The 115,343-nt window shown below is 71.5% G+C and carries 98 protein-coding genes, 1 tRNA gene and 1 pseudogene (1 of these 100 running past the window's edge); 82 read left to right on the top strand and 18 right to left on the bottom strand.

Annotated elements, in window-relative coordinates; all coding sequences use genetic code 11:
* From LEL83_RS05520 to rbfA, 9 genes are all read left to right on the top strand, one after another.
* On the top strand, positions 1 to 1,267 hold the 3' portion of the coding sequence (locus LEL83_RS05520; RefSeq protein WP_198656001.1) for a M50 family metallopeptidase. 68 nt of this gene lie to the left of the window's left edge; 1,267 of the gene's 1,335 nt are visible here — the last part of the coding sequence; the start codon falls outside the window, past its left edge; its stop codon occupies positions 1,265 to 1,267.
* Positions 1,268 to 1,301: 34 nt separating this feature from the next.
* Positions 1,302 to 2,744: a purine-cytosine permease family protein gene (locus LEL83_RS05515; protein WP_225558045.1), complete on the top strand. Its 1,443-nt coding sequence runs from the start codon at positions 1,302 to 1,304 to the stop codon at positions 2,742 to 2,744.
* Positions 2,741 to 3,295 (top strand): cysteine hydrolase family protein, encoded by a 555-nt coding sequence (locus LEL83_RS05510; RefSeq protein ID WP_225558044.1) that lies wholly within the window; start codon positions 2,741 to 2,743, stop codon positions 3,293 to 3,295. Before LEL83_RS05515 ends, LEL83_RS05510 begins: the two co-directional genes overlap by 4 nt.
* Before the next feature lie 77 nt (positions 3,296 to 3,372).
* Positions 3,373 to 4,506: a flavodoxin-dependent (E)-4-hydroxy-3-methylbut-2-enyl-diphosphate synthase gene (gene ispG / locus LEL83_RS05505; protein WP_225558059.1), complete on the top strand. Its 1,134-nt coding sequence runs from the start codon at positions 3,373 to 3,375 to the stop codon at positions 4,504 to 4,506.
* 90 nt (positions 4,507 to 4,596) lie between these two features.
* Complete coding sequence (locus LEL83_RS05500) at positions 4,597 to 6,351, top strand: proline--tRNA ligase (protein ID WP_225558043.1); 1,755 nt, start codon at positions 4,597 to 4,599, stop codon at positions 6,349 to 6,351.
* A 203-nt stretch (positions 6,352 to 6,554) separates the two neighbouring features.
* Positions 6,555 to 7,550, top strand: coding sequence for a transcription termination factor NusA (nusA, locus tag LEL83_RS05495; RefSeq protein ID WP_198655997.1), 996 nt, complete (start codon positions 6,555 to 6,557; stop codon positions 7,548 to 7,550).
* Between the two features lie 67 nt (positions 7,551 to 7,617).
* Positions 7,618 to 7,929 carry a YlxR family protein gene (locus LEL83_RS05490; protein WP_198655996.1) on the top strand — a complete coding sequence of 104 codons (312 nt, stop codon included), beginning with the start codon at positions 7,618 to 7,620 and terminating at the stop codon, positions 7,927 to 7,929.
* A 74-nt stretch (positions 7,930 to 8,003) separates the two neighbouring features.
* The gene (gene infB, locus LEL83_RS05485) at positions 8,004 to 10,841 is read left to right on the top strand and encodes a translation initiation factor IF-2 (RefSeq protein ID WP_198655995.1); all 2,838 of its coding nucleotides are present in this window, start codon (positions 8,004 to 8,006) and stop codon (positions 10,839 to 10,841) included.
* 138 nt (positions 10,842 to 10,979) lie between these two features.
* Positions 10,980 to 11,474 (top strand): 30S ribosome-binding factor RbfA, encoded by a 495-nt coding sequence (gene rbfA / locus LEL83_RS05480; protein WP_225558042.1) that lies wholly within the window; start codon positions 10,980 to 10,982, stop codon positions 11,472 to 11,474.
* A gap of 78 nt (positions 11,475 to 11,552) precedes the next feature.
* Here rbfA and LEL83_RS05475 read toward each other — a convergent pair whose 3' ends face one another.
* Positions 11,553 to 12,479 carry an iron-sulfur binding domain-containing protein gene (locus LEL83_RS05475; RefSeq protein WP_372454439.1) on the bottom strand — a complete coding sequence of 309 codons (927 nt, stop codon included), beginning with the start codon at positions 12,477 to 12,479 and terminating at the stop codon, positions 11,553 to 11,555.
* 22 nt (positions 12,480 to 12,501) lie between these two features.
* Between LEL83_RS05475 and LEL83_RS05470 the strand changes: the two genes are divergently transcribed.
* The 5 genes from LEL83_RS05470 to LEL83_RS05450 all read left to right on the top strand — a co-directional run bounded on the left by LEL83_RS05470 (position 12,502) and on the right by LEL83_RS05450 (position 15,824).
* Positions 12,502 to 12,948, top strand: coding sequence for a hypothetical protein (locus tag LEL83_RS05470; protein WP_225558041.1), 447 nt, complete (start codon positions 12,502 to 12,504; stop codon positions 12,946 to 12,948).
* A gap of 37 nt (positions 12,949 to 12,985) precedes the next feature.
* Complete coding sequence (gene truB / locus LEL83_RS05465) at positions 12,986 to 13,945, top strand: tRNA pseudouridine(55) synthase TruB (RefSeq protein WP_225558040.1); 960 nt, start codon at positions 12,986 to 12,988, stop codon at positions 13,943 to 13,945.
* Positions 13,942 to 14,307, top strand: coding sequence for a hypothetical protein (locus LEL83_RS05460; RefSeq protein ID WP_198655991.1), 366 nt, complete (start codon positions 13,942 to 13,944; stop codon positions 14,305 to 14,307). Before truB ends, LEL83_RS05460 begins: the two co-directional genes overlap by 4 nt.
* A gap of 96 nt (positions 14,308 to 14,403) precedes the next feature.
* A complete protein-coding gene (locus tag LEL83_RS05455) occupies positions 14,404 to 14,853 on the top strand; it encodes a hypothetical protein (protein WP_225558039.1) in 450 nt (149 codons plus the stop codon).
* A gap of 8 nt (positions 14,854 to 14,861) precedes the next feature.
* Positions 14,862 to 15,824, top strand: coding sequence for a bifunctional riboflavin kinase/FAD synthetase (locus LEL83_RS05450; protein WP_225558038.1), 963 nt, complete (start codon positions 14,862 to 14,864; stop codon positions 15,822 to 15,824).
* Between the two features lie 244 nt (positions 15,825 to 16,068).
* On the opposite strand, the gene LEL83_RS05445 is transcribed toward LEL83_RS05450, so the two are convergent.
* Entirely contained in the window at positions 16,069 to 17,301 is a 1,233-nt protein-coding gene (locus LEL83_RS05445) for a DUF349 domain-containing protein (RefSeq protein ID WP_225558037.1), read from the bottom strand.
* A gap of 92 nt (positions 17,302 to 17,393) precedes the next feature.
* The gene (locus LEL83_RS16160; RefSeq protein WP_225558036.1) at positions 17,394 to 18,227 is read right to left on the bottom strand and encodes a peptidylprolyl isomerase; all 834 of its coding nucleotides are present in this window, start codon (positions 18,225 to 18,227) and stop codon (positions 17,394 to 17,396) included.
* A 139-nt stretch (positions 18,228 to 18,366) separates the two neighbouring features.
* Between LEL83_RS16160 and LEL83_RS05435 the strand changes: the two genes are divergently transcribed.
* From LEL83_RS05435 to aroB, 9 genes are all read left to right on the top strand, one after another.
* Entirely contained in the window at positions 18,367 to 19,716 is a 1,350-nt protein-coding gene (locus LEL83_RS05435; RefSeq protein ID WP_225558057.1) for a replication-associated recombination protein A, read from the top strand.
* A gap of 234 nt (positions 19,717 to 19,950) precedes the next feature.
* Positions 19,951 to 20,580, top strand: coding sequence for a 30S ribosomal protein S4 (gene rpsD / locus LEL83_RS05430; protein ID WP_198655986.1), 630 nt, complete (start codon positions 19,951 to 19,953; stop codon positions 20,578 to 20,580).
* 425 nt (positions 20,581 to 21,005) lie between these two features.
* Positions 21,006 to 21,188 (top strand): hypothetical protein, encoded by a 183-nt coding sequence (locus LEL83_RS05425; RefSeq protein ID WP_198655985.1) that lies wholly within the window; start codon positions 21,006 to 21,008, stop codon positions 21,186 to 21,188.
* Between the two features lie 63 nt (positions 21,189 to 21,251).
* Positions 21,252 to 23,909 (top strand): alanine--tRNA ligase, encoded by a 2,658-nt coding sequence (gene alaS / locus LEL83_RS05420; protein ID WP_225558035.1) that lies wholly within the window; start codon positions 21,252 to 21,254, stop codon positions 23,907 to 23,909.
* A gap of 8 nt (positions 23,910 to 23,917) precedes the next feature.
* Positions 23,918 to 24,361, top strand: coding sequence for a Holliday junction resolvase RuvX (ruvX, locus tag LEL83_RS05415; protein WP_225558056.1), 444 nt, complete (start codon positions 23,918 to 23,920; stop codon positions 24,359 to 24,361).
* A 95-nt stretch (positions 24,362 to 24,456) separates the two neighbouring features.
* Complete coding sequence (gene mltG / locus LEL83_RS05410) at positions 24,457 to 26,067, top strand: endolytic transglycosylase MltG (protein WP_225558034.1); 1,611 nt, start codon at positions 24,457 to 24,459, stop codon at positions 26,065 to 26,067.
* A 42-nt stretch (positions 26,068 to 26,109) separates the two neighbouring features.
* Positions 26,110 to 27,330: a chorismate synthase gene (aroC, locus tag LEL83_RS05405; protein ID WP_225558033.1), complete on the top strand. Its 1,221-nt coding sequence runs from the start codon at positions 26,110 to 26,112 to the stop codon at positions 27,328 to 27,330.
* A gap of 95 nt (positions 27,331 to 27,425) precedes the next feature.
* Positions 27,426 to 28,025 (top strand): shikimate kinase, encoded by a 600-nt coding sequence (locus LEL83_RS05400; RefSeq protein ID WP_225558032.1) that lies wholly within the window; start codon positions 27,426 to 27,428, stop codon positions 28,023 to 28,025.
* Complete coding sequence (gene aroB, locus LEL83_RS05395; RefSeq protein WP_225558031.1) at positions 28,022 to 29,119, top strand: 3-dehydroquinate synthase; 1,098 nt, start codon at positions 28,022 to 28,024, stop codon at positions 29,117 to 29,119. Before LEL83_RS05400 ends, aroB begins: the two co-directional genes overlap by 4 nt.
* 9 nt (positions 29,120 to 29,128) lie before the next feature.
* Here the strand turns inward: aroB and LEL83_RS05390 are convergent, their stop codons facing one another.
* Together LEL83_RS05390 and LEL83_RS05385 are read right to left on the bottom strand one after the other, a co-directional pair.
* Positions 29,129 to 29,323, bottom strand: coding sequence for a hypothetical protein (locus LEL83_RS05390; protein ID WP_198655980.1), 195 nt, complete (start codon positions 29,321 to 29,323; stop codon positions 29,129 to 29,131).
* Positions 29,323 to 29,613, bottom strand: a complete 291-nt coding sequence (locus LEL83_RS05385; RefSeq protein ID WP_225558030.1) for a hypothetical protein — start codon at positions 29,611 to 29,613, stop codon at positions 29,323 to 29,325. The genes LEL83_RS05390 and LEL83_RS05385 overlap by 1 nt, the downstream gene beginning before the upstream one ends.
* A 154-nt stretch (positions 29,614 to 29,767) precedes the next feature.
* Between LEL83_RS05385 and LEL83_RS05380 the strand changes: the two genes are divergently transcribed.
* From LEL83_RS05380 to LEL83_RS05315, 14 genes are all read left to right on the top strand, one after another.
* On the top strand, positions 29,768 to 31,459 hold the full coding sequence (locus LEL83_RS05380; protein ID WP_225558029.1) for an ABC1 kinase family protein: 1,692 nt from the start codon (positions 29,768 to 29,770) through the stop codon (positions 31,457 to 31,459).
* A 124-nt stretch (positions 31,460 to 31,583) separates the two neighbouring features.
* Entirely contained in the window at positions 31,584 to 32,147 is a 564-nt protein-coding gene (gene efp / locus LEL83_RS05375; protein WP_071255797.1) for an elongation factor P, read from the top strand.
* A gap of 11 nt (positions 32,148 to 32,158) precedes the next feature.
* Positions 32,159 to 32,611 (top strand): transcription antitermination factor NusB, encoded by a 453-nt coding sequence (gene nusB / locus LEL83_RS05370; RefSeq protein ID WP_198655977.1) that lies wholly within the window; start codon positions 32,159 to 32,161, stop codon positions 32,609 to 32,611.
* A gap of 24 nt (positions 32,612 to 32,635) precedes the next feature.
* A complete protein-coding gene (pyrR, locus tag LEL83_RS05365) occupies positions 32,636 to 33,235 on the top strand; it encodes a bifunctional pyr operon transcriptional regulator/uracil phosphoribosyltransferase PyrR (RefSeq protein ID WP_225558028.1) in 600 nt (199 codons plus the stop codon).
* Positions 33,235 to 34,218 (top strand): aspartate carbamoyltransferase catalytic subunit, encoded by a 984-nt coding sequence (locus LEL83_RS05360; protein WP_198655975.1) that lies wholly within the window; start codon positions 33,235 to 33,237, stop codon positions 34,216 to 34,218. Before pyrR ends, LEL83_RS05360 begins: the two co-directional genes overlap by 1 nt.
* Complete coding sequence (locus LEL83_RS05355) at positions 34,215 to 35,573, top strand: dihydroorotase (protein ID WP_225558027.1); 1,359 nt, start codon at positions 34,215 to 34,217, stop codon at positions 35,571 to 35,573. Before LEL83_RS05360 ends, LEL83_RS05355 begins: the two co-directional genes overlap by 4 nt.
* A complete protein-coding gene (locus tag LEL83_RS05350) occupies positions 35,570 to 36,133 on the top strand; it encodes a PH-like domain-containing protein (protein WP_225558026.1) in 564 nt (187 codons plus the stop codon). Before LEL83_RS05355 ends, LEL83_RS05350 begins: the two co-directional genes overlap by 4 nt.
* Entirely contained in the window at positions 36,130 to 37,329 is a 1,200-nt protein-coding gene (gene carA / locus LEL83_RS05345; protein ID WP_198655972.1) for a glutamine-hydrolyzing carbamoyl-phosphate synthase small subunit, read from the top strand. The genes LEL83_RS05350 and carA overlap by 4 nt, the downstream gene beginning before the upstream one ends.
* Positions 37,329 to 40,622, top strand: coding sequence for a carbamoyl-phosphate synthase large subunit (gene carB / locus LEL83_RS05340; protein WP_198655971.1), 3,294 nt, complete (start codon positions 37,329 to 37,331; stop codon positions 40,620 to 40,622). The genes carA and carB overlap by 1 nt, the downstream gene beginning before the upstream one ends.
* A gap of 11 nt (positions 40,623 to 40,633) precedes the next feature.
* On the top strand, positions 40,634 to 41,518 hold the full coding sequence (gene pyrF, locus LEL83_RS05335) for an orotidine-5'-phosphate decarboxylase (RefSeq protein WP_308009871.1): 885 nt from the start codon (positions 40,634 to 40,636) through the stop codon (positions 41,516 to 41,518).
* Positions 41,515 to 42,438 carry a guanylate kinase gene (gmk, locus tag LEL83_RS05330; protein ID WP_225558024.1) on the top strand — a complete coding sequence of 308 codons (924 nt, stop codon included), beginning with the start codon at positions 41,515 to 41,517 and terminating at the stop codon, positions 42,436 to 42,438. The genes pyrF and gmk overlap by 4 nt, the downstream gene beginning before the upstream one ends.
* Before the next feature lie 70 nt (positions 42,439 to 42,508).
* Positions 42,509 to 42,772: a DNA-directed RNA polymerase subunit omega gene (gene rpoZ / locus LEL83_RS05325; RefSeq protein ID WP_017887186.1), complete on the top strand. Its 264-nt coding sequence runs from the start codon at positions 42,509 to 42,511 to the stop codon at positions 42,770 to 42,772.
* Between the two features lie 5 nt (positions 42,773 to 42,777).
* Positions 42,778 to 43,989 carry a methionine adenosyltransferase gene (metK, locus tag LEL83_RS05320; protein WP_198655969.1) on the top strand — a complete coding sequence of 404 codons (1,212 nt, stop codon included), beginning with the start codon at positions 42,778 to 42,780 and terminating at the stop codon, positions 43,987 to 43,989.
* Positions 43,990 to 43,997: 8 nt separating this feature from the next.
* Entirely contained in the window at positions 43,998 to 45,980 is a 1,983-nt protein-coding gene (locus LEL83_RS05315) for a primosomal protein N' family DNA-binding protein (protein WP_225558023.1), read from the top strand.
* Positions 45,981 to 46,095: 115 nt separating this feature from the next.
* On the opposite strand, the gene LEL83_RS05310 is transcribed toward LEL83_RS05315, so the two are convergent.
* Positions 46,096 to 46,551, bottom strand: a complete 456-nt coding sequence (locus tag LEL83_RS05310) for a DUF4383 domain-containing protein (RefSeq protein WP_198655967.1) — start codon at positions 46,549 to 46,551, stop codon at positions 46,096 to 46,098.
* Positions 46,552 to 46,698: 147 nt separating this feature from the next.
* Between LEL83_RS05310 and LEL83_RS05305 the strand changes: the two genes are divergently transcribed.
* The 3 genes from LEL83_RS05305 (at position 46,699) to LEL83_RS05295 (ending at position 52,241) form a co-directional block, all read left to right on the top strand.
* Positions 46,699 to 49,668, top strand: a complete 2,970-nt coding sequence (locus LEL83_RS05305) for a DEAD/DEAH box helicase family protein (protein WP_225558022.1) — start codon at positions 46,699 to 46,701, stop codon at positions 49,666 to 49,668.
* Between the two features lie 66 nt (positions 49,669 to 49,734).
* Positions 49,735 to 50,670, top strand: a complete 936-nt coding sequence (locus LEL83_RS05300; protein ID WP_225558021.1) for a methionyl-tRNA formyltransferase — start codon at positions 49,735 to 49,737, stop codon at positions 50,668 to 50,670.
* Entirely contained in the window at positions 50,667 to 52,241 is a 1,575-nt protein-coding gene (locus LEL83_RS05295) for an RsmB/NOP family class I SAM-dependent RNA methyltransferase (protein WP_225558020.1), read from the top strand. Before LEL83_RS05300 ends, LEL83_RS05295 begins: the two co-directional genes overlap by 4 nt.
* Before the next feature lie 24 nt (positions 52,242 to 52,265).
* On the opposite strand, the gene LEL83_RS05290 is transcribed toward LEL83_RS05295, so the two are convergent.
* Positions 52,266 to 52,919, bottom strand: a complete 654-nt coding sequence (locus LEL83_RS05290) for an NAD(P)-dependent oxidoreductase (RefSeq protein ID WP_225558019.1) — start codon at positions 52,917 to 52,919, stop codon at positions 52,266 to 52,268.
* Between the two features lie 62 nt (positions 52,920 to 52,981).
* On the opposite strand from LEL83_RS05290, the gene LEL83_RS05285 reads away from it, so the two are divergent.
* From LEL83_RS05285 to LEL83_RS05205, 17 genes are all read left to right on the top strand, one after another.
* Positions 52,982 to 53,581, top strand: a complete 600-nt coding sequence (locus tag LEL83_RS05285; protein WP_198655963.1) for a TetR/AcrR family transcriptional regulator — start codon at positions 52,982 to 52,984, stop codon at positions 53,579 to 53,581.
* 71 nt (positions 53,582 to 53,652) lie between these two features.
* Positions 53,653 to 54,312, top strand: coding sequence for a ribulose-phosphate 3-epimerase (rpe, locus tag LEL83_RS05280; protein ID WP_225558018.1), 660 nt, complete (start codon positions 53,653 to 53,655; stop codon positions 54,310 to 54,312).
* 101 nt (positions 54,313 to 54,413) lie between these two features.
* Complete coding sequence (locus tag LEL83_RS05275) at positions 54,414 to 54,677, top strand: phosphoribosyl-ATP diphosphatase (protein ID WP_071256418.1); 264 nt, start codon at positions 54,414 to 54,416, stop codon at positions 54,675 to 54,677.
* 45 nt (positions 54,678 to 54,722) lie between these two features.
* Positions 54,723 to 55,562, top strand: coding sequence for an ATP phosphoribosyltransferase (hisG, locus tag LEL83_RS05270; protein ID WP_198655961.1), 840 nt, complete (start codon positions 54,723 to 54,725; stop codon positions 55,560 to 55,562).
* A gap of 11 nt (positions 55,563 to 55,573) precedes the next feature.
* On the top strand, positions 55,574 to 56,329 hold the full coding sequence (gene hisF, locus LEL83_RS05265) for an imidazole glycerol phosphate synthase subunit HisF (protein WP_225558017.1): 756 nt from the start codon (positions 55,574 to 55,576) through the stop codon (positions 56,327 to 56,329).
* A 42-nt stretch (positions 56,330 to 56,371) separates the two neighbouring features.
* Positions 56,372 to 56,809, top strand: coding sequence for a phosphoribosyl-AMP cyclohydrolase (gene hisI, locus LEL83_RS05260; protein WP_225558016.1), 438 nt, complete (start codon positions 56,372 to 56,374; stop codon positions 56,807 to 56,809).
* Entirely contained in the window at positions 56,806 to 58,350 is a 1,545-nt protein-coding gene (locus tag LEL83_RS05255) for an anthranilate synthase component I (RefSeq protein ID WP_198655959.1), read from the top strand. The genes hisI and LEL83_RS05255 overlap by 4 nt, the downstream gene beginning before the upstream one ends.
* A gap of 23 nt (positions 58,351 to 58,373) precedes the next feature.
* The gene (locus LEL83_RS05250) at positions 58,374 to 59,045 is read left to right on the top strand and encodes a Trp biosynthesis-associated membrane protein (protein ID WP_225558015.1); all 672 of its coding nucleotides are present in this window, start codon (positions 58,374 to 58,376) and stop codon (positions 59,043 to 59,045) included.
* On the top strand, positions 59,042 to 59,281 hold the full coding sequence (locus LEL83_RS05245; RefSeq protein WP_198655957.1) for an HGxxPAAW family protein: 240 nt from the start codon (positions 59,042 to 59,044) through the stop codon (positions 59,279 to 59,281). Before LEL83_RS05250 ends, LEL83_RS05245 begins: the two co-directional genes overlap by 4 nt.
* Positions 59,282 to 59,297: 16 nt before the next feature.
* Positions 59,298 to 60,083 carry an indole-3-glycerol phosphate synthase TrpC gene (trpC, locus tag LEL83_RS05240; RefSeq protein WP_225558055.1) on the top strand — a complete coding sequence of 262 codons (786 nt, stop codon included), beginning with the start codon at positions 59,298 to 59,300 and terminating at the stop codon, positions 60,081 to 60,083.
* A gap of 62 nt (positions 60,084 to 60,145) precedes the next feature.
* Positions 60,146 to 61,360 (top strand): tryptophan synthase subunit beta, encoded by a 1,215-nt coding sequence (trpB, locus tag LEL83_RS05235; protein ID WP_198655955.1) that lies wholly within the window; start codon positions 60,146 to 60,148, stop codon positions 61,358 to 61,360.
* Complete coding sequence (gene trpA / locus LEL83_RS05230; protein WP_372454438.1) at positions 61,357 to 62,166, top strand: tryptophan synthase subunit alpha; 810 nt, start codon at positions 61,357 to 61,359, stop codon at positions 62,164 to 62,166. The genes trpB and trpA overlap by 4 nt, the downstream gene beginning before the upstream one ends.
* A 96-nt stretch (positions 62,167 to 62,262) precedes the next feature.
* Positions 62,263 to 63,246, top strand: coding sequence for a prolipoprotein diacylglyceryl transferase (lgt, locus tag LEL83_RS05225; protein ID WP_225558014.1), 984 nt, complete (start codon positions 62,263 to 62,265; stop codon positions 63,244 to 63,246).
* A gap of 258 nt (positions 63,247 to 63,504) precedes the next feature.
* Complete coding sequence (gene gltB, locus LEL83_RS05220; protein WP_225558053.1) at positions 63,505 to 68,073, top strand: glutamate synthase large subunit; 4,569 nt, start codon at positions 63,505 to 63,507, stop codon at positions 68,071 to 68,073.
* Positions 68,066 to 69,523 (top strand): glutamate synthase subunit beta, encoded by a 1,458-nt coding sequence (locus LEL83_RS05215; protein ID WP_198655952.1) that lies wholly within the window; start codon positions 68,066 to 68,068, stop codon positions 69,521 to 69,523. Before gltB ends, LEL83_RS05215 begins: the two co-directional genes overlap by 8 nt.
* Positions 69,524 to 69,667: 144 nt before the next feature.
* A complete protein-coding gene (gene pyk, locus LEL83_RS05210; protein ID WP_198655951.1) occupies positions 69,668 to 71,113 on the top strand; it encodes a pyruvate kinase in 1,446 nt (481 codons plus the stop codon).
* Between the two features lie 299 nt (positions 71,114 to 71,412).
* The gene (locus LEL83_RS05205) at positions 71,413 to 72,513 is read left to right on the top strand and encodes a VIT1/CCC1 transporter family protein (RefSeq protein ID WP_225558013.1); all 1,101 of its coding nucleotides are present in this window, start codon (positions 71,413 to 71,415) and stop codon (positions 72,511 to 72,513) included.
* Here LEL83_RS05205 and LEL83_RS05200 read toward each other — a convergent pair.
* Positions 72,510 to 73,049 (bottom strand): HdeD family acid-resistance protein, encoded by a 540-nt coding sequence (locus LEL83_RS05200; protein ID WP_225558012.1) that lies wholly within the window; start codon positions 73,047 to 73,049, stop codon positions 72,510 to 72,512. The genes LEL83_RS05205 and LEL83_RS05200 overlap by 4 nt on opposite strands.
* Positions 73,050 to 73,168: 119 nt before the next feature.
* Between LEL83_RS05200 and LEL83_RS05195 the strand changes: the two genes are divergently transcribed.
* The 3 genes from LEL83_RS05195 to LEL83_RS05185 all read left to right on the top strand — a co-directional run bounded on the left by LEL83_RS05195 (position 73,169) and on the right by LEL83_RS05185 (position 74,529).
* Positions 73,169 to 73,250 (top strand) — tRNA-Leu (locus tag LEL83_RS05195).
* A 96-nt stretch (positions 73,251 to 73,346) separates the two neighbouring features.
* On the top strand, positions 73,347 to 73,952 hold the full coding sequence (locus tag LEL83_RS05190; RefSeq protein ID WP_198655948.1) for an ANTAR domain-containing response regulator: 606 nt from the start codon (positions 73,347 to 73,349) through the stop codon (positions 73,950 to 73,952).
* Between the two features lie 106 nt (positions 73,953 to 74,058).
* Entirely contained in the window at positions 74,059 to 74,529 is a 471-nt protein-coding gene (locus LEL83_RS05185; RefSeq protein ID WP_225558011.1) for a GNAT family N-acetyltransferase, read from the top strand.
* A gap of 4 nt (positions 74,530 to 74,533) precedes the next feature.
* On the opposite strand, the gene LEL83_RS05180 is transcribed toward LEL83_RS05185, so the two are convergent.
* Positions 74,534 to 74,902, bottom strand: coding sequence for a PaaI family thioesterase (locus tag LEL83_RS05180; protein WP_198658683.1), 369 nt, complete (start codon positions 74,900 to 74,902; stop codon positions 74,534 to 74,536).
* Positions 74,903 to 75,003: 101 nt separating this feature from the next.
* Here LEL83_RS05180 and polA point away from each other — a divergent pair, with 101 nt between their 5' ends.
* The 15 genes from polA to LEL83_RS05105 all read left to right on the top strand — a co-directional run bounded on the left by polA (position 75,004) and on the right by LEL83_RS05105 (position 96,118).
* Positions 75,004 to 77,676, top strand: coding sequence for a DNA polymerase I (gene polA / locus LEL83_RS05175; protein ID WP_225558010.1), 2,673 nt, complete (start codon positions 75,004 to 75,006; stop codon positions 77,674 to 77,676).
* 123 nt (positions 77,677 to 77,799) lie between these two features.
* Complete coding sequence (locus tag LEL83_RS05170) at positions 77,800 to 79,479, top strand: DUF885 domain-containing protein (RefSeq protein ID WP_198655946.1); 1,680 nt, start codon at positions 77,800 to 77,802, stop codon at positions 79,477 to 79,479.
* Positions 79,480 to 79,648: 169 nt separating this feature from the next.
* Positions 79,649 to 81,118 carry a 30S ribosomal protein S1 gene (rpsA, locus tag LEL83_RS05165; protein WP_225558009.1) on the top strand — a complete coding sequence of 490 codons (1,470 nt, stop codon included), beginning with the start codon at positions 79,649 to 79,651 and terminating at the stop codon, positions 81,116 to 81,118.
* 91 nt (positions 81,119 to 81,209) lie between these two features.
* Positions 81,210 to 81,860, top strand: coding sequence for a dephospho-CoA kinase (coaE, locus tag LEL83_RS05160; protein ID WP_225558008.1), 651 nt, complete (start codon positions 81,210 to 81,212; stop codon positions 81,858 to 81,860).
* A 22-nt stretch (positions 81,861 to 81,882) separates the two neighbouring features.
* The gene (uvrB, locus tag LEL83_RS05155; protein WP_308009872.1) at positions 81,883 to 83,955 is read left to right on the top strand and encodes an excinuclease ABC subunit UvrB; all 2,073 of its coding nucleotides are present in this window, start codon (positions 81,883 to 81,885) and stop codon (positions 83,953 to 83,955) included.
* Positions 83,945 to 84,862 carry an SDR family NAD(P)-dependent oxidoreductase gene (locus tag LEL83_RS05150; protein WP_225558006.1) on the top strand — a complete coding sequence of 306 codons (918 nt, stop codon included), beginning with the start codon at positions 83,945 to 83,947 and terminating at the stop codon, positions 84,860 to 84,862. Before uvrB ends, LEL83_RS05150 begins: the two co-directional genes overlap by 11 nt.
* Positions 84,863 to 84,910: 48 nt before the next feature.
* Positions 84,911 to 87,928 carry an excinuclease ABC subunit UvrA gene (uvrA, locus tag LEL83_RS05145; RefSeq protein ID WP_225558005.1) on the top strand — a complete coding sequence of 1,006 codons (3,018 nt, stop codon included), beginning with the start codon at positions 84,911 to 84,913 and terminating at the stop codon, positions 87,926 to 87,928.
* A complete protein-coding gene (gene uvrC, locus LEL83_RS05140; RefSeq protein WP_225558004.1) occupies positions 87,929 to 90,094 on the top strand; it encodes an excinuclease ABC subunit UvrC in 2,166 nt (721 codons plus the stop codon).
* Positions 90,095 to 90,197: 103 nt separating this feature from the next.
* The gene (gene rapZ, locus LEL83_RS05135; protein WP_198655940.1) at positions 90,198 to 91,097 is read left to right on the top strand and encodes an RNase adapter RapZ; all 900 of its coding nucleotides are present in this window, start codon (positions 90,198 to 90,200) and stop codon (positions 91,095 to 91,097) included.
* A 75-nt stretch (positions 91,098 to 91,172) separates the two neighbouring features.
* On the top strand, positions 91,173 to 92,153 hold the full coding sequence (gene whiA / locus LEL83_RS05130) for a DNA-binding protein WhiA (protein WP_198655939.1): 981 nt from the start codon (positions 91,173 to 91,175) through the stop codon (positions 92,151 to 92,153).
* Positions 92,154 to 92,409: 256 nt separating this feature from the next.
* Positions 92,410 to 93,414 carry a type I glyceraldehyde-3-phosphate dehydrogenase gene (gene gap / locus LEL83_RS05125; protein ID WP_198655938.1) on the top strand — a complete coding sequence of 335 codons (1,005 nt, stop codon included), beginning with the start codon at positions 92,410 to 92,412 and terminating at the stop codon, positions 93,412 to 93,414.
* A gap of 4 nt (positions 93,415 to 93,418) precedes the next feature.
* Positions 93,419 to 94,636: a phosphoglycerate kinase gene (locus LEL83_RS05120; protein WP_225558003.1), complete on the top strand. Its 1,218-nt coding sequence runs from the start codon at positions 93,419 to 93,421 to the stop codon at positions 94,634 to 94,636.
* Positions 94,633 to 95,412, top strand: a complete 780-nt coding sequence (tpiA, locus tag LEL83_RS05115; RefSeq protein ID WP_225558002.1) for a triose-phosphate isomerase — start codon at positions 94,633 to 94,635, stop codon at positions 95,410 to 95,412. The genes LEL83_RS05120 and tpiA overlap by 4 nt, the downstream gene beginning before the upstream one ends.
* A gap of 83 nt (positions 95,413 to 95,495) precedes the next feature.
* Complete coding sequence (gene secG / locus LEL83_RS05110; protein ID WP_058727797.1) at positions 95,496 to 95,747, top strand: preprotein translocase subunit SecG; 252 nt, start codon at positions 95,496 to 95,498, stop codon at positions 95,745 to 95,747.
* 2 nt (positions 95,748 to 95,749) lie between these two features.
* Positions 95,750 to 96,118, top strand: coding sequence for an RNA polymerase-binding protein RbpA (locus LEL83_RS05105; RefSeq protein WP_198655935.1), 369 nt, complete (start codon positions 95,750 to 95,752; stop codon positions 96,116 to 96,118).
* Between the two features lie 462 nt (positions 96,119 to 96,580).
* On the opposite strand, the gene pgl is transcribed toward LEL83_RS05105, so the two are convergent.
* The 6 genes from pgl to tkt form a co-directional block, all read right to left on the bottom strand.
* Positions 96,581 to 97,351, bottom strand: coding sequence for a 6-phosphogluconolactonase (gene pgl, locus LEL83_RS05100; RefSeq protein ID WP_225558001.1), 771 nt, complete (start codon positions 97,349 to 97,351; stop codon positions 96,581 to 96,583).
* A gap of 100 nt (positions 97,352 to 97,451) precedes the next feature.
* Positions 97,452 to 98,396, bottom strand: a complete 945-nt coding sequence (locus LEL83_RS05095) for a glucose-6-phosphate dehydrogenase assembly protein OpcA (RefSeq protein WP_225558000.1) — start codon at positions 98,394 to 98,396, stop codon at positions 97,452 to 97,454.
* Positions 98,393 to 99,931 (bottom strand): glucose-6-phosphate dehydrogenase, encoded by a 1,539-nt coding sequence (gene zwf / locus LEL83_RS05090; RefSeq protein WP_198655932.1) that lies wholly within the window; start codon positions 99,929 to 99,931, stop codon positions 98,393 to 98,395. Before zwf ends, LEL83_RS05095 begins: the two co-directional genes overlap by 4 nt.
* A 22-nt stretch (positions 99,932 to 99,953) precedes the next feature.
* The gene (locus LEL83_RS05085; RefSeq protein ID WP_225557999.1) at positions 99,954 to 101,552 is read right to left on the bottom strand and encodes a phosphoglucose isomerase-related protein; all 1,599 of its coding nucleotides are present in this window, start codon (positions 101,550 to 101,552) and stop codon (positions 99,954 to 99,956) included.
* Positions 101,552 to 102,664 carry a transaldolase gene (tal, locus tag LEL83_RS05080; protein WP_225557998.1) on the bottom strand — a complete coding sequence of 371 codons (1,113 nt, stop codon included), beginning with the start codon at positions 102,662 to 102,664 and terminating at the stop codon, positions 101,552 to 101,554. The genes LEL83_RS05085 and tal overlap by 1 nt, the downstream gene beginning before the upstream one ends.
* 140 nt (positions 102,665 to 102,804) lie before the next feature.
* Positions 102,805 to 104,898: a transketolase gene (tkt, locus tag LEL83_RS05075; RefSeq protein ID WP_198655929.1), complete on the bottom strand. Its 2,094-nt coding sequence runs from the start codon at positions 104,896 to 104,898 to the stop codon at positions 102,805 to 102,807.
* A gap of 424 nt (positions 104,899 to 105,322) precedes the next feature.
* Here tkt and LEL83_RS05070 point away from each other — a divergent pair, with 424 nt between their 5' ends.
* Positions 105,323 to 106,249, top strand: coding sequence for a heme o synthase (locus LEL83_RS05070; protein WP_225557997.1), 927 nt, complete (start codon positions 105,323 to 105,325; stop codon positions 106,247 to 106,249).
* Positions 106,250 to 106,811: 562 nt separating this feature from the next.
* Here LEL83_RS05070 and LEL83_RS05065 read toward each other — a convergent pair.
* Positions 106,812 to 107,798: a COX15/CtaA family protein gene (locus tag LEL83_RS05065; protein ID WP_225557996.1), complete on the bottom strand. Its 987-nt coding sequence runs from the start codon at positions 107,796 to 107,798 to the stop codon at positions 106,812 to 106,814.
* Positions 107,799 to 108,049: 251 nt separating this feature from the next.
* On the opposite strand from LEL83_RS05065, the gene sufB reads away from it, so the two are divergent.
* The 5 genes from sufB (at position 108,050) to LEL83_RS05040 (ending at position 112,262) form a co-directional block, all read left to right on the top strand.
* Positions 108,050 to 109,468, top strand: coding sequence for a Fe-S cluster assembly protein SufB (gene sufB / locus LEL83_RS05060; RefSeq protein WP_198655927.1), 1,419 nt, complete (start codon positions 108,050 to 108,052; stop codon positions 109,466 to 109,468).
* Positions 109,469 to 110,755 (top strand): Fe-S cluster assembly protein SufD, encoded by a 1,287-nt coding sequence (gene sufD / locus LEL83_RS05055; RefSeq protein ID WP_225557995.1) that lies wholly within the window; start codon positions 109,469 to 109,471, stop codon positions 110,753 to 110,755. It begins immediately after the preceding gene.
* Positions 110,755 to 111,081 (top strand): non-heme iron oxygenase ferredoxin subunit, encoded by a 327-nt coding sequence (locus tag LEL83_RS05050; RefSeq protein WP_372454437.1) that lies wholly within the window; start codon positions 110,755 to 110,757, stop codon positions 111,079 to 111,081. Before sufD ends, LEL83_RS05050 begins: the two co-directional genes overlap by 1 nt.
* Positions 111,082 to 111,159: 78 nt before the next feature.
* A complete protein-coding gene (gene sufC / locus LEL83_RS05045) occupies positions 111,160 to 111,933 on the top strand; it encodes a Fe-S cluster assembly ATPase SufC (RefSeq protein ID WP_225557994.1) in 774 nt (257 codons plus the stop codon).
* Positions 111,933 to 112,262, top strand: a complete 330-nt coding sequence (locus tag LEL83_RS05040; RefSeq protein ID WP_198655925.1) for a metal-sulfur cluster assembly factor — start codon at positions 111,933 to 111,935, stop codon at positions 112,260 to 112,262. Before sufC ends, LEL83_RS05040 begins: the two co-directional genes overlap by 1 nt.
* Before the next feature lie 310 nt (positions 112,263 to 112,572).
* On the opposite strand, the gene LEL83_RS05035 is transcribed toward LEL83_RS05040, so the two are convergent.
* On the bottom strand, positions 112,573 to 113,172 hold the full coding sequence (locus LEL83_RS05035; protein ID WP_198655924.1) for a biotin transporter BioY: 600 nt from the start codon (positions 113,170 to 113,172) through the stop codon (positions 112,573 to 112,575).
* A 116-nt stretch (positions 113,173 to 113,288) separates the two neighbouring features.
* Here LEL83_RS05035 and LEL83_RS05030 point away from each other — a divergent pair, with 116 nt between their 5' ends.
* Positions 113,289 to 114,887 carry an ABC-F family ATP-binding cassette domain-containing protein gene (locus tag LEL83_RS05030; RefSeq protein WP_198655923.1) on the top strand — a complete coding sequence of 533 codons (1,599 nt, stop codon included), beginning with the start codon at positions 113,289 to 113,291 and terminating at the stop codon, positions 114,885 to 114,887.
* 221 nt (positions 114,888 to 115,108) lie between these two features.
* Here the strand turns inward: LEL83_RS05030 and LEL83_RS05025 are convergent.
* A pseudogene (locus tag LEL83_RS05025) lies at positions 115,109 to 115,343 on the bottom strand (SURF1 family cytochrome oxidase biogenesis protein); the annotation flags it as partial.

The raw sequence follows: 115,343 nt of genomic DNA, 5'->3' as shown, positions 1-115,343 counted from the left end.
GATCGGACTCCACGAGCTGGGGCACCTGTCCTTCGCGAAGCTCTTCAACGTCAAGGTGACGCAGTACTCGCTGGGCTTCGGCAAGGCGATCTGGTCGTTCCGCCGGGGTGAGACCGAGTACGGCATCCGACCGATCCTGCTCGGCGGCTACATCTCGATGGTCGGCATGCTCAAGCCGCGTGCCTCTGGTCGTGCCAACGCCATCACGAACACCGGCATGTACGGGGCGTTCGTGCAGGACGCCCGACAGGCCAGCGCCGAGCAGATCGCGGACTCGGGCGGCGACGACTCGCGGGCCTTCTACCGGCTCACCCCGTGGAAGCGGATCATCGTGATGGTCGCCGGTCCGGCCATGAACCTGGTGATCGGCATCGTGCTGTTCGGCGTGCTGCTGTGCGGGTTCGGTGCCCCGACCACGACCTTCACGTCGAGCGTCGACTGCGTGCTGCCGACCAGCCAGGCCACCGAGTGCGCCCCGGGCGACGAGGAGTCCCCGGCGAAGCAGGCCGGCATCCGGTCCGGCGACGTCGTACTGTCGGTGAACGGCGAGCAGGACCCGACCATCGCGCGGGTCTCGCAGGTCTTCCAGCGGTCGGCGGGCGAGCAGGTCACGGTCGTGGTGGAGCGCGACGGGGCCGAGAAGACGCTCGAGATCACGCCGGCGACGGCCACCCGCGACGTCACCGACGCCGAGGGCAAGGCGGTCGAGGGCGACGACGGCACCACGAAGACGCAGCAGGTCGGCGTGGTCGGCGTCAGCATCGGGCAGTCCCTGGTGCGGCAGTCGCCGGCCGAGGTCCTGCCCGCGACCGGCGCCCAGATCGCCGCGTCGGCGCACCTCATCATCGACCTGCCGCAGCGCCTGGTGGCCGTGTGGAACGCGGCGTTCGGTGCCCAGGAACGGTCGCAGGACAGCCCCGTCTCGGTGGTCGGCGTCGGTCGGGCCATCGGCGAGGTCTCGTCGATGAGCGGCGTGCCCGTGGTGGACAAGGCCTACACGATCCTCGGGCTCCTCGCCTCGCTCAACATCGGCCTGTTCGTGCTCAACATGGTGCCGCTCCTGCCCCTCGACGGCGGGCACATCGCGGGTGCCCTGTGGGAGGCGATCAAGCGCCGTGCCTTCCGGCTCGTGGGCAAGGCCGACCCGGGGCCCATCGACCTGGCGAAGACGATGCCGCTGACGATGGTCGTCGTGGTGCTCCTGGCCGGCATGAGCGCCCTGCTCATCTACGCCGACCTCGTGCGCCCGGTGGACCTGTTCGGGTAGCGGGGCGACTCCGCCGGAGCACTACGCTCACTCCATGAGCACAGCTCCGGAAGTCCGCGCCGTCGAACGGCAGGGCCTCGACGTCATCGCCGAGTCGGACCGGAAGGGCACCCCGCGTGGCCTGTTCTGGCCGTGGTTCGCGGCGAACATCTCCGTCCTCGGCATCGCCTACGGGTCCTTCGTCATCGGGTTCGGCATCTCGTTCTGGCAGGCGACCATCGTCTCCGTCGTCGGTGTCGCCTTCTCGTTCCTGCTGTGCGGCATCGTCGCGATCGCGGGCAAACGCGGCTCGGCCCCCACGATGGTGCTCAGCCGCGCGGCCTTCGGCGTGCGCGGGAACCGGGTGCCGTCGTTCCTGAGCTGGGTGCTCACCGTCGGGTGGGAGACCTCGCTCGCGGCCCTGGCGGTCCTGGCGACCTCGACGGTCTTCACCGAGCTCGGCTGGGACGGCGGCGTGCTGACGAAGGTCGTCGCGCTGATCGTCGTCGCGGCGCTCGTCGTCGGCGCGGGCGTCGCGGGCTTCGACGTCATCATGCGGCTGCAGACGTGGATCACGGTCATCACGGCGGTGCTCACGGTCGTCTACATCGTGCTCGCGGCGCCGTCCGTCGACCTCGCCGTCGTCGGTGCGATGCCGTCCGGTAGTGCCCAGCAGGTCATCGGCGCCCTGGTGCTCGTGATGACCGGCTTCGGCCTCGGGTGGGTGAACGCCGCCGCCGACTACTCGCGGTACCTGCCGCGTGCGGCGTCCACCCGTGGGGTCGTCGGGTGGACGACGTTCGGCGGCGCGCTCGCCCCGGCGGTCCTGGTGGTCTTCGGCGTCCTGCTCGCCGGGTCGTCGGCCGACCTGAACGCCGCGATCCAGGGCGACCCGATCGGCGCCCTGACCTCGATCCTGCCGGTCTGGTTCCTGGTGCCGTTCGCGATCGTCGCGATCCTCGGGCTCGTCGGCGGCGCGGTGCTGGACATCTACTCGTCCGGGCTCGCCCTGCTGAGCGTCGGCGTGCGGATCCCGCGTCCGGTCGCCGCCGGGGTCGACGGGCTGTTCATGGTCGCCGGCGCCGTCTACATCGCGTTCTTCGCCGAGAACTTCATCATCCCGTTCCAGGCGTTCCTCATCACGCTCGGCGTGCCCATCGCGGCGTGGGCCGGGGTCTTCGTGGCTGACGTCGTGCTCCGCCGCACGGCGTACGCCGAGGCCGAGCTCGACGACCGCCGCGGGCGCTACGGCGACGTCCGGTGGGGCGCGATCGCCCTGGTCGCCGTCGGCACGGCGCTCGGCTGGGGCCTGGTGACCCTGGCGTCACCGGCCTGGCTGAGCTGGCAGGGCTACCTGCTCGGACCGCTCGGGCTCGGTGGCCGTGGGGGACCCTGGGCCTACGCCAACCTCGGCGTCCTCGTGGCCCTGGTCGTCGGGTTCCTCGGCACGCTCGTCCTCGCCCGGGGGTCCGTCCGTCGCCAGGAGTCCCTGCGATGACGGTGCCCGCGGACGCCTGGCTCGTCGTCGTCGACATGCAGCAGGTCTTCACGGGGGAGAGCCCGTGGGCAGCCCCGCGCTACGACCACGCCGGCGCCGGCATCGAACGGCTGCTGCCGCGGTTCACCGCCCGCACGGTGTTCACCCGCTTCGTCGCACCGTCCGAGCCGCAGGGGGCGTGGGTGCCGTACTACCGGGACTGGCCCTTCGCGCTCGTCCCGGACGCCGACCCCCTGAACGCCCTCACCGAGCCCTTCGCGTCGGCCGCCGCGGACCGGGACGACCCCGTCGTGACCGAGCCCACCTTCGGCAAGTGGGGGACGGGCCTCCAGGCCGTGGTCGGGGACCACCCGCACCTGGTGCTGACGGGCGTGTCCACGGACTGCTGCGTGCTGTCGACCGCACTCGCGGCGGCCGACGCAGGCGCGACCGTGACCGTCGTCGCCGACGCGTGCGCCGGCGCGAGCGACGAGGACCACGAGCGGGCACTCGCGGTGATGCGGCTCTACGCGCCGCTCATCACCGTCGTCGACTCCGTCGGCGACGTCTGAACGGACCCGCGGCGACCGGACCCGGCGAGGTCAGACCGAGCGCGTAGAGTGCACCCGTGCCCGCAGTGAACCTCGGTATGCCCAAGTCGCCCGAAACCCTCGCCCCCCGTCGCCGGTCGCGGCAGATCCGGGTCGGCAAGGTGCTCGTCGGCGGTGACGCGCCGGTGTCGGTGCAGTCGATGACCACGACGCCGACGACGAACATCAACGCGACCCTGCAGCAGATCGCCGAGCTCACCGCCTCGGGCTGCGACATCGTCCGCGTCGCCGTCCCCAGCCAGGACGACGCCGACGCGCTGCCGATCATCGCCAAGAAGTCGCAGATCCCGGTGATCGCCGACATCCACTTCCAGCCGAAGTACGTGTTCCAGGCGATCGACGCCGGGTGCGCGGCCGTTCGTGTGAACCCCGGCAACATCCGCAAGTTCGACGACCAGGTCGGTGCCATCGCGAAGGCCGCCAAGGACGCCGGTGTGAGCCTGCGCATCGGCGTGAACGCGGGTTCGCTCGAACCGAGCCTGCTGCAGAAGTACGGCAAGGCCACGCCCGAGGCGCTCGTCGAGTCGGCGGTGTGGGAGGCCAGCCTGTTCGAGGAGCACGACTTCCACGACTTCAAGATCTCCGTCAAGCACAACGACCCGATCGTCATGGTCAAGGCCTACCGCCAGCTCGCAGCGGCGGGGGACTGGCCCCTGCACCTCGGCGTGACCGAGGCCGGGCCGGAGTTCCAGGGCACGATCAAGAGCGCCACGGCGTTCGGCATCCTGCTGGCCGAGGGCATCGGTGACACCATCCGCGTGTCGCTCTCCGCCCCGCCGGCGCAGGAGGTCAAGGTCGGCCTGCAGATCCTGCAGTCGCTCAACCTGCGCGAGCGCAAGCTCGAGATCGTCTCGTGCCCGAGCTGCGGCCGCGCCCAGGTCGACGTCTACCAGCTGGCGAACGACGTCACCAAGGGGCTCGAGGGCATGACCGTGCCCCTGCGCGTCGCCGTCATGGGCTGCGTCGTCAACGGCCCCGGCGAGGCGCGCGAGGCCGACCTCGGCGTCGCCTCGGGCAACGGCAAGGGGCAGATCTTCGTGAAGGGCGAGGTCATCGCGACCGTCCCGGAGCGCGAGATCGTCGCCACCCTGATCGCCGAGGCGAACCGCATCGCCGACGAGATGGGTCCGGCGGCCGCCACCGGGTCCGTCCAGGTCATCACGACGCCCTAGGCGCGACCACCCGTCCGTCGTCACGGTGGCGACGGAGCCGCGGGCACGGCGCGACCCGCGCCGCCCGCGCGCCGCCGCTAGGCTTGGCGCGTGGTCACTCGGCTTTCGCATCTGTTCCTCCGTACGCTCCGCGACGACCCCTCCGACGCCGAGGTGACGAGCCACAAGCTGCTCGTCCGCGCCGGGTACGTCCGTCGCCAGTCCCCGGGGATCTTCGCGTGGCTGCCGCTCGGCCTGCGGGTGCGCGCCAAGATCGAGGGCATCATCCGCGAGGAGATGGTCGCCGCGGGTGCGCAGGAGGTCCTGCTGCCCGCGCTGCTGCCCCGCGAGCCCTACGAGGCGACGAACCGCTGGACCGAGTACGGCGACGGCATGTTCCGGCTGCAGGACCGCAAGGGTTCCGACTACCTGCTCGCCCCCACGCACGAGGAGATGTTCGCGCTCCTGGTGAAGGACCTGTACGGCTCGTACAAGGACCTGCCGGTCACGCTGTTCCAGATCCAGGACAAGTACCGCGACGAGGCACGCCCGCGAGCCGGTCTGCTGCGCGGCCGCGAGTTCACGATGAAGGACGCGTACTCGTTCGACCTCACCGACGAGGGCCTCGAGCGCAGCTACCAGATCATGCGCGACGCCTACGAGCAGATCTTCGCGCGCCTCGGCCTGGAGTACGTGATCGTGAAGGCGGACGCCGGCGCGATGGGCGGCTCGAAGTCCGAGGAGTTCCTGCACCCGATCGGCGTCGGCGAGGACACCTTCGTGCGCAGCGCGGGCGGCTACGCGGCCAACGTCGAGGCGTACGTCACCCCGGTGCCCGAGGCCCGTCCGGTCGAGGGGCTCCCCGAGCCGAGCACCCTGCCGGCGTCGGACACCCCGACGATCGACACCCTCGTCGCCCACGCGAACCAGGCCGCCCCGCGCGAGGGTGCCCCCTGGACGGCGGCGGACACGCTGAAGAACGTCGTCCTCGCCCTGACCCACCTCGACGGCACGCGCGAGGTCGTGGTCGTCGGGCTGCCGGGTGACCGCGACGTCGACCTGAAGCGCGCCGAGGTGGCGTTCGCGCCGGCCGAGGTCGAGGCCGCCGGCGACGACGACTTCAAGAAGCACCCCGGCGTCTTCGTGAAGGGCTACATCGGCCCGCAGGTCCTGGGTGCCGACAGCCCCTCGGGCATCCGCTACTTCGTCGACCCCCGCGTGGTCGACGGAACGAGCTGGATCACCGGCGCCAACGAGCGCGGCGTGCACGTCTCCGGCCTCGTCATGGGCCGCGACTTCACCGCCGACGGCGTCGCCGAGGTCTCGGACGTCCGTGCCGGTGACCCGGCGCCCGACGGCTCCGGCCCGCTCGAGACCGCTCGTGGCATGGAGATCGGTCACGTCTTCCAGCTCGGCCGCAAGTACGCCGAGGCGCTCGGGCTCAAGGTGCAGGACGAGAACGGCAAGCTCGCGACCGTCACGATGGGGTCGTACGGCATCGGCGTGACGCGCATCCTGGCGATCCTGGCCGAGGCGCACAACGACGAGAAGGGCCTGGTCTGGCCGAAGAACGTCGCGCCCTTCGACGTGCACGTGGTCGCCACGGGCAAGGACGCGGTCGCCTACGACCTGGCGACGGACATCGTCGCGCAGCTCGAGGGCGAGCGCTTCGAGGTCGTCTACGACGACCGGCCGAAGGTCTCGCCCGGCGTGAAGCTCCGCGACGCGGAACTGCTCGGCATGCCGATCGTCGTCGTCGCCGGTCGTGGTGCCGCCGACGGCGTCGTCGAGCTCTGGGACCGCGCGACGGGCGACCGCCGCGACGTCCCGGTCGCCGAGCTGCTCGACGCGGTCCGCGCGATCTAGACGCGATCTTCGACGGACGGGCGCGCCCCGCTCAGCGGTGACGCGCCAGCGTCACGCGGGGCGCGCCGACCGAGCTTGCGAGGGAGGGGTGCCAGCTGGCCACGGGCCTCCCGTCCGTCTCGTGGTTCTGGGGTACGCTTGTGGCCGACTTCTGCGACGGTTCCATCCGCAGGAGCGACTCAGCTGAATACGGAGGCACCTCGGTGAAGATCGATCTCGCAGTCCTGCGACTCATGGAGCGCGAGCGGGAGATCCCGTTCGACGAACTGGTCCAGATCATCGAATCTGCCATCCTGACCGCGTACCAGAAGCACGCCGACGAGAACGGCGAGCCGGCCCACCCGCAGTCGCGCGTCGAGCTCGACCGCAAGTCCGGCGAGGTCAGCGTCTACGTCCCCGAGCTCGACGACGAGGGCACCGTCATCGGTGAAGCCGTCGACCAGCCGAGCGACTTCGGGCGCATCGCGGCCTTCGCGGCGAAGCAGGTCATCAACCAGCGCCTGCGCGACATCGGCGACGACAAGATCCTCGGCGAGTTCCGCGGCAAGGAGGGCGACATCGTCGCGGGTGTGGTCCAGCAGGGCCCGAACCCGAAGATGGTGCACGTCGACCTCGGCACGATCGAGGCGATCCTGCCCCCCGAGGAGCAGGTGCCGGGGGAGTCGTACACGCACGGCTCCCGCATCCGCGTCTACGTGACGAGCGTCGCCCGCGGCAACAAGGGCCCGCAGATCACGGTGTCCCGCACGCACCCGGGCCTGGTCCGCAAGCTGTTCGCGCTCGAGGTGCCCGAGATCGCGTCCGGCGTCGTCGAGATCACCTCGCTCGCCCGCGAGGCCGGGCACCGCACGAAGATCGCCGTCAAGGCGAACGAGCCCGGTGTGAACGCGAAGGGTGCCTGCATCGGCGAGCTCGGCGCACGTGTCCGGTCCGTCACGAACGAGCTCGGTGCCGAGAAGATCGACATCGTCGACTGGTCGTCCGACCTCGCGTCGTTCGTCGCGAGCGCGCTGTCGCCCGCCAAGGTGACGAGCGCCTTCGTGCTCGACGCGTCGACGAAGGCCGTCCGCGCACTCGTGCCGGACTACCAGCTGTCGCTCGCGATCGGCAAGGAGGGGCAGAACGCCCGCCTCGCCGCGAAGCTCACCGGCGCGCGGATCGACATCCAGCCCGACTCCGTCATGGACGGCGAGGACTAGGCGATTTCGCCTCCGGCGTGCCCCGCGAGGGCGCGCCGGATCGCGGACGTCCGAGGCAAGGAGTACAGTGGTCCCCGTCAGAACGTGCATCGGCAGTCGTCGTCGCGCACCCCGATCCTCCCTCCTCCGAGTCGTCGCCCTGGGCGACGGACGCGTCGTGGCGGATCCGAAGGCAGTCATGCCGGGCCGGGGAGCATGGCTCACACCGACGGTCGATGCCTACGATCTGGCCGTCAAGCGCAGGGCCTTCCGCCGTGCACTCCGGCTGGATCGCGATCCCGACACGTCCGCGGTGCTCGACCACATCGCCGGTCTCCCAGAGGCCACGACCGAGCGCCAGGACATGACAGAACAGGCTGAACGGCTTATGGACAACTGATGAGCGGCTCGAAATGAGACCCGTCATCCATTGAGTCCTGCCCCTTCACGGGGTGGGACCCGTGAAGGAGAACAGTGGCTAAACCACGCGTACACGAGATCGCAAGCGAGCTCGGCGTCGACAGCAAGACCGCACTCGAGAAGCTCAAGGAGCTCGGCGAGTTCGTCCGGGGTGCCAGCTCGAGCATCGAGCCCCCCGTGGCTCGGAAGCTCCGTGCCGCCCTGCAGGCAGACGGCGCCCCCGCCGCGAAGCCCGCCGCCTCGGCGTCCGCGCCGAGCGCACCGGCCAAGGCCAGCGCGCCGAAGTCGAGTGCCCCCAAGCCCGGCGGCCCCCGCCCGGGTCCGGCCCGTCCGGCTCCGACCCCGGAGCCCGAGGCTCCTGCAGCACCCGCTGCCGACGTGCCGACCCCGGCCGCGCCGAAGTCGGTCGCCCAGCGACAGGCCGAGGCCGAGGCTGCGCAGAAGGCCCGCGCCGAGAAGCAGGCCGCCGAGCAGCAGACCGCCGCGTCCACCGACGCGGCACCGAAGTCCGACGCGGTGAAGCCGGGCAGCAGCCCGAAGCCCCCCGCGGCCGGCCCGAAGCCGGGCGGCCCCAAGCCCGGCGCGCGTCCGGGCAACAACCCGTACTCGTCGAACCAGGGCATGGGCTCGCGTCCGCCGCGTCCCGGCAACAACCCCTACTCGTCCAACCAGGGCATGGGCCAGCGCCCTGCCGCCGGCGCAGCCGGTGGTGGCGGCATCCCGCGTCCGCAGCCCCCGCGTCCGGGCACGCCCCGTCCGGGTGCTCCGCGTCCGGGTGGTCCCGGTCAGGGCAACCGTCCCAACGGCTTCGGGCAGCGCCCGGGCCAGGGTGGCGGCCGTGGTGGCCCCGGTGCCCGTCCGGGTGCCGGCGGCGGTGCCGGTGGCGGCTTCCCGCGTCCGGCGTTCAGCGGCCCGCGTCCCGCCGGTGGCGGCGGCCGTGGTCGTGGCCCCGGTGGTGGGACCGCCGGTGCGTTCGGTCGCGGTGGCGGCAAGAGCCGTGCCCGCAAGTCGAAGCGGACGAAGCGCGCCGAGTACGAGATGCGGCAGGCGCCGTCGCTCGGCGGTGTGCAGGTCCCTCGCGGCGACGGCAACACGGTCGTCCGACTCCGTCGTGGTGCGAGTATCTCGGACTTCGCGGACAAGATCGACGCCATGCCCGGCAACCTGGTGACGGTGCTGTTCCACCTCGGTGAGATGGCGACCGCGACCGAGTCGCTGGACGAGGCCACGTTCGAGGTCCTCGGTGACGAGCTGGGCTACAAGATCCAGATCGTCTCGCCGGAGGACGAAGACCGCGAGCTCCTCGAGGGCTTCGACATCGACATCGACGCCGAGTACGCCGACGAGGACGACTCCGTCCTGCAGCAGCGTCCCCCGGTCGTCACCGTCATGGGTCACGTCGACCACGGTAAGACCCGACTGCTCGACGCGATCCGGAACTCGAAGGTCGTCGAGGGCGAGGCCGGTGGCATCACCCAGCACATCGGTGCGTACCAGATCGTCACCGAGCACGAGGGCATCGAGCGCCCGATCACCTTCATCGACACCCCGGGTCACGAGGCCTTCACGGCCATGCGTGCCCGTGGTGCCCAGGTCACGGACATCGCGATCCTCGTGGTCGCGGCGGACGACGGCATCATGCCCCAGACGATCGAGGCACTGAACCACGCGCAGTCGGCCGGTGTGCCGATCGTGGTCGCGGTGAACAAGATCGACAAGGAGGGTGCGAACCCGGCGAAGGTGCGTCAGCAGCTCACCGAGTACAACCTGGTGGCCGAGGAGTACGGCGGCGACGTCATGTTCGTCGACGTGTCCGCACGGCAGAACGTCGGCATCCAGGACCTCCTGGACGCCGTGCTGCTCACCGCGGACGCCGGGCTCGACCTCCGTGCGAACCCCGACAAGGACGCCCGAGGCGTCGCGATCGAAGCACGGCTCGACAAGGGCCGCGGTGCGGTGGCGACCGTCCTCATCCAGTCCGGCACGCTGCACGTCGGTGACGCCATCGTGGCGGGCACGGCGTACGGCCGCGTCCGTGCGATGACGGACGAGAACGGTGTCTCGGTCAAGGCCGCGACGCCGAGCCGTCCGGTCCAGGTGCAGGGTCTGTCCTCGGTGCCCCGCGCCGGTGACACGTTCCTCGTCACCGAAGAGGACCGCACCGCGCGCCAGATCGCCGAGAAGCGTGAAGCCGCCGAGCGCAACGCCCAGCTGGCCAAGGCCCGCAAGCGCATCTCGCTCGAGGACTTCACCCGTGCACTCGAAGAGGGCAAGGTCGACTCGCTCAACCTCATCATCAAGGGTGACGTCTCCGGTGCCGTCGAGGCGCTCGAGCAGTCGCTCCTGGACATCGAGGTCGACGACAGCGTCCAGCTCCGCATCCTCCACCGCGGTGTCGGTGCGATCACGGAGTCGGACATCGACCTCGCCACGATCGACAACGCCATCGTGGTCGGCTTCAACGTCCGTCCGGACGTCAAGGCCCGCGAGCGTGCGGCGCGCGAAGGCATCGACGTGCGCTTCTACTCGGTCATCTACAACGCACTCGAGGACATCGAGCAGTCCCTCAAGGGCATGCTCAAGCCCGAGTACGAAGAGGTCCAGTCGGGTGTCGCCGAGATCCGCGAGGTGTTCCGCTCCTCGAAGTTCGGCAACATCGCGGGTGTCATCGTCCGCTCCGGCACGATCACGCGCAACGCCAAGGCGCGTGTCATCCGTGAGGGTGTCGTGCTCGCCGACGGACTGGCGATCGAGTCGCTCCGTCGCTTCAAGGACGACGTCACCGAGGTCCGCACGGACTTCGAGGCCGGTATCGGTCTGGGCAAGTTCAACGACATCCAGATCGGTGACGAAATCGAGACCACCGAGCTCGTCGAGAAGCCGCGCGACTGATCGTGTGACTCCCTGGGCCCCGACCCTGCCGAACGGCAGGGTCGGGGCCCGACCCCGTTCCACGGGCCCGACCCCGTTCCACGGGTACGACCCCGTTCCACGGGCCCGACCCCGTTCCACACACCGAAAGAGGACCCCATGGCCGATCCGCAGCGCGCACGCAAGATGGCGGACCGCATCAAGGAAGTCGTCGCACGTCGACTCGACAAGGGCCTGCGGGACCCGCGACTCGGGTTCGTCACGATCACCGACGTCCGTGTCACCGGCGACCTGCAGCACGCGTCGATCTTCTACACCGTGTACGGCACCGACGAGGAGCGCGCCGACTCCGCCGCGGCCCTCAAGGCCGCGACCGGCATGCTCCGGTCCGAGGTCGGCAAGAACATCACCGCCCGGCTGACCCCGTCGCTCGAGTTCATCGCGGACGCCCTGCCCGAGACCTCGGCGCACATGGAGGACCTGCTCGTGCAGGCCCAGATGCGTGACGAGCAGGTCCGGGCGGCGTCGGTCGGCGCCACGTACGCCGGCGACGCCGACCCGTACAAGCGCGACGAGGACGACGAGGACACGGGCGACGCCGGCACGGACGACGACACGGACGACGACGACACCGCGGGGACCGCTCGCGCCTGAGCGGGTCGACACCGCGGGCTCGTCCCGCGTCCGCACCGACGACACGGCTGCCGGGGCACACCGCCCCGGCAGCCGTGTTCAGTGTCCGGGCAGCTGGTACCCGAGCGTGTCGTCCCCGACGGCCAGGCCGTCGCGCACGAGCGACGCGAGCGCCCGGTCGCGCTGCTCGGCGTCGGGCCACACCGGCGCGATCTCGGCCCGTGTCACCGGCACGTCGCTGGCCCGCAGCTCCGCCATGATCAGGCCGCGCACCTGCCGGTCGCTGCCGGCGAACCTCGACTGTCGCGGGGCCCGCGGGCCGTCGTGCTCCGGGTAGCCCGCCGCGCGCCAGGCGCAGCGGTCGGCGATCGGGCACGCGTCGCACGCGGGGGAGCGGGCGACGCACACGAGCGCGCCGAGCTCCATCACCGCCGCGTTCGTCGCGGCGGCGTCGTCACGGTCCGCCGGCAGGACGGACTCCATGAGCGGCAGGTCCTGCTTCGCCTTCGCCGGACCGGGCTCGCCCTGTCCGAGCACCGTCCGCGCCAGCACCCGCCGGACGTTCACGTCGACGACCGGGTGCCGGTCGCCGTACGCGAAGACCGCGACGGCCCGCGCCGTGTAGTCGCCGATGCCGGGCAGCGCCAGGAGCGCGTCGACGTCGCGCGGCACGACGTTGTCGTGCTCCGTCGCGATCACGGTGGCCGCCGCGTGCAGCGCGAGCGCGCGTCTCGGGTAGCCGAGCCGGTCCCACGCACGCACCGCGTCCGCCGGGGGCGACGCCGCGAGGTCCGCAGGGGTCGGCCACCGGGTGAGCCACGCCTCCAGTCGGGGGACCACCCGGGCGACCTGCGTCTGCTGCAGCATGATCTCGCTGACCAGCGTGCCCCACGCGGGGAAGCCGGGGCGGCGCCACGGCAGGTCGCGGGCCTGCCGGCGGAACCAGGCCACGAGCGGGGTCGCGATGTCGGGGACCGTCGCGTCGGCGACGCGGTCCGCCGGACGGGAGGCTCTGCTCGCGTTCACCACGACAGCCTACGGTGGACGCATGGCACGCTGGGCACCAGAAGAGACCGACACGATGGCCGCGATCGCTGCGGAGGTGATCGGCCAGGTGGGCACGAACCGCACCGTGATCGGTGTCGACGGCCAGGACGGCACCGACCTCGAGCGCGTGGCGGCCGCACTCGTCACCGGCTTCGAGCAGCACGGGGTCCCGGCCATGGCCGCGGCGGCGCCCTCGGCCGACCAGGACACGCTGCGGTCGGACCTCGTGACGCCGTTCCGGACGACCGGCGCCGGCGCCGGGGTGCTCGTCGTGCACGGGCAGGGCGTCCTCGCCCCCGGAGTGCGCACGCTGTGGCGGTGGTCGCTGTGGGTCGAGCAGGAGGCCGGTCGCCTCGAACGCCGGGCGGACGTCAAGATCGCGGCATCGGCCGTGCTCGACGTCACCGACCCGGAGCACCCGCGCCGCGAGTGGAACGACGCCTGCTGAGCCGCTCTGGCCTGGAGGGCGCTGGTACGCTCCTCTGGTGCTCGAAACCCCTCCGGACGGCATCCTCCTGGTCGACAAGCCGCAGGGGATCTCCAGTCACCGCGTGGTCTCCATCGCACGGCGCCGCCTCGGCCTGAAGAAGGTCGGGCACGCCGGCACCCTCGACCCGATGGCCACCGGACTCCTGCTGCTGGGCATCGGTCCGTCGACACGACTCCTGACGCACCTCGTCGGACTCGACAAGACGTACACCGCCACCGTCCGCCTCGGGGTCTCGACCGATTCCGACGACGCCGACGGCACCCCGACCGCCGCGGTGGGGACCGCTGCTGCCGACGTCTCGGACGCCGCAGTGGAGCGGGCCGTGGCCGCGCAGCGCGGGGTCATCGACCAGGTGCCCTCGACCGTCAGCGCGATCAAGGTGGACGGGCGACGCGCCTACGACCTCGCGCGCCAGGGTGAGACCGTCGAACTCCGCTCGCGCCGGGTCACGGTGTCGCAGTTCGACGTCACCGCCCGCACCGGCGCCACCGCCGTGGTCGACGGCACCGAGGTGGCCGTCGTGGACCTCGACGTCGTCGTCACCTGCTCGTCGGGCACCTACGTGCGGGCCCTCGCGCGGGACGTCGGCGCCGCGCTCGGCACCGGCGCGCACCTCGTGGCCCTCCGTCGCACCCGCGTGGGACCGTTCGACGTCGACGACGCGATCGACCTCGAGGACGACGCGGTGGACGTCCGCGGCGCCCTCGCCCGACCCGCCGACGTCGCCCGCCGACTGTTCACGTCCGTGACGCTCGACGCCGCGTCGGCGAAGGACCTGACCGACGGCAAGCGCGTGGCTGCCGAGCACCCCGACTCGGACGGACCGGTGGCCGCGATCGCCGCCGAGGACGACCGGCTCGTCGGGCTGGTCTCGGTCCGTCGCGGACTGCTCCGGGTCATCACCAACTTCCCGGCGCCCGCCGCCGATCGACCGCAGGCGGGGTCGCGCGCATGATCGAGTGGTTCATGTGGGTGCAGGTCGTGCTGGCGGCCGTCGTCGGGCTCTTCGCGGTCGTGGTCGGCTTCGTCGGCTGGAAGCCGAACGACACCACCGTCGGCGCACTCGTGCTCATCGAGCTCCTGCTGCTGGCGCAGGGGGTGATCTCCATCGTGCAGGCCCTGACCGGCAGCCCGCCCGTGGGCAACGCACTGGAGTTCGGGGTCTACGCGGTGTCCGTGCTGCTGGTCCCGCCGGCAGCGGTGGTCTGGGCGCTGATCGACCGCACCAAGTGGAGCACCGTCGTCCTCGGCGCCGGAGCGTTCACCGTCGCCGTCATGGTGTACCGGATGTACCAGATCTGGTTCGCGCTCACCTGACGGGCTGACTGACGCGCTGACCTGACGCGCTCGCCTGACGCGCTCGCCTGACGTCCGAGGTCATGGTGGCCCACGGTGATCGGTAGGATCGGTGCAATGGCGACCAGATCCTCACTCGCGACCGGCGTCGGCCGGGTCCTCATCGCCGTGTACGGCATCCTCGCGCTGGCGGCGACCGGCCGCAGCGTCGTGCAGATCATCGAGAAGTTCTCGTACGCCCCGTTCGCCTACACGCTCAGCGCCCTGGCCGCGGTCGTCTACATCGTCGCGATGATCGCCCTGATCGTGCCCGGTCGCACCTGGTACCGCGTCGCCTGCGTCACCATCGGGTTCGAGATGGCCGGTGTGCTCGTCGTCGGCACGCTCTCGCTCGTCGACCGCCAGCTGTTCCCGGACGACACCGTGTGGTCGTACTACGGCATGGGCTACCTGTTCGCGCCGCTCGTGCTGCCGATCGCCGGGCTCTGGTGGCTCCGGAAGCACCACCGCGCCGCCGTCACCGGCTCCGGCCCGGTCGCGCCGTCGGGCGCCCGGACGAGCGAGTAGGAGCGGCCGTGCAGTTCTACCAGGACACCGCCGAGGTGCCGGACGACTTCGGACCCAGCGCCGTCACGATCGGCAAGTTCGACGGCGTGCACGTCGGACACCGCGCCGTCATCGCCCACCTGGAGCGCGCCGCCCGCGACCAGGGGCTCGTCGCCACCGTCGTGACCTTCGACCAGCACCCGCTCAACGTCATCGACCCGCAGCACGTCCCGCCGGCGCTCACCAGCACGGCCCAGCGGCGTGAGCTCCTCGAGGACGCCGGGGTCGACGCCACGCTGCTGCTCCGGTTCGACCCGGACCTGCAGTCGAAGGCGCCCGAGGCGTTCGTGTCCGAGGTCCTCGTCGACACGCTGCACGCCCGGCTCGTCTTCGTCGGCAGTGACTTCCGCTTCGGCGCGAAAGGCGCCGGGGACGTTGCGCTCCTGCGCCGGCTGGGGGAGCAGCACGGGTTCACCGTCGAGCTCATCGACGACGTCGACCTGGTCGACGACGTGCGTCCGGAGGGTGAGCGTCGCGTCTCGTCGACCTGGATCCGCGAGCTCCTCGGCGACGGCCGGGTGGCCGAGGCCGCCCGGCTGCTCGGGCGTGAGCACGCAGTCCGCAGCACCGTGGTGCACGGCAACCAGCGCGGCCGCGCGATGGGGTACCCGACCGCCAACCTCGACCCGGCGTGCGAGGGGTTCGTCCCCGCGGACGGCGTCTACGCCGCACGCGTCCTGCACGAGGGCACCGTGTACCCGGCCGCGGTGTCCGTGGGCAACAACCCGACGTTCGAGGGGGTGCCGGCGAAGCAGATCGAGGCGCACCTGCTCGACGTCGACATCGACCTGTACGACGACCGCATCTCGGTGCTCTTCGTGGCGTACGTGCGCGGGATGGTGAAGTTCTCGTCGATGGACGAGCTCGCGGCCCAGATGCGGCAGGACGACCTCGACATCCGGCTGATGCTCGGGCTCCCCACGCCGGTCTGAGCGGCGACCGGGCCGCCGGCGGACGATGACCTCTCGCCGCGCCGCGCTGAGCCGCGCCAAGCCGCGCCCCCGGTACCGGGCGCTTCGTCAGCGTGACGGACAAGCTGCACCTGCCGGGGCTCGAGCCGTGTCCGGCTGCGCGAGTCTCGGCCCGCGGCGAACCGACCCCCGCACGACGGTCCGGACAGCAGGACGCCCCGCGACCGGATCGGTCACGGGGCGTCCCGCAGTCAGCCGGCGCCGCTCAGCCGCCCAGCGCGTCCAGCCAGATCTTGCGCGCGTCGAGCGCTTCCTGCGCGTCCTTGATCTTCCGTCCATCGCCGGTGGCCTGCGCGGCAGCGAGCTCGGCCTCGAGCTTGCCGATGGCGTCCTCGAGCTGGCTCGCGAGTCCGGTCTGCCGGGCCTTGCGCTCCGGGTTGGACTCCTTCCAGTGCGCGTCCTCGAGGCCACGCACGTGGTCCTCGATCGCACGCAGACGGTCCTCGACGCGACGGACGTCCCCGCGCGGGACCTTGCCGATCTCGTCCCACCGGCGCTGGATGCCGGTCAGGGTCTTGCGCGCCGCGACGCGGTCGGTCGCCTGCAGCAGTGGCTCGGCCTCGGTCAGGAGCGCCTGCTTGGCCTCGAGGTTGGCGGAGAACTCCTCGTTCTCGGCGGCGCTCTCGGCGTGGCGCTGCTCGAACAGCACGTCACCGGCGGCCTTGAACCGTGCCCAGAGCGCGTCGTCGTGCCGCTTGCCCGCTCGACCGGCGTTCTTCCAGTCGTCGAGCAGCTGGCGGTAGTCCGGGATCGCGTCCGAGCCACGGGGTGCCAGGGCCTCGGCCTGGGCGACGAGCTCCTGCTTGCGCGTCCGGGCGTCACGGTGCTGCGCGTCGAGCTCGGAGTAGAACGCTCGGCGGTGCTGGTCGACGGTGGAGCGCGCGGCACGGAACCGCTTCCAGAGCTCGTTCGCCTCGTTCTTCGGGATCCGCGGCCCGTCGTGCTGGTGCTGCTGCCAGCGGGCGAACACGTCGTCCAGCTGCGCGGTGATCTGCTTCCACTGCGCGCGTGCCGGGTCGACCGCGGCGAGGGCCTCGGCTTCCTCCACCAGGGCCGTGCGGTGCGCGAGGGCGTCGTTCAGGGCCTGCTGCGCCTGCTCCGCCTGCTCCTTGGTGAGCGAGCCGAGCTGCTCGGACAGCGCGCCGACGCGGGTCTCGAGCGACTTGATGTCGCCCACCACCCGGGCCTCGGCCACCAGGGCCGTCAGGTGCTCGACGGTGCGTGCGACGTCGTTCGCCGAGGCGCCACGCTGGACGCGCTGCTCGGCGATCTTCACCTGCCCCTCGAGGTCGGCGTACTTCCGCGCGAAGTAGGCGAGCGCTTCGTCGGGGGTGGCGTCCGGGTACTCACCGACCGTCCGTTCGGTGTCCTCGTACCGGACGTACACGGTCCCGTTCTCGTCGACCCGCCCCCAGGTCGTTGCTTCGTCAGATGCCACAGGTCTCGCCTCGATCGTGGTCGTGCATCGCCGACGTCACCGTCGGCACGGTCAGGTCGTCAGCCTATTGCACGGACCGGCTCGGCGGTCCGTCACCGGCCACGGCTTGTGGATGACCGTTCCTGCTCGATGGTCGCGCCGGTGACGGTGGTGGCCACCTTCGGCTCGCCTGTGCCGTCGTCGCCGGGCGAGGAGACGCCCTGTTCGGTGATCTCCGACCGCAGTTCGGACAGGCCGCTCGTCACCGTGCCGACCCGCGTGTAGCCGCCCGTCGACGAGCCGAGCTCGGTGTCGCCGGTGACGATGAAGAACTGGGTGGACTGCGAGTACGGCGAGTCGGATCGGGCGATCGCGATGGTGCCCTCGTCGTAGACACCGTCGCTCGGCACGTTCTCGAGCGGTCCGTACTCGAATCCGGCGTCACCCGTGCCGTCACCGTTCGCGGAACCGCACTGCAGGAACTCCATGCCCTCGCGGTCGGCGAGGCGGTGGCACGAGGTGCCGTTGTAGAACTGCTCGCGGATGAGCGAGATCTCGACACTGGCCGCCTGCGGGGCCGCGGCACCGTCGAGCTCGATGCCCAGGTCGATCGAGTCGTTCAGGGTCAGGGTGCCGGTCCAGGTGGAGCCCTTCGCGATCGACTTGCTCGGCACGTCGCCGGTGTTGCCGGCGGTCGCACTGGCCGACGGCGTGACGGGTGCCGACGCCGAGGCGCTCGCGCCCGGGGCGTCGGCGTCCCTTGACCCGGCGAAGGCCAGCTGCGACACCGTGGCGAGGGCGGCGACCACGACGAGTGCCCCCACGGCGATCACGTCGTCACGGACGCGACGGCGACGCTGCCGCTCGTGCAGACCACGGCGGGCCTGGTAGAGGCGGAGACGCTCGCGCGCCTCACGGTTGTCACGCGCCTGGTTCTTCGGTGCCACGGTGCTGGTCTGCCCTCTCGTCGCAGTCTGCGACGAGCGTAGCCGAGTCGACACTGCGGACGGCCGAGGGCGGTCTGGAGGCGCGGGTGGTGTCGGCGGACCGGCTTACGATTGGAGCATGGCAGCGGACCGATCGGGCATGCACGCGCCGACCACCGGCGGTCGCGCCGGTCTCGCGCAGGGGTCGGTCCCGCTGGCCGTCCGGATGCGCCCCACCAGCCTCGACGAGGTCGCCGGCCAGCAGCACCTGCTCGGCCGCGGGTCGCCCCTGGTGCAGCTGGCCTCCGGCACGCGCGAGAACCCGGGCGGGGTCTCCGTCATCCTCTGGGGTCCACCCGGCACGGGCAAGACCACCCTGGCGCAGGCGATCGCCCGACAGTCCGGCCGCGAGTTCGTCGAGCTCTCCGCGGTCACCGCGGGCGTGAAGGACGTGCGCGAGGTCATGGAGAAGGCACTGACCCACCGCGACCTGTACGGCTCGACGACGGTGCTGTTCCTCGACGAGATCCACCGCTTCAGCAAGGCCCAGCAGGACGCCCTGCTGCCCGGCGTCGAGAACGGCTGGGTCATCCTCATCGCGGCCACCACCGAGAACCCGTCCTTCTCGGTGATCTCGCCGCTGCTGTCCCGCTCGCTGCTCCTGACGCTCAAGCCCCTCACCGACGCCGACCTCGGCATGCTCGTCGACCGCGCGGTCGAGGACGCACGTGGTCTCGGCGGTGCGGTCGTCCTCGGCGACGAGGCCCGCGGTGCCATCGTCCGGCTGGCCTCCGGTGACGCACGACGGGCACTCACCGCGCTCGAGGCGGCCGCGGCCTCGGCCACCGCCGCACAGGACGACGACGACACCGTGCCAGTGGTCGACGCCGACACCGTGGCCGCGGCCGTCGACCGCGCGTTGCTCCGGTACGACCGCCAGGGCGACGAGCACTACGACGTCATCAGCGCCTTCATCAAGTCGGTGCGGGGGAGCGACGTCGACGCGGCACTGCACTACCTGGCCCGGATGATCGAGGCCGGCGAGGACTCCCGGTTCATCGCGCGGCGCATCATCATCTCGGCGTCCGAGGACATCGGCATGGCCGACCCGCAGGCGTTGCCGATCGCGGTGGCCGCGGCACAGGCGGTGCAGCTCATCGGCATGCCGGAAGGGCGGATCCCGTTGGCCGAGGCCGTGGTCTACCTGGCGACGGCGCCCAAGTCGAACGCGGCCTACAACGGCATCAACCAGGCGATGGCGGACGTCAAGGCGGGCCGGATGGGCACCGTCCCGATGCACCTGCGCGACGCGCACTACGCCGGGGCGAAGCGCCTCGGGCACGGCAAGGGCTACGTCTACTCGCACGACGCCGAGCACGGGGTCGCCGAGCAGCAGTACCTGCCGGATGCCCTCGAGGGCACCGAGTACTACACGCCGACGGCCAACGGGTTCGAGCGCGAGGTCGGCCCGCGGCTCGAACGACTCCGGAAGATCACACGCGGGCACTAGCGGCGGTGCTTCTGCGCTCGCCCCGTTGCTGCTAGCATTACCGGGCCTACGTCCTGGTCCTCGAGCACGGCTGCGTCGAGGACAGAGTGCCACTCCGGTGGTACGGGGGCAGAGGTTCGGACTGTAGCCGTCCGATCCCACAGGCTCATCCCTCTGGATCCCGTCGTCGGGGCCACCGGCACTCGCGTGCCCGGCCTCCGGTGAGTATTCAGTTCGAACAGAGAAAAGGACCCTGTGTCTACCAAGTCACGTACCCGTAGCAAGACCCGCCTGTCGCGCGCGCTCGGCATCCCGCTGACGCCGAAGGCGGCCCGTTACCTCGAGAAGCGCCCCTACGGCCCCGGTGAGCACGGCCGCACCCGCCGTCGCGCGGACAGCGACTACGCCGTCCGCCTCCGTGAGAAGCAGCGTCTGCGCGCCCAGTACGGCATCCGCGAGAAGCAGCTCCGCATCGTCTTCGAAGAAGCCCGCAAGACGAAGGGCCTGACCGGTGAGAACCTGGTCGAGCTCCTCGAGCAGCGCCTCGACGCCCTCGTGGTCCGTGCCGGCTTCGCCCGCACCACCGCGCAGGCCCGCCAGCTGATCGTGCACCGCCACATCCTGGTGGACGGCAAGCTCGTCGACCGCCCCTCCTTCCGCGTCAAGGAGGGCCAGCTGATCCACGTCAAGCAGCGCTCCGAGTCGCTCGAGCCCTTCCAGGTCGCCGCCGCCGGTGGCCACCAGGAAGTCCTGCCGAAGGTCCCGGGTTACCTCGAGGTCGAGATCGAGAAGCTCCAGGCCCGCCTCGTGCGTCGCCCGAAGCGCGCCGAGGTCCCCGTGACCTGCGAAGTGCAGCTCGTCGTCGAGTACTACGCAGCTCGCTGATCCACTGATCACACCCGAACGGCGGGTCGTCCTCTCGAGGGCGGCCCGCCGTTCGGCGTCCCGGCCCGCTCCTGCCGCGACGTCGCGGGACGCCGGCGTCTCCGCCCGACGCCTCGCGCTCGTCGACACGCCGCCACTTCCGGCGGCGTGTCGACGACACGACGGCGTCCTGCGTGGGTGGTGGGGGCGACCAGAGCCGGACGGGAGGCCCGGGGCGCGACGTGCGCCGCGCCTCCTGTCCGACATCGCGTCGGTCCGCACGACGCCGGCGTCTCCGCCCGACGCCTCCCGCTCGTCGAGGCGCCGCCCCATCCGGCGGCGTGTCGACGACACGACGGCGTCGTGCGGCCGCGGGCGCGCCGGTGGGCTCGGCGGCTAAGCTTGTCCGGGCATGCACCGCCCGGGTGCACAGAGGGAGAGGCACCGTGAAGCAGCTGTTCTTCGTCGCCATCGGCATCGTCATCGGCCTCGCCGCCGCCCGGCAGGTCGCACGGACCGCACCTGGCGCCCGGCTCCTCGCCGAGGTCGACGCCAGGACGAAGGCCTTCACGGGAGCCGTCGCCGACGGCTACCGGTCCCGCGAAGCCGAGCTCCGCACCGACGTCTGAGCAGTCCGGCCCCGCGCCGGCACGTCGCTCCTCTCCGCCCACGACCTGAACCCAGGAAGCACCATGCAGACCGCAGAGATCCGCCGCCGTTGGCTCCAGTACTTCGGCGACCGCGGGCACACCGTCGTCCCGTCCGCGTCCCTCGTCTCCGACGACCCGTCGCTCCTGTTCACGGTCGCCGGCATGGTGCCGTTCATCCCGTACCTGACCGGGCTCATCCCGGCGCCGTACCCCCGTGCGACGAGCGTGCAGAAGTGCATCCGCACCAACGACATCGAAGAGGTCGGCAAGACCCCGCGCCACGGCACGTTCTTCCAGATGAACGGGAACTTCTCGTTCGGCGACTACTTCAAGGAGCAGGCGATCCAGTTCGCCTGGGAGTTCCTGACGAAGCCGGAGTCCGACGGCGGGCTCGGCTTCTCGCCCGACGACCTGTGGGTCACGGTGTACGAGGAGGACGACGAGGCGATCGGCTTCTGGAAGCAGCACTCCTCGCTGCCCGACGACCGGATCCAGCGCCTCGGTAAGGACACCAACTACTGGTCGACCGGTCAGCCCGGTCCCGCGGGCCCCTGCTCCGAGATCTTCTTCGACCGCGGTCCCGAGTACGGCATCGACGGCGGCCCGGCGACGGACGACGACCGCTACGTCGAGATCTGGAACCTCGTGTTCATGCAGTACCAGATCGCCGACGTCCGCTCGAAGTACGACTTCGAGATCACCGGCGAGCTGCCGAACAAGAACATCGACACCGGCATGGGTCTCGAGCGCGTCGCGTTCATCAAGCAGGGCGTCGACAACATGTACGAGATCGACCAGGTCCGCCCGGTCCTCGACCGCGCGTCGGAGATCTCCGGACGCCGGTACGGCGCGGTGCACGAGGACGACGTGCGCATGCGCGTCATCGCCGACCACGTCCGGTCCTCGCTCATGCTCATCGCCGACGGGGTCAGCCCGTCGAACGAGGGGCGCGGCTACATCCTCCGCCGTCTGCTCCGCCGCACGGTGCGCGCGATGCGCCTGCTCGGCGTCGAGACCGCGACGTTCCCCGAGCTCTTCCCCGCCTCCCGCGACGCCATGCGCGACGCGTACCCCGAGGTCGCGTCCGACTACGACCGCATCGCCCGGATCGCCTACGCCGAGGAGGAGACGTTCCTCCGCACGCTGGCGCAGGGGACGACGATCCTCGACGTCGCCGTCGAGCGCGCGAAGCAGGACGGCGCGCCCTCGATCGGCGGGGACACGGCGTTCCTGCTGCACGACACGTTCGGGTTCCCGATCGACCTGACGATGGAGATGGCGGAGGAGGCCGGCGTGCACGTCGACCGCACCGCCTTCGAGACCCTGATGTCCGAGCAGCGGGCCCGTGCCAAGGCGGACGCCAAGAGCAAGAAGACCGCGATCGCCGACCTGAGCGTGTACAGCGCCTTCCGGGCCGCCGGCGAGACCGTCTTCCTGGGCTACGACGCCCTGGAGGCCGAGACCCGCGTGCTCGGCATCATCGTCGGCGGCGTCAGCGTCGACCGCGCGGTGGCCGGGGACATCGCCGAGGTCATCCTCGGCGAGACGTCGCTCTACGCCGAGTCCGGTGGCCAGGACGCCGACCAGGGCTCGATCGTCGGCAACGGCTTCGACCTCGAGGTGCTCGACGTCCAGCGTCCGGTCTCCGGTCTCTGGAGCCACACCGTGCAGGTGCGTTCCGGCGAGGTCGGTGTCGGAGACGCCGCGAACACGGTCGTCGACGCGGAGTACCGCCGCGGCGCGACCCAGGCACACTCCGCGACCCACCTGGTGAACGCGGCGCTGCGCGACATCCTCGGCCCGGAGGCGCTGCAGGCCGGTTCCTACAACAAGTCCGGCTACATGCGCCTGGACTTCTCGTGGTCGCAGCCGGTGTCGCTCGAGACCCGCTCCGAGATCGAGGAAGTCGTGAACACGGCGATCCGCACCGACCTCGACGTCACCACCCGGGTCCTGCCGATCGACGAGGCCAAGGCGCTCGGCGCGCAGGCCCTGTTCGGCGAGAAGTACGGCGCCGAGGTCCGCATGGTCGACATCGGCGGCCCGTGGTCGCGCGAGCTCTGCGGTGGCACGCACGTCGCGTCGAGCGCGCAGATCGGGCTCGTCAACCTGGTGGGGGAGTCGAGCGTCGGTTCGACCAACCGTCGCGTCGAGGCACTCGTGGGCCTCGAGGGCTTCCGCGACCTCGCCGTCGAGCGCACGATCGTCTCGCAGCTCTCCAGCGCCCTGAAGGCCCCGCGCGCCGACCTGCCGACCCGCGTCCAGACCCTCATGGAGGACCTGCGGACCGCGCAGAAGAAGATCGCCGAGTACGAGTCGGCGAACCTGCAGCAGCGTGTTCCGACCATCGCGCGGACCGCGACGACCATCGGTGCGACGACCGTCGTGGCCGAGGTCGTCGACGGCCTGCAGTCCGGCGACGACCTGCGGTCGCTCGCGACGGGTGTGCGCGGGCAGCTCGGTGACGGTGCGGCCGTGGTGGTCCTCGGGGCGGTCGTGGGCGGCAAGCCCATCGTCATCGTCGCGACGAACGACGCGGCCCGTGCCGCCGGTGTCCAGGCGGGTCCGCTCGCCAAGGAAGCCGCCGGCGTGCTCGGCGGTGGTGGCGGCGGCAAGCCGGACCTGGCGCAGGGTGGCGGTACCGACGCAGCTGCGCTGCCCGCAGCGCTGCGCGCCGTGACCGCTCGGCTCGCGGGCTGATCGTGGAGATGCGGTCCGGGCGCCGACTCGGCATCGACGTCGGGCGCGCCCGGATCGGCATCGCCGTGTGCGACCGGGACGGCCTGCTCGCGACGCCGGTCGAGACGGTGCCCCGTGACGACGCGACCGACCTGGGGCGCATCACCGCGATCGCGGACGAGTACGACGTGCTCGAGGTCGTCGTCGGCCTGCCGTTGTCGATGTCCGGCGGCGACACCCCGTCGACCGCGGACGCCCGGGACTTCGCGGCCCGGATCGCGGCACACCGCCCGGTGCGGTTGGTCGACGAGCGGCTGTCGACCGTGACGGCCCAGCGCGGGCTGCACCAGGCCGGCCGGAACACGAAGAAGTCGCGGGCCGTGATCGACCAAGCGGCCGCTGTTATCATTCTGCAACACGCGCTCGACCACGAGCGCAGTGCCGGTGCCCCTCCGGGCACCACGCTTCCCTGACAGGGCTGCCCGTTCCGTGACACATGGGTGCTCTCGACGTCACCCCACGGACGACGGTGCCCAGGTGGAGTTCCCGACCGAGAGACCGAGGACCGTTGGCAGACGATCTGGACTGGAACGCGATCATCGCGTCCGGCAACGACCCCGAGCGCAAGCCGTCCGCACCCGACCGCACCGTGGGTCCTGATGACCAGGACGCCGGCGCACCGGCGCCTGATCGCCCGATGTCCCGACGCGAAGCCCGCGCCCGCGAGGCCGAGCGCGCCCGTCGCACGTCGGACGGCGAGGCTGACGGCTCAGGGCCCGGATCGGCGCTGAGCGAGGACCGCACCGACGCTTCGTCGGACGCGTCCCGGCCGCAGGGCGTCGACTCCGTGGACCGCCGGTCGGCGGGCGTCGACGACGAGCGCCCCGTCTCGCCCGCTGATGCGCCGATCGCCACCCGACCGGAGGAGCTGCACCCCGAGGTGCAGGCGCTGCTGACCGGCGAGGTGCCGTCCGCGCCGTCCGTCCGCGATCGCGGGACGGACGGCCCTGACGGGCCCGACCGCACCGGCGGCGGTGGGGCCGCGGGAGGCGGCGGACGCGGGGGACGCGGCGGCGGGGGACGTGCCTCCAGGCCGGACCGCGAACCGCGACCGAAGCGCCGGCGCGGCCCGCTCGTCGCCGGGATCGTCATCGTCGCGGTGGTGCTCGCCGCCGGTGTCGGTGCCTACACGTTCGCGGCGCCGAAGATCCAGCAGCTCGTCGCCGCGGTGAGCGGCTCGCAGGAGCCCGACGACTACACGGGCGACGGCACCGCGAAGGTCACCATCACGATCAAGCAGGGCGACATCGGCGAGGACGTCGCGGCCACGCTGCAGCGCAGTGGCGTCGTCAAGGACTCGAAGGTGTTCTACAAGCTGCTGCTCGCGTCGCCCGACGTGCAGTTCCAGCCCGGGTCGTACGCGATGAAGAAGCAGATGAGTTCGAAGTCGGCCCTGGCAGCGCTCGAGGACGACGCGAACCGGGTGCAGGCGTCCATCGTCATCCCCGAGGGCACGGCCCTGGCGGACATCCAGGCCGGCATGGTCTCGAAGGCCGGGCTGACGAAGCGCGAGGTCGCCGCCGCGGCGAAGGACCTGTCGGCCTACGACCTGCCGTCCGGCGTCACCACGCTCGAGGGGTGGCTGTTCCCCGCGACCTACCCGATCAACCCGGGGTGGACGGCGGAGCAGTACTTCGCGTCGATGGTCGACACCATGAAGGAGCACCTCGCCGCCGCCGGCGTGAAGGAGGCCGACCAGGAGCGCACGATCGTGTTCGCCTCGCTCGTGCAGAAGGAAGCCGGGCTCGCAGCCGACTACCCCAAGGTCGCGCGTGTGTTCCAGAACCGTCTCGACCAGGGCATGAAGCTGCAGTCCGACGCGACCGTCGCGTACGGCACGGGCAACACGCACACCGTCACGACCACCGACGCCGAGCGTGCGGACGCGTCGAACGAGTACAACACCTACGTGCACGAGGGGCTGCCGCCGGCGCCGATCTCGAACCCGGGCGACATCGCGATCAAGGCGGTCACGGCTCCGGCGCAGGGCAAGTGGCTGTACTTCGTGACGGTCGACCTGGAGTCGGGCGAGACGGTCTTCTCGGACACGTACGACCAGCACCTGGTGGCGGTCGACCGGTTCCAGGCCTGGCTGCGGGCGCACCCCGAGTACCAGTAGCCGAGGACGTCGCACGCACGGACGCTGTGGGAGGATTGCCGCATGCTTCGTTGGTTGACTGCTGGTGAGTCCCACGGACCCGAACTGATCGCCATGCTCGAGGGCCTGCCCGCGGGTGTCCCGGTGTCGTTCGAGTCCATCCGCGCCGATCTCGCGCGCCGCAAGCTCGGCTACGGCCGGGGGTCGCGCATGAAGTTCGAGCAGGACGAACTGCACGTGTCCGGCGGTGTCCGGCACGGCCGGTCGCTCGGCAGCCCGATCGCGATCCGCATCGGCAACACCGAGTGGCCGAAGTGGGTCGAGGTCATGAGCCCCGAGCCGGTGGAGTCCACCGAGATGTCCCGCGGGCGTTCCGCGCCCCTGACACGTCCGCGGCCCGGTCACGCCGACCTGGTCGGCATGCAGAAGTACGGGTTCGACGAGGCCCGGCCGATCCTCGAGCGCGCCAGCGCCCGGGAGACCGCGGCGCGCGTCGCCCTCGGCGCCGTCGCCAAGTCGTTCCTCGCCGAGCTCGGCATCCGCTCGGTCGCGCACACGCTGCAGGTCGGCACGGTCCGGGTGCCGGACGGCACCGAGCTCCCGCTGCCCGACGACGTGGACCGCCTCGACGAGGACCAGCTGCGCTGCTTCGACGCGGAGACGTCGGCGCGCATGGTCACCGAGGTCGAGGCCGCGAAGAAGGACGGTGACACGCTCGGCGGCGTCGTCGAGGTGCTGTTCTACGGCGTCCCGCCGGGTCTCGGCTCGCACGTGCACTGGGACCGTCGGCTCGACGCACGCCTGGCGGCGGCGATCATGGGCATCCAGGCCATCAAGGGCGTCGAGGTCGGTGACGGCTTCGCGACCGCCGGCCGCCGCGGCTCCGCTGCGCACGACGAGCTGTACCGCGAGGACGGCGAGATCTACCGCACGAGCGACCGGGCCGGCGGCACCGAGGGCGGCATGTCCACCGGCACCGTGCTGCGCGTCCGCGCCGGCATGAAGCCGATCGCGACCGTGCCGCACGCGCTGCACACCGTGGACGTCGTCTCCGGCGAGGACGCCTCGGCCCATCACCAGCGCTCCGACGTGTGCGCCGTGCCCGCCGCCGGTGTGGTCGCCGAGGCGATGGTGGCCCTGGTGCTCGCCGACGCGGTGCTCGAGAAGTTCGGCGGCGACAACGTCGTGGAGACGAAGCGCAACCTGGACGCGTACCTCGCGGCGATCCCGGAGACCCTCCGGACGCGTCGGACGGACCCGGCTGCGTCGTCCGCCGACCAGTGAGCGACGACACGGGGGCGGCGGGCTCGGGGCGACCAGCCGCCGGACCCGGCGGACCCGCCGGCCCTGCCGTCGCGCCCGTCGTCGTCATCGGACCCATGGGTGCCGGCAAGTCGAGCGTCGGCAAGCGGGTGGCCAAGGCGCTCGGCGTGCCGTTCACCGACACCGACCGGGCGATCGTGCGTGCACACGGGCCGATCCCGGGGATCTTCGCGGAGCGCGGCGAGCCCGCGTTCCGGGCGCTCGAGGCCGACGCGGTCCGCGCCGCGCTGACCACCGGCGGCGTCATCGCCGTCGGCGGGGGAGCCGTGACGCACCCGGACACCCGTCGCGCGCTGGCCGGGGTCCGCGTCGTCCTGCTGACCGTGTCGGCCGAGGCCGTCGCCCAGCGCATCGCCGGATCCGACCGGCCCCTGCTGGCGAACGGCGGGATCGACGCGTGGAGGGCGATCACGGACGAGCGGGCCGCCACCTACGAAGAACTCGCGCACGTCGTGGTCGACACGTCCCGGCGGCCGATGTCCCACGTCGTCGAGGAGGTCGTGGCGTGGCTGCACGACGACGACGCCAGCAGCAGCACGACCAGCACCAGCAGCAGCGCCACCAGCGCCACCAGCAGCACCACCAGCACCAGCAGCACCAGCGCCAGCAGCGCCAGCACCGACAGCACCGACAGCAGCACCGAGGGAGCACCGTGACCGAGCCGACCCTGCCCGCCGGGACCACCGAGATCCGCGTCGGCGGCGACGACGGCTACACCGTGGCCGTCGGCACCGATCTGCTGGGCGCACTGCCTGCGATCCTCGGCCCGCGCGTCGCGAAGGTCCTCATCGTGCACGCCCCGACGCTCGGTGCGCGCGCGAACGACCTCCGCGCCCTGCTGGTCGACGCGGGCCTCGAGGCCCTCATCGCCGAGGTGCCCGACGCCGAGGGTGCCAAGCGCGTCGAGGTGGCGGCCTTCTGCTGGCAGATCATGGGCCAGGCCGACTTCACCCGCACCGACGCGGTGATCGGGCTCGGGGGCGGCGCGGCCACCGACCTGGCCGGCTTCGTCGCCGCCACGTGGCTGCGCGGTGTGCCCTACGTGGCCGTGCCGACGAGCGTGCTCGGCATGGTCGACGCCAGCGTCGGCGGGAAGACGGGCATCAACACGAACGAGGGCAAGAACCTGGTCGGCGTCTTCTCCGCGCCCCGAGCGGTCGTCGTGGACCTCGAGCTCGCACGCACCCTGCCGCGCAACGAGATCCTGACCGGCTTCGCGGAGATCGTGAAGGCCGGGTTCATCGCCGTGCCGGAGATCCTGGACATCATCGAGGCCGGCGTCGACCGCGTGACCGACCCGACCACGCCGGAGTTCCGCCGTGTCGTCGAGCTGGCCATCGCGCTGAAGGCCGAGGTCGTGTCGGACGACTTCACGGAGCAGGGCCGCCGCGAGATCTTGAACTACGGGCACACCCTCGGCCACGCCATCGAGCACGCCGAGCGCTACCAGTGGCGGCACGGCGCCGCGGTGTCGGTCGGCATGGTGTTCGCGGCCGAGCTCGCGCGCCTGACCGGGCACCTGGACGACGCGACGGTGGACCGGCACCGGGCGATCCTCGACTCGCTGGACCTGCCGACCTCGTACGGCGTCGGCCGGTGGCAGGGCCTGCTCGCCACGATGCGCCGCGACAAGAAGGCCCGGGCCGGCATGCTCCGGTTCATCATCCTGGACGGCGTCGGCAAGCCCGTCGTGCTCGAGGGCCCGGAGGACCACCTGCTGTTCACCGCCTACCAGGAGGTCGGCGTCTAGCCCGACCGGTCAGCGCAGGACCCGTCTGGTCCGGCGCCACCACCACTTCACGCGCATCGACAGGGTGACGACGCCCGTCCGTTCAGACTCGAGCCACTCGTCGACCGTGGCGCCCTCAGACCACGCGTCGACTGCGGCGTCGTCCTCGGGCGTGCCGTCGATCTTGAAGGCCGGCCGGTCCGGCAGCGGTGCGAACAGGTGCATCAGGGATCCTCCATCTCGGGGTCGGGGCGGACGTGTCGACGCAGGGCGCGACGTGCGAGGTCCTGGTCGGACTTCGAGGCCCACCGTACGGTCATGAGCCGTTCGAGGACAGCTCTCGAAATGTCGTGTTCCGCCTGGGAGCGATCGGCCCGCAGCGCCCAGGTGAGTCGCCTCCACGCCTGATCGCGGTCCGCGGCGCGCCGGTTCTGGAACGCCCCGAACCAGCTCACCACGGCCGCCACGATCGCCGCCCCTGCGGCGATGCACGCCGCGACCAGTGCTGTCTCCATGCCGGCAGCGTGGCGCACGGAACGCGCCCGGTGGCCGGGCGTCGGCCGACCTGTGGAGGCCGCGCCGCGCCTCCCGTCTGTGGAGGAACAGGAGGACGACGCGACGCAGCCTGCGGGGAGCAGGGCCACAGCACCGGAGAGCAGACTGGCGGGCGTGCCCACCCCGCCCCGCCTGAGCGACCTCTCCGGCCCCCGCGACGCCGACGTCGGCTCGCTGCGTTCCCGGAGCCGTCGCTTCACCGAAGTCCTGTCGATCGCCCGCCGGCACCACCTGTTGCCCTTCCGACGCCTGGACTTCTCGCACGACCCGGCCTCGTCCGACCTGCGCCGCGACCAGGCGGAGCACCTGCGCCGGGCCCTCGAGGAGGCCGGTGGCGGCTTCGTCAAGATGGGCCAGCTGCTCTCGACGCGCGACGACCTGCTGCCCGAGGAGTGGACCGAGGGCCTCGCACACCTGCAGCGCGACGTCACCGCGGCCCCGGCCGACGAGGTGCTCGCGCTGCTCGAACAGGAGCTCGGCGCCCCGGTCGAGCAGGTCTTCGCGACCTTCGACCCGGTGCCCGTCGCCGCGGCGTCGATCGCGCAGGTGCACCGGGCGCGGCTGCCGGACGGCACCGCGGTGGCCGTGAAGGTGCAGCGGCCGGGGATCGACGCCGCCGTGCGCCGCGACGTCGACATCGCCCTCCGGGTCGTCCGGTTCCTGGCGCGGTGGTCGACCGAGGCCCGGCAGGTCGGGGTCCAGGACATCGCCGCGCAGTACGCCGACGACCTGGTGCGCCAGGTCGACTTCGGTTCCGAGCTGCGGAACCTGACCGCGCTGCGGGCGGCCCAGGCCCGCAGCGCCCGTGCCGACGAGGTGCGGTTCCCGGACCCGTACCCGGAGCTGTCGGGCCGCCGGGTGCTCGTCATGGAGTTCCTGGAGGGCGACACGCTCAGCGCGATCCGCGCCGAGCGCTCCGAGCGCGACCTGGACGCGCCGATGCGCGCGATCCTCCGCGCCTTCCTGCGCCAGGTCGTCTTCGACGGCCTGTACCACGCGGACCTGCACCCGGGGAACGTGCTGCTGCTGCCCGACGGTCGGCCCGCGTTGATCGACTTCGGGTCGGTCGGGAGGCTCGACCCGGGTCTCCGGGACACGGTCCAGGACCTGCTGGCCGCCTACCTGCAGGACGACACCTCGCGGATCGCCGATGCGGTCCTGCGGATGGCACCCGTGCGCGACGCGCACGACGAGCCCGACTTCCGTCGGGACATCGCGCGCTTCGTCGCGGACGAGCTCGGCCCCGGCGCACGCATCGGCGTCGAGACCGTGGACGACGCCGTCGAGGTGTTCGGCCGGTACCGGCTGAAGCCGCCGCCGGACTTCGTCGCGGCTGCCCGCGCACTGGCGATCTTCGAGGGGACCCTCCGCACGCTCGCCCCGTCGTTCGACCTGCTGGAGGAGTCCCGGGGGCTGGCACGACAGCAGATCACCGACCAGCTGCGTCCCGGCAAGCTGCGCGACCTCGCGGTCAAGGAACTGGTCGGTGTGGTGTCCGCCGCGCGCCGGTTGCCGCGCCGGGTCGACCGGATCGGCGAGGCGATCGAGACCGGGAAGTTCACCGTCAACATCCGGCTCTTCGCGGACCGGCGCGACCGTGAACTCGTGTCCGGCACGATCCGACGGATCCTGCTCGTGCTGCTCGGCGCCGGTGCCGGGGTCCTGTCGATCGTCTACCTGGCGATGCCCGCGCGGCCGACCGCGGCGCTGTCGACCGGCGCGGCCGGTGCGCTGCTCGGCGGGACGGCCGTGGTGCTGCTCGCCTGGGCGGCGATCGACGCGTGGCGCGCGCGACGGCGACGCTGAGCGCGCATCCGGCGCGCACGACCCGGACCACTGCGGTCGGCGGGCGGGCGTCCGCTACACTCGTCCGGGGCCGTCCGCGGCCCAGGACACCCCACAACACGACCGAACGGGACACCGACGACTCATGGCCAGTACCACAGACATCAAGAACGGCGCCGTTCTCATCATCGACGGCCAGCTGTGGTCGGTCGTCGAGTTCCAGCACGTCAAGCCGGGCAAGGGCGGCGCGTTCGTCCGCACGAAGCTCAAGAACGTCGTCTCCGGCAAGGTCGTCGACCGCACGTTCAACGCCGGCGCGAAGATCGACACCGCGACCGTCGACCGTCGTGACTACCAGTTCCTCTACGAGGACGGCGACTCCTACGTGTTCATGGACACCGACACGTACGACCAGATCCCGGTCTCGGCGACCGTGGTCGGCGACGCCAAGAACTACCTGCTCGAGTCGGCGATGGTCACCATCGCGATGAACGAGGGCAACCCGCTGTACGTCGAGCTCCCGACGTCGATCACCACCGAGGTCGAGACCGAGCCGGGCCTGCAGGGCGACCGGTCGTCCGGCGGCACCAAGGACGCGACCATCATCGCGACCGGCCACCGCATCCAGGTCCCGCTGTACCTGGAGAGCGGCACCACCGTGAAGATCGACACGCGTGACGGCAGCTTCCTCGGTCGCGTCAACTCCTAGGCGCTGACCGTATGAGTGCTCGTTCGAAGGCCCGCAAGCGCGCCCTCGACATGCTGTACGTGGCCGAGGTTCGCGAACTGCCGATCGCGGACGTCCTGGCCACCGAGACCGTCCGACACCTCGACCAGCCCGAGCGTGCGTCCAGCTGGGACTACGCGCGGCAGATCGTCACCGGGGTCGACGAAGCCCGCCACGAGATCGACGCCGTCATCGTCGACCACGCGCAGGGCTGGTCGATCGCCCGCATGCCCGTGCTCGACCGCTGCATCCTGCGCATGGGCGTGTGGGAGCTCCGGTTCAACCCGGAGGTGCCCGACGCCGTCGCGATCGCCGAGGCGGTCGAGCTCGCGCAGTCGCTGTCCACCGACGACTCCGCCGGGTTCGTCAACGGTGTGCTCGGAGCCGTCTCGGGCGGTCGTGCACCGTCCGGTCGGACGGTCGCAGGGGACCAGGAGTCCCGGTAGGGTTGACCACGTCAGCATCCTTTAATGCCGTCCAGTGAGGCGGGGAAGGGGGTCGACGTGGGAACCAGAACGGTCCTGCACCAGCCCGACATCACGCGTGCCCTGACACGCATCGCGCACGAGCTCCTCGAGGCCAACCACGGTGGCTCGGACCTCGTGCTCCTCGGCATCCCGACCCGTGGGGCCGTCCTGGCCGAACGGCTCGGCCGGATCCTGGCGGGCATCGAGCCCGACTGGGCGTCGGCGGTCGACGGCATCGGCAGCGAGCGTGTCGGCACGCTCGACGTCACCATGCACCGGGACGACCTGGGCCACGGCATCGGTCGCGCGCCGCACCGCACGGTCATCCCCGCCGGGGGCATCGACGGCAAGGTCGTCGTGCTCGTCGACGACGTCCTCTACTCCGGCCGCACCGTCCGCGCCGCGCTCGACGCCCTGCAGGGGATCGGTCGGCCGCGCGCCGTCCGGCTCGCCGTGCTCGTCGACCGCGGCCACCGCGAGCTGCCGATCCGCGCGGACCACGTGGGCAAGAACCTGCCGACCGCGTCCGACGAGCGGGTCACGCTCCACCTGGTGGAGACCGACGGCGACGACACCGTGTTCATCGAGCAGGGGGTGGCGTGATGCGGCACCTGCTCTCCACCGCCGACCTGTCCCGTGACCAGGCCGTGCACATCCTCGACGTCGCCGAGGAGATGGCCGAGGTGAACACCCGCGAGGTGCGCAAGCTCCCGGCCCTGCGCGGCAAGACCGTCGTGAACCTGTTCTTCGAGGACTCCACCCGCACGCGGATCTCGTTCGAGGCCGCCGCGAAGCGCCTGTCCGCCGACGTCCTGAACTTCGCCGCGAAGGGCTCGAGCGTCTCGAAGGGCGAGTCCCTCAAGGACACCGTGCAGACGCTCGGTGCGATGGGCATCGACGGGATCGTCATGCGGCACGGGGCATCCGGCGCACCCCGCGTGCTCGCCGACGCCGACTGGATCGACGTCCCCGTGGTGAACGCCGGTGACGGCACCCACGAGCACCCGACGCAGGCCCTGCTCGACGCGTTCACGATGCGCCGCCGCCTGCACGGTGCCGGCTCGCGCGGTCAGGGCCTGGACGGCGTGCGCGTGCTGATCATCGGGGACGTGCTGCACAGCCGCGTCGCCCGGTCGAACGCCTGGCTGCTCCGCACCCTCGGCGCGAGCGTGACGTTCGCCGCGCCGCCGACCCTGCTGCCCGTGTCCGCCAACCCGTTCGGCGCCGCGGTGCACCACGACCTCGACGCCGCCCTGGCCGAGGACCCCGACGTCGTGATGACGCTCCGCATCCAGCAGGAGCGGATGAACGACGCCTTCTTCCCGAACCCCCGCGAGTACACGCGGCACTGGGGCCTGACCGCCGCTCGGTTCGGACGGCTGTCCGAGCGCACGCTGATCATGCACCCCGGTCCGATGAACCGCGGGCTCGAGATCGCCGGCGTCGCCGCCGACGACCCCCGCTCGACGGTCGTCGAGCAGGTCGAGAACGGCGTCTCCGTCCGGATGGCCGTCCTGTACCTCGCCCTGACCGGCACCGGAGCGACCGCGCCGGTCGCCGCAGCACCGAAGGAGTCCGCCGCATGACCGCTCACCTGATCCGTGGCGCGCAGCTGGTCGACGGCTCGCGTGCCGACATCCGTCTGGAGGCCGGGCGCATCACCGCGGTCGGGTCCGGTCTCGACGCGGCCGGCGCCACCACCGTGGACGCCGACGGGCTGATCGCCCTGCCTGGTCTCGTGGACCTGCACACGCACCTGCGCGAGCCGGGACACGAGGAGTCCGAGACCGTCCTGACCGGCTCGCGCGCCGCGGCCGCCGGCGGCTTCACCGCCGTCAACGCGATGGCGAACTCGAGCCCGGTCGCCGACACCGCCGGGGTGGTCGAGCAGGTCCAGGCGCTCGGCGACGACGCCGGCTACGTCACGGTCCGGCCGATCGGTGCCGTGTCGCAGGGGCTGCAGGGGACGCACCTGTCCGAGATCGGTGCGATGGCGACCTCCCGCGCGCGGGTCCGGGTCTTCTCGGACGACGGCTCGTGCGTGGCCGACCCGCTGCTCATGCGCCGTGCGCTCGAGTACATCAAGGGCTTCGGCGGGGTGCTCGCGCAGCACGCGCAGGAACCCCGGCTGACGATCGGCGCCCAGATGAACGAGGGCCGGCTGTCGTCCGAGCTCGGCCTCGCCGGCTGGCCCGCCGTGGCCGAGGAGGCGATCATCGCCCGCGACGTCCTGCTCGCCGACCACGTCGGCGCACGCCTGCACGTCTGCCACGTCTCCACGGCCGGCAGCGTCGAGGTGATCCGCTGGGCGAAGTCCCGCGGCATCGACGTGACGGCCGAGGTGACGCCGCACCACCTGCTGCTCACCGAGGACCTGATCGCCGGCGTCGACGGCGCCCCCGGGTACGACGCCCGGTACAAGGTGAACCCGCCGCTCCGCGCGAGCGAGGACGTCGAGGCGCTCCGTGCCGCCCTGGGCGACGGCACGATCGACATCGTCGCGACGGACCACGCGCCGCACACGGCCGAGGCGAAGTGCTGCGAGTGGCCGGCGGCCGCGAACGGCATGGTCGGCCTCGAGTCGGCGCTGAGCGTCGTGCAGGCCGCGGTGGTCGACGACGGCCGGCTCGACTGGGCCGATGTCGCCCGCGTACTGTCCGAGGCGCCGGCCCGCATCGGTCAGGTCGCCGGCCAGGGTCAGCGCATCGCCGAGGGTGCCCCCGCCGAGGTGACCCTCTACGACCCCTCGGTCAGCCGGGCGTTCGCCGTCACCGACCTGGCCGGCCAGTCGCAGAACTCGCCGTACCTCGGCACGACCCTGCCCGGCCGGGTCGTCGCGACCTTCCACCAGGGCTACGCGACCGTCCTCGACGGCCAGTTGGTCGACGCGGACACCGTCGCGGCGCACGCCGCGGCGCTGCGGGCGGGGGCGCACGCGTGAGCGGCGACGCGCAGCGGTGGCTCCTCGGCGCGGTGATCCTGCTCGCGGTCGCCGCCCTGTTCCTCGCGATGGCGCGCACCTGGCGGACGCGCACCCGGAAGCAGAGCGAGGCCGTGCCTCCCGTCCGGGTGCCGGCCGACCTGCCACCGGCGGTCGGGTCGTGGGACGGCTTCACCGTCGCGACGACCCGCGCCGACCAGCCGCTGGAACGCATCACCGCAGGCGGCCTGGGGTTCCGCGGCCGCGGCGGGGTGACGGTCCACGCGACCGGCGTGGTGATGCACCTCGCCGGTACCGACGACCGCTGGATCGCGCGTGACGCGGTCCGTGGCGCCGACCGGTCCACGGCGGCCATCGACCGCGTGGTCGAGCCCGGGGGACTGGTCCGTCTGCGATGGACGGCGACCGGCGCCGCAGGTGCGACGGACCTCGACACGTACTTCCGGTTCCCGCAGGGTGACGCAGCCGCGCTGCACGCCCTGCAGGGACTGACCGAGACCGGGCCGCAGGCAGCTGCGGCCGATGTCCCGCGGACCGCGGGCGAAGGGAAGAAAGCATGACACGCGAACGGGCCGTCCTGGTCCTCGAAGACGGCACCCGGTACGACGGCTGGGCCTACGGCGCCCGCGGGCGCACGCTCGGTGAGGTGGTCTTCGCGACCGGCATGACCGGCTACCAGGAGACGCTGACCGACCCCTCCTACGCCGGACAGATCGTGGTGCAGACCGCGCCGCACATCGGCAACACCGGGGTGAACGACGAGGACCCCGAGTCCCGTCGCATCTGGGTCGCCGGGTACGTGGTGCGCGACCCCAGCCGCGTGGTGTCGAACCACCGCGCCACCGCCTCGCTCGACCAGCACCTGGAGCGCGACGGGATCGTCGGGATCTCCGGCATCGACACCCGCGCGCTCACCCGCCGCATCCGTGACGCCGGTGCCATGAAGGGCGGCGTGTTCAGCGGTGCCGACGCGGCGCTGCCGGCGTCCGAGCAGGAGCAGCTCGTGCGCGACCAGGCGGGCATGGCCGGGGCGAGCTTCTCGTCGGTCGTGTCCACCCCGGAGACCTACGTCGTCCCGGCGGTCGGCGAGCAGATCGGCCGCCTGGCCGTGCTCGACCTCGGCGTGAAGGCCTCGACCACCCGGTACCTCGCCGCCCGCGGCTTCGAGGTGCACGTCGTGCCGCAGGACATCTCCGCCGCGGCCCTGGCGGAGCTCGCACCGGACGCACTGTTCTACTCGAACGGCCCCGGCGACCCCGCGGCGAGTGACGCGCAGGTGGAGCTGCTGCAGGAGTCGCTGCGGAGCGGTCGTCCGTTCTTCGGCATCTGCTTCGGCAACCAGCTGCTCGGCCGTGCCCTCGGCTTCGGCACGTACAAGCTGCCGTTCGGTCACCGCGGCATCAACCAGCCGGTGCTCGACACCACGACGGGCAAGGTCGAGATCACGAGCCAGAACCACGGCTTCGCGGTCGACGCGCCCCTCGGCGAGGTCCTCGAGTCGCCGGCCGGGTTCGGTCGGGTCGAGGTCTCGCACTACTCGTTGAACGACAACGTCGTCGAGGGCCTCCGCGCGCTCGACGTGCCGGCGTTCAGCGTGCAGTACCACCCCGAGGCCGCCGCCGGGCCGCACGACAGCATGTACCTGTTCGACCGGTTCGCGGACATGGTGCGCGAGCGCCGCGACGGGCAGCCGCTCGACCCGGCCACCGCCGACGCGACCACCCCTGCAGCAGACGTCACGAAGGAAGCCAACTGATGCCGAAGCGCGCAGACATCAACTCCGTCCTGGTCATCGGCTCCGGCCCGATCGTCATCGGCCAGGCCGCCGAGTTCGACTACTCCGGCACCCAGGCGTGCCGTGTCCTCCGGGCCGAGGGCGTCCGGGTCATCCTGGTCAACCCGAACCCGGCGACGATCATGACCGACCCCGACTTCGCCGACGCGACCTACATCGAGCCGATCACGAACGCGTCCCTCGAGGAGATCATCCGCATCGAGAAGCCGGACGCCGTCCTGCCGACGCTCGGCGGGCAGACGGCCCTCAACGCGGCCATCGCGCTCGACGAGGCGGGCATCCTCGAGAAGCACGGCGTGGAGCTCATCGGCGCCAAGGTCGACGCGATCCAGCGCGGTGAGGACCGCCAGCTCTTCAAGGAGCTCGTGCTCGAGTCCGGCGCCGACGTCGCCCGCAGCCACATCGCCCACACCCTCGAAGAAGCCAAGGAGTTCGCGAAGGACCTCGGCTACCCGCTCGTCGTGCGACCGTCCTTCACCATGGGCGGCCTCGGCTCGGGCTTCGCGTACAACGAGGACGAACTCGTCCGCTTCGTCGGTGACGGGCTGCAATCCAGCCCGACCACCGAGGTCCTGCTCGAGGAGTCCATCCTCGGCTGGAAGGAGTACGAGCTCGAGCTGATGCGCGACAACTACGACAACACGGTCGTCATCTGCTCCATCGAGAACGTCGACCCGGTCGGCGTGCACACCGGTGACTCGATCACGGTCGCCCCCGCGCTGACCCTGACCGACCGCGAGTACCAGAACATGCGGAACATCGGCATCGACATCATCCGTCGCGTCGGCGTCGACACCGGTGGTTGCAACATCCAGTTCGCCGTCGACCCGTCGAACGGCCGCGTCATCGTCATCGAGATGAACCCCCGCGTGTCCCGCTCGTCGGCGCTCGCCTCGAAGGCCACGGGCTTCCCGATCGCGAAGATCGCCGCGAAGCTCGCCATCGGCTACCGGCTCGACGAGATCCAGAACGACATCACCCGGGTGACCCCGGCGAGCTTCGAGCCGACACTCGACTACGTGGTCGTGAAGACCCCGCGGTTCGCGTTCGAGAAGTTCCCGGCCGCCGACGCCACCCTCACCACGACGATGAAGAGCGTCGGCGAGGCCATGGCCATCGGTCGGAACTACGCCACGGCACTGCAGAAGTCGCTGCGCTCCCTCGAGAAGCGCGGGTCGAGCTTCCACTGGGACACCCCGGCCTCCGAGCTCGACAAGGACGCCCTGCTCGAGAAGTCGACGACCCCGACCGACGGCCGCATCGTCACGGTGCAGCAGGCCCTGGTCGCGGGTGCCACCGCGGACGAGGTCTTCGAGGCCACGAAGATCGACCCCTGGTTCATCGACCAGATCGTGCTCATCAACGAGGTCGCCGCCGAGGTCCGCGCCGCCGAGACCCTGGACGCCGACACCCTGCGCTGGGCGAAGGAACACGGCTTCAGCGACACCCAGATCGCGTCGCTGCGGAGCACCGACGCGCAGCCGGTCACCGAGCAGCAGGTGCGCGACGAGCGGCACGCGGCCGGCATCCGCCCGGTGTTCAAGACCGTCGACACCTGCGCCGGCGAGTTCCCGGCCCTGACGCCGTACCACTACTCGTCGTACGACGCCGAGACCGAGGTCGCCCCGAGCGACCGCAGGAAGGTCGTCATCCTCGGCTCCGGCCCGAACCGCATCGGGCAGGGCGTCGAGTTCGACTACTCCTGCGTGCACGCGTCCTTCGCGCTGAGCGACGCCGGGTTCGAGACGATCATGATCAACTGCAACCCCGAGACCGTGTCGACCGACTACGACACCTCGGACCGCCTGTACTTCGAGCCGCTGACCGCCGAGGACGTCCTCGAGGTCATCGAGGCCGAGGCGGCGACCGGTGAGCTCGTCGGCGTCGTCGTGCAGCTCGGCGGTCAGACCGCCCTGGGCCTCGCCAAGCCGCTCGAGGCCGCGGGGATCCCGATCCTCGGCACGAGCCCGTCGGCGATCGACTCGGCCGAGGAGCGCGGGCAGTTCTCCGCGATCCTCGACGCCGCCGGTCTGCTCGCCCCGCGCAACGGCACGGCGCACGACCTGGCCAGCGCCACGGCGGTCGCCGAGGAGATCGGGTACCCCGTCCTCGTCCGCCCGTCCTTCGTGCTCGGCGGCCGCGGCATGGAGATCCTGTACGACTCGGCCTCGCTCGCGGACTACTTCGACCGGATGGCCGACCAGGCGATCATCGGCCCGGAGCTCCCGCTGCTGGTCGACCGGTTCCTCGACGACGCGGTGGAGATCGACGTCGACGCGCTCTTCGACGGCGAGCGGCTGTACACCGGCGGGATCATGGAGCACCTGGAGGAGGCCGGCATCCACTCCGGTGACTCCGCGTGCACCCTGCCCCCGGTCGGCCTCGGCCGCGCCGAGATCCAGGCCGTCGTCGACGCCACCGAGCAGATCGCGCGCGGCATCGGCGTCAAGGGACTGCTCAACGTCCAGTTCGCCATCGGCGCGGGCGTGCTCTACGTGCTCGAGGCGAACCCGCGTGCCAGCCGCACGGTGCCGTTCGTGTCGAAGGCGCTCGGCATCCCGCTCGCCAAGGCGGCGTCGCGGATCATGACCGGGAGCACGGTCGACGAGCTCGTCGCCGAGGGCATGCTGCCCGCGCGCGACGGTGCCTTCGTGCCGATGGAGGCCCCGGTCGCCGTCAAGGAGGCCGTGCTGCCCTTCCGACGCTTCCGCACCCGCGAGGGCCAGGTCGTCGACTCGGTGCTCAGCCCCGAGATGCGCTCGACCGGCGAGGTCATGGGCATCGACCGCGACTTCCCGCGGGCCTTCCTCAAGTCGCAGGACGCGGCGTACGGCGGTCTGCCCACCAGCGGCACGGTCTTCGTGAGCGTCGCCGACACCGACAAGCGTGCGATCGTGCTGCCGGTGCACCGCCTGCAGCAGCTCGGCTTCACGATCATCGCGACCGAGGGCACGGCCGAGGTGCTCCGCCGCAACGGCATCGAGGTCGGGATCGTCGGCAAGTACAGCCAGGGCGGCGAGAGCGTCGTCGACCTGCTGACGCGCAACGAGGTCGACATCGTCATCAACACGCCGTCCGGTGCCGCCGGTCGTGCGGACGGGTACGAGATCCGCGCGGCGACGGTCGCGGCCGACAAGCCGCTCTTCACGACCATCGCGCAGATCGGTGCGGCGGTCGCGGCGATCGAGACGATCGGCACGCCGCTCAACGTCCGCAGCCTGCAGGACTACGCGCTCGAGCGCGCGACCTGGTGACGGCTGCGAGCGTGGGCACGACCCGGACGGGAGGCCCGACCCCCTTCGGCGACCGTCTCGCCTCCGCGATGCGCGAGCGTTCACCGCTCTGCGTCGGCATCGACCCCCACGCCGCCACCCTGGCGGCGTGGGGGCTCGGCCGCGACGAGCAGGGGTTGACCGCCTTCGGCGCGACCCTGGTCGACGCGGCCGCGGGCCTCGCGGCGATCGTGAAGCCGCAGGTCGCCTTCTTCGAGGCGGCCGGGGTGGCGGGCTACCGTGCGCTCGACGCGACGATCCGTCGGGCACGCGATGCGGGCCTCCTGGTCGTCGCCGACGTGAAGCGGGGCGACATCGGGACGACCGGTGACGACTACGCGCTCGCGTGGCTCGATCGCGACGGCCCGTTCGCGGCGGACGCGATGACGGTGTCGCCGTACCTGGGGTACGGCTCGCTGGCGGGCACGATCGACGTCGCACGGCGGAACGGCGCCGGGGTGTTCGTGCTCGCGGCGACGAGCAACCCCGAGGCCCGGGTGCTGCAGACCGCGGTGCTGGCCGAGGGGCCGCGTACCGGCCGGACGGTCGCTGCCGGTATCGTCGTGGACGTGGCAGACGACAACCGGTCCGTGGGCGATCAGGCCCTGGGCGACGTCGGGCTCGTGCTCGGCGCCACCCTTCACCTCGCCGACTTCGGCATCGACGCGGACGCGATCGGCACCGCGCCGGTGCTGGCGCCGGGCTTCGGTGCCCAGGGCGCCCGCATCGAGGACCTCCGCGCCCTGTACGGCACCCGTGCCGAGCAGGTGCTCGTGAGCGAGTCGCGCGGCCTGCTCGCCGACGGTCCGGACGGCGTCCGGGCATCCGTCGCCGACCGCGCCGACCGGATCCGCGCCGCGCTCGGGGCCGCCGCGTGACCGACGAGCACCAGGACCTGCCCGCGCACCGCGTCCCGCCCGAGGTCGACCGGGTCGCGGCGGCGCAGGCCGCCGTGGCGGCCCGACGCGCCCGGGCCGCGGTGAAGGCCGCGATCGCGTCGGGGGAGCGCTCGGCCCTCGACGTCGCGCGCGCCGCGTGGGACGACTCGCTCGTCGAGACGACCTCGGCCGAGCGGTCGCTCCGGGTCCGTGACCTGCTCGTCAGCCTGCCCGGCATCGGCCCGGCACGCGCCGAGGCGATCATGGGCAGCCTGCGCATCGCGTCGTCGAAGCGCCTCGGCGGACTCGGCAGCCGGCAGCGGACCGCCCTGGCCGACTGGCTCGCCGCACGCGGCCGCAAGCGCGGCAGCTCGAAGCTCGTCGTGCTCGCCGGCCCGACCGCGGTCGGCAAGGGCACGGTCAGCGCGCACATCCGCGAGCAGTACCCGGACGTCAACCTGAGCGTCTCGGCCACCACCCGGAAGCCCCGCCCCGGCGAGGTCGACGGCGTGCACTACTACTTCGTCGACGACGCCGAGTTCGACCGGATGATCCGCGACCGCGAGCTGCTCGAGTGGGCGACCGTGCACAACTCGTACCGCTACGGCACCCCGCGGCCGCCGATCGACCGCGCGCTCGACGCCGGCGAGAAGGTCATGCTCGAGATCGACCTGCAGGGCGCGCGGCAGGTCCGTGACGCCATGCCCGAGGCCGTGCTCGTCTTCCTGCTGCCCCCGACGTGGGAGGAGCTGGTGCGCCGGCTCATCGGCCGCGGCACCGAGTCGGCCGAGGAGCAGGCACGTCGTCTGGAGACCGCGAAGGTCGAACTGGCGGCGCAGGACGAGTTCGACGTGCGGATCGTGAACTCCGATGTCGGCACCGCGGCACGCGAGGTCGTAGACTTGTTCTCTGCGCCCTGACGGGTGCACGCGCGTGCCGGGCTCCCGCCGGGTGCCGCGCCCCCGACATCCGCAGTCGACAGGAGACACCATGGCCAACCCCCAGGGCATCATCGACCCGCCCATCGACGACCTGCTCAGCAAGGTCGAGTCGAAGTACGCGCTGGTCATCTTCGCGTCGAAGCGTGCGCGCCAGATCAACGACTACTACGCCGACCTGCACGAGGGCTCGCTCTTCGACAACGTCGGTCCGCTGGTCGACTCGACGATCGACGACAAGCCGCTGTCCGTCGCGCTCCACGAGATCAACGAGGACAAGCTCACCGTCACCAAGCAGCAGCAGCCCACCGACTGATCCCGGTGACTGCAGCCGCCCTCCGCCTCTTCACGTCCGAGTCGGTGACCGAGGGGCACCCCGACAAGATCTGCGACCAGATCTCGGACAGCATCCTCGACGCACTGCTGACGGTCGACCCGAACGCGCGCGTCGCCGTCGAGACGATGGTCACGACCGGGCTCGTGCACGTCGCCGGTGAGGTCACGACCTCGGGCTACGTCGAGATCCCCAAGCTGGTGCGTGACGTCATCACCGGCATCGGCTACAACTCGTCGGACGTCTCGTTCGACGGCGCCACCTGTGGTGTCGAGGTGTCGATCGGCGCGCAGTCGCCGGACATCGCGCAGGGTGTGGACGAGTCGCTCGACTCCCGCACCGGTGCGGTCGACCCGCTCGACCGCCAGGGCGCCGGTGACCAGGGCATCATGTTCGGGTTCGCGACGAACGAGACGCCCGAGTACATGCCGGTCGCCATCTGGCTCGCGCACCGCCTGGCCGAGCGTCTGGCCGCCGTCCGCAAGTCCGGCGAGCTGCCGTTCCTGCGCCCCGACGGCAAGACCCAGGTCACCGTGGGCTACGACGGCGTCGTGCCGAAGACGGTCGAGACGGTCGTGCTGTCGACGCAGCACTCGCCGAGCGTCTCGCTGGCCGACCTCACCGCGGCGATCACCGAGCACGTCATCCGCCCGGTCCTCGACCTGGTCGACCTCGACTCGTCGCACGTCGACGTCATCGTGAACCCGACCGGCCGCTTCGAGATCGGTGGCCCCCAGGGCGACGCCGGGCTCACCGGCCGCAAGGTCATCGTCGACACCTACGGCGGGGCCTCCCGGCACGGTGGCGGCGCGTTCAGCGGCAAGGACCCGTCGAAGGTCGACCGTTCGGCCGCCTACGCGCTCCGCTGGGTCGCGAAGAACGCCGTGGCCGCCGGGCTCGCCGACCGCCTCGAGGTCCAGGTCGCGTACGCGATCGGCCGCGCGAAGCCCGTCGGGCTCTACGTGGAGACCTTCGGCACCGGTCACGTGGACGACGCCACGATCGAGGCCGCGATCCGCCAGGTGTTCGACCTGCGCCCGGCCGCGATCATCCGCGACCTCGACCTGCTCCGGCCGGTCTACGCGCAGACCGCGACGTACGGCCACTTCGGCCGCGAACTCCCCGGGTTCACCTGGGAGCAGCTCGACCGCGTCGAGGAACTCCGCGCTGCCGCAGGACTCGTCACCGCGACCGTCTGAAGCACCGCGTGACCACCGTCGCGCGCGTCGTCCTCGACTCGCCGCTCCCGCAGTTGGACCGTCTGTTCGACTACCGGGTGCCGGCCGAGATCGAGGACGACTGCGTGGCGGGGGTCCGCGTCAAGGTGCCACTGCGCACTGGAGCCCGGATGTCGGACGGGTACGTGGTCGAGATCGTCACCGAGGGGGAGTACCCCGGCGAGCTCAGTCAGATCGAGGCCGTCCTGTCGCCGGTGCCCGTCCTGGCGCCGGAGATCTGGACCCTCGCACGCGCCGTCGCCGACCGTGCCGCCGGCGTCGCCTCCGACGTCCTGCGCCTGGCCGTCCCGCCCCGACAGGTGCGCGCCGAGAAGGCCTGGCTCGCCCGCGACACCACGTGGTCGCCCCCGCCGGTGACCGCTCCGCCCGTCTCCGGCTACGCCGACGGCGTCCTGGAGGCCCTGGTCGCCGACCACGGACGCGCTGCGGTCGCCGCTGTTCCCCAGCCGGTGGCGCTGGGTGACGCGGACGCGTCGGTCTGGGTCCCCGGGTGGGCCGCCACCCTCGCGCAGACCGCCGCGCACACGGTGGCCGCCGAGCAGTCGGCCGTGATCGCCGTGCCCGACTTCCGTGACGTCACCGACCTCGAGCGGGCCCTGCTCGCCGTGCTGCCCCCGGAACGCGTGGTGCGGTTCGACGCGAAGCAGACGAACGGGCAACGGGCGAAGGCCCTGCTGCAGGCCCGGACCCACGCGGTCGTGGCGATCGGCAACCGCACCGCGGTGTACGCGCCGGCGACGGAGCTCGGGCTGATCGCGATGTGGGACGACGGCGACGCCTCGTTCATCGAGCAGCGGGCGCCGTACGTGCACACGCGTGACGTCGCCCTGGTCCGGGCCGCGCAGTCCGGGGCAGCGCTGCTGTTCGTGTCGCACGCCCGCAGCACCGACGTGCAGCGCCTGGTCGAGCTGCACTGGCTGCAGGACGTCGCGCCCCACCGGGTGAAGGCCCCGAAGGTCATCCCGACCGTGCAGCAGACCGGCGCCGAGGGCTTCGCAGCCCAGGCGCGCATCCCGAGCACCGCCTGGCGTGCCGCGCGCGAGGCGAGCCAGCACGGGCCCGTGCTCGTGCAGGTCGCGAGCCCCGGCTTCGGCACCGGACTGGTCTGCGCCGAGTGCGGGGAGCGGGCGCACTGCCGGGTGTGCGGCGGCCCGCTCGGGACCCCGCACCGCGGAGCGACGCCGCAGTGCCGGTTCTGCGGTGCCCTGGCGGTGGGGTTCCGCTGCCCGACCTGCGGCAACGGCACCGTCAAGCCGGTCGGCCAGGGCGCCCAGCGGACGGCGGACGAACTCGGACGGGCCTTCCCCGGTACCCGGATCGTGGTCGCCGACGGGTCACGCCCGCTGGACGAGGTGCCTGCCAAGCCGTCGGTCGTCGTCGCCACCCGCGGGGCCGAGCCGTCGGTGCCGGGGGGCTACGCGTGCGTGCTGCTGCTCGACGGCGAGAAGATGCTCGCCCGCGAGGGGCTGCGGGTGCAGGAGGACGTCCTGCGCTTCTGGACGAACGCGGCGGCCAAGGCGGCGCCCGGTGCCGAGGTGTACCTGGTCGGGATCGGCGGGCGGCTGGCGTCGGCGATGGCGCTGTGGCGGCTCGACGGCCCGGCCCACGACGAACTCACCGACCGCCGCGAGCTGCACTTCCCGCCCGCGGTCCGGGTCGCCACGATGACCGGCACCGACGAGGCCGTGACCGCGGCGGTCGAGGCGCTGGGCGACGCCGTCGTCGGCCCGGTGCTCGGCCCGGTGCCGGTGGAGGACGACGCCCTGCCGGGTACGGTCCGGGCGATCGTGCGGTTCCCGTACGCGCACGGTGCCGAGGTCGCCGCGACGCTCAAGGCCGAGGTGATCCGGCGCTCGTCCACCCGTCGGGTGATCAAGGGCGGCAACCGGCGGCGGGCTGCTCCGACGCTCCGTGTGCGGTTGGACGACGCCGAGCCGTTCTCCGAGGTCTGACCCGGGGGCGGCCCCGCGATGCCCCCGACGCAGGACGACACCGCCGACGTCGTGCGACGTCGGCGGTGTCGTTCCGGGTCCGACGCGGTGTCGCGTCAGGCCGGTGCGGGGTCCGTCAGGCGCTGACGGGCCGGCGACGCTCGCGCGGCAGCACCACGCCGAGGGCGACCATGCCGATGGCGAGCACCAGGTGCAGCCAGTTGTCGGCGTTGTTCAGCGGCACGAAGTTCGCTCCTGAGCTGTGCCCGGCGGTGAACAGGCCGTAGATCCACAGGACGAAGTAGACGATCCCGCCGATCACCAGGTACATCCGCGAACCCGACGCGCGTGCGGCGGCGAGCAGCCCGACGATGCCGAACAGCAGGTGCACGACGTTGTGCAGCACCGACACCTGGAAGATGCCGAGCAGCATGCCCATCGACTCGTGCCCCGCGCCCGCGAGGTCACCCGTCGTCAGCCCCGGGACGAACCCCGCGATGCCGACGAGCAGGAACACGATGCCGACGACGAGCGTGGCCTTCTGGATGGACGAACCGGCGTAGCGGTTGGTGGACGTGGTGACATCGGACATGGTGCCCTCCCTGATCTGGTGTGGCAGACGGTACGCACCCCGCTCGCAGTCGGTGCGCAGGCCGCGCGCACCGGACACCCGGGCTCGACCGCACGTGGTGCCCGCCGCCGCTCGGGCAGGCCGGACGGGCCGTGGCAGACTCGTGGGGTGACGACGGGGGAACGGGGCGGTCCGCTCAGCGGCTGGCGCCACCAGGGGACACTGCGGCGCTACCAGCAGGACGTGCTCGACCGGGTGCCCGTCGTGCCGGGGGACCCGGTGCACGTCGTCGCGCCGCCCGGCTCCGGCAAGACCCTGCTCGGGCTGCTGCTCGCCGGACGGCACGGCGGCCGCGCGCTCGCCCTCGCGCCCACGGCGACGATCCGGTCCCAGTGGGCGGCGTCGGCGGCCGCCCTCGGCACCGACGACGGCGGCCCGGCCGTCACCGTGTCCGAGGACCCGGAGCACCCCGGCGACCTGACCGCGCTGACCTACCAGATGCTCTCGGTCCTCGAGACGGGCAAGCCCCTCACCGAGCTCGCCCGCGCCGACTGGCAGCGCGAACTCGTCGAGGGCGGCCGCGACGAGGACGGTGCGTCGGCGTGGCTCGTCGAGCTCGAGGCCGCGAACCGGACCGCGTACCGGAAGGGCATCGCCCGGCGTTCCCGAGCGGTCCGACGTCGACTCGCCCGCGAGGACCCCGCGCTCCTCGAGACCGCACTGCACCCGAACGCCCGAGCCCTCGTCGACCGGCTCGTCGCCCACGGCGTCGAGACCATCGTGCTCGACGAGTGCCACCACCTGCTCGACCACTGGGCGCTCGTGGTCGCGTACCTCGCCGGACGCATCCGCCAGAGCGGCCGAGAGCCCCTGCTCATCGGGCTCACCGCGACCCTGCCGTCCACCGAGGACCGGGACGCGCACGACAACTACACCGCGCTGCTCGGCGACGTCGACCACGAGGTCCCGACGCCGGCCGTGGTGAAGGAGGGCAACCTCGCCCCGTACCGCGACCACGTCTGGTTCGTCGAACCCACGGACGAGGAGCGCACGTTCCTCCGCGACCACCAGGACCGGCTCGCGGCCCTCGTGAGCACGACCTTCGACGACCCGGACGGGGTCGACTGGCTCGTGCACACCCTGCAGCCGCCGGTCGACGACCCGGACGGCGACCGCGACCGTCCGAGCGGGACGGCGTCCGAGGCCCGGCTCGCCCGCGCCTTCGACGCCGACTTCGCCGTCGCGGAGTCCGCCGCGCGCATGCTCGCCGAGGTCCGTCCCGACCACCCCGTCCTCGCCCTCGTGCACCCGGGTGCCCGGACGGCCCCGGACGCCGAGCAACGACTCCGGATCCTCGCCCGGTACGCCCTCGACCGGGTGCTGCCCGATCCCGGACGAGCCGAGCAGTGGCACCGCATCAAGCGGTCCATCGTCGACTTCGGCTTCACCCTGACCGACCGCGGGGTCCGGCGCGGCCGGGACCCGGTCGACACCGTGCTCGCCTCGTCCGCGGCGAAGGACACCGCCGTCGGCGAGATCCTGCGGCTCGAGCTCGAGCAGGACAGCGCCGACCACCTGCGGGCCGTCGTCGTGACCGACCACGCCACCCACGGGAACGCCCGCGGCACCGGTGCGCGCAGTGGCGGGGCCCTCCGCACCTTCGCCACCGTCGCCGCGGACCCGACCCTCGCCGGTCTGCACCCGGTCCTCGTCACCGCGAAGCACCTGCGGATCGCCGCCCGCGACGCCGACGTCCTGCTGCCCGCGCTCCGCCGACACCTCGACGCCGACCTCACCGTCGCCCCGGTGGAGGGCGCACCGGACGTCCTGGCGGTCGACACCGCCGGCGCCGGGTCGGCCGCGGTCATCGCCGCCGTCTCGGTCCTGCTGACCGACGCCACGACCCGTCTCGTCGTGGGGACCCGCGGCCTCCTCGGCGAGGGCTGGGACTGCCCGGCCGCGAACACCCTGATCGACCTCACGGCCGTCGCGACCTCGTCCGCCACCCAGCAGCTCCGCGGCCGGACGCTCCGCCTCGACCCCGCCTGGCCGCGCAAGGTGGCGCACAACTGGACGATCACGACGGTCCTCCCCGCCGACGTCCCCCTGCTCGCGGCCCCGGACGTCAGCCGGATGCACCGCAAGCACGAACAGATCTGGGGACTCCTGCGCGAGGACGACACCCAGGTCGTCCGCGGCACCGGGACCGCCCTCACCGACCGCCACGCCCTGCGCCTCGCCGCACTCGTGGCGAAGGACCGGCGGCAGACGGTGCGGGCGCTCGACGACGACCTCGCCGCGATCCTGCCGCCGCGCGAGCAGACCCACGCAGCCTGGCGCATCGGTGAGCCCTACGCCGACCGCGAGAGCACCGCGGCCGTCCTGCACGAACCCGACGCCGCCCCCTTCACCACCGGACCGACCGCAGCCGCCGTGATGGCCGCCGTGCTCGCGCTCGTACTGGCCGTCGTCGGACAGTCGCTGCGCGTCCTCGTGGAGCTCTGGCGGGCCGGAGCGATCGCCGGCGTGGTCGGCACCGCCGCCGTGGTGGTGGCCGCGATCGTGGTCGCCTGGCCGGTCGCGCGCCAGCTCGGCACCGCGCTCCGGCAACGGATCGACACCGCCGGAGGGCACCGGGGCGCCGTCCGGGCCGTGGTGGACGGCTTGCACCGCGCCGGCCGCATCCCCGCGTACGGCGAGGGCGACATCCGCGTCACCCCGCACACGGCGGGTCGGGTGACGCTGTCGTTCACCCTCGAGGCCGTCGGGGGCAGCGTCGAGGACCGCCGCACGGTCACGCACGCGCTCGCGGAGCTGTTCGGACCGGTCCGGACGCCGCGGTTCCTGCTCGAGACCGGGCGCGCGTCACCGGCGCGCCTCCGACGGGCGCCGCTGCTCGCGCTCGCCCTGTGGATCGCGCGCGGACTCACCCGGGGCGGCCGTTCCCTGGCGGTGCCGACCGGCATCGGCCGGCGGCGCGAGGACGCCGAGGCCTTCGCCGCCGACTGGGAGCGTTCGGTCGGACCCTGCCGGCTCCACGAGATCGACTCACCGGGGTCGCTCGTCCTGCTGCTCCGCGCACGACGCGAATCCGGTGCGACACGGACTCCGCCGTCGCTGCGCGACCAGTGGTCCTGACGACGGCCCGTGCCGACCGAGCGTGACCGTGCCGGTCGGCCCGGCGCTCGTGGGAGGATCGAACCCATGCGTCTCGTCGTCGCCGGCAGCCCCGCTGCGGCCGTCCCCACCCTCCGCCGTCTGGCGGCGTCCGACCACGAGATCGCCGCGGTCCTGACGCGGCCGGCGACGCCCCAGGGACGGAAGCGTGTCCTGACGCCCACCCCGGTGGCCGTCGTCGCCGAGGAGCTCGGGCTGCCGGTGATCGAGGCGAGCCGGGTCGACGACGCCGTCACCGCCCGGATCGCGGAGCTCGACGTCGACCTCGGTGTGATCGTCGCGTACGGCGCCCTGCTCCGCCGCCCGGCGCTCGACGCCCCGCGGCACGGTTGGGTCAACCTGCACTTCTCCGACCTGCCGGCGTACCGCGGCGCCGCTCCGGTGCAGCGCGCCGTGATGGCGGGTGACACCCGTACCGCCGCGACGGTGTTCCAGCTCGTCGAGGCGCTCGACGCCGGACCGGTGTACGCGGCCGACCCGTTCGTCATCGACCCGGAGGCGACGGCGGGCGAGGTCCTCGCCGCGATGGCCGAGACCGGTGCCGAGACGGTGGCCCGCGTGGTCGACGACATCGCGGCCGGCACCGCCGTCGCGACGGACCAGTCCGGTGCGCCGAGCCTCGCACCGAAGCTGACCATCGACGACGGCCGCATCGACTTCGCAGCGCCCGTCGCCGCCGTCCACGCGCACCTGCGCGGGGTCACTCCAGAGCCCGGTGCGTTCGCCCACCTGGGCGAGACCCGCGTGAAGCTGCTCCGCAGCACCCGCCTGTCGGGAGGCGCGGGGGACCCCGCCCCGCAGCTCGCGCCCGGCGCGCTCGCACTCCACGGCGGTCGGCTGCTGGTCGGGACCGCCGACACCCCGCTGGTGCTGCTCGAGGTGCAGCCCGCGGGCAAGAAGGCGATGGACGCCGCCGCCTGGGCCCGTGGCCTCGGTGCACTGGACGGGAAGGTCCTCGCATGAGCCAGCCGACGAAGCACCAGGGGGCCCGCCGCGGCCCCCGTCCGGCGAACGCCCGTCGCGTCGCCTTCGACGTCCTCCGCGCCGTGCAGGTCGACGACGCCTACGCGAACCTGCTGCTGCCGACGCGCATCCGCCGCGCCGGCCTCTCCGCCCGCGATGCCGGGTTCGCGACCGAGCTCACCTACGGGTCGATCCGGATGCTCGGTCGCTACGACGTCGTCATCGCGCTCGCGTCCGGCCGTCGGGCGGAGAACATCGAGGCCGACGTGCTCGACGTCCTGCGCCTCGGCGCCCACCAGCTGCTGGCCATGCGGACGCCGACGCACGCCGCGGTCGACGCCACGGTGGAACTCGCACGCGAGGTCGGTGCCCGCCGGGCGACGGGCTTCGTGAACGCCGTGATGCGGAAGATCGCCGCCCGGACCGACGACGAGTGGGACGCCCTGATCACCGAGGGGCGCGGCGGCGACGCCCTGCTCGCCACGCGGTGGTCGCACCCGACCTGGGTCGTCTCGGCACTGCGCGACGCCCTGGCCGCCGAGCGCTCCCGCGACGAGCTCGCGGCCCTGCTCGCGGCCGACAACGCCGCGCCGCGGGTGCAGCTCGCGGCGCTGCCCGGACTCGCCACCGACGAGGACGTCGCCGCCGCCACCTCGCGCACCGAGCCGGACGCCGACGGCGCCGACGACGCCGCGTTCGTGGACGCGACCGGCGCGGGCGACGCACCGGCGGCCCTGGTGGCGGCCGACGACGAACCGGAGGCTGACGGGGCGACCGGGACCGTGCCTCCCGTCCGGACCGTCGACCCGGTGCCGGAGGCCGACGCGTCACCGGTGTCGCCCGTCGGGATCCGGGGCATCTCCGGCGACCCGGCCCGCGTGCCGGGCGTCGCCGCTGGTCGCCTGCGCGTGCAGGACGAGGGGTCGCAGCTCGCCGCGCTGGCGCTCAGCCGGTCGTCCGCGGTGCGCGCGGGGGAGCGGTGGCTCGACATGTGCGCCGGCCCCGGCGGCAAGGCGGCGCTGCTCGCGGCCGAGGCCCAGCAGGGCGGCGCGACCCTCGTCGCGAACGAACTCGTGCCGGCGCGTGCCGGCCTCGTGCGGAACGCGCTCGAGGTGTTCGGCGACCACGTCCGCGTCGTCGAGGGCGACGCCCGGCGGTACGGGCGCGACGGCACCGGACTGACCTTCGACCGCATCCTGCTCGACGCACCCTGCACCGGACTCGGCGCCCTGCGGCGTCGGCCGGAGGCGCGCTGGCGGAAGGTTCCGGAGGACGTCCAGGAGCTCGCAGCCCTGCAGACCGAACTGCTCGACGCGGCCGTCCGGGTGCTGGCACCCGGTGGGACGCTCGCCTACGTGACCTGCTCGCCGCACCTGGCCGAGACCCGGGGGCAGGTCGACGCGCTCATGCGGCGGCACGGCGACCTGCTCGAACAGCTCGACACCGCGTCGATCGTCCGGGGCGTCGCCGCGCGCGACCCGCGGGTGGCGGACGGCGACACCGTGCAGCTCTGGCCGCACCGGGTGGGGACGGACGCCATGTTCATCGCGCTGTTCCGCCGCGTCGACTGACCAGCCCGCCGACCGGGACCGGGCTCAGCGCGACCGTCGGTAGGCACTGCCGTCGCACGTGTGCACGGCGGTCTCGTCGAACAGGGTGCGCAGGTTGTACGCAGCGCAGTCCCGGAATGTACCGATGCTGATCCACCGCGCCGAGCGGCGCAGCTCGCCCTTCGCGGGGCCGTCCGAGCCGATGCCGGCGCGGTGCACCGTCCAGGCGATGTCCTGCGCCTCGGCGTCGAGGTAGCGCATTACCAACTCGTTGTCCGCGTGCTGCCCGAGGTACTCCCGCGCGAGCGTCGACCGGACGAGCCGGAGCGGCGGCGCGAGTCGCTTGCCGGGAGGCGCGCTCAGCCCACCGGCCTGGTACAGCAACCGCCGGGTGCCGCTCCGGCGCATGGCCGGCACGAGCTCGCGGACGAACGCCGTGTTGACCGGTCGCTCGCGTTGCGCGGCGACGTCCCCGAGCATCACGACCACGGCCGTCACGCCGTCGAGCAGCGCGTCGAGGTCGAGGCCGTCGGTGACCGAGCCCTGCACGACCTGCAGGTCGTCGTGCTGGACCGCCAGCTTCGACGGCGTCCGGGCGACGGCGCGGACACGGTGTCCGGCATCGAGTGCGAGGCGGGTGAAGTGCTGGCCGGTCTGGCCCGTGGCGCCGAAGACGAGCAGGTGCTCTCGAAGTGTCATGCGCCCAATCTAGGCACTGACTAGAAAATAGGCAATGCCTAGTACCGCGGTAGGCTCTCCCCATGCCGGAGCGTCCCTTCCACCACGGGAACCTGCGGGCCGTGCTGCTCGACGAGGCCGTCGCGGTCCTGCGCGAGGACGGCGTCGACGGGTTGTCCCTCCGCGACCTGGCGCGCCGCGCGGGGGTCAGTCACGGCGCCCCGCGGAGCCACTTCGTCGACCGCCAGGCGCTCGTGGACGCCCTCGCCGTGCTCGGTTTCGAGCGACTGACCGCCGCGGTGCGCCGGGCGCTCTCCGGTTCGGCCGACCTCGACGACCGGTTCCGCCGGGTCGCGATGGCCTACGTCGACTTCGCCATCGACGACGCGGCGCTCATGGACCTCATGTTCCAGGCGTCGACGGGGGGTCGGTCCGGACCCGTCCGCGCCGCCGCCGAGTCGCTGTTCGCCGTGCTCGACGGCGCGCTCGGCACCGCACCGGTCGATCCCGGAGACGACCCCCGGACCACCTTCAAGCTCCTGTTCGCCGCGACCATGCAGGGGATCGCGGCCCTCGTCGTCGCGCGCCGCATCGACCGCCCGCAGGGCGAGCGGCTGGTCGGAGCGGCACTCGGCACGATGCTCCGGTCCGACCTCGGCACGCGCGCCCTCGGCACCGGCTGAGACCGCCCGGAACGGCGCGGCGCGCACCGGTGCGGGGTGGCCGGGCAGGCACGCGCCGGTAGGCTCGACGGGTGACGATCCGCATCTCGCCGAGCATCCTGTCCGCCGACTTCGCGAACCTCGAGCGCGAGCTGCACCGCATCGAGACCGCCGACCTGGTGCACGTCGACGTGATGGACAACCACTTCGTGCCGAACCTGACCCTCGGGCTGCCGATCGTGCAGCGCCTGCAGCAGGTGTCGCCGGTACCGCTCGACGTGCACCTGATGATCACCGACGCCGACACCGAGGCACCGAAGTACGCCGAGACCGGTGCGTCGAGCGTCACGTTCCACTTCGAGGCCGCCGACGACCCGGTGGCCACCGCCGCCGCGATCCGCTCGAACGGAGCCCGCGCCGCCGTCGCCGTCAAGCCCGGCACCCCGATCACCCAGGTGCTGCACCACCTCGACGCCTACGACATGATCCTGCTCATGACCGTCGAGCCGGGCTTCGGCGGCCAGTCGTTCATGCCGTCGGTGATGCCGAAGCTCGCCGACGCGCGTGCGGCCGTCGACGCCTCGGGGCTCGACGTCTGGCTCGAGGTCGACGGCGGCATCGCGGTCGACACCGTGCCCGAGGCCGTCCGCAGCGGTGCCGACACGCTGGTGGCGGGCTCCGCGGTGTACGGCGGTGAGCCGGCGGCCCGCATCGCGGACCTGCGCGCGGCGGCCGCAGCGGCGCGCTCGTGACCGGGGGAGCGCCGGACGCGGGCGGTCCCGCGGGGCCGACCCGGGCCTCCCGTCCGGACGGTGCGTCGGCGGCGACCGCGGAGACCGGTAGCCTGGTCGGCGTGAAGACGTTCGACGACCTGTTCGCGGAGCTGACCGAGAAGGCGCGCACGCGCCCCGACGGCTCCGGCACCGTCGCCGAACTGGATGCCGGTGTGCACCAGATCGGCAAGAAGATCGTGGAAGAGGCCGCCGAGGTCTGGATGGCGGCCGAGTACGAGGGCGACGAGCGCACCTCGGAGGAGATCTCCCAGCTGATCTACCACCTCCAGGTGCTCATGGTCGCCAAGGGGCTCACCCCGGCGGACGTCTGGCGACATCTCTGATCCGTTGATCAGCCGCCGACCCTCCCCGTAGAAAGCAGACCCCTGATGCTCCGCATCGCCGTGCCCAACAAGGGCTCCCTGTCCGAGACCGCCTCCGAGATGCTGCGGGAGGCCGGGTACGCCGGGCGCCGCGACCCGAAGGCGCTGCACCTGCTCGACGAGCGCAACGGCGTCGAGTTCTTCTTCCTCCGGCCGCGCGACATCGCCACCTACGTGGGGTCCGGCGCGCTCGACGTCGGCGTGACCGGTCGTGACCTGCTGCTCGACTCCGGGTCCGAGGCGCACGAGGTCGACGCGCTCGGCTTCGCCGACTCGACCTTCCGGTTCGCCGGGACGCCCGGGCGTTTCGGCTCGCTGCAGGACCTCGACGGCGTGCGGGTGGCGACGAGCTACCCCGGTCTCGTCGGTGCGTTCCTCGCCGAGCACGGCGTCACCGCGACGCTCGTCAAGCTCGACGGCGCCGTCGAGAGCGCCGTCCAGCTCGGCGTCGCGGACGCCGTCGCCGACGTCGTGTCGACGGGCAGCACGCTCCGACAGGCCGGGCTCGAGATCTTCGGCCCCGTGATCCTCGAGTCGACGGCGGTGCTCGTCTCCACCGACGAGACCATCCCCGGCATCGACGTGCTGCGCCGCCGCCTGCAGGGTGTCCTCGTCGCACGCGGCTACGTGATGCTCGACTACGACGTCCCCACGGCCCTGCTCGAGCAGGCCACCGCCGTGGCGTCCGGCATCGAGTCGCCCACGGTCTCGCCGTTGCACGACCGCGACTGGGCCGCCGTCCGGGTGATGATCCCGCGCGACGACGCGAACCTCATCATGGACGCGCTCTACGACCTCGGCGCCCGGGCGATCCTGGTCAGCCCGATCCACGCCGCACGCCTGTGACCGCCGGTGGCGTGTCGGTCCGGGTCGTCCCGTGCCTCGACGTCAAGGGCGGCCGGGTCGTCAAGGGCGTCAACTTCCTGGACCTGCAGGACGCCGGCGACCCCGTCGAGCTCGCCGCCCGGTACTACGAGCAGGGTGCCGACGAGCTGACCTTCCTCGACGTCGGCGCGACGGTCGAGAACCGCGCGACGATGTACGACACCGTGACCCGCACCGCCGAGCAGGTGTTCATCCCGCTCACCGTCGGTGGCGGCGTGCGATCGGTGGACGACGTCTCGCGGCTGCAGCAGTGCGGCGCCGACAAGATCGGCGTGAACAGCGCGGCGATCGCCCGGCACGAGCTGGTCGGCGAGATCGCGGACCGGTTCGGCGCGCAGGCCGTCGTCCTGTCGCTCGACGTCAAGCGCTCCGACCGGATGCCCTCGGGCTTCGTGGTCACCACCCACGGCGGGCGGACCGAGTCCGACCTCGACGCGATCGCCTGGGCGCGCGAGGCCGTCGAGCGTGGTGCGGGGGAGCTGCTCGTCAACTCCATCGACGCCGACGGCACGAAGAACGGGTTCGACCTCGAACTCGTGGCCGCGGTGCGGGCCGTCTCGTCGGTCCCGGTCATCGCGTCGGGAGGCGCGGGTCGGGTCGAGCACTTCGCCCCGGCCGTCGACGCGGGTGCCGACGCGGTCCTCGCCGCGTCCGTCTTCCACCGTGGCGAGATGACCGTGGGCGACGTCAAGGACGCGCTCCGCGCGACCGGCCACGTCGTCCGCTGAGCGGTGCCGTCCGCTCACCCGCCGCCGTAGGCTAGGAGCCTGATGACCGACAGCACCAGCACCGACACCGAAGCGGTCCTCGACCGCGCACGCTTCGGTGCGGACGGCCTGCTCCCCGCCATCGTGCAGGAGGAATCGTCGAAGGACGTCCTCATGCTCGGCTACATGGACCGGGAAGCCCTCCGCCGCACCCTCACCGAGGGACGCGTGACCTTCTGGTCGCGGTCGCGGAACGAGTACTGGCGCAAGGGTGACACCTCCGGCCACGCCCAGTACGTGCGCGCGGCGGCGCTCGACTGCGACGACGACACGCTCCTCGTCACGGTCCAGCAGGTCGGTGCCGCGTGCCACACCGGTGCGCACCGGTGCTTCGACGTCGACCCGCTCGCGCCGGTGACGGCGTCGGCGCCGTCGTCCTCCGGTGCGCCGGACGCGACCGGGCCCGCTCGAGCGGACACGGCAGTGGAGGCGAGCCGGTGACGGCCGCGACCGGGTCCGACCAGCCGCACACGACCTCCCGGCCGGAGTTCGACGCCCTGCTCGGCGACCACCGGGTCGTGCCGGTGGTGCGCGCGCTCTACGGCGACAGCGAGACGCCCGTCGGCGTGTACCGCAAGCTCGCCGACGGCCGTCCCGGGTCCTTCCTGCTCGAGTCCGCTGGGCAGGGCGGCCTGTGGTCGCGCTGGTCCTTCGTGGGTGTGCGCAGCTTCGGCGTGCTCACGCAGGACGGCGACCGCGCCGCCTGGATCGACACCGGCATCGCCGCGGAGCGGGCCGTCGGGTCGCTCGACGGCGCACCGCTCGAGGTGCTCGCGCGACTGCACGAACGGTGGGCCACGCCCCGGGTGCCGGGGTCGCCCCCGCTCGTCGGCGGCACGGTGGGCTTCATCGGGTGGGAGGCCGTCCGGCAGCTCGAACACCTGCCGAACGTGCCGCCGGCCGACTTCGACGTGCCCGGCCAGGCGCTGTCCTTCGTGTCCGAGCTGGCAGCGCTCGACCACCGCACGGGGCTCGTGCTGCTCGTCGCGAGCGTGCTGAACGACGGCACCGACGACGCGGACACCCTGTGGGCCGACGCGCAGCAGCGCCTCGACCGCATGCAGGGCGACCTGGTGCAGCCGACCGTGGCGACCGTCGCCGAGGCGTTCGAGATCGCCGAGCCGACGCCGACGCACCGCACCAGCCCGGCCGACTACATGGCGGCGGTGGACCGCTCGAAGGGGTTCATCCGCGACGGCGACGTGTTCCAGGTCGTCATCTCGCAGCGCTTCGACCACGAGGTCACGGCCGACCCGCTCGACGTCTACCGCGTGCTCCGGACGCTCAACCCGAGCCCGTACATGTACTTCCTGGCCCTGGCGGACACCGCCGACGAGCGCTTCTGGATCGTCGGCGCCTCGCCCGAGGCCCTGGTCAAGGTGCAGGACGGCCGCGCCATCACGCACCCCATCGCCGGGTCCCGACCGCGCGGCGCGACGCCCGAGGAGGACGTCCGTCTCGGCGAGGAGCTCCTCGGCGACCCGAAGGAGCGCGCCGAACACCTGATGCTCGTCGACCTCGCCCGCAACGACCTGCAGAAGGTGTGCGAGCCCGGCACGGTCGGTGTCACCGAGTTCATGACGGTCGAGCGGTTCAGCCACATCATGCACCTCGTCTCGAGCGTCGAGGGCCGGGTGCGCCCGGAGGCCTCGGCCATCGACGTGTTCCGCGCGACGTTCCCGGCCGGCACGCTCTCGGGCGCGCCGAAGCCGCGCGCGCTCGAGATCATCGACGAGCTCGAGCCGGCGAAGCGCGGCGCCTACGCCGGCGTCGTCGGGTACTTCGACTTCGCCGGGGACGCCGACCTCGCGATCGCGATCCGGACCGCCCTCATCAAGGACGGGGTCGCCCGCGTGCAGGCGGGTGCCGGCCTCGTGGCCGACTCCGACCCGGAGACCGAGCACGTCGAGGCCGTGAACAAGGCCGCAGCCCCGCTCCGTGCGGTCGCGACGGCGAACCGGATGCGCGAGGTCCGCCCGTGAAGCGCTCGCGTCCGATCGTCGTCGTGGCAGGGCTCCTGGTGGCCGGCGTGATCATGCTCGCCTGGACGCAGACCTGGTTCACCGTGCGGCTGCAGGCCGGCGCCGCCGTGACGTCGACCGTCGCGGCCGACGGCGCGGCGGTGGTGCCGCAGTACACGGCCCTCGCGATCGCGAGCCTCGCGCTGTTCCTCGCCATGACGATCGCCGGCCGGGTGCTGCGCGTCGTCCTCGCCGGGGTGGAGATCCTGCTGGGCGTCGGTGTGGTCGTCAGCGGGATCACGGCGCTCGTCGACCCGCTCGCCGCAGCCCGCGGTGCCGTCGGCGAGGTCGCCGGAGTGAGCGACCTCGGGGCCGTGCGACAGGTCGTCGCGAGCGTCTCCGTCAGCCCGTGGCCGGCCGTGGGCATCGCCGGCGGCGTGCTCGCCGTGCTGCTCGGCGGCGTGGTCGTCGTCGTGCAGCGCTCCTGGCCCGGCCCGAGCCGCAAGTACGGTGCGGCCACCTCCGGAGCGGCGGCAGCGGTACGCCGTGCGGCACCGGTGGAGCGCGACGCCGTCGTCGACTGGGACGACCTCAGCGCGGGCGTCGACCCGACCTCCGCGGACGGCGCGGTCGCCGGGTCACCCACCGACGACACGGTAGGATCGGAGCGGCGTCGGTCGTCCGACGACGCCGGAACAGAACGAGGAGCACCGTGAGCAACACTGAGCCCGCAGAACTCGGCGAAGGCCACTCGCCGGCCGCCTGGACCGCCGTCGTGATCATGCTGATCGGATTCGCGGCAGGCACGCTGTTCTTCTGGTTCGACATGCCGTGGGGCGTCTGGGCCTCGGCGGGCGTCGTCCTCATCGGCCTCATCGCCGGTGGTGTGATGAAGAAGGCCGGCTACGGCGTCGACGGCCCGAAGTTCGTCCCCAAGCACCACGGCGAGTAGAGCACCCATGCCGAACGTGCTCGAGACCCTCGTCGCGGGCGCGCTCGAGGACGCCGCTGCCCGTCGCGTCGACCGTCCGTACGCCGACGTCGAACGTGACCTCGACCGGGTGGCGTCGCCGCTCGACGCCCTGACCTTCCTGCAGCCCGGCGACCACGTCAAGGTGATCGCCGAGGTCAAGCGCGCGAGCCCGTCCCGCGGGTCGATGGCCCCCATCGCGGACCCCGCGGCCCTCGCCGCCGACTACGAGCGCGGTGGCGCGTCGACCATCAGCGTGCTGACCGAGGGCCGGAAGTTCCTCGGCAGCCTCGCCGACCTCGAGGCCGTGAAGGCCCGCGTCGGGGTCCCCGTGCTCCGCAAGGACTTCATCGCCGACCCGTACCAGGTGGTCGAGGCACGGGCCTCGGGCGCCGACGTCGTGCTGCTCATCGTGGCGGCGCTCGAGCAGGCGCGCCTGGTCGAGCTGCACGCCCTGGCCGAGGAGCTCGGCATGCGGGTGCTCGTCGAGGCCCACTCCGCCGACGAGGTCACCCGCGGGCTCGACGCCGGAGCACGGATCCTCGGTGTCAACGCCCGTGACCTGACCGACTTCTCGCTCGACCGCGACCTGTTCGGCCGGCTCGCCGACCGCATCCCCGCCGGGGTCGTGCGCGTCGCCGAGTCCGCCGTCTCCGGTCCTGCCGACGTCGCCCACTACCGGGCGGCCGGCGCCGACGTCGTGCTGGTCGGCGAGGCGCTCGTGACGGGCGCCGACCCCGCCGCCACCCTGGCGTCGTTCATCGCAGCCGCCGACCGCGGCTGACCGTTCCACCGTCCGACCCCGCCGACCCGGCGGTGTCGGGCTCGTCCCGGGAAGAACCCATCGTGACCTCACTCCGCGACCTGCACGGCCCGTACTTCGGCGACTTCGGCGGACGCTTCGTCCCCGAGTCCCTCGTCCTCGCGCTCGACGAGCTCGAAGCCGCGTTCCGCGAGGCCTGGGCGGACCCGTCCTTCCGCGCGGAACTCGACGAACTGCAGCGCGACTACACCGGTCGGCCCTCGATCATCACCGAGGTACCGCGGTTCGCGAAGCACGCCGGTGGCGCCCGCGTCATCCTGAAGCGCGAGGACCTCAACCACACCGGGTCGCACAAGATCAACAACGTCCTGGGCCAGGCGCTCGTCGCCCGTCGGCTCGGCAAGACCCGGCTGATCGCCGAGACCGGCGCCGGCCAGCACGGTGTCGCCACCGCGACGGCCGCCGCGCTGTTCGGCATGGAGTGCGTCGTGTACATGGGCGCCGTCGACACCGAGCGCCAGGCGCTCAACGTGGCTCGGATGCGGCTGCTCGGCGCCGAGGTGATCCCGGTCGAGACGGGATCACGCACCCTGAAGGACGCCATCAACGACGCGCTGCGCGACTGGGTCGCCAACGTCGAGTCGACGCACTACCTGCTCGGCACCGTCGCGGGTCCGCACCCGTTCCCGGAGATGGTCCGCGAGTTCCACAAGGTGATCGGGGAAGAGGCGCGCCAGCAGGTCCTGGACCGCATCGGCCGCCTGCCCGACGCCGTCGCTGCCTGCGTCGGCGGCGGCTCGAACGCCATGGGCATCTTCGAGGCGTTCCTCGACGACGAGTCGGTCGCGCTGCACGGCTTCGAGGCCGGCGGCGAGGGCGTCGAGACAGGTCGGCACGCCGCGAGCATCACCCTCGGCCGCGAGGGCGTCCTGCAGGGAACGAAGTCCTACCTGATGCAGGACGAGGACGGCCAGACCATCGAGAGCCACAGCATCTCCGCCGGCCTCGACTACCCGAGTGTCGGTCCGGAGCACGCCTACCTGGCGTCCATCGGGCGGGCGAAGTACGAGCCGATCACCGACGCCGAGGCGATGGAGGCGTTCCGTCTGCTCAGCCAGACCGAGGGCATCATCCCCGCCATCGAGTCGTCGCACGCCCTGGCCGGCGCGATCAAGCTCGGCAAGGAGCTCGGCCCCGAGGGTGTCGTGCTCGTGAACCTGTCCGGCCGCGGTGACAAGGACGTCGCGTCCGCCAGTCGCTACTTCGGCATCCTCGACGAGAACGCGGTGCAGCTGTGACCACTGACGAGACGAACACGCCCCGCTCGGTCGCCACGACGATCGACCGCGCCAACGCCGAGCGCGCCGGTGCGGTCGTCGGCTACCTGCCCGCCGGGTACCCGGACCTGCAGACCAGCGTCGACGCGGCCGTCGCCCTGGCGGAGAACGGGGTCGACGTCATCGAGTTCGGCCTGCCGTACTCCGACCCCGTGATGGACGGACCGGTCATTCAGCGCGCCGCCGAGGAGAGCCTGGCGAACGGGTTCCGTGTCGCGCAGGTCTTCGACGCCGTGCAGCAGATCACCGAACGCGCCGACGTCCCGGTGCTCGTCATGACCTACTGGAACCCGGTGCTGCGCTACGGCGTCGACCGCTTCGCCGACGACCTGGTCGCCGCGGGGGCCGCCGGACTCATCACGCCGGACCTCATCCCCGACGAGGCCACGGCGTGGACCGAGGCCTCCGAGCGCACCGGGCTCGACCGGGTGTTCCTCGCCGCGCCGTCGTCGTCGGACGACCGGATGCGCCAGGCCGTCGAAGCGAGCCGCGGGTTCGTGTACGCCGTCTCCACGATGGGCGTCACGGGTGCCCGCGCGGGCGTCGACTCGGCCGCACGCACCGTGGTGTCCCGGCTCCGCGACGCCGGCGTCGAGCGCACCTGCGTCGGCCTCGGGATCTCGACCGCCGAGCAGGTCGGCGAGGTGCTCGAGTACGCCGACGGCGCCATCGTCGGGTCGGCCTTCGTGCGCGCACTGGCCGACCTCGGTGTGCAGGGCGTGGCCGACCGTGCCGCCGACCTCACCACCGGTGCCCGCCGCCGCTAGTCCAGTTCCTGTCGGACCCGTTCCCCGCGCTACAGTGAGCGGGTCCGACGCCACGTCGACCGCGCCCCGTCAGTCCCGAAAGGCGACCGTTCCTCCATGCCCCTCCTGAGCATCCCGAGCCCGAGCACCGCCTGGCAGTACTTCGACCTCACCGCCTGGTTGCGCGACGCGTTCGGTTGGTCGCTGCCCCTCGACTTCCGCATCCACGCCTACGCGATCTGCATCCTCGTCGGGATCGTCGCCGCGGTGCTGCTCGCGAACCGTCGGCTCAACGCCCGGGGCGTCGAGCGCTGGATCATCATCGACATCGCGATCTGGGCCGTCCCCGCCGGCATCATCGGCGGTCGGCTCTTCCACGTCGTCACGCACGTGTCCGACTACTTCGGTCCGGGCATCGACCCGCTGTCCTTCCTGTACATCTGGGAGGGCGGGCTCGCGATCTTCGGCGCGCTGATCCTCGGCTCGGTCGGCGCCTGGATCGGGTGCCGCCAGGTCGGGCTGCGCTTCACGTCGTTCATCGACGCGGTCGTGCCCGGCGTGCTGCTCGCGCAGGCGTTCGGTCGCCTGGGCAACTACTTCAACCAGGAGCTCTTCGGCATGCCGACGAGCCTGCCGTGGGGGCTCGAGATCGACTCGACCAACGCGGCGTTCCCGACGGGGCTGCCCGAGGGCACGCTGTTCCACCCGACGTTCCTGTACGAGATCCTCTGGAACGTGCTCGGCGTCGTCGTGATCCTGTTCCTCGCGCGCCGGTTCACGCTGCAGTGGGGCAAGGTCCTGGCCCTGTACCTGATCTGGTACGGCGTCGGCCGGTCGGTCCTGGAGTCCATCCGCGTGGACACGAGCGAGACCTTCTTCGGTGTCCGCACGAACGTCTGGATGGCGCTGGCGGCGATCCTCATCGGCATCCTGATCTTCGTGGTGCAGAGCCGACGCCACACGGGCAAGGAGCCGAGCCCGTACCTGCCGGGTCGCGAGCCCCGTCCGAGGTCCGCTGTAGACTCCGAGGACACCTTCTCGGAGCACGACGACGACGCAGCAGCCGTCACGAGCGACGACGCGGTGACGACCACCCGCTAGCCACGGCGGCGGCACAGCCCGTCCACCCGCGGTCACCGCACCAGCACCAGCAGTACCAGCAGCACCACCCCGGGCCCACCACAAGCGGGTCCCGCGCAACCTCGCCGGCCGGCAGCGCACACCGTTGCCGGCGGGCACGGGCACCAGTCCCGCCCGCTCGGGCGGAACGCACCACCGGGCCACCGCTGTCCCTGTTCCACTTCCTCGTGAGGACGGTTCCCCATGGCGCTCCAGCCAACCCAGCCCTCGGCACCGACGATGCTCGTGCCGCCGCACCGACGGTTCTCGGCGGTGCCCGACGCCACCGGCGCGTACGACCCGGCGAACGAGAAGGACGCGTGCGGTCTCGCGATGGTGGCGACCCTGCGCGGGACGCCCGGCCACGACATCGTCGACGCGGCGCTCGGCGCGCTGCGGAACCTCGAGCACCGCGGTGCCGTCGGCTCCGACGCCGGTACGGGTGACGGCGCCGGCATCCTGTGCCAGGTGCCCGACGCGTTCCTGCGGGCCGTCGTGCCGTTCGACCTGCCCCAGGCGGGGGAGTACGCGGTCGGCACGGCCTACCTGCCCGTCGACGAGGACGCCCGGCACGCCGTCAAGGGCGCCGTCGAGCGGCTCGCGCGCGAAGAGGGCCTGAAGGTGCTCGGGTGGCGCGAGGTGCCGGTGCGCCCCGAGGAGCTCGGCACCCTGGCCCGGGCGGCGATGCCCGCCTTCGAGCAGCTCTTCGTCGCCTCGATCCGGCACGACGTGCACGGTGCGTCGTGGAGCGGCATCGCCCTCGACCGCCAGGCCTTCCGGCTCCGCAAGCGCGCCGAGCACGACAACGACCTGTACTTCATGTCGCTGTCGAGCCGCACCATGGTCTACAAGGGCATGGTCACGACGCTGCAGCTCGAGCCCTTCTACCCCGACCTCAGCGACGAGCGCTTCGCGTCGAAGCTCGCCATCGTCCACTCGCGCTACTCCACCAACACGTTCCCGTCGTGGCCGCTCGCGCAGCCGTTCCGGACGATCGCGCACAACGGCGAGATCAACACCGTGCGGGGCAACCGCAACTGGATGCGTGCCCGCCAGTCGCAGCTCGAGAGCGAACTGCTCGGGGACATGGCGCCGCTGCTGCCGATCGTCAGCCCCGGCGCCAGCGACTCGGCTTCGTTCGACGAGACCCTCGAGCTGCTCACGCTGACCGGACGCTCGCTGCCGCACGCCGTATCGATGATGGTGCCGGAGGCGTGGGAGAACCAGGTCGGCATGGACCCGGACCTGCGGGCCTTCTACGAGTACCACTCGATGCTCATGGAGCCGTGGGACGGCCCCGCCGCGATCACCTTCACCGACGGCGCCCTGGTCGGCGCGACGCTCGACCGCAACGGGCTCCGCCCCGGCCGCTTCCTGGTCACCGACGACGGGCTCATCGTGATGGGCTCCGAGACCGGGGTCATCGACGTCCCCGCGGCGAAGGTCGTCCGCAAGGGCCGCCTGCGCCCCGGCCGGATGTTCCTGGTCGACACCGAGGCCGGCCGCATCATCGAGGACGACGAGGTCAAGCGCGGCCTCGCGACGTCCGGTCCCTGGGCGGAGTGGCTCGAGGCCGGCCGGATCAACCTGAACGACCTGCCGGAGCGCGAGCACATCGTGCACACCCCGGCCTCGGTCACCCGTCGCCAGCGCGCGTTCGGGTACACCGAGGAAGAGGTCCGGATCCTGCTGCGCCCGATGGCAGCCGCCGGCGCGGAGCCGCTCGGCGCGATGGGGTCGGACACCCCGATCGCGGTGCTGTCGCAGCGCCCGCGCCTGCTGTTCGACTACTTCACCCAGCAGTTCGCCCAGGTCACCAACCCGCCGCTCGACTCGATCCGCGAGCAGGTCATCACGTCGATGGGGCTCGGCCTCGGGCCGGAGCGCAACCTGCTGTCCGCGGGGCCCGAGCACGCCGAGCAGATCGTGCTGGACTTCCCGGTCATCGACAACGACCAGCTCGCCAAGATCCAGCACTACGAGTCGGCGACCGGCCGCCACCTCACCGTGACGATCCGGGGCCTGTACCGCGTCGACGCCGGCAAGAAGGCGATGCAGAAGCGCATCGCCGCCGTCTGCGACGAGGTCGACGCGGCGATCGAGTCGGGCAAGCAGTTCATCGTGCTGTCCGACCGCGACGGCAACGCCGAGCAGGCGCCCGTGCCGAGCCTGTTGCTGCTCGCCGCCGTGCACCACCACCTCATCCGTACCGAGCAGCGCATGAAGGTCGGGCTCATCGTCGAGGCCGGTGACGTCCGCGAGGTCCACCACGTGGCGACGCTCATCGGGTACGGCGCATCGGCGATCAACCCGTACCTCGCGATGGAGACCTGCGAGAACCTCGTCCGGGCCGGCATGATCCCGGGCATCACCCCCGAGCAGGCCGTCAAGAACGTCATCAAGGCGCTCGGCAAGGGCGTGCTGAAGATCATGTCGAAGATGGGCATCTCGACGGTGTCGAGCTACGCCGGTGCCCAGGCGTTCGAGGCGGTCGGGCTCAGCCAGGAGTTCGTCGACAAGTACTTCACCGGCACCTCGTCGATCCTGGGCGGCGTCGACATCGACGTCATCGCGAAGGAGAACGCCGAGCGGCACGCGCAGGCGTACCCGCAGGACGGCGCGGTGCTCTCGCACGAGCGCCTGCAGATCGGTGGCGAGTACCAGTGGCGCCGCCAGGGCCCGCCGCACCTGTTCAACCCGGACACGGTGTTCCGCCTGCAGCACGCCACCCGTGCCCGCCGGTACGACATCTTCCGCGAGTACTCGAGCGCCGTGGACGACCAGTCCGAGGAGCTCATGACCCTGCGCGGGCTCTTCCGCTTCAAGCAGGGTGCCCGGCAGCCGGTCGCGCTCGACGAGGTCGAGCCGATCGAGTCGATCGTCAAGCGGTTCAACACCGGCGCGATGTCGTACGGCTCGATCTCGCAGGAAGCCCACGAGACCCTGGCCATCGCGATGAACCGGCTGGGCGGCCGGTCGAACACGGGCGAGGGCGGCGAGGACGTCGACCGCCTGCTCGACCCGGAGCGTCGCAGCGCCATCAAGCAGGTGGCGTCCGGCCGGTTCGGCGTGACGAGCATGTACCTGACGCACGCGACCGACATCCAGCTGAAGATGGCGCAGGGTGCGAAGCCCGGCGAGGGCGGGCAGCTGCCCCCGCAGAAGGTCTACCCCTGGGTGGCGCGGACGCGGCACGCGACGGCCGGTGTCGGGCTCATCTCGCCGCCGCCGCACCACGACATCTACTCCATCGAGGACCTCAAGCAGCTGATCTTCGACGTCAAGCGCGCCAACCCGGCCGCCCGCGTGCACGTCAAGCTCGTCAGCCAGTCCGGCATCGGCGCGGTCGCTGCCGGGGTGACGAAGGCCCTGGCCGACGTCGTGCTCGTCTCCGGCCACGACGGCGGCACGGGTGCGAGCCCCTTGAACTCGCTCAAGCACGCCGGAACCCCGTGGGAGATCGGGCTCGCCGAGACGCAGCAGACGCTCATGCTGAACGGCATGCGCGACCGCGTCGTCGTGCAGGTGGACGGGCAGATGAAGACCGGCCGCGACGTCGTCGTGGCCGCCCTGCTCGGCGCCGAGGAGTACGGCTTCGCCACCGCTCCGCTCGTCGTCGAGGGCTGCATCCTCATGCGGGTCTGCCACTTGGACACCTGCCCCGTCGGGGTCGCGACGCAGAACCCGGAGCTGCGCAAACGGTTCACCGGCAAGCCGGAGTTCGTCGTGAACTTCTTCGAGTTCATCGCGCAAGAGGTCCGCGAGCTCCTCGCCGAGCTCGGCTTCCGCAGCCTGGACGAGGCGATCGGGCAGACGCAGGCACTCGACGTCGACCGCGCCGTCGAGCACTGGAAGGCGTCCGGGCTCGACCTGGGCCCGGTGCTCACGGGGCCGGACTTCGACGACGCCGAACCCCGCCGCCACCACCGCGAGCAGGACCACGAACTCGACGAGCACTTCGACGTGCAGCTCATCCAGCAGACCGCCGACGTCCTCGAGCACGGTGGTTCGATCACGCTGGACCTGCCGATCCGCAACACCGAGCGGGCCGTCGGCACCATGCTGGGCCACCACGTCACGCTGCGGCACGGCGAACACGGGCTGCCCAACGGCTCGATCGACGTCACGCTGCGCGGGTCCGCCGGGCAGTCGCTCGGCGCGTTCCTGCCGGCGGGGATCACGCTGCGGCTCATCGGCGACAGCAACGACTACGTCGGCAAGGGGCTGTCCGGCGGGCAGATCGTCGTGCGCCCGGACGCCGAGTCCGGCTTCGACCCGGCGCAGAACGTGATCGCGGGCAACGTGATCGGCTACGGCGCGACCCAGGGCACCATGTTCATCCGGGGCATCGTGGGGGAGCGCTTCCTGGTCCGCAACTCCGGTGCCACCGCCGTCGTCGAGGGCGTCGGCGACCACGCGCTCGAGTACATGACGGGCGGGCTCGCGCTCGTGCTCGGCGAGACCGGCCGGAACCTCGGTGCGGGCATGTCCGGGGGCACGGCGTACGTCCGCGGCCTGCGCGAGGAGCACGTCAACACCGACGCGCTGGCCTCCGGCGAGCTGCGACTCGAGGCGCTCGACAGCGCCGACGTCGCGATCGTCACCGACCTGCTCACCCGGCACGCCGACGAGACCGGGTCGACCCTGGCGTCCGACCTGCTCGCGTCCGGGGACCTGAGCGACTTCGTCAAGGTGCTGCCGCGTGACTACGCGGCGGTGCTCGAGACCCGCAAGCAGGCCGTCGACGAGGGGCTCGACCCCGACGGCGACGTCGTCTGGAACCGCATCTTGGAGGTAACAGTTGGCTGACCCGAAGGGCTTCCTCAAGGTCCAGGAACGCGAACTCCCGCCGCGGCGGCCCGTGCCCGTGCGGCTCATGGACTGGAAAGAGGTCTACGAGCAGCAGGAGTCCGGTGTCCTCAAGCGCCAGGCCGGCCGCTGCATGGACTGCGGCGTGCCGTTCTGCCACCAGGGCTGCCCGCTCGGCAACCTCATCCCGGAGTGGAACGACCTGACGTGGCGCGGCGAGGGCCGCCAGGCCATCGAGCGGCTGCACGAGACGAACAACTTCCCGGAGTTCACCGGTCGGCTCTGCCCGGCACCGTGCGAGTCGTCGTGCGTGCTCGGCATCAACCAGCCCCCGGTGACCATCAAGCAGGTCGAGGTCTCGATCATCGACCAGGCGTTCCAGAACGGGTGGGTCACCCCGCACCCGCCGGAGCGACTGACCGGCAAGACCGTCGCCGTCGTCGGGTCCGGCCCGGCCGGCCTGGCCGCCGCGCAGCAGCTCACGCGCGCCGGGCACACGGTCGCCGTCTACGAGCGCGACGACCGCATCGGCGGTCTGCTCCGCTACGGCATCCCGGACTTCAAGATGGAGAAGCGCCAGATCGACGCGCGCCTCGCCCAGATGCAGGCCGAGGGCACGCGGTTCCGCGCCGGCGTCGAGATCGGCAAGGACATCACCTGGGACGACCTGAAGTCGCGCTACGACGCGGTCGTGGTCGCCACCGGTGCCACCGTGCCGCGCGACCTGCCGATCCCGGGGCGCGACCTCGAGGGCGTGCACTTCGCGATGGACTACCTCGTCCAGCAGAACAAGGCGAACGCCGGCACGACGGTCGACAACCAGATCACCGCCGAGGGCAAGCACGTCGTCGTCATCGGCGGCGGCGACACCGGCGCCGACTGCATCGGCACGGCGCACCGCCAGGGCGCGCTGAGCGTGACGAACCTGGCGATCGGCAAGCAGCCGCCGCTCGAGCGTCCCTCGGACCAGCCGTGGCCGATGTTCCCGACGGTGTTCGAGGTCACGAGCGCTCACGAGGAGGGCGGCGAGCGGCACTTCCTCGCCTCCACGGTCGAGTTCCTGGCGAACCCGGCGGGCGAGGTCCGCGCGCTGCGGGTCGCCGAGACCGAGTACCTCGACGGGCGACGCGTCCCGAAGGCCGGCACGGAGCGCGAGATCCCCGCCGACCTCGTGCTCGTCGCGATGGGGTTCACCGGACCCGAGTCCGACACCATCGAGCCGCAGCTCGGACTGCCGACCACGGCCTCCGGGGCGCTCGACCGCCGTGCCGACTACGCGACCAACGAGGCCGGCGTGTTCGTCGCCGGTGACGCCGGTCGCGGGCAGTCGCTCATCGTGTGGGCGATCGCCGAGGGCCGTGCCGCCGCGGCCCAGGTCGACGAGTACCTCGAGGGCTCCACGATCCTGCCGGCACCGGTCAAGGCGACCGACCGGGCGATCTCGGTCTGATGTCGACCGGTCACCACCAGATGCTCACCCAGCCGTGAGCGTGAGGCCACCAGCACTCGGTAAGGTGCTGGTGGCCTCACTGCGTTCCGCGCAGCCCCACGGCGCGGAAACCCCAGGCTCCATCCACCACCACGAAGGAATCCATTGAGACGCGCAAAGATCGTTTCGACGCTCGGACCGGCAACGTCGGACTACGAGACCGTCAAGGAGATCATCGAAGCGGGCGTCGACGTCGCCCGCCTCAACCTCAGCCACGGTGACTACAGCGTCCACGAGGCCAACTACGTGAACGTCCGCCGTGCCGCCGAGGAGCTCGGCAAGCCCGTCGCGATCCTCGTCGACCTGCAGGGTCCGAAGATCCGTCTGGCCAAGTTCGCCGACGGCCCGCACGACCTCGCCGTGGGTGACGTCTTCACCATCACGACCGAGGACGTCCCCGGCTCGAAGGAGATCTGCGGCACGACCTTCAAGGGCCTGCCGCAGGACGTCAAGCCCGGCGACCCGCTCCTCATCGACGACGGCCGCGTGCGACTCCGCGTCCTCGACACCGACGGCGTGCGCGTCCGGACCGAGGTCGTCGTCGCCGGCACGGTGTCGAACAACAAGGGCATCAACCTGCCCGGCGTCGCCGTCAATGTCCCCGCGCTGAGCGAGAAGGACGAGGCGGACCTGCGCTGGGCCATCCGCCAGGGCGCCGACCTCATCGCGCTGTCGTTCGTGCGGAACGCCGCCGACGTCGACCGCGCCCACGAGATCATGGACGAGGAGGGCAAGCGCCTGCCCGTCATCGCCAAGGTCGAGAAGCCGCAGGCCGTCGACGCCCTCGAGGAGATCATCGACGCCTTCGACAGCATCATGGTCGCCCGCGGCGACCTCGGTGTCGAGCTCCCGCTCGAGGCGGTGCCGATCGTGCAGAAGCGCGCCGTCGAGCTGTCCCGCCGCATGGCGAAGCCGGTCATCGTCGCGACGCAGATGCTCGAGTCGATGATCTCGTCGCCGATCCCGACCCGCGCCGAGACCTCCGACGTCGCCAACGCCGTCCTCGACGGCGCCGACGCGGTCATGCTGTCCGGCGAGACGAGCGTCGGCGAGTACCCGGTGCAGACCGTCCGCACCATGGCGCGCATCGTCGAGTCCACCGAGGACCACGGCCTCGAGCGCATCGCCCCGCTCGGCACCAAGCCGCGCACGCTCGGCGGTGCGATCACCCTCGCCGCCGTCGAGATCGCCGAGTTCACCGAGGCGTCGTACCTCTGCGTCTTCACCGAGTCGGGCGACTCCGCACGCCGCATGTCGCGCCTGCGCCACGGCCTGCCGATCATCGCCTTCACGCCGAACGAGGCGACGCGCCGACGGATGGCCCTGACCTGGGGCGTCCGTTCGTTCCTGGTCGAGCGGAAGACCCACACCGACGAGCTCTTCTCGCAGGTCGACGACGTCCTCCTCGAGAACGGCCTGGCCGCCCCCGGCGATCGCGTCATCGTGACGGCCGGGTCCCCTCCTGGCATCGAGGGCTCGACGAACGACCTCCGCGTGCACCGCGTGGGCGACGCCCACGCCGAGGCCGCCCCGGCGTACGTCCGGGACTGATCCGCGGGATCCGTCGCCACCAGGGCGCGGACGGGAGGCCCGGTGCAGCTGCACCGACCGCCTCCGGTCCGCGCCCTGTCGCGTCCACCTCGCGCGGCGCCGCGCCTGTGCCGCTCCGCGCCGCCGCGCCTGCGCCGCTCCGCGCCCCGCTGCGGTCATCGCGCCCCGGTGTGCCGGGGCGCGACGACCGCAGCGGGGCGCGCTCGCGCGCCGGCGCTCCGTGCGCGGACGCGCGCCCCGCGTGCCCGGGGCTCCCGCCCCGCGGCAGACGCGCCCGGACGGCCGCGCGAGCGGGCAGGATGGCTGGTGTGAGCCTCCAGGACGACACCGTGTCCCCACCCACCGCGGCCGATGTCCGCCGCTGGCGGCGCTACCTGGCCGACGAGCGCGCCGAGGCCGCGGTGTACCGCAACCTGGCGGCCCGCCGTTCCGGCGAGGAGCGCGCGATCCTCGCCGCCCTGGCCGAGGCCGAGGGGCGTCACGCCGAGCACTGGATCGACCTGCTCGGCGACGAGGTCGGACGGCCGCAGCGGGGGAGCCTGCGGACGCGGGTGCTCGCCGCCCTGGCGAAGCGGTTCGGGTCGGTCTTCGTCCTCGCGCTCATGCAGCGTGCCGAGGACCGCTCGCCCTACGCCGACGACGCCGATGCCACCGCCCGGATGGCGGCCGACGAACGCATCCACGGCGAGGTCGTCCGGGGGCTCGCGAACCGCGGGCGCATGCGGCTGTCCGGCACCTTCCGCGCGGCGGTCTTCGGGGCGAACGACGGATTGGTGTCGAACCTGGCGCTCATCATCGGCATCAGTGCGTCCGGGGCGGACCGACACGTCGTCCTGCTGAGCGGCGTGGCCGGCCTGCTCGCGGGAGCGCTCTCGATGGGTGCGGGGGAGTACGTGTCCGTGCGGTCGCAGCGCGAACTGCTCGAGGCGTCGGCGCCGCACCCCGAGGCACGGGACGCCGTGTCGGACCTGGACGTCGACGCGAACGAGCTCGCGCTCGTCTACCGGGCGCGCGGGATGAGCGAGGACGAGGCGACCGCCCACGCCGCCGAGGTGTTGTCCGGCATCGGTGAACGGCGTCCCGCGACCGGGTCGACACCGGTCGGCGACGACCACGAGGCCGTGGGTACCGGACTCAGCGCCGCGGTGTCGAGCTTCTGCTTCTTCGCGTCCGGCGCGGTCATCCCGGTGCTGCCGTTCCTGCTCGGCATGCAGGGGCTGCCGGCGATCGCCGTCGCGGGCGGGTTGGTGGGCGTCGCCCTGCTCGGCACCGGTGCCGTCGTCGGGGTGCTCAGCGGGGCGTCCCCGGGCAGGCGGGCGTTCCGGCAGCTCGCCATCGGGTTCGGCGCGGCGGCCGTGACGTACGGGCTCGGGCTGCTCTTCGGGACCGGTCCGGCCTAGCGGCGGACGGCGGCACGCGGCGGCAGGAGCAGCAGGGTCGCGGCGCCCACGGTGACCAGCGCGACGCCCGCGACGACCACGAAAACGGTCAGCGCCAGGCCGGGAGCGGCGAGCACGGCGATCCCCGCCGCGACCGACAGCAGGGCGCTGACCACCGTCGGCACGCGTGACGAGCCCGGGTGTCCGACGACCCCGCCGACCAGCGCCGCGATGCCCTCCGCGACGAAGCCGACACCGGCGAGCACCGCGTAGACCACCAGGGGGATCGCCGGGTCCACCAGCGTGACGAGCCCGGCCGCGGCGACGAGGCCACCCACCACGCCGGAGGTCCACCGCCAGACCGCGGGGGTGTCGCGCCCGCGCACCGCCGCGAACACGCGGAGCGCACCGGCGACGACGAGGTGGACGCCGAACACCAGGGCGACGAGCACGAGCGTCGGGCGCGGCCAAGCCACGGCGACGACCCCGAGGGCCACGGCGACGACGGCGGTGACGACCACGAACACCCGGAACGTGCGGACGGCACGGGAATCCACGAGCACTCCTCCCTGATCGGACTGCAGGCCCCCAGCACGCTACCCGTCGGTCGGGCGCCCGTGCATGCCGGGCTCCCAGGGCCGGGGACGACGGCCGGGCTGGTAGTGTTGGTGCCCTCGCGAGTGTGGTGGAATCGGCAGACACGGGGCACTCAAAATGCTCTGCCTCACGGCGTGCGGGTTCAAGTCCCGCCACTCGTACTGTGCACGGCCCACTCCTGGTCCGGAGCGGTGTGGGACGATCCGGCCCGCGTGGTCTGGGGTCCGGGACTTCCGGTGTCTAGTAGGCTGCTCGTCGTGAGTGACTCAGAAGCAACCGCACCAGCACCCCGTCGCGTCGTCGTCGCCGAGGACGAGTCGCTCATCCGCCTCGACATCGTCGAGATCCTCCGCGACAACGGGTTCGACGTGGTCGGTGAGGCCGGCGACGGCGAGACCGCCGTGCAGCTCGCCACGGACCTCCGTCCCGACCTGGTCGTGATGGACGTCAAGATGCCCCAGCTCGACGGCATCTCGGCGGCCGAGAAGCTGTCGAAGAACCACATCGCCCCCGTGGTCCTGCTCACGGCGTTCAGCCAGAAGGACCTCGTCGAGCGCGCGACCGAGGCCGGCGCCCTGGCCTACGTCGTCAAGCCCTTCACCCCGAACGACCTGCTCCCCGCGATCGAGATCGCCCTCTCGCGGTACCAGCAGATCATCACGCTCGAAGCCGAGGTCGCCGACCTCGTCGAGCGCTTCGAGACCCGCAAGCTCGTCGACCGTGCCAAGGGCCTGCTGAACGAGAAGATGGGCCTGACCGAGCCCGAGGCGTTCCGCTGGATCCAGAAGGCCTCGATGGACCGCCGCCTGACCATGCACGACGTCGCCAAGGCGATCATCGAGCAGCTCAGCGCCAAGAAGTAGCGCCCCCGTCGCTCACGGAACGCCGCTGGACCCTCCGGTCCGGCGGCGTTCCTGCGTCCGGAGCGGCGACGTGGCGTGGGCGTCGACCACCTGGCAGGGTGGAGCGATGGACGACGTGGTGATCCGCGCCTCCCGGCCGGAGGACATGGCAGCGGTGGCCGACCTGCGGTGGCGGTGGAGCGTCGACGAGGACGGCCGCGAGCCGGTCCGCACGCCCGATGAGTACCGCAGGGCGATGACGGACTTCGCGTCCCGCCACCGCGACTCGCACCGGTGCGTGGTCGCCGAGCGGGACGGCGTGGTGCTCGGCATGGGATGGCTCGCGGTGCACCCCCGGCCGCCGGCGCCGCACGTCCCCGGGGATCGATCCACCGCGGAGTTGCAGACGGTGTACGTGCACCCGGACCTGCGCGGGTCCGGCGTCGCCGGCCGGCTCGTCACGGCGCTGCTCGACGTCGCCGACGAGCTGGGCGTCGAGCGGACGTCGGTGCACTCGAGCGTGGACGGCGAGCGGCTCTACCGGCGCCTCGGGTTCGGCGACGCGCGCCTGCTGCTGCAGCGCCCGCCGGAGGACTGACGGGTCAGCGCCGCTCGCGGATCATGTTCGTGATCCGCACGGTCGAGCAGCGCCGGCCCTGGTCGTCGGTGAGGACGATCTCGTGCGTGGTGAGCGTGCCGCCCAGGTGGATGGCGGTGCAGGTGCCGGTGACGGTCCCGCTCGTGGCGCTGCGCGAGTGCGAGGCGCTCAGCTCGATGCCGACGGCGTAACGACCCGGACCGGCGTGCACGTTCGCGGCCATCGAGCCGAGGCTCTCCGCCAGCACGACGTAGGCGCCCCCGTGCAGCAGGCCGACCGGCTGGCGGTTGCCCTCGACCGGGATCGTGCCCACCGCGCGCTCGGCGGTGAGCTCGGTGATCACCATGCCCATCTTCTCGGCGAGCTCGCCCATGCCGCGCTCGGCCAGGCGGTCGTCGACCGCGGTCGTGGTGGTCGCTTCGTCGGTCACGCGCGCAGGACTCCCGTGTCGGATGGCGTCGGTAGGCTGTCCGGGTGTCGGACTCCGCAAAGCCTACCCTCATGGTCATCGACGGCCACTCGCTCGCCTTCCGGGCGTTCTACGCGCTGCCGGTCGACAGCTTCGTGAACCGCGACGGGCAGCACACGAACGCCATCCACGGCTTCATCTCGATGCTGCTCATGCTGCTCCAGCGCGAGAAGCCGACCCACCTGGCGGTGGCCTTCGACATCTCGCGGTTCTCGTTCCGCACCCGCGAGTACGAGGCCTACAAGGGCACGCGCTCCGAGACCCCCGCCGAGTTCAAGGGGCAGATCCCGCTGCTGCAGCAGGCGCTCGAGGCGATGGGCATCACCACCGTCACGAAGGAGGACTACGAGGCCGACGACATCCTCGCGACCCTCTCGAAGCAGGGCGCGGAGCAGGGCTTCCAGGTGTACGTCGTCTCCGGCGACCGTGACTCGATCCAGCTCGTCAACGACGACGTCACCCTGCTGTACCCGTCCGTCCGCGGCGTCTCCGAGCTCACCCGCTACGACCGCGACAAGGTGTACGAGCGGTACGGCATCGAGCCCCACCAGTACCCGGACATCGCGGCGCTCGTGGGCGAGACGAGCGACAACCTGATCGGCATCGACAAGGTCGGCGAGAAGACCGCCGTGAAGTGGGTCACCCAGTACGGATCGCTCGACGGCGTCCTCGAACACGCCGACGAGATCAAGGGCGTCGTCGGCAACAACCTGCGCGAGCAGCGCGACCGGGCGGTCCGGAACCGCAAGCTCAACCGGCTCGTCACCGACGTCGAGCTGCCCGTCGGCCCCGCCGACGTCGCGCTCCGTCCCCTCGACGAGACCGCGGTCCGCGAGCTGTTCGCCAAGCTGCAGTTCCGCACGCTGCTCGACCGCGTGTTCAAGGTCGCCGGCACCGGTGATCCGTCGGACGCCGCCCCCGCCGAGGGCTCCGTCGACAGCGGTGCGCCGACCCCGCCGCCGGTCAAGACCCTGATCGACGAGGAGCTCGGCTACTGGCTCGAGCGCCGCAACGCGACCGAGGCAGCGAACGGCTACGGCGTCGCGGTCGAGGTGATCGACGGTCGGCTCAGCGCGATCGGCATCGCGACGCACGACGACGCGGTGCTCGTGCCCGGCGGCAGCGGTGCGAAGGACTACGAGCAGCTGACGGCGTGGTTCGCCTCGGACGCCCCGAAGCACTTCCACGACGCCAAGGCCGCGATCAAGGCGCTCGGCTCGGTCGGCATCACGGTGAACGGTGTCGCCGGTGACGCCCGGATCATGGGCTGGCTCGCCAACCCCGGCAAGCAGGGGCAGCCCCTCGCCGACCTCGTCTACCAGGAGCTCGGCGAGGAACTGCCGACGGCCGACCCGAACCAGCTCGTCCCCGAGACCGACCCGGTCAACGTCGGGGTGCACGCGTGGTTCGTGCTGCGGGTGACGACGGCCCTGCGCGCCCGGATCGACGAGTCCTCGCTGCAGGTCCTGGACGACATCGAGCTGCCACTGGTCTCGGTGCTCGCCGGCATGGAGACCATCGGTGTCGGGATCGACCGCCCCGTGCTCACCGGCCTGTCGAAGGAGCTGGGGGAGCGCGCCGCCGAACTGGCACAGCAGGCCTTCGCCGAGATCGGGCACGAGGTCAACCTCGGCTCCCCGAAGCAACTGCAGGAAGTCCTGTTCACCGAGCTGGCGATGCCGAAGACCCGCAAGACCAAGACCGGTTTCTCGACCGACGCCGCGAGCCTCGCCGACCTGCAGGAGCAGCACCCGCACCCGTTCCTCGGGCTCCTGCTGCAGCACCGCGACGCCACGAAGCTCCGTCAGATCGTCGACACGCTCGACGCCGCCGTGGTCGACGGGCGCATCCACACCCGCTACGAGCAGACCGGCACGAGCACCGGACGTGTCTCGTCCACCGACCCGAACCTGCAGAACATCCCGGTGAAGACCGCCGTCGGCCGACGCATCCGCTCGGCGTTCGCCGTCGCGGAGCCGTACACGACGCTCGTCACCGCCGACTACTCGCAGATCGAGATGCGCATCATGGCGCACCTCTCCGGCGACCCCGGACTGATCCAGGCCTTCAACGAGGGCGAGGACCTGCACCGGTTCGTCGGCGCACGCGTCTTCGGTGTCGACCCCGCCGACGTCTCGAACGAGATGCGCACCAAGGTGAAGGCGATGTCGTACGGCCTGGCCTACGGCCTGAGCGCCTTCGGCCTGTCGAAGCAGCTGCGGATCGAGCAGTCCGAGGCGCGCACGCTGATGACCGAGTACTTCGCCCGCTTCGGTGCGGTCCGCGACTACCTGCGCAACGTCGTCGAGCAGGCGCGCGAGGACGGCTACACCGAGACCATCTTCGGCCGCCGTCGTCCCTTCCCCGACCTGAAGAGCCCGAACCGGGTGCTGCGGGAGAACGCCGAACGGGCCGCGCTCAATGCCCCGATCCAGGGCTCGGCCGCGGACATCATGAAGATCGCGATGCTCGGGGTGGCCGACGACCTGCAGACGGGCGACCTGCGGTCGCACCTGCTGCTCCAGGTGCACGACGAGCTCATCCTCGAGGTCGCGCCCGGCGAGCAGGAGCGCGTCGAGGAGATCCTGCGGACCCGCATGGGCAGCGCGGCCGAGCTCAGCGTGCCGCTCGACGTCTCGGTGGGCGTCGGGCCGAACTGGGAGAGCGCGGCGCACTGACCCCGTCCGGTCGCGACGCGACCGGTGACGGCCGGGAGGCGCGGTGCGGGCCCGCACCGCGCCTCCCGGCCGCCGGCTCCCGCGACCTGCACCGCGACCCGCCGCGTGGCTAGGCTCGGGTGCATGAGCGAACAGCGTCCCGACCGCCAGCCGTCCGCCGTCGACCGCGTCGCCGAGGACTGGGTGACCACCCTCGTCGACCTCGACCCGACGATCGCCTCCTCGATCGGCGTGCCCGGGCGCACGGGGGAGTACGGCGACACGTCGCCGGCCGGCGCCGCTGCCGTGGCCGACGCCGCCCGTGCGGCGAAGCGCGCGCTCGACGCCGCGGCCGCCACCGATGCGGTGGACGAGGTCACGAAGGCCGACCTCGGCGCCGAGCTCGACCTGGTGCAGGAGTCGTACGACCGCCGGCTGCACCTCCGTGACCTCAACGTCATCGCGAGCCCGGCCCAGTCGGTGCGCGAGGTCATCGACCTGATGCCGACCGCGACCGAGGGCGACTGGCAGGACATCGCGAGCCGACTGCACGCGCTCCCCGACGCGATCGAGGGGATCCGCGAGACCCTGCTCGAGGGCACGCGCGAGGACGTCACCCCGGCGAAGCGCCAGGTCGCGCTGGTCGCCGAGCAGGCCGCCCGCAACGGCGCCGAGGACGGGTTCTTCCGCCGGCTCGCCGACGGCGCCGCGTTCGACGACGGCTCGCCGGTCCCCGACACCCTGCGCACCGAGCTGGTCCGCGGTGCCGAGGTCGCCGCGGCCGCGTACCGGAGCCTCGGGCAGTTCCTCGAGCACGAGCTGCTGCCGCTCGCCACCCCGGTCGACGCGGTCGGTCGCGAGGCGTACGAGCTGCACTCCCGCCGGTTCCTCGGCGCGGTCGTGGACCTCGACGAGACGTACGAGTGGGGCCTCGAGGAGCTCGCCCGCATGCGGGACGAGCAGGAGCGCATCGCCGACCGCATCGAGTCCGGCGCGAGTGTGGCCCGCGCGATCGAGGTGCTCGACACCGACCCGGCGCGCGTGCTGCACGGGACGGACGCCCTGCAGCGCTGGATGCAGGAGACGAGCGACGCCTCGATCGCCGCGATGGCCGGCACGTACTTCGACATCCCCGAGCCCATCCGTCGGCTGGAGTGCCGCATCGCCCCGACGCAGGAGGGCGGCATCTACTACAGCGGCCCCTCGGACGACTTCTCGCGGGCCGGCCGCATGTGGTGGTCGGTGCCCGAGGGCGTCACGGAGTTCGGCACCTGGCGCGAGAAGACCACGGTCTACCACGAGGGTGTGCCGGGACACCACCTGCAGATCAGCCAGGGCGTCTACAACCGCGGTGAGCTGAACACGTGGCGCCGGCAGCTGTCCGGCTCGTCCGGGCACGTCGAGGGGTGGGCGCTGTACGCCGAGCGCCTGATGGAGCAGCTCGGGTTCCTCGACGACGACGGCGACCGGCTCGGCATGCTCGACGGCCAGCGGATGCGGGCCGCCCGCGTGGTGCTCGACATCGGCGTGCACCTGCAGAAGACCAACCCGGACGGCGGCGGGTGGACGTGGGAGTACGCCCTCGACTTCATGGGGCAGAACGTCAACATGGACCCCGCGTTCGTGCGGTTCGAGGTCGCCCGGTACTTCGGGTGGCCGGGCCAGGCGCCGTCGTACAAGGTCGGCCAGCGGGTGTGGGAGTCCATCCGCGACGAGGTCGCCGCGCGCGAGGGAGCCGCCTTCGACCTCAAGGCGTTCCACCACCGGGCGCTCTCGCTCGGCAGCATCGGGCTGGACACCCTGCGGAGCGCGCTGCTGCGCTGATGTGCCGGTGACGCGCCGGTGACACGCCCGGTTGTGGGGGCTCCGCCGGTGCGGTTAGACTTGTGCGGCGCAAACCGCGTCACACAATCAATCGCCACGGCGGTGCACCACGGGGGCCGAGTCCCCGCACGCCATGGCCCGACTCATGTCCGTTCGGAGCAATCTCTACATGACAACCACTACGACCAAGGCTCCTAAGCAGGTCGCCATCAACGACATCGGTTCGGCTGATGACTTCCTGGCCGAGGTCGAGAAGACCCTGAAGTTCTTCAACGACGGTGATCTCATCTCCGGCACCGTCGTGAAGATCGACCGCGACGAGGTCCTCCTCGACGTCGGGTACAAGACCGAGGGTGTCATCCCCTCGCGCGAGCTCTCGATCAAGCACGACGTCGACCCCAACGAGGTCGTCGAGGTCGGCGACGAGGTCGAGGCCCTGGTCCTCCAGAAGGAGGACAAGGAAGGTCGCCTCATCCTGTCGAAGAAGCGCGCGCAGTACGAGCGTGCGTGGGGCGACGTCGAGAAGATCAAGGAGTCCGACGGCGTCGTGACCGGGACGGTCATCGAGGTCGTCAAGGGCGGTCTCATCGTCGACATCGGTCTCCGCGGCTTCCTCCCCGCGTCGCTCATCGAGCTCCGCCGTGTCCGCGACCTCACGCCGTACCTCGGCCAGGAGATCGAGGCGAAGATCCTCGAGCTCGACAAGAACCGCAACAACGTGGTCCTGTCGCGCCGTGCGCTCCTCGAGCAGACGCAGTCCGAGTCCCGGACCACGTTCCTCAACAACCTGCACAAGGGCCAGGTCCGCAAGGGCATCGTCTCCTCGATCGTCAACTTCGGTGCGTTCGTGGACCTCGGCGGCGTCGACGGCCTCGTCCACGTCTCCGAGCTCAGCTGGAAGCACATCGAGCACGCCAGCGAGGTCGTCGAGGTCGGTCAGGAAGTCACCGTCGAGATCCTCGAGGTCGACCTGGACCGCGAGCGCGTGTCGCTCTCGCTCAAGGCGACCCAGGAGGACCCGTGGCAGGTCTTCGCCCGCACCCACGCGATCGGCCAGATCGCACCGGGCAAGGTCACGAAGCTCGTGCCGTTCGGTGCCTTCGTCCGCGTCGCCGACGGCATCGAGGGCCTCGTGCACATCTCGGAGCTGTCGAACAAGCACGTCGAGCTCGCCGAGCAGGTCGTCTCGGTCAACGACGAGGTCTTCGTCAAGATCATCGACATCGACCTCGACCGTCGCCGCATCTCGCTCAGCCTCAAGCAGGCGAACGAGGGCGTGGACCCGGAGAGCGACGAGTTCGACCCGGCGCTCTACGGCATGCCGACCGAGTACGACGACAAGGGTGACTACAAGTACCCCGAGGGCTTCGACCCGGAGACCAACGAGTGGCTCGAGGGCTACGACACCCAGCGCACCGAGTGGGAGGGCCAGTACGCGGCCGCCCAGGCGCGTTGGGAAGCCCACAAGGCGCAGGTCGCGAAGACCATCGCCGACGAGGCGCAGGGTGGCTTCGACCTCCCGGCCAGCGCATCGTCGTCGTCGTCCTCGTCGTTCGCCGGCGAGACGGGTGGCGCGAGCCCCCTGGCCGACGACGCCTCGCTCGCGGCGCTCCGCGAGAAGCTCAGCTCGACCAACTGATCGAGCGGGTCGCACCGACCGGAAGCCCGGCACCCCTGAACGGGGTGCCGGGCTTCCGGCGTTCCCGGGCCGCGGTCGCTAGCCTGTCGTCGTGCGCATCATCGGTCTCACGGGCGGCATCGCCGCGGGCAAGTCGACGGTCTCGCGGCGGTGGACGGAGCACGGCGCGGTCGTGGTCGACGCGGATCGCCTGGCGCGCGAGGCGGTGGCCGTCGGGAGCCCCGGCCTCGAGCAGGTCGCAGCGCGCTTCGGCCCGTCGGTGATCGCAGCGGACGGGTCGCTCGACCGCCCGGCGCTCGGTGCGATCGTGTTCGCCGACCCGGCGGCGCGCAGGGACCTCGAGGCGATCACCCACCCGGAGGTGTGGCGGCTCGCCCAGCAGGCGTTCGACGCGGCCGAGGCGGACGACCCGGACGCCGTGGTCGTCTACGACGTCCCGCTGCTCGCGGAGGCGCGTGGCGCGCGACCCCTGCGCTTCGACGCCGTCGTGGTCGTCGACGCGCCGGCCGCGCAGCGCGTCGAGCGGTTGGTGGCGCACCGCGGCATGGCCCGCGACGAAGCGGAACGGCGCGTGGCCGCGCAGGCGAGCGACGCCGAGCGCCTGGCCCTCGCCGACCACGTGGTCGACGCGACGGGCACCCTCGACCAGACGGTGCGGTCGGCCGACGAGGTGTGGTCGCGCATCGCGGCGGACGGTACGCCGACGGCGAGCACGGCCCCGGGTGTCAGGGGCTCCGACTAGCGTTGACACCATGGGTGTTGCGATCGAACCGACCCGAGCGGTGCGTCCGTTCGAGGTCATCAGCGAGTACTCGCCGAGTGGCGACCAGCCCGCGGCCATCGCGGAACTCGCCGGGCGGATCAACGCCGGTGAGACCGACGTCGTGCTGCTCGGTGCGACCGGTACCGGCAAGTCGGCGACGACGGCGTGGCTCATCGAGCAGGTGCAGCGGCCGACGCTCGTGCTCGCCCACAACAAGACCCTCGCGGCGCAGCTGGCGAACGAGTTCCGCGGCCTGATGCCGAACAACGCGGTCGAGTACTTCGTCTCGTACTACGACTACTACCAGCCCGAGGCGTACGTGCCGCAGACGGACACCTTCATCGAGAAGGACTCCTCGGTCAACGCCGAGGTCGAGCGGCTGCGGCACTCGACGACGAACTCCCTGCTCAGCCGTCGCGACACCGTGGTGGTCTCCACCGTGTCCTGCATCTACGGCCTCGGTACGCCAGAGCAGTACATGAACGCCTCGGTCGCGCTGCACGTCGGGCAGACCATCTCGCGCGACCAGCTCGTCCGCAAGTTCGTCGCCATGCAGTACCAGCGCAACGACGTCGACTTCGCCCGGGGCACCTTCCGGGTGCGCGGCGACACCATCGAGATCATCCCGATGTACGAAGAGCACGCGATCCGCATCGAGATGTTCGGTGACGAGATCGAAGCGCTCTCGTCGCTGCACCCCCTCACCGGCAACGTCATCGACGACCTGCCGGCCGTGTCGATCTTCCCGGCGTCGCACTACGTCGCCGACACCGACGTGATGCACCGTGCCATCGGCAGCATCAAGGAGGAACTGGCCGAGCGGCTCGCCGAGCTCGAGGGGCAGGGCAAGCTGCTCGAGGCCCAGCGCCTGCGCATGCGCACGACGTTCGACATCGAGATGATGGAGCAGATCGGGTTCTGCTCCGGCATCGAGAACTACTCGCGGCACATGGACGGTCGCGGGCCGGGTGAGGCCCCGCACTGCCTCATCGACTACTTCCCGGACGACTTCCTCATCGTCATCGACGAGTCGCACGTCACGGTGCCGCAGATCGGCGCCATGTACGAGGGCGACGCGTCGCGCAAGCGCACGCTGGTCGAGCACGGCTTCCGGCTGCCGAGTGCGATGGACAACCGCCCGCTCAAGTGGGAGGAGTTCCTCGAGCGCGTCGGGCAGAAGGTCTACCTGTCGGCAACGCCGGGCCGGTACGAGCTCGGGGTCACGGACAGCGTCGTCGAGCAGATCATCCGCCCGACCGGCCTGATCGACCCGGAGATCGTCGTCAAGCCGAGCGACGGGCAGATCGACGACCTGCTCGAGGAGATCACGCAGCGCGTCGAGAAGGACGAGCGCGTGCTCGTCACGACCCTCACCAAGCGCATGGCCGAGGAGCTCACGGACTTCCTCGGCAACGCCGGCGTGCGCGTGCGGTACCTGCACTCGGACGTCGACACCCTGAAGCGCGTCGAGCTGCTGACCGAGCTGCGGCAGGGCGTCTACGACGTCCTCGTCGGAATCAACCTGCTGCGCGAGGGCCTCGACCTGCCCGAGGTCTCCCTGGTCGCGATCCTGGACGCCGACAAGGAGGGCTTCCTCCGCTCGTCGACCTCGCTGATCCAGACCATCGGTCGAGCGGCCCGCAACGTCTCGGGTCAGGTGCTCATGTACGCCGACAAGATGACCGACTCGATGAAGATCGCGATCGAGGAGACCGATCGACGGCGCGAGAAGCAGGTCGCCTACAACCTGGAGCGCGGCATCGACCCGCAGCCGCTCCGCAAGAAGATCGCCGACATCACCGAGGTCCTGCAGCGCGAGAACGACGACACCAAGGCCCTGCTCGAGGGCCGACCGGCCGCCGACGGCCGACGCTCGCCGACGCCGAACCTGCGCCGCGGCGGCATCGCGGGCGAGGGTGCCACCCAGCTCGAGGCCACCATCGGCGACCTCAACGACCAGATGCTGCAGGCGGCGGCAGAGCTGAAGTTCGAGCTCGCCGCGCGACTGCGCGACGAGGTGCAGGACCTGAAGAAGGCGCTCCGGCAGATGGAGTCCGCGGGGCATGTCAGCTGACGGCCGCCGCACGGTGGTCGTCACCGGGGCGAGCGCCGGCCTGGGGTACCACGCAGCGGAGCAACTGGCGGCCGCGGGGCACCGCGTCGTGCTCGCGACTCGTGATCGCGGCCGCGCGGAGGCGGCAGAACGGAGCATCCGGCGGTTCGTCGACGACGCGTCGATCGTGCACGTGCACCTGGACCTCGCCGACCTCGGCTCCGTCCGCTCCGCCGCCGACGAGCTCGCGGCGCTCGAGCCGGACGGCGTCGACGCCGTCCTGAACAACGCCGGCGTGGTCGGCGCCCCGATCCGCCGGACCACCGCGCAGGGCACGGAGCTGCAGATCGGGACGAACCACCTCGGGCACTTCGCGTGGACGGCGCTCGCGATGCCGCTGCTCGAGCGCCGGGGCGGCCGGGTCGCGCACCTCGGCTCGATCGCCCACCGCTTCGTCCGGCTCGATCCGGTCGACCCGCTGCGGGACGGCCACTACGTGAACCACCGCCAGTACGCGCGGAGCAAGCTCGCGGTGATGCTCTTCGGCTTCGAGCTCGCGCAGCGGCTCGCCGACGCGGGGTCGGCCGTGACGAGCGTCGTCGCGCACCCCGGGCTCTCGCTCGACCGCCTGTCGCCCGCGCGGCCGGACATCGCCCCGACGCGGCCCGACCCGGCGTGGATCCGGCCGGCGCACCGACTGGTCGCCCAGGGCAAGGACGTCGGCGCGCAGCCGCTCGTGCACGCCGCGGTCGGCGCGGACGTCCGGGCGGGGGAGTACTGGGGGCCGGCCGGCCGGTTGCAGCTCCGGGGTCCCGCGGCCCGGGTGCACGCGGAGGCCTGGGCGCACGACCGCACGGCAGCGGCGCAGCTCTGGGCCGCCAGCGAGCGCGCCTCGGGGGTCGCGTTCGCTCTCGACGCACTCGCCTGAGGCGCGATCCGGAACGGATGTCGGTGCCGCTCCGTAGAATCGTCGGTGATGACCATCACCTCTGACCGCGGTACCTCGACGTCTGGCCGGAACGCCTTCGGCGAGCCCGCTGACCTCCACATCCCCGGCGGGACGGCGCCGCACAGCACCTCGACGCTCAGCGTCCGCGGTGCCCGCGTGCACAACCTCCGCGACGTCGACCTCGAGATCCCGCGCGACTCCCTCGTCGTGTTCACGGGACTCTCCGGGTCGGGCAAGTCCTCGCTGGCGTTCGACACGATCTTCGCCGAGGGCCAGCGCCGGTACGTGGAGTCGCTGTCGGCGTACGCCCGCCAGTTCCTCGGCCAGGTCGACCGCCCCGACGTCGACTTCATCGAGGGACTGTCGCCCGCCGTCTCGATCGACCAGAAGTCGACGAACCGCAACCCGCGGTCGACGGTGGGCACGATCACCGAGGTCTACGACTACATGCGTCTGCTCTGGGCGCGCATCGGCGTGCCGCACTGCCCGACCTGCGGCGAGGTCATCAGCAAGCAGAGCGTGCAGCAGATCGCCGACCAGCTGATGCAGTTCGAGAGCGGGACCCGGTTCCAGGTGCTCGCCCCCGTCGTCTCGAAGAAGAAGGGCGAGTTCGTCGACCTCTTCCAGGAGCTCGCGGCGTCCGGGTACGCACGTGCGATCGTCGACGGTGAGCGCATCCAGCTCAGCGACCCGCCCAAGCTGAAGAAGCAGGTCAAGCACGACATCTCGGTCATCGTCGACCGTCTGGTGGCGAGCGAGGACATCCTGGGCCGCCTGACCGACTCGCTCGAGACAGCACTGCGGCTGACCGACGGCACGGTCGGCATCGACCTGGTCGACCACGAGGGGCCCGGCGCCGTCCGGACCTACTCCGAGAACCTGTCGTGCCCGAACAACCACCCGCTCGCGCTCACCGAGATCGAGCCGCGCACCTTCTCGTTCAACGCGCCGTTCGGTGCGTGCCCGGAGTGCTCCGGTCTCGGCACCCGCATGTCGGTCGACCCCGACCTGGTCCTCGGCGACCCCGAGGCGTCGTTGCGCGGCGGCGTGCTGCTGCCGTGGACGGGCACGAGCGGCCTGTACTCCTACTTCGAGAAGCTGCTCGGCGGCCTCGGCAAGGAGCTCGGCTTCTCGCTCGACACCCCGTGGAACCAGCTCGACCCGTCGGTGCAGGCGGCGATCCTCACCGGCAAGGACTTCCAGGTCTCGGTGTCGTGGCGCAACCGCTTCGGTCGCGAGATGCGGTACACCAGCGGGTTCGAGGGCGTCATGCCCTACATCGAGCGCAAGTTCGCCGAGGCCGAGTCGGACTCGCAGCGGCAGCGGTTCCAGGGCTACCTGCGCGAGGTCCCGTGCCCGGTGTGCGACGGCACGCGTCTCAAGCCCGAGGTGCTCGCGGTCACGGTGAACGACCGCAGCATCGCGGACGTCACCGACATGTCGCTCGACAACGCCTACGCGTTCATGGACGAGCTGACGCTGACCGACCGCGAGGCGCACATCGCGGCCGCGGTCCTGCGGGAGATCCGCGCCCGCCTGGAGTTCCTGCTCGAGGTCGGGCTCAACTACCTGACCCTGGCGCGTGGGGCGGGCGGCCTGTCCGGTGGCGAGGCGCAGCGCATCCGCCTGGCGACCCAGATCGGGTCGGGTCTGACGGGCGTGCTCTACGTCCTCGACGAGCCGAGCATCGGCCTGCACCAGCGCGACAACCGTCGTCTGATCGACACCCTGGTCAAGCTGAAGGACCTCGGCAACACGCTCATCGTCGTCGAGCACGACGAGGACACGATCCGCACGGCCGACTGGGTCGTCGACATCGGCCCGGGCGCCGGTGTGAACGGCGGCAACGTCGTGCACTCCGGGTCCTACGAGGGCATCATCGAGAACCGCGAGTCGATCACCGGTGACTACCTCGCCGGCCGACGGGCGATCGAGGTGCCGTCCGAGCGCCGCCCGGTCAACCTGAAGCGCGCCATCACGGTGCAGGGTGCGCGGGCGAACAACCTCAAGTCGATCGACGCCGACTTCCCGCTCGGGGTCTTCACCGCCGTCACCGGCGTCAGCGGCTCGGGCAAGTCGACGCTGGTGAACGACATCCTGTACAAGGTGCTCGCGAACCAGCTCAACGGCGCCCGGCACATCGCCGGCAAGCACACCCGCGTCAAGGGCCTCGACCAGCTCGACAAGGTCGTGCACGTCGACCAGGCACCGATCGGGCGCACGCCGCGGTCGAACCCGGCGACCTACACGGGCGTGTTCGACCGCATCCGCCAGCTGTTCGCCGAGACGCAGGAGGCGAAGACCCGCGGCTACCAGCCCGGACGCTTCAGCTTCAACGTCAAGGGCGGCCGCTGCGAGAACTGCGCGGGTGACGGCACGATCAAGATCGAGATGAACTTCCTGCCCGACGTGTACGTCGCGTGCGAGGTCTGCGGCGGTGCGCGGTACAACCGCGAGACCCTGCAGGTGCACTACAAGGGCAAGAACATCTCCGAGGTCCTCGACATGCCGATCAGCGAGGCGGCGGAGTTCTTCGAGCCGATCTCGGCGATCCACCGCTACATGGCGACCCTGGTCGACGTGGGGCTCGGGTACGTCCGTCTCGGTCAGAGCGCGACCACGCTGTCCGGCGGCGAGGCGCAGCGCGTCAAGCTCGCCACGGAACTGCAGCGCCGGTCGAACGGTCGCACGGTCTACGTGCTCGACGAGCCGACGACGGGCCTGCACTTCGAGGACGTCCGCAAGCTGCTCCTCGTGCTGCAGAGCCTGGTCGACAAGGGCAACACCGTCATCACCATCGAGCACAACCTCGACGTGATCAAGTCGGCCGACTGGCTCATCGACATGGGCCCCGAGGGCGGCTCCGGCGGCGGCACCGTGCTCGCGACCGGCACGCCCGAGCACGTCGCGACCGTCCCGGAGAGCCACACCGGCGTCTTCCTGCGGGAGATCTTCGACGCGCAGGACGCCCGGGTCGGCAAGCAGCAGGCCGTCGGTGCCCGGAAGGCGACCCAGAAGAGCAAGCAGAAGGCGGGTGCTCGGTAGGTGGCGGACACCGTTCCGTGGCGGCCGAAGGCGGGGGAGATCCCGACCGACCCGGGCGTCTACCGCTGGCGTGACGAGGCCGGCCGGGTGCTGTACGTCGGCAAGGCGAAGAACCTCCGCGCCCGGCTGAGCAACTACTTCGCCCCGCTGCCGACCCTGCACGAGCGCACCCGCCGCATGGTCCTGACGGCGCGCAGCGTCGAGTGGACGACGGTGGGCTCCGAGATCGAGGCGCTCCAGCTGGAGTACACCTGGATCAAGGAGTTCGACCCGCCGTTCAACGTCAAGTTCCGCGACGACAAGTCGTACCCGTACATGGCGATCACCCTCGGCGACGAGGCCCCGCGGGTGATGGTGACGCGCAACCGTCGGATCAAGGGTGCGAAGTACTTCGGTCCGTACCCGAAGATCTGGGCGGTGCACGACACCATCGACCTGATGATCAAGGTGTTCCCGATCCGCACCTGCTCGGACTCGTCGTACAAGAAGGCGATGCAGTCGGGCAAGCCCTGCTTCCCCGGTCAGATCGGCAAGTGCGGCGGTCCCTGCTCGCAGAAGGTGACGATCGAGGAGCACCGCGCGCTCGTCGAGGAGTTCGTGCGCTTCATGGGCTCGTACGACCGCCGGGTGATCACGCAGCTCCGGCAGCGCATGGGTGCGTCGGCCGACGCCATGCAGTACGAGCAGGCCGCGAAGTACCGTGACCAGGTAGAGGCGCTCGAGGCCGTGCTCGAGAAGTCCGCCGTGGTGCTCCGCGACTCGGTCGACCTCGACCTGTTCGGCATCGCCGAGGACGAACTCGCCGCCGCCGTGCAGCTGTTCTCGGTGCGTGGCGGCCGCATCCGCGGTGTGCGCGGCTGGGTGGTCGACAAGGAGCTCGACATCGCCACCGGCGACCTGGTCGAGCAGATCGTGCAGGGCGTCTACGCCGACTCCGAGCTCACGCCGGCGGCCGTGTCCGAGGAACCTCCCCGCGAGATCGTCGTGCCGACCCTGCCCGACGACGCCGAGGCGCTGCAGCAGTGGCTCAGCGAACGCCGCGGGGGTCGCGGGACGAAGCTCAGCACCGCGCAGCGCGGCGACCGCGCGGGTCTGGCGCGGACGGCGGCGCAGAACGCGGCACAGGCGCTCATGCTCTACAAGACGAAGCGCTCCGCCGACTACACGACGCGTGCCGCGGCACTGGCCGACATCCAGGACGCCCTCGGCATGACCGAGGCGCCGCTCCGCATGGAGTGCTACGACATCTCGCACCTGCAGGGCACGAACGTCGTGGCGTCGATGGTCGTGTTCGAGGACGGCCTGCCGCGCAAGGACCAGTACCGCCGCTACACGATCGCCGAGACGACCGACGACACCGACAGCATGCACCAGGTGCTCACGCGGCGGCTGGCCCGGCTGGACGAGGACGCCGAGCTGCCGGACGTCCCCGACGTCACCACGGACGAGGTCGTCGAGGGGTCGAAGCCCACGAAGCGGTTCGCCTACCGCCCGCAGCTGCTCATCGTGGACGGCGGTCAACCGCAGGTCCAGGCAGCGAAGCGTGCTATGAACGAGGCCGGGGTGCGCGACATCGCCCTCGTCGGCATCGCCAAGCGGCTGGAGGAGCTCTGGCTGCCCGACGACGACTTCCCGGTCATCCTGCCGCGCAACTCCGAGGCGCTGTTCCTGATCCAGCGCATCCGTGACGAGGCACACCGGTTCGCCATCACGCACCAGCGCACCCGCCGCAAGCGCGACGTCCGTTCCCGGCTGTCCGAGATCCCCGGGCTCGGCCCCACCCGGGTCAACGCGCTGCTGAAGCACTTCGGTTCGGTCGCGCGGCTGCGCGAGGCCACCGCAGAGGAGATCGCCGAGGTGAACGGCGTCGGCCCGGCGACCGCGGCCGCGGTCGTCGCGAAGCTCGCCCAGACCCCGACGAGCGCACCGGCCACCAGCGCGTCGAGCGCCCCCGAACCGGACGACGACGCCATCGCCGAGACCGGGACCGAGACCGGACCCGGGACCGAGACCGGACCCGGAACCGAGACCGGAACCGGAACCGAGACCGGAACCGGGACCGAGACCGGACCCGCAACCGGCGCGGACCCCGCCACCGCCACCCGCCCCGGAGGCCCGGTGCGGGTCCCCGAGGTGACCGCCGACGGTCCGCAGCGGCCGTCGTGACGGGCGCCGTGCCTCCCGACCGGGACCGGGCGGTAGCCTGGTCCGGCAGCCGAGACCTCCCCGGGCGACGCGCCCGGGCCGCCACGACGGAGCCCACTCCCAGATGACCGACAGCGCCCCAGCGACCAGCCACGCGTCGCAGCACGACATCCTCATCGTCACCGGCATGTCCGGTGCCGGCCGCTCCACCGTCGGCAAGGCGCTCGAGGACCTCGGCTGGTACGTCGTCGACAACCTGCCGACGCAGATGCTCGCGCCGCTCACGGAGCTCGCCGAGCGTGCGGGAGAGAAGATCCCGAAGATCGCGACCGTGGTGGACGTGCGGGGCGGTCGCTTCTTCACCGACCCCGAGCAGGCGGTCGAGCAGGTCCGTTCGAGCACCTCGGCGCGCGTCCGCGTGCTGTTCCTCGAGGCGACCGACGCGGTGCTGGTCCGCCGCTTCGAGCAGGTGCGCCGTCCGCACCCGCTGCAGGGCGAGGACACCCTGCTCGACGGGATCGCCCGCGAACGTGACCGCTTGGCCGGTCTGCGCGAGGCGTCCGACATGGTGATCGACACCTCGGACCTGAACATCCACCAACTCGCGAACTCCGTGACGGAGCAGTTCGCCGACGACCACTTCGTCGGTGTCCAGGTCACGCTGATGAGCTTCGGGTTCAAGTACGGACTGCCCGCCGACGCCGACATGGTGGCCGACGTCCGGTTCATCCCGAACCCCTACTGGGTGCCGGAACTCCGCCCGCACACGGGGCTCGACCAGCCCGTCTCGGACTACGTGCTCGCCCAGGCGGGAGCGCGTCCGTTCGTCGACCGGTACGCCTCCGTGCTCGAGCCGGTCTTCGAGGGGTACCAGCGCGAGAACAAAAGACACGCTACGATCGCCATCGGCTGTACCGGCGGCAAGCACCGCTCGGTCGCCATCGTCGCCGAGTTGGCGAACCTCCTCCGCGGGATGCCAGGCGTCGCCGTGCGTGTGAAGAACCGAGATCTCGGCCGGGAGTGACCGTCCCTCCGGCCGCTCCCACGCCCGTGCCGCCGGATCTGCGGGAACCACCAGATGAACGTTAGGAATGATGCTGTGCCGTTGACTGCCGAGGTCAAGGACGAACTGGCCAGGGTCGCCGTGAACCGCAACACGGTCCGCGCCGCCGAACTGGCCACGATCCTCCGGTTCGCGGGTGGTCTGCACGTCATCTCGGGCCGCATCGCGGTCGAGGTCGAGCTCGACACCCGGATCATCGTGCACCGGGTGCGCAAGGACCTCGCCGAGCTGTACGGCGTCCGGAGCGAGGCGTCGGTGGGGTCGTCCGCGTCCGCTCGTCGTGGCACCCGCTACCTGGTCCGCGTGCTCGAGGCGGGGGAGACCCTCGCACGCCAGACCGGGCTGATGGACGCCCGTCGTCGTCCGGTGCGCGGGCTGCCGAACCGGCTCACCACCGGCAACCGCGAGGACCTCGCCGCGATCTGGCGTGGCGCGTTCCTCGCCTCGGGCACCCTGACCGACCCGGGTCGGGCCGCCGCGCTCGAGGTCACCTGCCCCGGCAACGAGGCCGCGATGGCGCTCGTCGGCGCCGCGTCGCGTCTCGGCGTGGCCGCGAAGGGCCGCGAGGTCCGCGGGGTGCACCGCGTCGTCATCCGCGACGGCGAGGCGATCGGCCAGATGCTCACGGTCATGGGCGCCGCCCGCACCACCGCCGACTGGGAGGAGATGCGCCAGCGCCGCGAGGTCCGTGCGACCGCGAACCGCCTGGTCAACTTCGACGACGCGAACCTCCGTCGCTCCGCCCAGGCCGCCGTCGCCGCCTGCGCCCGCGTCGAGCGTGCGCTCGAGATCCTCGGCGACGAGGTCCCGGACCACCTGCAGTACGCAGGCTCGCTGCGCCTGCAGCACCGCGACGCCTCGCTCGACGAGCTCGGTCAGCACGCGGAGCCGCCCATGACGAAGGACGCCATCGCCGGGCGCATCCGTCGCCTGCTCGCGATGGCCGACAAGAAGGCGTCGGACCTCGGCATCCCGGGCACCGAGGCGAGCGTCCCGGAGGAGCTCGAAGGGGCCTGAGTCGGGTCGGTCGACCCTGCGGACGGGAGGCGCGGTGCCAGCTGGCACCGCGCCTCCCGTCCGTTCCCCGGTGCGTCCAGGGCGCCGGTCGCGACCGTCCGGACGGACCGTCATCCAGCGCGGTCGCGCAGTGTCCGACTGCTAGGGTCGTTACGGCGACGTTACGGGGCGTATCGTCCACCACACGCGGGCCCGCCAGGGTGCGCGACTCCGAAAGCAGCGCCCCCCGGGCGCTCCACACCCATCAGGAGATCCATTGACCGTCAAGATCGGTATCAACGGCTTCGGCCGTATCGGCCGTAACTTCTTCCGGGCCGCCCTCGCGAAGGGCTCCGACCTCGAGATCGTGGCGGTGAACGACCTCACCGACAACGCGTCGCTCGCCAACCTGCTCAAGTACGACTCCATCACGGGCAAGCTGCCCGCCACGGTCGAGCTCGACGGTGACAACATCGTCGTCGACGGCAAGGCCATCAAGGTCCTCGCCGAGCGCGACCCCGCCAACCTCCCCTGGGGCGAGCTGGGCGTCGACATCGTCATCGAGTCGACCGGCTTCTTCACCAAGGCCGAGGACGCGCAGAAGCACATCGACGCCGGTGCCAAGAAGGTCATCATCTCCGCGCCGGCCTCGGGTGACGACGTCACCATCGTGCTCGGCGTGAACGAGGGCGAGTACGACCCGGCGAACCACCACATCATCTCGAACGCGTCCTGCACCACGAACAGCCTCGCGCCGCTCGCCAAGGTGTTCCACGACAAGTTCGGCATCGAGCGTGGCCTCATGACGACGGTGCACGCTTACACCGCCGACCAGAACCTGCAGGACGGCCCGCACAAGGACCCCCGTCGTGCCCGCGCCGCGGCCCTGAACATCGTGCCGACCTCGACCGGTGCCGCGAAGGCCATCGGCCTCGTGCTCCCGGAGCTCGCCGGCAAGCTCGACGGCTTCGCGCTGCGCGTGCCGGTCCCCACCGGCTCGATCACCGACCTGACCCTCGAGACCAAGTCCGAGGTCACCGTCGACGAGATCAACGCCGCCTACAAGGAGGCCGCCGAGGGCCCGCTCAAGGGCATCCTGCTCTACAGCGAGGACCCGCTGGTGTCGACCGACATCACCACGGACCCGCACTCCTCGATCTACGACTCCGGCCTGACCAAGGTCATCGGCGGCCTCGTGAAGATCACCTCGTGGTACGACAACGAGTGGGGCTACTCGAACCGTCTCGTCGACCTGACCGAGTACGTGGGCGAGCGTCTCTAAGCGCATGGCTCTCCGCACCCTCGAGGACCTCGGCGACCTCGCCGGCAAGCGCGTCGTCGTCCGTTGTGACCTGAACGTCCCGCTCAAGGACGGCACGATCACGGACGACGGCCGCGTGCGGGCGTCGCTCGGCACCCTGAACACGCTGGTGAACACCGGGGCCCGCGTCATCGTGGTCTCGCACCTCGGGCGCCCGGACGGTTCGCCCGCCCCGGAGTACTCGCTCGCCCCCGTGGCGCAGCGGCTCTCCGAGCTGCTCGGCAAGGAGGTCACGTTCGTCGGCGAGACCGTCGGTGACGAAGCGACCGCGGCCGCCGAGGCCCTCGGGGACGGCGACGTCCTGCTGCTCGAGAACCTCCGCTTCAACCCGGAGGAGACCTCCAAGGACGCCGACGAGCGCCGTGCGTTCGCGGAGCGGATCGCCGCCCTCGGGGACGCCTTCGTCTCCGACGGCTTCGGCGTCGTGCACCGCAAGCAGGCCTCGGTCTACGAGCTCGCGGCCGCGCTGCCCAGTGCGGCCGGCTCGCTCATCGAGACCGAGCTCCGCGTGCTCGAGCGCCTGACGAAGGACCCGGAGCGCCCCTACACGGTGGTGCTCGGCGGTTCGAAGGTCAGCGACAAGCTCGGGGTGATCGACCACATCCTGCCGAAGGTCGACACGCTCTGCATCGGTGGCGGCATGCTCTTCACCTTCCTCGCAGCCCAGGGCCACGGGGTCGCGAAGTCGCTGCTCGAGCAGGACCAGCTCGACGTCGTCCGCGAGTACCTGTCGCGGGCGCAGGAGCTCGGCGTGACGATCGACCTGCCGACCGACGTCGTCGTGGCGTCGGGCTTCTCGGCCGACGCCTCGCACGAGACGGTCGCCGCCGACGCGATCGAGTCGTCCTCCTTCGGGGCGGACGGCATCGGCCTCGACATCGGTCCGGAGACGGCGTCGCGCTTCGCGTCGGCGGTGTCCGGCTCGAAGACGGTGTTCTGGAACGGCCCGATGGGCGTGTTCGAGTTCCCGGCCTTCGCCGCCGGCACGAAGACCGTCGCGCAGGCGCTGACCGAGGTCGACGGCCTCGGTGTCGTCGGCGGTGGCGACTCCGCTGCCGCGGTGCGCTCGCTGGGCTTCTCGGACGACCGGTTCGGGCACATCTCGACCGGTGGCGGTGCGAGCCTCGAGTTCCTCGAGGGCAAGTCGCTGCCCGGTCTCGAAGCACTGGGGTGGACAGCATGACCCGGACGCCGTTGATCGCGGGCAACTGGAAGATGAACCTGGACCACCTCCAGGCCATCGCCACCGTGCAGAAGCTCGCGTGGTCCCTGAAGGACGCCCGGCACGACTTCGACGACGTCGAGGTCGCGGTGTTCCCGCCGTTCACCGACCTCCGCAGTGTGCAGACGCTCATCTCGGCCGACAAGCTGCCGATCCGCTTCGGCGCGCAGGACCTGTCGCAGTACGACTCCGGTGCCTACACCGGTGACGTCTCCGGCGCCTTCCTGTCCGCGCTCGACGCGCAGTACGTCATCGTCGGCCACTCCGAGCGGCGCACGCTGCACGGTGAGACCGACGAGGTCGTCGCGGCGAAGACGGCTGCTGCCGTCAAGCACGGCCTCGTGCCGATCGTGTGCGTCGGCGAGACCGGTGCGCAGCGCGAGGAGCGCGGCGCCGGTGTCGTGCCGGTCGAGCAGCTCCGCGTCGTGCTCGACGCGGTGCAGCCGTCCGAGATCGTCGTCGCGTACGAGCCGGTCTGGGCGATCGGTTCCGGTCAGGCCGCCAGCGCCGAGCAGGCGCAGGACGAGTGCGCTGCGATCCGTCGCGGCATCGCGGCTGCCTGGGGCGACCAGGCGGCAGCGGACACCCGCGTGCTGTACGGCGGCTCGGTCAAGTCCGGCAACATCGCCGGGTTCCTCCGCGAGCCGGACGTCGACGGCGCCCTGGTGGGCGGCGCGTCCCTCGACGTGCAGGAGTTCGCGGCGATCGCCCGGTTCCGCCAGCACGTCGGGCTGTAGTTCCGCACCACTCCCGTCCGGGTACCGGCCGTGCGCTGCGCGGCCGGTACACTGGTACGGCTGACTGACACGAAAGGTACGTCGTGGCGATACTCTCCGTCGTGCTGCAGGTCCTGCTCGCAATCACGAGCCTCCTGCTCACGCTCCTCATCCTGCTGCACAAGGGCCGCGGTGGCGGCCTGTCCGACATGTTCGGCGGCGGTGTGACGAGCAACCTCGGGGCGTCCGGCGTCGCCGAGCGCAACCTCAACCGCATCACGGTGATCCTCGGTCTGGTCTGGATCGTGTCGATCATCGTGCTCGGTCTCATCAACAAGTTCACGGCGGGGAGCTGACCATGGCAACCGGAGGCAGTGCAATCCGAGGGTCGCGCGTCGGCGCAGGCCCCATGGGCGAGCAGGACCGCGGGGTCCAGGCTGAGCGCGTGGCGATCTCGTACTGGGACGCCCTCGGCAACGAGGTCGTGCGGTACTTCGCGGCGAACCTGCCGGAAGAGGAGATCCCCGAGACGGTGGACTCGCCGTCCAGCGGTCTCCCCGCAGGGCGCGACAAGGAGAACCCGCCGGTGGTCTCCAAGACGGAGCCCTACAAGACCCACCTGGCGTACGTGAAGGAACGGCGTACCGAGGAAGAGGCAGCGCAGCTCCTCGAGGACGCGCTCCAGCAGCTCCGCGAGCGTCGCGGCACCGCGGCGAAGAAGGCGTAGCGCCCCCGAACGCAGCGAAGGCCCCCGTACCGATCCGGTCCGGGGGCCTTCGTGCGTCCGGTGGCCGGTGGGGTGCGGCGCGCCCGGGCTGTATCGCCGAGCGGTCACGACATGCCGCCTGCCTGGCGCTGAGGTCGCACTTCGTGTCGCTTGCGGCGGCGCGGAACGACCGTTCGTGCGACCTCGGCGTCGTGCGGGCGGCGTGTCGCGACCGGGCGATAGGCGGCGCGAACGCCGCGCCGGGGCGCGCCGAGCGGTCACGACGTGCCGCGCGCGATGCGCCGACGTCGCACGTTGTGTCGGGTGGCGCGGCGTGAGACGACGGTTCGTGACACCTCGGCGAACACGAGCGGGGCGTCGCGACCACTCGACCCCGCGATGACCCCGCCCCCACGCGACCACAGACGGACGGGAGGCCCGGTGCCAGCTGGCACCGGGCCTCCCGTCAGGCAGGTCGCGCGTCTAGTACGTCGACGCGATGAGGTTCTCGGGCACGTCGCGCGCGGCGTCCTGGTCCACGAAGAAGACCGTACGCTTGCGGCCCTGCACGCCACCCACCGGGACGTCGTCGACGGACGCGCCTGCGAGGGCCAGGCCCAGGACGGATGCCTTCTTGGCACCGGACAGGATGACCCAGACCCGCTGCGACGCGTTGATGACGGGGAAGGTCACCGTCAGGCGCTGCGGCGGCGGCTTGGGGGAGTCGTCGACCGACACGACGGCGCGGTCGGTGACGGTGAGCTGCGGGAACTCCGGGAAGAGCGATGCCGTGTGGCCGTCGGGCCCGACACCCAGCAGCGTGATGTCGAAGCGGGGCGCGACCGCACCCTCGGGCGCGGCCTGCTGCAGCTCCTGCTCGTACTGCGTGGCGGCGGTCTCGATGTCGATCCCGGCGTCGGAGGCGGGCATCGGGTGGATGTTCTCGGCCGGGATGTCGACGTGGTCGAAGAAGTCGGTCTGCGTGCCGGTGGTGTTCCGGTCCGCGTCACCCGCGGGCACCCAGCGCTCGTCGACCCACCAGACGTGCACCTTCGACCAGTCGACGCTCTCGTGCGCCGGCGACTGCGCGATCGCGGCGAGCACGAGCGACGAGACCGAGCCGCCGCTGATGGCGACGTCGGCGCGCTCCTGCTCGTCGAGCACGTCGATGATCTTCGTGATGAAGCGTGCGGCGACCGACGCGCCGAGGGCCTGCTTGTCCGGGTGCACGAGCACCCGCCGTTCGTTGGTCACGTGACTCCCGTGTTCGTGGCGGCCGACCGGTCATCCGACCAGCTCCGGTCCGGTCGGACCGCCTGCACCAGACAGGCGGCCCGACCGTGTGGGGTGGGGCTCAGCCGGCGATGGTCTCGCGCAGCTGGGCCACCCCGTGCTTGACGACGTCTCCGAAGAGGACGTCCGGGTCGAGTCTACGGAGTTCCTCGGCCAGGCAGTCGCGCAGGTTGCGGCGTGGCAGCGACAGGTCGTGCGTCGGCTGCCCGGGCATCGAGAGCGTCGCGACGTCCACCAGGGACCGCTCGAGCTCGATGGTGCCGGACTCGCGGGTCAGCGTGACGCCGTGGATGCCGCTCGACCCCGTCGCACGGGGCGACGTGACGACCGACACCGGGACCTCGAGCTGCAGCTGCAGCCAGGCGGCGAGCAGGAACGTCGACGGGCTGTCGGACGCGCCCGAGACCTCGACCGCGGTGATCGGCTCGTACGGCGGCTGGTCGAGCGCCGCGGCGAGCTGGTTCCGCCAGAGCGTCAACCGGGTCCACGCGAAGTCGGTGTCACCCGGCACGTACGACGCCCCGAGGGCCTCGATCGCCGTCGCGGGGTCCTTCTGCGCTGCGGCGTCGGTGATCCGGCGCTGGGCGATCCGGCCGAGGGCCGAGGCCGCCGGCTGCGCCGGAGCGTTCTGCGGCCACCAGGCGACGACGGGCGCGTCCGGCAGCAGGAGGCCCGTGACCAGGCTCTCCTCGTCGGTCGCGGTCTCCCCGTAGGCGCGCAGCACGATGACCTCGCTGGCGCCCGCGTCGCTGCCCACGCGGATCTGCGCGTCGAGACGACCGGGCGACTTCGTGTCCCCGTCGTTCTTCGACACGATGATGACGCGCATCGGGTGCTCGCGGGACGCCTCGTTCGCGGCCTCGATCGCGTCTTCCTCGTGGCCCAGGGCCGTCGAGATGATGAGGGTCAGCACACGGCCGAGGGCGACGGCGCCGCCCTCTTCGCGGATGTGGACGAGCTTCTTCTGGATCTTGGACACCGTGGTGTCCGGCATGTCGATCTTCACGGACGCCTCCAGGTCCGACCGTCACGGGCGAGCAGGGCGTCGGCGGATGCCGGGCCCCACGTGCCGGGACGGTACTGCTCGGGCTGGCCCTGCGTGGCCCAGAACTCCTCGATGGGGTCGAGGATCTTCCACGAGAGCTCGACCTCCTGGTGCCGCGGGAACAGCGGCGGGTCACCGAGGAGCACGTCGAGGATGAGTCGCTCGTACGCCTCGGGGGATGCCTCGGTGAACGCGTGGCCGTAGCCGAAGTCCATCGTCACGTCGCGCACCTGGGTGCCGACGCCGGGGACCTTCGAACCGAAGCGGAGCGTGACGCCCTCGTCCGGCTGCACGCGGATCACGAGTGCGTTCTGACCGAGCGGCGACTGCGTGTTGCCGTAGACGTCCTCGGGGACGCGCTTGAACACGATCGCGATCTCGGTCACACGACGGCCGAGGCGCTTGCCGGCGCGCAGGTAGAACGGCACGCCCTGCCAGCGTCGCGTGGCGATGTCGAGCTTGATCGCCGCGTACGTCTCGGTGCCGGACTCCGGGTCCATGCCGGCCTCGTCGAGGAAGCCGAGCACCTTCTCGCCGCCCTGCCAGCCGCCGGCGTACTGCCCGCGGGCGGTGGCCGTCGACAGGTCCTCGGGCAGGCGCACGGCGGAGAGCACCTTCTCCTTCTCGGCGCGCAGGTCGGCGGCCTTGAACGAGACGGGTTCCTCCATCGCGGTGAGCGCGAGGAGCTGCAGCAGGTGGTTCTGGATGACGTCGCGCGCCGCACCGATGCCGTCGTAGTAGGCGGCACGTCCGGCGACGCCGATGTCCTCGGCCATCGTGATCTGCACGTGGTCGACGTAGTTCGAGTTCCAGATGGGTTCGTACATCTGGTTCGCGAACCGGAGCGTCAGCAGGTTCTGGACGGTCTCCTTGCCGAGGTAGTGGTCGATGCGGAACACGTCGTCGGGCGCGAACACGCTCTCGACGATCGCGTTGAGCTCGCGGGCGGTGCGGAGGTCGGAGCCGAACGGCTTCTCGACGACCACGCGGCTCCAGGAGCCCTCGCGCTTCTCGGTCAGGCCGGACAGCTTGAGCTGCTCGGTGACGACCGGGAACATCTTGGGCGGGATCGACAGGTAGAACGCGTGGTTCCCGAGCGTGCCGCGTTCGGCGTCGAGGTCATCGACCGTGCGCTTCAGCTCACGGAAGGCCTCGGGGTCGTCGAACGAGCCCTGCACGAAGCGGATGCCCTGTTCGAGCTGACGCCAGACGTCCTCGTCGAACGGGGTCCGGGAGTGCTCCTTGACAGCGTCGTGCACGAGCTGCGAGAAGTCTTGGTCCTCCCAGTCGCGACGGGCGAAACCGACGAGCGCGAACCCCGGGGGCAGCAGCCCCCGGTTGGCCAGGTCGTAGACCGCGGGCATCAGCTTCTTGCGGGACAGGTCTCCTGTCACGCCGAAGATGATGAGCGTGCTCGGTCCCGCGATCCGGTTCAGTCGGCGATCCGTCGGCAACCGGAGCGGGTTGTGCTCCGGGGTGATTGCCACCGGTGACATGAGTCGGTGAACTCCTTACGGGTCAGTGGGAGACGGCGGACGCGATCGCCGCTGTGGCGGCACCGACGTCCGACGTCGTGAGGGTGAGGACCGGCCGGCCGTGCTCGGCGAGGACACTCGCGTCGCCGGCGGCCTGGGCCCGGAGCAGCTGCCCGAACGTGAACGGTCGACCCGGGATGGCCAGGTCCTCCGCTTCGTCGGCCACGATCTGGAGGAACACTCCCGTGGCGGGGCCGCCCTTGTGGTACTGGCCGGTCGAGTGCAGGAAGCGCGGGCCGTACCCGAAGGTGACGGGGCGCGCCGTGCGCTCCGCGATCGCGTCGCGCAGCGACTCGAGGTCGCCGTTCGCGGTGCGGTCGACGTACGCCTGCACCGACACGTAGCCGGTGGGGTCGAGTGCGGACAGGAGGCCCGACACGGCTTCTGCGAGCGTCGTCCCGACCGCGAGTCCGGGCGTCGCACGGACGGCGACGCCGTCCTCGGTGAACGCCGGCTCCGCCGGCTCGGGGCGGTCGTCGAGCAGCGCGCGGCTCGCGACCTTGGCGGCCTCGACGTCCGGCTGGTCGAACGGGTTGATGCCGAGCAGTCGGCCGGCGATCGCGACCGCGTACTCCCAGACCAGGATCTGGCCACCGAGCGTGCCGGTGATCTCGACCTCGCCCTCGGCGACGTGGCGCTCGTCCTCGCGCGAGCCGACCAGGCGGATGACCTGGACGTCCGGCAGGCCGGCGGTGACCTCGGGGGAGTCGGGGTGCAGCACGACGGGCAGCAGTCCGCGGCCGTCCTTGCCGGTCGACTCGGCGATCAGCTGCTCGACCCAGTCGCCGAACCCGACGATGTGGGTGCCGTCGGGCACGATGGCGATCTTGTCGCGCAGGGGCGCGGTGCCGGCGAGGACCGCGCCGAGCACGAGCCCGGGGTTCTCGTCGAGGTCGACGGAGAGCAGCGCCGAGATGGCGTCGGCTTCGTCGAGGAGCGCCGCGATGTCCGCTCCGGCGAGGCCGGACGGCACGAGACCGAACGCCGTGAGTGCCGAGTAGCGGCCGCCGACGGTGGGGTCGGCGGTGAAGACGCGGTAGCCGGCGTCGACCGCGGTGGCCTCGAGCGCGGAACCCGGGTCAGTGACGACCACGATGCGACGGGCCGGGTCGATGCCGGCGTCGCGGAACGCCTGCTCGTAGACGCGACGCTGCGAGTCGGTCTCGAGCGTGGAGCCGGACTTCGACGACACCACGAGCACGGTGCGCTCGAGGTCGGTCGAGACGGCGGCGCGCACCTGGGCGGGATCCGTCGAGTCGAGGACCGTCAGGGGCACGCCGGCGGTGCGGGCGATGACCTCGGGCGCCAGGGACGAGCCGCCCATGCCGGCGAGGACGACGTGGTCGACCCCGTCGGCATGCAGCGACTCGCGCAGCGCGGTCACCTCGGCGACGAGCGGGCGGGAGACCGAGACGGCCTCCACCCAGCCGAGGCGCTTCGACGCCTCGGCCTCGGCGTCGGATCCCCACAGGTCGGCGTCCTGGGCGGTGATGCCCGAGGCCACCAGGTCAGCGACGAGCCGCGGGACCACCTGGTCGATGGCCCGCGCGGCGTCGCCGCTGGCTGCGATGGAAACCGTCACTACTTGGCGCCCTCGAGCGCGGTCTTCACGGTGTCGACGAGCTCGCCCCAGGAGACGTTGAACTTGTCCACGCCCTCCTTCTCGAGCAGCGCCACGACCTCGTCGTAGTCCACGCCCTGCGCGGCGATCTGGTCGAGGACCTGCTGCGCGTCGTCGAACGAGCCCGCGATCGCGTCGCCGTGGATCTCGCCGTGGTCGAAGGTCGCGTCGAGCGTCTTACCCGGCATGGTGTTGACGGTGTTCGGCGCCGCGAGCTCGGTCACGTAGAGCGTGTCGGGGAGCGACGGGTCCTTCACACCGGTGGAGGCCCACAGCGGGCGCTGCGTGTTCGCACCGGACTCGAGCAGGCCGAGGGCGCGCTCGGAGGCGAACGCCTCGGTCCAGACCTGGTAGGCGAGCTGCGCGTTGGCGATGCCGGCCTTCGACTTGAGGGCCGTGGCCTCGTCGGTACCGACGGCGTCGAGGCGCTTGTCGATCTCGGAGTCGACGCGCGACACGAAGAACGAGGCGACCGAGTGGATCTTCGACAGGTCGTGGCCGGCGGCCTTGGCCTTCTCGAGCCCGCCGAGGTAGGCGTCGATGACGGCGCGGTAGCGCTCGAGCGAGAAGATGAGGGTGACGTTGACGGAGATGCCGGCACCGATGACCTCGGTGATGGCCTCGAGGCCCTCGAGCGTCGCCGGGATCTTGATGAGGACGTTCTCGCGACCGACCTTCTCGAACAGGAACTTCGCCTGCTCGATGGTCTTGGCGGTCTCGTGCGCCAGGCCCGGCTCGACCTCGATCGACACGCGGCCGTCGAAGCCCTTGGTCTCGTCGTAGATCGGCTTGAACACGTCGGACGCGTTCGCGACGTCCTGCGTGGTGATCTCGAAGATCGCCGAGGTGACGTCGGTGCCGGCGGCGGCCAGCTCCTTGACCTGCGAGTCGTAGCGCTCGCCCTTGGCCAGGGCCGAGGCGAAGATGGTGGGGTTCGTCGTCACACCGACGACGTTCTTCTGCTCGATGAGCTCGGTGAGCTTGCCGGTCTCGAGGAGCTCACGGGAGAGGTCGTCGAGCCAGATGCTCACGCCGACCGCGGAGAGGGCGGCGGTGGGGGTGGTGTCAGCCATGTGTTTCTCTTCTTCTTTCGTCGACCGGCCCGGACGGGCCGTGGTGTCGGGGTCTTGGGACGGGAGGCCCGGGGCGGAACCGCGCCGGGCCTCCCGGACGAAGGGCCGGATCCGGTGAACCGGACCCGGCCCTCGAGGGATCAGGAAGCCGCGATCGATTCCTTCGCGGCGGCCACGACGTGCTCCGTCGTGAAGCCGAACTCCTTGAAGAGCGTCTGGTAGTCGGCCGAGGCACCGAAGTGCTCGATCGAGACGCTGCGGCCCTTGTCGCCGACGATGTCGCGCCAGCTCATGGCGATGCCGGCCTCGACCGAGACGCGTGCGGTGACGGCCTTCGGCAGGACCTGCTCGCGGTAGGACTCGGGCTGCTCGAAGAACCACTCGAGCGACGGGGCGCTCACGACGCGGGCGTTGACGCCCTCGCCCTTGAGCTGCTCGCGCGCCTCGACGGCGATCTGGACCTCGGAACCGGTCGCGATGAGGATCACGTCCGGGGTGCCGTTCGGCGCCTCGGCCAGGACGTACGCGCCCTTGCCGACGTTCTTCGCCGAGGCGAAGACCTCGCCGGAGGCGTCGCCGTCACCACGCTCGAACACGGGCAGGTTCTGGCGGCTCAGCGCGATGCCGGCCGGGCGGTCGGTGTGCTTGAGCATCTCGAACCAGGCGTACGCGACCTCGTTGGCGTCGGCGGGGCGGACCACGTCGAGACCGGGGATCGCGCGGAGCGACGAGATCTGCTCGATCGGCTGGTGCGTCGGGCCGTCCTCGCCGAGGGCGACCGAGTCGTGCGTCCAGACGTAGATCGCCGGCGCCTGCATGAGCGCGGCGAGACGGACGGCCGGGCGCATGTAGTCGCTGAAGATGAGGAACGTGCCACCGAAGGGGCGGGTGTTCCCGTGCAGGACGATGCCCGACAGGATCGAGCCCATCGCGTGCTCGCGGATGCCGAAGTGCAGCACGCGGCCGTACGGGTCGGTGCTCCAGGTCTTCGTCGAGGCCTCGGCCGGACCGAAGGACTTGGCGTCCTCGATCGTGGTGAGGTTCGACTCGGCGAGGTCCGCCGAACCGCCCCAGAACTCGGGCATGAGCGGCGCGATGGCGTTGATGACCTTGCCGGAGGCGGCGCGGGTCGACACGGCCTTGTCGGTCGGGAAGACGGGGAGCGCCTCCTCGAGGCCCTCGGGGAGCTCGCCCGCGTTGATGCGGTCGAGCATCGCCTTCTTCTCCGGGTTGGCCGAGGCCCACGCGTCGAAGCTCTTCTGCCACTCGGCGTGCTGCTCCTGGCCCTTGGCGATCGCGCCGCGGGTGTACTCGAGCACCTCGGGGTCGACGTCGAAGGTCTTCTCGGGGTCGAAGCCGAGGACCTCCTTGAGGCCCTTCAGCTCGTCGGCGCCGAGCGCGGAGCCGTGGATCTTGCCGGAGTTCTGCTTGGTCGGCGACGGCCAGCCGATGATCGTCTTGAGGACGATGAGCGACGGCTTGTCGGAGACGGCCTTGGCGGCCTCGACGGCGGCGAAGAGCGCCTCGGCGTCCTCGGAGTACTCGCCGGTCTGCTTCCAGTCGACGGTCTGGACGTGCCAGCCGAGCGCCTCGTAGCGGTCCGGGACGCTCTCCGAGAAGGAGATGTCGGTGTCGTCCTCGATCGAGATCTGGTTCGAGTCGTAGAAGACGACCAGGCGACCGAGCTGCTGGCGGCCGGCGAGGCTGGCGGCCTCGTTCGTGACGCCCTCCTGCATGTCGCCGTCACCGGCGATCACGTAGGTGTAGTGGTCGAACGGCGACTCGCCGTCGGCGGTCTCCGGGTCGAACAGGCCGCGCTCGAAGCGCTGCGCGTAGCCGAAGCCCACGGCGGAGGCGAGGCCCTGGCCGAGCGGGCCGGTGGTGATCTCGACGCCGTCGGTGTGGCCGTACTCCGGGTGACCCGGGGTCTTCGAGCCCCACTTGCGCAGGTGCTGCAGGTCCTCGAGCTCGAGACCGTAGCCGTGCAGGTAGAACTGCACGTACTGGAGGATCGAGGCGTGACCGGCGGAGAGGATGAAGCGGTCGCGGCCGATCCAGGTGGAGTCGCTCGGGTCGCGCCGCATCACCTTCTGGAAGAGCAGGTGTGCGAGCGGAGCGAGGCTCATCGCGGTGCCGGGGTGACCGTTGCCGGCGGCCTCGACCGAGTCGGCGGCGAGAACGCGGGCCGTGTCGACGGCCTTCCGGTCGATGGCGTCCCAGGTGAATTCAGCCACTTGGATGTTGACCCTTCTTGATGCGACATGTGCGAGGGCTCGTGCCATCGCACGGACATGTGGCCATCCCGGGGCCGAGTCGTGTCGCCGTCGAGCGGCGGCCGACCGGCTCATCGCGGCCGACGTCATCGGGGCGCGCACTGCGGGAGGGCCTCTCCAGCATAGTGACCCGGCACTCAGAAGGGGTTCAGGTGACCCCCGATGTGCGCGTCCGGACCGAGCTGGGACAGCGGCTCGGGCGTGTCGGCGTCGTCCGGATCCGGTCCGGACGGCGAAGCGGGGCACCATCGCGGCGCTTCCATCCCGTAAACTGCTCGGGACCCGTGGTCATTCCGGGTCAGCGCATGCCCGGACGCCGCCGCAGTCGTCCACCGAGTGTGCGAGCTGATGCGAACAGACTGAGGTTCTCTTGCCGACTGCCACCGTGACCCGGCCCGACACCGACCGACCCCGGTCGCGGCTGTCCCGCAAGGTCCGTGCGTACGTCTCGTTGACGAAGCCGCGCGTGATGGAGCTGCTGCTCGTCACCACGGCGCCGACGATGTTCCTGGCCGAGCGCGGCGTGCCCGACCTGTGGCTGGTCTTCTGGACGATGCTCGGCGGCGCGATGTCGGCGGGGTCGGCGTCGGCCTTCAACTGCTACATCGACCGCGACATCGACCGGCTCATGAAGCGCACGAGCACGCGCCCGCTCGTCACGGGGGAGCTCTCCGACCGCGAGGCCCTGGTGTTCTCGTGGGTGCTCGGCATCCTGTCGACCGCGGTGCTCGGCTTCCTGGTCAACTGGCTCGCCGCCGCGCTGAGCGTCGTCGCGATCCTGATCTACGTGTTCGTCTACACGCTGTGGCTCAAGCGCCGCACGCCGCAGAACATCGTCTGGGGCGGCTCGGCCGGCTGCATGCCGGTGCTCATCGGCTGGGCGGGCGTGACCGGTTCGCTGACCTGGACCCCGATCATCCTGTTCATGGTCATCTTCCTGTGGACGCCGCCGCACTACTGGCCGCTGTCGATGAAGTACCGCGACGACTACGACGCCGCCGACGTGCCGATGCTCGCGGTCGTGCGCGGCCGCACGGTCGTCGGCCTGCAGGTCGTGCTGTACGCCTGGGCGACCCTGGTCTGCTCGCTGCTGCTCATCCCGGTGGCGGACATGGGCCCGCTCTACACCGTGGTCGCGCTGGCCGGCGGCATCTGGTTCGTCGTCGAGTCGCACCGCCTGTACTCGCGGGCGATCCAGCACGTCGAGCACGTGCAGCCGATGCGGGTCTTCCACAGCTCGATCACGTACCTGACGCTGCTGTTCATCGCGGTGGGCATCGACCCGCTGCTGCCGCAGGTCTTCAGCTTCTAGGGGCGCGGGCGCGGGCCGGTGGCTCGACGCCGGCGTCGTGCTGAGACGCCGGCACCGTGCTGACACGCCGGCGTCGTCCCGACGCGCCGCCCTGCCGCCGAGACGCCGCCGTTTCCGGCGGCGTCTCGCACGTTCGGCGGCGCCCGCCGGGACGCCGGCGTCCACCGCCGCACACCCACGGCGCCGAGCCATGACGCCGGCGTCCGGGCCGCACACCCGGCACCCACCCGCCGTGACGCCGGCGTCTCGCGCTGTGCACGCGTCGGCCTGGAGGCGCGGTGCGGGCCCGCCACGGGCCTCCAGGCCGGCGCCGCGACCGTCGGCCGCGGGGCGGACGCAGTGCGACGACGCCGATGTCGTGCGACGACGACAGTGTCGTCCGAGCGCGGCACCGGACCCGCGCACACGGGACCGCGACAGAACCGATGTCGTGCGACGACGACACTGTCGTCCCACGTCGGCACCCACCCGCCCGGCGCCGTCCGGATGCACGACACCCCACGAGACGATCGACTCGTGGGGTGTCGGAGAACGGGTGTCGAGCGCGCGACGCGCCCGGGCGTCAGGCGGCGACGGACTCCCGGACGGACTCCCGGACAGCCGAGCGGCCGGCCGAACCACGCGTCGAGAGTGCCACGACCGTGACGGCGCCGACGAGCAGCCCGGCGAGCACCATGTGCGTCCCGACGAGCCCGACGGGCAGCCCGGTCCGCGCCTGGGTCAGGCCGACCGCGATCTGCAGGAACTCGACGACGAGCAGCAGCAGCGGCCACCTGCTCGGGCGACCGAGCCGCACGGCACCGACCACGAGCACGAGGGTCAGTGCGAAGAGGGCGTAGGCGGGCCAGGCGTGCAGGTGCTCCATCACCGCGGGGTCGAACCCGGTGCGGTGCAGTCGACCACCGTCGACGGCGGCGTCCGCACCGGCGTGCGGTCCGCTGCCGGTGGTGAGGATGCCGACGAGGACGGTGACGACGACGGCGGCGATCGTGCCGCGCAGGACGCCGGTGTACCAACCGGGCACCAGGCGCTCGTCGGTGCGCGGACCGTTCGAGGTGCGGTAGACCAGGGCGGCGGTGACCGAGGTGAGCGCCGCCGAGACGACGAAGTGCAGACCGACCACGAACGGGTTCAGGTTCGTCCAGACGCTCATGCCGCCGATGACGGCCTGCACCGGGATCGCGACGCCCTGGGCGAACGCCAGCCAGAAGAGTTCGGGACGCGTCCGGAGCATCCGCACCACCGACAGGAACATCGCGACGGCCACGATCACGAGCACGAACGTCAGCAGTCGGTTGCCGAACTCGATGACCCCGTGGACGCCCATCTCGGGCGTCGAGACCAGCGAGTCGGCCGTGCACTTGGGCCAGGTCGGGCACCCGAGGCCCGACGCGGTGAGGCGCACGAGGCCGCCGGTGCCGATGAGCACGACCTCGACGACCAACGACGCCCAGGCCAGCGCGACCACCCGGCGGTCGACGACGCGGGGGAGCGACCACCACCGTCCGGTCCGGACGTCCTGCTCGACGGGGGATCCGACGCGTGTCACGAGGGTGGTGCCTTCCTGTTGTTCCGTGCAGTGAACCTGTAGGATTCGAGGGTTCAGCAGCAGTCAAGTCTAGGCAGGCGCCGGCTCCGAATGGGCCGTGATCGCCGATCACTCCACGGACTGCGTGGAACCATTGTCGTTGCGAGGGAGCAGCACCGTGTCCGCCTGTCGGCGGTCTGCGGTGGAATGGCGTCCAGACGCCACGGGTTCACACCTGAGAACGCTGTCCGCGAGAAGGAAACGAGGAGACCATGTCCGACGTGCTCATCGACCGTCCAGAGCTCGAAGGGCTCGGCCAATACGAGTTCGGCTGGTCCGACTCCGACTCGGCCGGGGCCTCCGCCCGTCGTGGGATCTCGGAAGAGGTCGTCACCGACATCTCCGCCCTCAAGGACGAGCCCGAGTGGATGCGGAAGAACCGCCTCAAGGGGCTGCAGCTCTTCGGCCGCAAGCCGATGCCGACGTGGGGTGCCGACCTGACGGGCATCGACTTCGACAACATCAAGTACTTCGTGCGCTCCACCGAGAAGCAGGCGCAGTCGTGGGAGGACCTCCCCGAGGACATCCGCGAGACGTACGAGAAGCTCGGCATCCCGGAGGCCGAGCGCCAGCGCCTGGTCGCAGGCGTCGCCGCCCAGTACGAGTCCGAGGTCGTCTACCACCAGATCCGCGAGGACCTGGAGGAGCAGGGCGTCATCTTCATGGACACCGACACGGCGCTGCGCGAGCACCCGGAGCTGTTCGAGGAGTACTTCGGCACCGTGATCCCGGCCGGCGACAACAAGTTCGCCGCGCTGAACACGGCCGTCTGGTCCGGTGGGTCCTTCGTCTACGTGCCGAAGGGCGTGCACGTCGAGATCCCGCTGCAGGCCTACTTCCGGATCAACACCGAGAACATGGGCCAGTTCGAGCGGACGCTGATCATCGCGGACGAGGACTCGTACGTCCACTACATCGAGGGCTGCACCGCCCCGATCTACAAGTCGGACTCGCTGCACTCGGCCGTCGTCGAGATCATCGTGAAGAAGAACGCCCGCGTGCGCTACACGACGATCCAGAACTGGTCGAACAACGTCTACAACCTGGTGACCAAGCGTGCGATCGCGCACGAGGGCGCCACGATGGAGTGGATCGACGGCAACATCGGCTCCAAGGTGACGATGAAGTACCCGTCGATCTACCTCGCCGGTGAGCACGCCAAGGGCGAGACCCTGTCCGTCGCCTTCGCCGGCCCCGGCCAGCACCAGGACGCCGGCGCGAAGATGGTCCACATGGCGCCGTACACGACGTCGTCGATCGTCTCGAAGTCGATCGCACGCGGTGGCGGTCGTGCGGGCTACCGCGGTGAGGTCCGGGTCGACCCGGCCGCGCACCACGCCGCCAACACGGTCCGGTGCGACGCGCTGCTCGTCGACACGATCAGCCGCAGCGACACCTACCCGGCGATCGACATCCGCGTCGACGACGTCCAGCTCGGGCACGAGGCAACCGTCTCCCGCGTCAGCGAGGAGCAGCTGTTCTACCTGATGTCCCGCGGGATGGCGGAGGACGAGGCGATGGCGATGATCGTCCGCGGGTTCATCGAGCCGATCGCCCGTGAGCTCCCGATGGAGTACGCACTCGAACTCAACAAGCTCATCGAGATGAGCATGGAAGGATCCGTCGGCTAGATGTCCAGCACCACCCCTCCCCACATCGACCAGCCGATCGAGCCCGCTGCCTCCGCACAGGGTGGCACCCAGCACGGCGCCGGAGCCCACTCCGACGGCGGCTGGGACGCCCCTGACTCCAAGGTCCCGGTCCAGACCCGCTCCGAGCGGTTCCAGTCCGGCGACGTCGACGCGTTCCCGACGGTCACCGGCCGAGAGGTCAACTGGAAGTTCGCGCCCCTGACGAAGCTCCAGCCGCTGCTGGACGGCGGGCTCGACGGATCCGCCTACCCGTACCTCGCGCGTCAGTCCGAGGGCGCCGACGTCGAGTGGGGTCGCAGCGACGACCCGCGCGTCGGTACGGCTGGCCTGCCCGAGGACCGCGCTGCGGCCGCGGCCTGGACCTCCCGCGACGCGGTGCTCGCCGTGACGATCACCGCGACCGAGGCGAACGAGTTCATCACGCTGACCCGTTCGGACTTCGGTCCCCAGCCCCGTGCGGCGCACACGGTCATCACGGCCGAGGCGCACGCGCAGGGCGTCGTCGTGCTCGACAACCGCGGCAGTGCGCTGCTGAGCGAGAACGTCGAGATCGTCGTCCACGAGGGCGCGCGCCTCACGGTCGTCAGCCTGCAGGACTGGGACGACGACGCCGTGCACGTCTCCACGCACTTCGCCGAGGTCGGCCGTGACGCCTTCCTCAAGCACGTCGTTGTCTCGCTCGGCGGCGACGTCGTCCGGGTGAACCCCTCGACGCACCTGGGTGCGCAGGGCGCCGACACCGAGATGTACGGCGTGTACTTCGCCGACGCCGGTCAGTACATCGAGCAGCAGGTGTACGTGAACCACGACGCACCGAACACCCGTGGCCGCGTCAACTACAAGGGCGCGCTGCAGGGCGAGGGCGCGCACACGGTGTGGATCGGCGACGTGCTGATCGGCCGGGCCGGCGACGGCACGGACTCGTACGAGCAGAACCGCAACCTCGTGCTGACGGACGGCACCCGTGCCGACAGCATCCCGAACCTCGAGATCGAGACGGGCAACATCGAGGGCGCCGGGCACGCGAGTGCGACCGGACGCTTCGACGACGAGCAGCTGTTCTACCTGCAGGCCCGTGGCATCCCGGAAGAAGAGGCCCGGCGTCTGGTCGTGCTCGGCTTCCTGGTCGAGATCATCCAGAAGATCGGTGCACCGGAGCTCGAGGAACGCCTCATCGCGGCCGTCGAGCAGGAACTCGCCGAGGGCCGCACGGCCGTCGCAGCACCGGCACCGGCCACGGCCGCTCCGACGGGGGCCGACGCCTGATGGCCGAGAAGGTCTGCGCCGAAGCCGACATCGCGGTGGACAGCCCGATGCGGGTGGTCGTCGGCGGCACCGCCGTCGCGATCGTCAAGGACTCGGCGGGCACCGTCCACGCCATCGGCGACACGTGCACCCACGGCGACATCTCGCTCGCCGAGGGCTTCGTCGAGGGTGACGCGCTCGAGTGCTGGGCCCACGGGTCGCGCTTCTCGCTGACCACCGGCAAGCCGCAGAACTTCCCGGCCTACGAGCCCGTCCCGGTGTTCCGGGTCGAGGTCCGTGACGGCGACGTCTACGTCGACGTGCAGGACGTCGTCCCGGTCGACTGACCGGACGGCGGCCGGCATCGGTCGTCCCCACACTTCCCGCGGCTGACGCCGCACCACAGCTGCAACCGAAGGAACGCAATGTCCACTCTGGAAATCCGTGATCTCAAGGTCTCGATCGACACCGATCAGGGCACCAAGGAGATCCTGAAGGGTGTCGACCTCACCATCAACGAGGGCGAGATCCACGCGATCATGGGGCCGAACGGCTCCGGCAAGTCGACCCTGGCGTACACGATCGCCGGGCACCCGCGGTACAACGTGGTCGGCGGCTCGATCACCCTCGACGGCGAGGACGTCCTGGCGATGAGCGTCGACGAGCGCGCCCGTGCCGGCATGTTCCTCGCGATGCAGTACCCGGTCGAGATCCCCGGCGTCACGGTCTCGAACTTCCTGCGCACCGCCAAGACCGCGATCGACGGCGAGGCCCCGGCCCTGCGCGGGTGGATCAAGGAGCTCCGCCAGTCGATGACGGACCTGAAGATGGACGCGTCGTTCGCCGAGCGCAACGTCAACGAGGGCTTCTCCGGTGGCGAGAAGAAGCGCCACGAGATCATGCAGCTCGAGCTCCTCAAGCCGAAGTTCGCCGTGCTCGACGAGACCGACTCCGGCCTCGACGTCGACGCGCTGAAGATCGTGTCCGAGGGCGTCAACCGCGCGAAGGCCGCCACCGGCCTCGGCGTGCTGCTCATCACGCACTACACGCGCATCCTCCGCTACATCAAGCCCGACTTCGTGCACGTGTTCGTCGCGGGCAAGGTCGCCGAGCAGGGTGGCCCGGAGCTCGCCGATCGCCTGGAGAACGAGGGCTACGACCGCTACGTGCAGGCCGCAGCCGCCGAGGCGCAGGCCTGATGATCGCGGCACTCGCACCCGAGAAGTTCGACGAGGTCGTCGAGGGCCTCAAGGAGGTCCAGGACCCGGAGCTCGGCGTCAACATCGTCGACCTCGGCCTGATCTACGACCTCGCCTGGGACGACGAGGCGAACGCCCTGGTCATCAGCATGACGCTGACCAGCGCCGGCTGCCCGCTGACCGACGTCATCGAGGGCGACACCGCCAACGCCCTCGACGGCATCGTGGACGCCTTCCGCATCAACTGGGTCTGGATGCCGCCGTGGGGTCCGGAGCGGATCACCGACGACGGGCGCGAGATGATGCGCGCCCTCGGGTTCGCGATCTAGTCGCGACCCCTTGACGGACGGGAGGCGCGGTGCCAGCTGGCACGGCGCCTCCCGTCCGTCTGTGCGCACGCCACGCGCGGGGCGCGCCGCCGAGCGGTCGTGACCACCCGCTCACGTTCGCCGAGTGGTCGCGCCCTGTCGGCTGCCGGCGCGCCAGGCGACCGGACGTGACCACCGGGGGTCCGGGTAACGGGGAGTCGTGACCGTCCGACGGGCCGCACACGCGGCGTGTCTCCTTCGGCGCACCGCACCGCACCGGACGCAGAACGGCCCCGCACCGATCGGTGCGGGGCCGTCATCGTGCGAGGCGTCAGCGGCGGCCGAGGGCCTTCCACGCGAGGGGCAGGACGCCCGCCGCGATGAGGGCCTTGGCGACGCCGCCGACGATGAACGGGTACAGGCCGGCTGCGAGGACGGACTGCAGGTCGTTCGGCGCGCCGAGCTGGCCGAGCGCGAGGGCCAGGTAGGGCAGACCCGTGACGAACGGGATCGCGCTCGCGAGGAGCATCGCCACGGCCGCGCGACCGACGTGGCGGTCCCAGTTGCGGCGCGCGAGCCAGCCGACGAGGCCGGCGGCCGGGATGAACCCGAGGACGTAGCCGAAGCTCGGCGACGCCAGGGCGGCGAACCCGCCCGAGAAGCCGGCGAAGAACGGAGCGCCGGCGAGTCCGGCGACCGCGTAGACGAGCAGGGAGAGCATGCCGCGACGCGCGCCGAGGGTCGCACCGACGAGCACCACGGCCAGGGTCTGCCCCGTGACCGGGACCGGCCACATCGGCACCTCGAGCTGCGCCATCGCGGCGGTGAACAGGGCTCCACCCGCGACCAGGGCGGCGTCGGTGGCCAGCCCGTGCGTCCGCAGACGGTCGGCGAGGACTGCGCGGGGAGCGAACCCGGTGGCGTTCGTCATGGATTCTCCTAGAATGGACTGCTGGTCCCGTTCTGGAACCATCGGTCCCGTCAGCGTAGCGGTGCACCTCACGCACACGTCGTTGTGCAAACCCACCAACTGATTGGACGTCCACTGTGCTTGCCGTGCACGAACTCGAGATCCGCGTCGGAGCTCGTCTCCTCATGGAGGGTGTGTCCTTCCGTGTCGAGAAGGGCGACAAGATCGGACTCGTCGGCCGCAACGGCGCGGGGAAGACGACGATGACCAAGGCCCTGGCGGGGGAGACCCAGCCGACGGGCGGCACCATCGACCGCGGCGGCGAGATCGGGTACCTGCCGCAGGACCCGCGCTCGGGCGACCCGGAGGAGACCGCGCGCAAGCGCATCCTCGACGCCCGCGGGCTCGGTGAGCTCGTGGAGGGCATCCGGCTGGCGACGCTCGACATGGCGAGCGACGACCCCGCCGTCGCCGAGAAGGCGATGCGTCGGTACAGCCGGCTCGACGACCAGTTCAACGCGCTCGGTGGCTACGCGGCCGAGGCCGAGGCCGCGTCGATCGCCTCGAACCTCAAGCTGCCGGACCGCATCCTCGACCAGCAGCTCAAGACGCTCTCGGGTGGTCAGCGCCGCCGCATCGAGCTCGCCCGGATCCTGTTCTCGGACGCCGAGACGATGATCCTCGACGAGCCGACCAACCACCTGGACGCCGACTCGGTCGTGTGGCTCCGTGAGCACCTGAAGACCTACGCCGGCGGCGTCATCATCATCTCCCACGACGTGGAGCTGGTCGACGAGGTCGTCAACCGCGTCTTCTACCTCGACGCCAATCGCCAGTCGATCGACGTCTACAACATGGGGTGGAAGCTCTACCAGCGGCAGCGCGCCGCCGACGAGGAGCGCCGCCGCAAGGAGCGCGCGAACGCCGAGAAGAAGGCCGCGACGCTCAAGGACCAGGCCGCACGCTTCGGTGCGAAGGCGTCGAAGGCCGCCGCGGCGCACCAGATGGTCGCGCGCGCCGACAAGCTGCTCGCCGGCCTCGAGGACGAGCGCGTCGCCGACCGCGTCGCCAAGCTCCGGTTCCCGACCCCGGTGCCGTGCGGGCGCACCCCGCTGATGGCCGAGGGCCTGTCGAAGTCCTACGGGTCGCTCGAGATCTTCGCCGGGGTCGACCTGGCGATCGACCGCGGCTCGCGCGTGGTCATCCTCGGCTTCAACGGTGCCGGCAAGACGACGCTGCTGCGGATCCTCGCGGGCACCGACCAGCCCGACACCGGCGAGATCCTGCCCGGCCACGGTCTGCGCATCGGGTACTACGCGCAGGAGCACGAGAACATCGACGTCAACCGCACCGTCATCGAGAACATGGTGTCGGCGTCGTCGGAGCTCAACGAGACCGAGGCCCGTCGTGTCCTCGGGTCCTTCCTGTTCACCGGTGACGACGGCTACAAGAAGGCCGGCGTGCTCTCCGGCGGTGAGAAGACCCGACTGTCGCTCGCGATGATCGTGGTCTCGGGTGCGAACGTGCTGCTGCTCGACGAGCCGACGAACAACCTGGACCCGGCATCGCGCGAGGAGATCCTCGGCGCGCTGGCCGGCTTCGAGGGCGCCGTCGTCCTGGTGTCGCACGATGCCGGTGCGGTCGAGGCGCTCAACCCGGAGCGCGTGCTGCTGCTGCCGGACGGCACCGAGGACCACTGGAACAAGGACTACGCGGAGCTCATCGAGCTCGCCTAGGCGGGGCGGCGCCGGGGCGGCACGCCTCCCGACGTGACCCACTGATGGACGGGAGGCCCGTGGCGGCGCCGCCACGGGCCTCCTCTCCGTCGCGTGGTCGCGTGCCGGCACGCGGAGACGACGGCGTCATGCGGGGACGCCGCGCTGTCGTCGAGACGCCGCCGGATCCGGAGGCGTCATACGGAGACGACGGCGTCTTCCTGCCCCGGAGCACGGCCGTGTCAGCGGCGGGACGCGATGAGTTCGTCCTCGATCTCGTCGTCGGTCTTCGGCTTGGCGTCCTTGCGGCGCTGCCGCTCCTGGGCGCGTTCGCGTTCGTCGGGGTCGTCCTGGTTGAGGTTCCGGTACTCCTGCACCATCACGTACGCCAGGAACCCGAAGCCACCGGCGGCGAACAGGAACCACTGGATGAAGTAGCTGAAGTGCAGCCCGGTGTCGGCGTTCGGGCGTTCCCAG

The organism is Curtobacterium oceanosedimentum (assembly GCF_020297365.1).
In the GTDB taxonomy this organism is placed as follows: Bacteria; Actinomycetota; Actinomycetes; order Actinomycetales; family Microbacteriaceae; genus Curtobacterium.
The sequence above is the reverse complement of the archived record's forward strand: the minus strand, read 5'-3'. Positions and strand labels throughout refer to the sequence as shown.

Excerpts from the sequence above, each read along its gene's own strand:
- LEL83_RS05515 (WP_225558045.1), top strand. The coding sequence starts at position 1,302 with ATGAGCACAGCTCCGGAAGTCCGCGCCGTCGAACGGCAGGGCCTCGAC.
- LEL83_RS05510 (WP_225558044.1), top strand. The coding sequence starts at position 2,741 with ATGACGGTGCCCGCGGACGCCTGGCTCGTCGTCGTCGACATGCAGCAG.
- ispG (WP_225558059.1), top strand. The coding sequence starts at position 3,373 with ATGCCCAAGTCGCCCGAAACCCTCGCCCCCCGTCGCCGGTCGCGGCAG.
- rbfA (WP_225558042.1), top strand. The coding sequence starts at position 10,980 with ATGGCCGATCCGCAGCGCGCACGCAAGATGGCGGACCGCATCAAGGAA.
- LEL83_RS05470 (WP_225558041.1), top strand. The coding sequence starts at position 12,502 with ATGGCACGCTGGGCACCAGAAGAGACCGACACGATGGCCGCGATCGCT.
- LEL83_RS05460 (WP_198655991.1), top strand. The coding sequence starts at position 13,942 with ATGATCGAGTGGTTCATGTGGGTGCAGGTCGTGCTGGCGGCCGTCGTC.
- LEL83_RS05455 (WP_225558039.1), top strand. The coding sequence starts at position 14,404 with ATGGCGACCAGATCCTCACTCGCGACCGGCGTCGGCCGGGTCCTCATC.
- LEL83_RS05435 (WP_225558057.1), top strand. The coding sequence starts at position 18,367 with ATGCACGCGCCGACCACCGGCGGTCGCGCCGGTCTCGCGCAGGGGTCG.
- alaS (WP_225558035.1), top strand. The coding sequence starts at position 21,252 with ATGCAGACCGCAGAGATCCGCCGCCGTTGGCTCCAGTACTTCGGCGAC.
- ruvX (WP_225558056.1), top strand. The coding sequence starts at position 23,918 with ATGCGGTCCGGGCGCCGACTCGGCATCGACGTCGGGCGCGCCCGGATC.
- aroC (WP_225558033.1), top strand. The coding sequence starts at position 26,110 with ATGCTTCGTTGGTTGACTGCTGGTGAGTCCCACGGACCCGAACTGATC.
- LEL83_RS05400 (WP_225558032.1), top strand. The coding sequence starts at position 27,426 with ATGGGTGCCGGCAAGTCGAGCGTCGGCAAGCGGGTGGCCAAGGCGCTC.
- LEL83_RS05390 (WP_198655980.1), bottom strand. The coding sequence starts at position 29,323 with ATGCACCTGTTCGCACCGCTGCCGGACCGGCCGGCCTTCAAGATCGAC.
- LEL83_RS05385 (WP_225558030.1), bottom strand. The coding sequence starts at position 29,613 with ATGGAGACAGCACTGGTCGCGGCGTGCATCGCCGCAGGGGCGGCGATC.
- efp (WP_071255797.1), top strand. The coding sequence starts at position 31,584 with ATGGCCAGTACCACAGACATCAAGAACGGCGCCGTTCTCATCATCGAC.
- nusB (WP_198655977.1), top strand. The coding sequence starts at position 32,159 with ATGAGTGCTCGTTCGAAGGCCCGCAAGCGCGCCCTCGACATGCTGTAC.
- pyrR (WP_225558028.1), top strand. The coding sequence starts at position 32,636 with ATGCCGTCCAGTGAGGCGGGGAAGGGGGTCGACGTGGGAACCAGAACG.
- LEL83_RS05360 (WP_198655975.1), top strand. The coding sequence starts at position 33,235 with ATGCGGCACCTGCTCTCCACCGCCGACCTGTCCCGTGACCAGGCCGTG.
- LEL83_RS05355 (WP_225558027.1), top strand. The coding sequence starts at position 34,215 with ATGACCGCTCACCTGATCCGTGGCGCGCAGCTGGTCGACGGCTCGCGT.
- carA (WP_198655972.1), top strand. The coding sequence starts at position 36,130 with ATGACACGCGAACGGGCCGTCCTGGTCCTCGAAGACGGCACCCGGTAC.
- carB (WP_198655971.1), top strand. The coding sequence starts at position 37,329 with ATGCCGAAGCGCGCAGACATCAACTCCGTCCTGGTCATCGGCTCCGGC.
- rpoZ (WP_017887186.1), top strand. The coding sequence starts at position 42,509 with ATGGCCAACCCCCAGGGCATCATCGACCCGCCCATCGACGACCTGCTC.
- LEL83_RS05310 (WP_198655967.1), bottom strand. The coding sequence starts at position 46,551 with ATGTCCGATGTCACCACGTCCACCAACCGCTACGCCGGTTCGTCCATC.
- LEL83_RS05300 (WP_225558021.1), top strand. The coding sequence starts at position 49,735 with ATGCGTCTCGTCGTCGCCGGCAGCCCCGCTGCGGCCGTCCCCACCCTC.
- LEL83_RS05295 (WP_225558020.1), top strand. The coding sequence starts at position 50,667 with ATGAGCCAGCCGACGAAGCACCAGGGGGCCCGCCGCGGCCCCCGTCCG.
- LEL83_RS05290 (WP_225558019.1), bottom strand. The coding sequence starts at position 52,919 with ATGACACTTCGAGAGCACCTGCTCGTCTTCGGCGCCACGGGCCAGACC.
- LEL83_RS05285 (WP_198655963.1), top strand. The coding sequence starts at position 52,982 with ATGCCGGAGCGTCCCTTCCACCACGGGAACCTGCGGGCCGTGCTGCTC.
- hisG (WP_198655961.1), top strand. The coding sequence starts at position 54,723 with ATGCTCCGCATCGCCGTGCCCAACAAGGGCTCCCTGTCCGAGACCGCC.
- hisI (WP_225558016.1), top strand. The coding sequence starts at position 56,372 with ATGACCGACAGCACCAGCACCGACACCGAAGCGGTCCTCGACCGCGCA.
- lgt (WP_225558014.1), top strand. The coding sequence starts at position 62,263 with ATGCCCCTCCTGAGCATCCCGAGCCCGAGCACCGCCTGGCAGTACTTC.
- gltB (WP_225558053.1), top strand. The coding sequence starts at position 63,505 with ATGCTCGTGCCGCCGCACCGACGGTTCTCGGCGGTGCCCGACGCCACC.
- LEL83_RS05205 (WP_225558013.1), top strand. The coding sequence starts at position 71,413 with ATGGCTGGTGTGAGCCTCCAGGACGACACCGTGTCCCCACCCACCGCG.
- LEL83_RS05185 (WP_225558011.1), top strand. The coding sequence starts at position 74,059 with ATGGACGACGTGGTGATCCGCGCCTCCCGGCCGGAGGACATGGCAGCG.
- LEL83_RS05180 (WP_198658683.1), bottom strand. The coding sequence starts at position 74,902 with ATGGGCGAGCTCGCCGAGAAGATGGGCATGGTGATCACCGAGCTCACC.
- LEL83_RS05170 (WP_198655946.1), top strand. The coding sequence starts at position 77,800 with ATGAGCGAACAGCGTCCCGACCGCCAGCCGTCCGCCGTCGACCGCGTC.
- rpsA (WP_225558009.1), top strand. The coding sequence starts at position 79,649 with ATGACAACCACTACGACCAAGGCTCCTAAGCAGGTCGCCATCAACGAC.
- LEL83_RS05150 (WP_225558006.1), top strand. The coding sequence starts at position 83,945 with ATGTCAGCTGACGGCCGCCGCACGGTGGTCGTCACCGGGGCGAGCGCC.
- uvrA (WP_225558005.1), top strand. The coding sequence starts at position 84,911 with ATGACCATCACCTCTGACCGCGGTACCTCGACGTCTGGCCGGAACGCC.
- rapZ (WP_198655940.1), top strand. The coding sequence starts at position 90,198 with ATGACCGACAGCGCCCCAGCGACCAGCCACGCGTCGCAGCACGACATC.
- LEL83_RS05120 (WP_225558003.1), top strand. The coding sequence starts at position 93,419 with ATGGCTCTCCGCACCCTCGAGGACCTCGGCGACCTCGCCGGCAAGCGC.
- tpiA (WP_225558002.1), top strand. The coding sequence starts at position 94,633 with ATGACCCGGACGCCGTTGATCGCGGGCAACTGGAAGATGAACCTGGAC.
- LEL83_RS05105 (WP_198655935.1), top strand. The coding sequence starts at position 95,750 with ATGGCAACCGGAGGCAGTGCAATCCGAGGGTCGCGCGTCGGCGCAGGC.
- zwf (WP_198655932.1), bottom strand. The coding sequence starts at position 99,931 with ATGTCACCGGTGGCAATCACCCCGGAGCACAACCCGCTCCGGTTGCCG.
- tal (WP_225557998.1), bottom strand. The coding sequence starts at position 102,664 with ATGGCTGACACCACCCCCACCGCCGCCCTCTCCGCGGTCGGCGTGAGC.
- sufB (WP_198655927.1), top strand. The coding sequence starts at position 108,050 with ATGTCCGACGTGCTCATCGACCGTCCAGAGCTCGAAGGGCTCGGCCAA.
- sufD (WP_225557995.1), top strand. The coding sequence starts at position 109,469 with ATGTCCAGCACCACCCCTCCCCACATCGACCAGCCGATCGAGCCCGCT.
- LEL83_RS05050 (WP_372454437.1), top strand. The coding sequence starts at position 110,755 with ATGGCCGAGAAGGTCTGCGCCGAAGCCGACATCGCGGTGGACAGCCCG.
- sufC (WP_225557994.1), top strand. The coding sequence starts at position 111,160 with ATGTCCACTCTGGAAATCCGTGATCTCAAGGTCTCGATCGACACCGAT.
- LEL83_RS05040 (WP_198655925.1), top strand. The coding sequence starts at position 111,933 with ATGATCGCGGCACTCGCACCCGAGAAGTTCGACGAGGTCGTCGAGGGC.
- LEL83_RS05035 (WP_198655924.1), bottom strand. The coding sequence starts at position 113,172 with ATGACGAACGCCACCGGGTTCGCTCCCCGCGCAGTCCTCGCCGACCGT.